At 65.0% G+C, this 104,334-nt stretch carries 100 protein-coding genes and 1 tRNA gene (1 of these 101 running past the window's edge); 44 read left to right on the top strand and 57 right to left on the bottom strand.

Annotated elements, in window-relative coordinates; translation table 11 throughout:
- Positions 1-87: 87 nt before the first annotated feature.
- Positions 88-1,920 (bottom strand): adenylate/guanylate cyclase domain-containing protein, encoded by a 1,833-nt coding sequence (locus I6F33_RS27290; RefSeq protein WP_036014989.1) that lies wholly within the window; start codon positions 1,918-1,920, stop codon positions 88-90.
- A gap of 288 nt (positions 1,921-2,208) precedes the next feature.
- Positions 2,209-3,168, bottom strand: coding sequence for a CDF family Co(II)/Ni(II) efflux transporter DmeF (dmeF, locus tag I6F33_RS27285; protein ID WP_225113875.1), 960 nt, complete (start codon positions 3,166-3,168; stop codon positions 2,209-2,211).
- A gap of 194 nt (positions 3,169-3,362) precedes the next feature.
- Here dmeF and I6F33_RS27280 point away from each other — a divergent pair, with 194 nt between their 5' ends.
- The 3 genes from I6F33_RS27280 (at position 3,363) to I6F33_RS27270 (ending at position 5,917) form a co-directional block, all read left to right on the top strand.
- Positions 3,363-4,181, top strand: a complete 819-nt coding sequence (locus I6F33_RS27280) for a chromate resistance protein ChrB domain-containing protein (protein ID WP_225113874.1) — start codon at positions 3,363-3,365, stop codon at positions 4,179-4,181.
- Positions 4,181-5,563 (top strand): chromate efflux transporter, encoded by a 1,383-nt coding sequence (chrA, locus tag I6F33_RS27275; protein WP_225132038.1) that lies wholly within the window; start codon positions 4,181-4,183, stop codon positions 5,561-5,563. The genes I6F33_RS27280 and chrA overlap by 1 nt, the downstream gene beginning before the upstream one ends.
- Before the next feature lie 90 nt (positions 5,564-5,653).
- A complete protein-coding gene (locus tag I6F33_RS27270) occupies positions 5,654-5,917 on the top strand; it encodes a hypothetical protein (protein ID WP_225132037.1) in 264 nt (87 codons plus the stop codon).
- A gap of 619 nt (positions 5,918-6,536) precedes the next feature.
- On the opposite strand, the gene I6F33_RS27265 is transcribed toward I6F33_RS27270, so the two are convergent.
- From I6F33_RS27265 to rpoZ, 13 genes are all read right to left on the bottom strand, one after another.
- On the bottom strand, positions 6,537-8,081 hold the full coding sequence (locus I6F33_RS27265) for a GMC family oxidoreductase (RefSeq protein WP_225132036.1): 1,545 nt from the start codon (positions 8,079-8,081) through the stop codon (positions 6,537-6,539).
- A gap of 4 nt (positions 8,082-8,085) precedes the next feature.
- Positions 8,086-9,636, bottom strand: coding sequence for an ABC transporter substrate-binding protein (locus I6F33_RS27260; RefSeq protein ID WP_225144651.1), 1,551 nt, complete (start codon positions 9,634-9,636; stop codon positions 8,086-8,088).
- Positions 9,637-10,038: 402 nt separating this feature from the next.
- A complete protein-coding gene (gene parC, locus I6F33_RS27255; protein ID WP_225144650.1) occupies positions 10,039-12,297 on the bottom strand; it encodes a DNA topoisomerase IV subunit A in 2,259 nt (752 codons plus the stop codon).
- A gap of 64 nt (positions 12,298-12,361) precedes the next feature.
- Positions 12,362-12,646 carry a hypothetical protein gene (locus tag I6F33_RS27250; protein WP_225144649.1) on the bottom strand — a complete coding sequence of 95 codons (285 nt, stop codon included), beginning with the start codon at positions 12,644-12,646 and terminating at the stop codon, positions 12,362-12,364.
- A gap of 104 nt (positions 12,647-12,750) precedes the next feature.
- The gene (gene recO / locus I6F33_RS27245; RefSeq protein ID WP_225144648.1) at positions 12,751-13,503 is read right to left on the bottom strand and encodes a DNA repair protein RecO; all 753 of its coding nucleotides are present in this window, start codon (positions 13,501-13,503) and stop codon (positions 12,751-12,753) included.
- A 120-nt stretch (positions 13,504-13,623) separates the two neighbouring features.
- Positions 13,624-14,004, bottom strand: coding sequence for a hypothetical protein (locus I6F33_RS27240; RefSeq protein ID WP_036015023.1), 381 nt, complete (start codon positions 14,002-14,004; stop codon positions 13,624-13,626).
- Between the two features lie 21 nt (positions 14,005-14,025).
- Entirely contained in the window at positions 14,026-14,952 is a 927-nt protein-coding gene (era, locus tag I6F33_RS27235) for a GTPase Era (RefSeq protein ID WP_225144647.1), read from the bottom strand.
- Positions 14,942-15,763 (bottom strand): ribonuclease III, encoded by an 822-nt coding sequence (gene rnc, locus I6F33_RS27230; RefSeq protein ID WP_109143526.1) that lies wholly within the window; start codon positions 15,761-15,763, stop codon positions 14,942-14,944. Before rnc ends, era begins: the two co-directional genes overlap by 11 nt.
- Entirely contained in the window at positions 15,760-16,524 is a 765-nt protein-coding gene (gene lepB, locus I6F33_RS27225; RefSeq protein WP_036015031.1) for a signal peptidase I, read from the bottom strand. The genes rnc and lepB overlap by 4 nt, the downstream gene beginning before the upstream one ends.
- A gap of 249 nt (positions 16,525-16,773) precedes the next feature.
- Positions 16,774-17,193: a holo-ACP synthase gene (gene acpS / locus I6F33_RS27220; RefSeq protein WP_025036721.1), complete on the bottom strand. Its 420-nt coding sequence runs from the start codon at positions 17,191-17,193 to the stop codon at positions 16,774-16,776.
- Positions 17,190-17,942, bottom strand: a complete 753-nt coding sequence (locus I6F33_RS27215; RefSeq protein ID WP_057029760.1) for a pyridoxine 5'-phosphate synthase — start codon at positions 17,940-17,942, stop codon at positions 17,190-17,192. The genes acpS and I6F33_RS27215 overlap by 4 nt, the downstream gene beginning before the upstream one ends.
- Before the next feature lie 45 nt (positions 17,943-17,987).
- Entirely contained in the window at positions 17,988-20,276 is a 2,289-nt protein-coding gene (locus I6F33_RS27210; protein WP_036015037.1) for a bifunctional (p)ppGpp synthetase/guanosine-3',5'-bis(diphosphate) 3'-pyrophosphohydrolase, read from the bottom strand.
- Between the two features lie 205 nt (positions 20,277-20,481).
- On the bottom strand, positions 20,482-20,874 hold the full coding sequence (gene rpoZ, locus I6F33_RS27205; RefSeq protein ID WP_007603391.1) for a DNA-directed RNA polymerase subunit omega: 393 nt from the start codon (positions 20,872-20,874) through the stop codon (positions 20,482-20,484).
- A gap of 330 nt (positions 20,875-21,204) precedes the next feature.
- On the opposite strand from rpoZ, the gene I6F33_RS27200 reads away from it, so the two are divergent.
- Together I6F33_RS27200 and I6F33_RS27195 are read left to right on the top strand one after the other, a co-directional pair.
- A complete protein-coding gene (locus tag I6F33_RS27200; RefSeq protein WP_036015038.1) occupies positions 21,205-21,849 on the top strand; it encodes an NYN domain-containing protein in 645 nt (214 codons plus the stop codon).
- The gene (locus I6F33_RS27195; RefSeq protein WP_036015041.1) at positions 21,830-22,504 is read left to right on the top strand and encodes a uracil-DNA glycosylase; all 675 of its coding nucleotides are present in this window, start codon (positions 21,830-21,832) and stop codon (positions 22,502-22,504) included. Before I6F33_RS27200 ends, I6F33_RS27195 begins: the two co-directional genes overlap by 20 nt.
- A gap of 85 nt (positions 22,505-22,589) precedes the next feature.
- On the opposite strand, the gene I6F33_RS27190 is transcribed toward I6F33_RS27195, so the two are convergent.
- The 4 genes from I6F33_RS27190 to dapA are packed head-to-tail and all read right to left on the bottom strand — an operon-like array spanning position 22,590 to position 25,079.
- Positions 22,590-23,183, bottom strand: a complete 594-nt coding sequence (locus I6F33_RS27190; protein WP_225144646.1) for a peroxiredoxin — start codon at positions 23,181-23,183, stop codon at positions 22,590-22,592.
- Positions 23,184-23,187: 4 nt separating this feature from the next.
- A complete protein-coding gene (gene smpB, locus I6F33_RS27185) occupies positions 23,188-23,661 on the bottom strand; it encodes an SsrA-binding protein SmpB (RefSeq protein ID WP_025036727.1) in 474 nt (157 codons plus the stop codon).
- A gap of 59 nt (positions 23,662-23,720) precedes the next feature.
- Positions 23,721-24,134: a large conductance mechanosensitive channel protein MscL gene (gene mscL / locus I6F33_RS27180; RefSeq protein ID WP_036015122.1), complete on the bottom strand. Its 414-nt coding sequence runs from the start codon at positions 24,132-24,134 to the stop codon at positions 23,721-23,723.
- 54 nt (positions 24,135-24,188) lie between these two features.
- Entirely contained in the window at positions 24,189-25,079 is an 891-nt protein-coding gene (gene dapA / locus I6F33_RS27175) for a 4-hydroxy-tetrahydrodipicolinate synthase (RefSeq protein ID WP_036015047.1), read from the bottom strand.
- A gap of 281 nt (positions 25,080-25,360) precedes the next feature.
- Between dapA and I6F33_RS27170 the strand changes: the two genes are divergently transcribed.
- A complete protein-coding gene (locus I6F33_RS27170) occupies positions 25,361-27,784 on the top strand; it encodes a lytic transglycosylase domain-containing protein (RefSeq protein WP_225144659.1) in 2,424 nt (807 codons plus the stop codon).
- Between the two features lie 158 nt (positions 27,785-27,942).
- Positions 27,943-28,209 (top strand): DUF3551 domain-containing protein, encoded by a 267-nt coding sequence (locus I6F33_RS38385; RefSeq protein ID WP_346657216.1) that lies wholly within the window; start codon positions 27,943-27,945, stop codon positions 28,207-28,209.
- A 129-nt stretch (positions 28,210-28,338) separates the two neighbouring features.
- Here the strand turns inward: I6F33_RS38385 and I6F33_RS27160 are convergent, their stop codons facing one another.
- The gene (locus tag I6F33_RS27160) at positions 28,339-29,868 is read right to left on the bottom strand and encodes a porin (RefSeq protein ID WP_225144645.1); all 1,530 of its coding nucleotides are present in this window, start codon (positions 29,866-29,868) and stop codon (positions 28,339-28,341) included.
- 747 nt (positions 29,869-30,615) lie between these two features.
- Between I6F33_RS27160 and I6F33_RS27155 the strand changes: the two genes are divergently transcribed.
- A tRNA-Ser gene (locus tag I6F33_RS27155) sits at positions 30,616-30,708 on the top strand.
- Positions 30,709-31,219: 511 nt separating this feature from the next.
- A complete protein-coding gene (locus tag I6F33_RS27150; RefSeq protein WP_225144644.1) occupies positions 31,220-33,241 on the top strand; it encodes a tetratricopeptide repeat protein in 2,022 nt (673 codons plus the stop codon).
- Between the two features lie 59 nt (positions 33,242-33,300).
- On the opposite strand, the gene I6F33_RS27145 is transcribed toward I6F33_RS27150, so the two are convergent.
- The 8 genes from I6F33_RS27145 to I6F33_RS27110 all read right to left on the bottom strand — a co-directional run bounded on the left by I6F33_RS27145 (position 33,301) and on the right by I6F33_RS27110 (position 41,199).
- Positions 33,301-33,567, bottom strand: a complete 267-nt coding sequence (locus I6F33_RS27145) for a hypothetical protein (RefSeq protein WP_036025525.1) — start codon at positions 33,565-33,567, stop codon at positions 33,301-33,303.
- Between the two features lie 1,562 nt (positions 33,568-35,129).
- Positions 35,130-36,608, bottom strand: a complete 1,479-nt coding sequence (gene gatB, locus I6F33_RS27140) for an Asp-tRNA(Asn)/Glu-tRNA(Gln) amidotransferase subunit GatB (protein WP_128265294.1) — start codon at positions 36,606-36,608, stop codon at positions 35,130-35,132.
- The gene (locus tag I6F33_RS27135) at positions 36,605-36,907 is read right to left on the bottom strand and encodes a hypothetical protein (RefSeq protein WP_225144643.1); all 303 of its coding nucleotides are present in this window, start codon (positions 36,905-36,907) and stop codon (positions 36,605-36,607) included. The genes gatB and I6F33_RS27135 overlap by 4 nt, the downstream gene beginning before the upstream one ends.
- Positions 36,898-38,373, bottom strand: a complete 1,476-nt coding sequence (gatA, locus tag I6F33_RS27130) for an Asp-tRNA(Asn)/Glu-tRNA(Gln) amidotransferase subunit GatA (protein ID WP_057029766.1) — start codon at positions 38,371-38,373, stop codon at positions 36,898-36,900. The genes I6F33_RS27135 and gatA overlap by 10 nt, the downstream gene beginning before the upstream one ends.
- Positions 38,370-38,582, bottom strand: coding sequence for a hypothetical protein (locus I6F33_RS27125; protein WP_027547180.1), 213 nt, complete (start codon positions 38,580-38,582; stop codon positions 38,370-38,372). Before I6F33_RS27125 ends, gatA begins: the two co-directional genes overlap by 4 nt.
- Before the next feature lie 14 nt (positions 38,583-38,596).
- Entirely contained in the window at positions 38,597-38,884 is a 288-nt protein-coding gene (gatC, locus tag I6F33_RS27120; RefSeq protein ID WP_036025530.1) for an Asp-tRNA(Asn)/Glu-tRNA(Gln) amidotransferase subunit GatC, read from the bottom strand.
- A gap of 76 nt (positions 38,885-38,960) precedes the next feature.
- Positions 38,961-40,037 carry a nitronate monooxygenase family protein gene (locus I6F33_RS27115; RefSeq protein WP_225144642.1) on the bottom strand — a complete coding sequence of 359 codons (1,077 nt, stop codon included), beginning with the start codon at positions 40,035-40,037 and terminating at the stop codon, positions 38,961-38,963.
- Between the two features lie 118 nt (positions 40,038-40,155).
- Complete coding sequence (locus I6F33_RS27110) at positions 40,156-41,199, bottom strand: nitronate monooxygenase family protein (RefSeq protein WP_225144641.1); 1,044 nt, start codon at positions 41,197-41,199, stop codon at positions 40,156-40,158.
- A gap of 99 nt (positions 41,200-41,298) precedes the next feature.
- Between I6F33_RS27110 and I6F33_RS27105 the strand changes: the two genes are divergently transcribed.
- Positions 41,299-42,189, top strand: coding sequence for a LysR family transcriptional regulator (locus I6F33_RS27105; RefSeq protein ID WP_225144640.1), 891 nt, complete (start codon positions 41,299-41,301; stop codon positions 42,187-42,189).
- A 201-nt stretch (positions 42,190-42,390) separates the two neighbouring features.
- Positions 42,391-43,326 (top strand): cyclase family protein, encoded by a 936-nt coding sequence (locus tag I6F33_RS27100; protein ID WP_036015077.1) that lies wholly within the window; start codon positions 42,391-42,393, stop codon positions 43,324-43,326.
- A gap of 58 nt (positions 43,327-43,384) precedes the next feature.
- Here the strand turns inward: I6F33_RS27100 and I6F33_RS27095 are convergent, their stop codons facing one another.
- The gene (locus I6F33_RS27095) at positions 43,385-43,600 is read right to left on the bottom strand and encodes a hypothetical protein (RefSeq protein ID WP_036015080.1); all 216 of its coding nucleotides are present in this window, start codon (positions 43,598-43,600) and stop codon (positions 43,385-43,387) included.
- 47 nt (positions 43,601-43,647) lie between these two features.
- On the opposite strand from I6F33_RS27095, the gene ruvX reads away from it, so the two are divergent.
- Together ruvX and I6F33_RS27085 are read left to right on the top strand one after the other, a co-directional pair.
- Positions 43,648-44,139 (top strand): Holliday junction resolvase RuvX, encoded by a 492-nt coding sequence (gene ruvX, locus I6F33_RS27090; RefSeq protein ID WP_036015081.1) that lies wholly within the window; start codon positions 43,648-43,650, stop codon positions 44,137-44,139.
- Between the two features lie 3 nt (positions 44,140-44,142).
- Positions 44,143-45,066 (top strand): AEC family transporter, encoded by a 924-nt coding sequence (locus I6F33_RS27085; RefSeq protein ID WP_225144639.1) that lies wholly within the window; start codon positions 44,143-44,145, stop codon positions 45,064-45,066.
- 128 nt (positions 45,067-45,194) lie between these two features.
- Here I6F33_RS27085 and I6F33_RS27080 read toward each other — a convergent pair whose 3' ends face one another.
- From I6F33_RS27080 to I6F33_RS27065, 4 genes are read right to left on the bottom strand one after another with little or no spacing between them, the layout of a single operon-like run.
- A complete protein-coding gene (locus I6F33_RS27080) occupies positions 45,195-45,959 on the bottom strand; it encodes a CPBP family intramembrane glutamic endopeptidase (RefSeq protein ID WP_036015087.1) in 765 nt (254 codons plus the stop codon).
- 23 nt (positions 45,960-45,982) lie between these two features.
- The gene (locus I6F33_RS27075) at positions 45,983-47,626 is read right to left on the bottom strand and encodes an acyl-CoA dehydrogenase family protein (protein WP_036015088.1); all 1,644 of its coding nucleotides are present in this window, start codon (positions 47,624-47,626) and stop codon (positions 45,983-45,985) included.
- A 20-nt stretch (positions 47,627-47,646) separates the two neighbouring features.
- Positions 47,647-48,420 (bottom strand): M15 family metallopeptidase, encoded by a 774-nt coding sequence (locus I6F33_RS27070; RefSeq protein ID WP_036015090.1) that lies wholly within the window; start codon positions 48,418-48,420, stop codon positions 47,647-47,649.
- Entirely contained in the window at positions 48,417-49,763 is a 1,347-nt protein-coding gene (locus tag I6F33_RS27065; RefSeq protein ID WP_225144638.1) for a caspase family protein, read from the bottom strand. Before I6F33_RS27065 ends, I6F33_RS27070 begins: the two co-directional genes overlap by 4 nt.
- A 225-nt stretch (positions 49,764-49,988) precedes the next feature.
- On the opposite strand from I6F33_RS27065, the gene I6F33_RS27060 reads away from it, so the two are divergent.
- The 4 genes from I6F33_RS27060 to I6F33_RS27045 all read left to right on the top strand — a co-directional run bounded on the left by I6F33_RS27060 (position 49,989) and on the right by I6F33_RS27045 (position 54,396).
- Positions 49,989-50,936, top strand: coding sequence for an aspartate carbamoyltransferase catalytic subunit (locus I6F33_RS27060; RefSeq protein WP_036015092.1), 948 nt, complete (start codon positions 49,989-49,991; stop codon positions 50,934-50,936).
- Positions 50,937-50,941: 5 nt separating this feature from the next.
- Positions 50,942-52,243: a dihydroorotase gene (locus I6F33_RS27055; protein ID WP_036015131.1), complete on the top strand. Its 1,302-nt coding sequence runs from the start codon at positions 50,942-50,944 to the stop codon at positions 52,241-52,243.
- Between the two features lie 47 nt (positions 52,244-52,290).
- Complete coding sequence (gene plsY / locus I6F33_RS27050; RefSeq protein WP_036015094.1) at positions 52,291-52,887, top strand: glycerol-3-phosphate 1-O-acyltransferase PlsY; 597 nt, start codon at positions 52,291-52,293, stop codon at positions 52,885-52,887.
- Between the two features lie 309 nt (positions 52,888-53,196).
- The gene (locus I6F33_RS27045) at positions 53,197-54,396 is read left to right on the top strand and encodes a patatin-like phospholipase family protein (RefSeq protein ID WP_036015096.1); all 1,200 of its coding nucleotides are present in this window, start codon (positions 53,197-53,199) and stop codon (positions 54,394-54,396) included.
- Here I6F33_RS27045 and I6F33_RS27040 read toward each other — a convergent pair.
- The gene (locus tag I6F33_RS27040) at positions 54,388-55,632 is read right to left on the bottom strand and encodes an amidase (RefSeq protein WP_225144637.1); all 1,245 of its coding nucleotides are present in this window, start codon (positions 55,630-55,632) and stop codon (positions 54,388-54,390) included. The genes I6F33_RS27045 and I6F33_RS27040 overlap by 9 nt on opposite strands.
- A gap of 91 nt (positions 55,633-55,723) precedes the next feature.
- Between I6F33_RS27040 and dprA the strand changes: the two genes are divergently transcribed.
- Entirely contained in the window at positions 55,724-56,866 is a 1,143-nt protein-coding gene (gene dprA / locus I6F33_RS27035; RefSeq protein ID WP_225144636.1) for a DNA-processing protein DprA, read from the top strand.
- Between the two features lie 142 nt (positions 56,867-57,008).
- On the opposite strand, the gene I6F33_RS27030 is transcribed toward dprA, so the two are convergent.
- On the bottom strand, positions 57,009-57,449 hold the full coding sequence (locus I6F33_RS27030) for a helix-turn-helix domain-containing protein (protein ID WP_225125087.1): 441 nt from the start codon (positions 57,447-57,449) through the stop codon (positions 57,009-57,011).
- 83 nt (positions 57,450-57,532) lie between these two features.
- Between I6F33_RS27030 and I6F33_RS27025 the strand changes: the two genes are divergently transcribed.
- Positions 57,533-58,141 (top strand): FMN-dependent NADH-azoreductase, encoded by a 609-nt coding sequence (locus I6F33_RS27025; RefSeq protein ID WP_225144635.1) that lies wholly within the window; start codon positions 57,533-57,535, stop codon positions 58,139-58,141.
- A gap of 61 nt (positions 58,142-58,202) precedes the next feature.
- Here I6F33_RS27025 and I6F33_RS27020 read toward each other — a convergent pair whose 3' ends face one another.
- The gene (locus I6F33_RS27020; protein ID WP_225144634.1) at positions 58,203-58,976 is read right to left on the bottom strand and encodes an SDR family oxidoreductase; all 774 of its coding nucleotides are present in this window, start codon (positions 58,974-58,976) and stop codon (positions 58,203-58,205) included.
- 119 nt (positions 58,977-59,095) lie between these two features.
- On the opposite strand from I6F33_RS27020, the gene I6F33_RS27015 reads away from it, so the two are divergent.
- Positions 59,096-59,563 carry a helix-turn-helix domain-containing protein gene (locus tag I6F33_RS27015; RefSeq protein WP_225144633.1) on the top strand — a complete coding sequence of 156 codons (468 nt, stop codon included), beginning with the start codon at positions 59,096-59,098 and terminating at the stop codon, positions 59,561-59,563.
- A 155-nt stretch (positions 59,564-59,718) separates the two neighbouring features.
- Here I6F33_RS27015 and I6F33_RS27010 read toward each other — a convergent pair whose 3' ends face one another.
- Complete coding sequence (locus I6F33_RS27010; protein ID WP_036039304.1) at positions 59,719-59,958, bottom strand: hypothetical protein; 240 nt, start codon at positions 59,956-59,958, stop codon at positions 59,719-59,721.
- Positions 59,959-60,186: 228 nt separating this feature from the next.
- On the opposite strand from I6F33_RS27010, the gene topA reads away from it, so the two are divergent.
- The 8 genes from topA (at position 60,187) to I6F33_RS26970 (ending at position 69,176) form a co-directional block, all read left to right on the top strand.
- Positions 60,187-62,955, top strand: a complete 2,769-nt coding sequence (topA, locus tag I6F33_RS27005) for a type I DNA topoisomerase (RefSeq protein ID WP_225144632.1) — start codon at positions 60,187-60,189, stop codon at positions 62,953-62,955.
- Positions 62,956-62,975: 20 nt separating this feature from the next.
- A complete protein-coding gene (gene rnr, locus I6F33_RS27000; RefSeq protein ID WP_225144631.1) occupies positions 62,976-65,324 on the top strand; it encodes a ribonuclease R in 2,349 nt (782 codons plus the stop codon).
- A complete protein-coding gene (locus I6F33_RS26995; protein WP_036015117.1) occupies positions 65,318-65,758 on the top strand; it encodes a DUF983 domain-containing protein in 441 nt (146 codons plus the stop codon). Before rnr ends, I6F33_RS26995 begins: the two co-directional genes overlap by 7 nt.
- 29 nt (positions 65,759-65,787) lie before the next feature.
- Positions 65,788-66,540, top strand: a complete 753-nt coding sequence (locus I6F33_RS26990) for an NUDIX domain-containing protein (RefSeq protein WP_225144630.1) — start codon at positions 65,788-65,790, stop codon at positions 66,538-66,540.
- Between the two features lie 247 nt (positions 66,541-66,787).
- Positions 66,788-68,113: an LLM class flavin-dependent oxidoreductase gene (locus I6F33_RS26985; RefSeq protein ID WP_225113850.1), complete on the top strand. Its 1,326-nt coding sequence runs from the start codon at positions 66,788-66,790 to the stop codon at positions 68,111-68,113.
- Between the two features lie 125 nt (positions 68,114-68,238).
- The gene (gene rpmG, locus I6F33_RS26980) at positions 68,239-68,406 is read left to right on the top strand and encodes a 50S ribosomal protein L33 (protein ID WP_007603295.1); all 168 of its coding nucleotides are present in this window, start codon (positions 68,239-68,241) and stop codon (positions 68,404-68,406) included.
- A gap of 279 nt (positions 68,407-68,685) precedes the next feature.
- Positions 68,686-68,916 (top strand): DUF3551 domain-containing protein, encoded by a 231-nt coding sequence (locus I6F33_RS26975; protein ID WP_074448008.1) that lies wholly within the window; start codon positions 68,686-68,688, stop codon positions 68,914-68,916.
- Between the two features lie 2 nt (positions 68,917-68,918).
- Complete coding sequence (locus tag I6F33_RS26970; protein WP_346657215.1) at positions 68,919-69,176, top strand: DUF3551 domain-containing protein; 258 nt, start codon at positions 68,919-68,921, stop codon at positions 69,174-69,176.
- Positions 69,177-69,203: 27 nt separating this feature from the next.
- Here the strand turns inward: I6F33_RS26970 and I6F33_RS26965 are convergent, their stop codons facing one another.
- On the bottom strand, positions 69,204-70,442 hold the full coding sequence (locus I6F33_RS26965; RefSeq protein WP_225144629.1) for an MFS transporter: 1,239 nt from the start codon (positions 70,440-70,442) through the stop codon (positions 69,204-69,206).
- Positions 70,443-70,572: 130 nt separating this feature from the next.
- On the opposite strand from I6F33_RS26965, the gene I6F33_RS26960 reads away from it, so the two are divergent.
- Positions 70,573-71,181, top strand: a complete 609-nt coding sequence (locus I6F33_RS26960) for a TetR/AcrR family transcriptional regulator (RefSeq protein ID WP_346657214.1) — start codon at positions 70,573-70,575, stop codon at positions 71,179-71,181.
- A gap of 345 nt (positions 71,182-71,526) precedes the next feature.
- Here I6F33_RS26960 and I6F33_RS26955 read toward each other — a convergent pair whose 3' ends face one another.
- The gene (locus I6F33_RS26955; protein ID WP_225144627.1) at positions 71,527-72,900 is read right to left on the bottom strand and encodes a PleD family two-component system response regulator; all 1,374 of its coding nucleotides are present in this window, start codon (positions 72,898-72,900) and stop codon (positions 71,527-71,529) included.
- Positions 72,901-72,914: 14 nt separating this feature from the next.
- Positions 72,915-73,280, bottom strand: coding sequence for a response regulator (locus tag I6F33_RS26950; RefSeq protein ID WP_008566616.1), 366 nt, complete (start codon positions 73,278-73,280; stop codon positions 72,915-72,917).
- A 242-nt stretch (positions 73,281-73,522) separates the two neighbouring features.
- Between I6F33_RS26950 and I6F33_RS26945 the strand changes: the two genes are divergently transcribed.
- The 3 genes from I6F33_RS26945 to I6F33_RS26935 are packed head-to-tail and all read left to right on the top strand — an operon-like array spanning position 73,523 to position 75,527.
- Positions 73,523-73,834, top strand: coding sequence for a DUF3572 domain-containing protein (locus I6F33_RS26945; RefSeq protein WP_036015155.1), 312 nt, complete (start codon positions 73,523-73,525; stop codon positions 73,832-73,834).
- Complete coding sequence (locus I6F33_RS26940; RefSeq protein ID WP_225144626.1) at positions 73,831-75,120, top strand: DNA polymerase IV; 1,290 nt, start codon at positions 73,831-73,833, stop codon at positions 75,118-75,120. Before I6F33_RS26945 ends, I6F33_RS26940 begins: the two co-directional genes overlap by 4 nt.
- Positions 75,120-75,527, top strand: coding sequence for an ACT domain-containing protein (locus I6F33_RS26935; RefSeq protein WP_036015159.1), 408 nt, complete (start codon positions 75,120-75,122; stop codon positions 75,525-75,527). The genes I6F33_RS26940 and I6F33_RS26935 overlap by 1 nt, the downstream gene beginning before the upstream one ends.
- 101 nt (positions 75,528-75,628) lie before the next feature.
- On the opposite strand, the gene I6F33_RS26930 is transcribed toward I6F33_RS26935, so the two are convergent.
- Together I6F33_RS26930 and I6F33_RS26925 are read right to left on the bottom strand one after the other, a co-directional pair.
- Complete coding sequence (locus I6F33_RS26930; protein ID WP_018646938.1) at positions 75,629-76,030, bottom strand: RidA family protein; 402 nt, start codon at positions 76,028-76,030, stop codon at positions 75,629-75,631.
- A gap of 224 nt (positions 76,031-76,254) precedes the next feature.
- Positions 76,255-77,100: a cell envelope integrity EipB family protein gene (locus I6F33_RS26925; protein WP_225144625.1), complete on the bottom strand. Its 846-nt coding sequence runs from the start codon at positions 77,098-77,100 to the stop codon at positions 76,255-76,257.
- Positions 77,101-77,331: 231 nt separating this feature from the next.
- Here I6F33_RS26925 and I6F33_RS26920 point away from each other — a divergent pair, with 231 nt between their 5' ends.
- From I6F33_RS26920 to I6F33_RS26905, 4 genes are all read left to right on the top strand, one after another.
- Positions 77,332-77,799 carry a RidA family protein gene (locus I6F33_RS26920; RefSeq protein WP_225144624.1) on the top strand — a complete coding sequence of 156 codons (468 nt, stop codon included), beginning with the start codon at positions 77,332-77,334 and terminating at the stop codon, positions 77,797-77,799.
- A gap of 6 nt (positions 77,800-77,805) precedes the next feature.
- Entirely contained in the window at positions 77,806-78,552 is a 747-nt protein-coding gene (locus I6F33_RS26915) for a glycerophosphodiester phosphodiesterase (RefSeq protein ID WP_225144623.1), read from the top strand.
- Positions 78,553-78,716: 164 nt separating this feature from the next.
- On the top strand, positions 78,717-79,958 hold the full coding sequence (locus tag I6F33_RS26910; RefSeq protein ID WP_225144622.1) for a GNAT family N-acetyltransferase: 1,242 nt from the start codon (positions 78,717-78,719) through the stop codon (positions 79,956-79,958).
- Positions 79,959-80,011: 53 nt separating this feature from the next.
- The gene (locus I6F33_RS26905; protein WP_225144621.1) at positions 80,012-80,440 is read left to right on the top strand and encodes an HIT family protein; all 429 of its coding nucleotides are present in this window, start codon (positions 80,012-80,014) and stop codon (positions 80,438-80,440) included.
- 142 nt (positions 80,441-80,582) lie between these two features.
- Here I6F33_RS26905 and tsaA read toward each other — a convergent pair whose 3' ends face one another.
- The 4 genes from tsaA to I6F33_RS26885 form a co-directional block, all read right to left on the bottom strand.
- On the bottom strand, positions 80,583-81,074 hold the full coding sequence (gene tsaA, locus I6F33_RS26900; RefSeq protein ID WP_036015171.1) for a tRNA (N6-threonylcarbamoyladenosine(37)-N6)-methyltransferase TrmO: 492 nt from the start codon (positions 81,072-81,074) through the stop codon (positions 80,583-80,585).
- A 32-nt stretch (positions 81,075-81,106) separates the two neighbouring features.
- Positions 81,107-81,457, bottom strand: a complete 351-nt coding sequence (locus I6F33_RS26895; RefSeq protein ID WP_036015173.1) for an AzlD domain-containing protein — start codon at positions 81,455-81,457, stop codon at positions 81,107-81,109.
- Positions 81,454-82,194 (bottom strand): AzlC family ABC transporter permease, encoded by a 741-nt coding sequence (locus I6F33_RS26890; RefSeq protein WP_036039333.1) that lies wholly within the window; start codon positions 82,192-82,194, stop codon positions 81,454-81,456. Before I6F33_RS26890 ends, I6F33_RS26895 begins: the two co-directional genes overlap by 4 nt.
- 157 nt (positions 82,195-82,351) lie before the next feature.
- Entirely contained in the window at positions 82,352-83,305 is a 954-nt protein-coding gene (locus tag I6F33_RS26885; RefSeq protein ID WP_225144620.1) for a lytic transglycosylase domain-containing protein, read from the bottom strand.
- 88 nt (positions 83,306-83,393) lie between these two features.
- On the opposite strand from I6F33_RS26885, the gene I6F33_RS26880 reads away from it, so the two are divergent.
- Complete coding sequence (locus I6F33_RS26880; RefSeq protein WP_225144619.1) at positions 83,394-84,032, top strand: HAD family hydrolase; 639 nt, start codon at positions 83,394-83,396, stop codon at positions 84,030-84,032.
- On the opposite strand, the gene I6F33_RS26875 is transcribed toward I6F33_RS26880, so the two are convergent.
- Positions 84,029-85,069, bottom strand: coding sequence for a phenylacetaldoxime dehydratase family protein (locus I6F33_RS26875; RefSeq protein WP_225144618.1), 1,041 nt, complete (start codon positions 85,067-85,069; stop codon positions 84,029-84,031). The two genes, I6F33_RS26880 and I6F33_RS26875, sit on opposite strands and share 4 nt — an antisense overlap.
- Positions 85,070-85,097: 28 nt before the next feature.
- Positions 85,098-86,114 carry a carbon-nitrogen hydrolase family protein gene (locus I6F33_RS26870; protein ID WP_036015191.1) on the bottom strand — a complete coding sequence of 339 codons (1,017 nt, stop codon included), beginning with the start codon at positions 86,112-86,114 and terminating at the stop codon, positions 85,098-85,100.
- Between the two features lie 194 nt (positions 86,115-86,308).
- Here I6F33_RS26870 and I6F33_RS26865 point away from each other — a divergent pair, with 194 nt between their 5' ends.
- From I6F33_RS26865 to I6F33_RS26850, 4 genes are all read left to right on the top strand, one after another.
- Positions 86,309-87,265: a helix-turn-helix domain-containing protein gene (locus tag I6F33_RS26865; protein WP_225144617.1), complete on the top strand. Its 957-nt coding sequence runs from the start codon at positions 86,309-86,311 to the stop codon at positions 87,263-87,265.
- A gap of 149 nt (positions 87,266-87,414) precedes the next feature.
- On the top strand, positions 87,415-88,440 hold the full coding sequence (locus I6F33_RS26860; protein ID WP_225144616.1) for an aldo/keto reductase: 1,026 nt from the start codon (positions 87,415-87,417) through the stop codon (positions 88,438-88,440).
- Between the two features lie 131 nt (positions 88,441-88,571).
- Positions 88,572-89,993 (top strand): MFS transporter, encoded by a 1,422-nt coding sequence (locus I6F33_RS26855; RefSeq protein WP_036025608.1) that lies wholly within the window; start codon positions 88,572-88,574, stop codon positions 89,991-89,993.
- Positions 89,994-90,116: 123 nt separating this feature from the next.
- Positions 90,117-90,566, top strand: coding sequence for a PEGA domain-containing protein (locus I6F33_RS26850; RefSeq protein ID WP_225144615.1), 450 nt, complete (start codon positions 90,117-90,119; stop codon positions 90,564-90,566).
- 77 nt (positions 90,567-90,643) lie between these two features.
- Here I6F33_RS26850 and clpA read toward each other — a convergent pair whose 3' ends face one another.
- Both clpA and clpS read right to left on the bottom strand, forming a co-directional pair.
- A complete protein-coding gene (clpA, locus tag I6F33_RS26845; RefSeq protein ID WP_036015184.1) occupies positions 90,644-93,052 on the bottom strand; it encodes an ATP-dependent Clp protease ATP-binding subunit ClpA in 2,409 nt (802 codons plus the stop codon).
- Between the two features lie 286 nt (positions 93,053-93,338).
- Positions 93,339-93,671, bottom strand: coding sequence for an ATP-dependent Clp protease adapter ClpS (gene clpS, locus I6F33_RS26840; protein WP_036015195.1), 333 nt, complete (start codon positions 93,669-93,671; stop codon positions 93,339-93,341).
- 479 nt (positions 93,672-94,150) lie between these two features.
- Here clpS and I6F33_RS26835 point away from each other — a divergent pair, with 479 nt between their 5' ends.
- Positions 94,151-95,512: a TadE/TadG family type IV pilus assembly protein gene (locus I6F33_RS26835; RefSeq protein WP_225144614.1), complete on the top strand. Its 1,362-nt coding sequence runs from the start codon at positions 94,151-94,153 to the stop codon at positions 95,510-95,512.
- A gap of 73 nt (positions 95,513-95,585) precedes the next feature.
- On the opposite strand, the gene I6F33_RS26830 is transcribed toward I6F33_RS26835, so the two are convergent.
- The gene (locus I6F33_RS26830; protein ID WP_225144613.1) at positions 95,586-95,924 is read right to left on the bottom strand and encodes a phasin family protein; all 339 of its coding nucleotides are present in this window, start codon (positions 95,922-95,924) and stop codon (positions 95,586-95,588) included.
- Positions 95,925-96,311: 387 nt separating this feature from the next.
- Here I6F33_RS26830 and I6F33_RS26825 point away from each other — a divergent pair, with 387 nt between their 5' ends.
- Positions 96,312-98,162 (top strand): D-alanyl-D-alanine carboxypeptidase, encoded by a 1,851-nt coding sequence (locus I6F33_RS26825; protein WP_225144612.1) that lies wholly within the window; start codon positions 96,312-96,314, stop codon positions 98,160-98,162.
- A 232-nt stretch (positions 98,163-98,394) separates the two neighbouring features.
- Here the strand turns inward: I6F33_RS26825 and I6F33_RS26820 are convergent, their stop codons facing one another.
- From I6F33_RS26820 to I6F33_RS26805, 4 genes are all read right to left on the bottom strand, one after another.
- Positions 98,395-99,120: a DnaJ domain-containing protein gene (locus tag I6F33_RS26820; protein ID WP_109143484.1), complete on the bottom strand. Its 726-nt coding sequence runs from the start codon at positions 99,118-99,120 to the stop codon at positions 98,395-98,397.
- Positions 99,121-99,190: 70 nt separating this feature from the next.
- A complete protein-coding gene (locus I6F33_RS26815) occupies positions 99,191-99,940 on the bottom strand; it encodes a hypothetical protein (RefSeq protein WP_036025619.1) in 750 nt (249 codons plus the stop codon).
- Between the two features lie 144 nt (positions 99,941-100,084).
- A complete protein-coding gene (locus I6F33_RS26810) occupies positions 100,085-100,945 on the bottom strand; it encodes an alpha/beta fold hydrolase (RefSeq protein WP_036015213.1) in 861 nt (286 codons plus the stop codon).
- Between the two features lie 343 nt (positions 100,946-101,288).
- On the bottom strand, positions 101,289-102,212 hold the full coding sequence (locus I6F33_RS26805) for a division plane positioning ATPase MipZ (RefSeq protein WP_036015216.1): 924 nt from the start codon (positions 102,210-102,212) through the stop codon (positions 101,289-101,291).
- Positions 102,213-102,458: 246 nt separating this feature from the next.
- On the opposite strand from I6F33_RS26805, the gene panC reads away from it, so the two are divergent.
- Positions 102,459-103,310, top strand: a complete 852-nt coding sequence (panC, locus tag I6F33_RS26800; RefSeq protein WP_225144611.1) for a pantoate--beta-alanine ligase — start codon at positions 102,459-102,461, stop codon at positions 103,308-103,310.
- Here panC and I6F33_RS26795 read toward each other — a convergent pair.
- Together I6F33_RS26795 and I6F33_RS26790 are read right to left on the bottom strand one after the other, a co-directional pair.
- Positions 103,307-103,747 carry a DUF1489 family protein gene (locus I6F33_RS26795; protein WP_036015220.1) on the bottom strand — a complete coding sequence of 147 codons (441 nt, stop codon included), beginning with the start codon at positions 103,745-103,747 and terminating at the stop codon, positions 103,307-103,309. The genes panC and I6F33_RS26795 overlap by 4 nt on opposite strands.
- A 42-nt stretch (positions 103,748-103,789) precedes the next feature.
- Positions 103,790-104,334: the 3' portion of a hypothetical protein gene (locus tag I6F33_RS26790; protein WP_225144610.1), read on the bottom strand. It continues 457 nt past the right edge of the window; only the last 545 of its 1,002 coding nucleotides appear in the window; its start codon lies beyond the right edge, outside the window; its stop codon occupies positions 103,790-103,792.

The following is a 104,334-nucleotide window of genomic DNA, read 5'->3' as shown; positions in this document are numbered from 1 at the left end:
AGCACCACCTGCACCGCCTGCTCCTCCCGCCCCGCCTAGTTGAGCCATTGCCTGCCTCCTTATGAAAACAAGTCGGTATGAGGTTAGTCAGCCTGTCGTCGGTAGTCCTGCCACTTCGAGGCAGCGAGCCCAGTGCCTGCCTGTTTCGAGATCCGCATTGGGGAGGCGCCCGATGTATCGATCTAGGGTCAAATGCGGCTCGAGCTCGCGCATCTTGCCCAAGGCTTCGCGGGCCTCCGCGACCCGTCCTTGCGAAACGAGTGCGATAGCGAGGACCCGCCACGTAGACGGATGCATGCGATTGAGAATGAGAGATGAGCGCGCGAGCTCTTCCGCCTCGTCGTATCGATGCGCCGATAGAAGCGCCGTGGCGCCCAGGGACTCGAAATAATACCGCTGCGGATCGAGCGGGGAGAGTTTCAGAGCGCGCCGCGTTGCGTCCACGGCTGCCTCGCCGTCGCCTTTGAAGGCGTCGACGGTGCCCCGGTAGAGCCAGCCCAACGCGTGGCTGGGGTTGGCATCGACGGCCTGCTCGCACCGCTTTCGGGCAGCGTCCAGGTCCTTCAACATGTGACAATAGACGAAGCCTTCGGTCGCAAGCGCAAGCGCGTCGGACGGGTCACGGTCGAGCGCCGCGCGAGTGGCGCTCAAGGCCTCGGCGGCCTCGCGTTTGCGGTCCTCGGACCAGCCGCGCGTCATGCGCAGGATGTACCAGTTGGCGAGCCAGGCGCGCGGGGCAGCTATTCGGCCGTGGCGATTGATCAGTTCCTCCAGCACCGTCCGGGTCTGGAGAAACTCCTCCCTGCTCGACCGGTGCATCAGGCGGATGCTGCCAAGCAGCAGCGAGTAGCTTTCTAGCGTCGGTAACGGCTGGGTCAGGATATGCTCGACCTCGGCATCGAAGACCGACAGATGCACTGCAGCGGCGATGCGGTGAGCCAGTTCGCTCTCCGGCTGCAGCAGATCGCCGATATTGCCGCTCAGGCGGTCGGTCCAGACGACTTGATTGGTTCGCGCCGCGGACAGCTCCGCCGTCACCAGAATCCGGTCCGCATCGACCACATAGCTGCCGCTGAGAATGTAGGTGGCACCGAGATGCGCCGATACTTCCGCCACATCGCTGACCCTGCCGCGAAATATGTTGGTCGACAGACGCGAGATCACCTTGAGGTTCGCCGATCTGGAGAGGCACCAGATCACGCTGTCCGCGATCAGGTTACCAACGTCGAGATGCTCCTCCGCGTCCTTGCGCGCGTCGAAGGGGATGACGGCGATCGTCGGCTCCATGGGAGTTCCATAGTCTCGCCGAGCTGCGAGGCTTGGGTGTGGACTGGCCGGACCAACGCGGTAGGCGCGAACCGGCTTGTCAAAGTGCTTGAGGATACAGTCGCCCAAATCTTCGCACAGCGCATCCACTCCGTGCGTCAGCTCGTCGCGCGCCGCAGCGCTGCCAATCGTCTCCCCCGGACTGGCCAGGCTGGCAAGAGCTGTCGCCAGTTGCTCATGCGCGGCCTCGCTGGCGATGGTTTCACCGGGACCGGCAAGAGTTGCGAGCCGGGCTGCGAGGTTGATGCCGGTGCCATAGATGTCAGTGCCGTCACTCCAGGCGGTGGAGGAGTTGATCCCCGCACGAAGCTGGAAGTGTTGATCTTCAGGCCGCCCGGTGTTCTGAACGGCGATACTCCGGTGCATTTCGGCGGCGGCATTGACGGCATCACGCACGGATTCGAAGCGGGCCATGAGCCCGTCTCCGAGGCTCTTCACGAGGCCGCCGCGATAACGCGGCAGAATTTGGCCGGTGGCAAGTTGGACGAAGTCGGTCCATCGACGCACCGCGGACGCCTCATGCTCCCGCATCAGACGCACGGACTCGACGAGGTCGACCAAGAGGACCACGGTGTCCTGCTGCACGAGGCCCATTGCTCGTCTCTCCGAAGCCCGGCCTCCGCTGACCGGGCTCTCAGGTGAATGGCCCTTAAGGCCGGTACTGCTTCACTACCTTGATGTTGACCGGACCTTGCCCGGCAGTTGCGAACTCAGCGCACGCACGTCCTCATCGAGCGCACGTCAATCCATACTGCGCAGCTGGCCGCTCGGTTATGAACCAGATCACGATTTGCGAAACGCCCGGGTGGGTCGCAATCGCGACAACTCAAAATGAAAACGCAAACTTCTTCTCGTCATGCGCGAAGTCACGTTCACTCACCGCTAATGCGGGCAGGTCTCGACCTCGACCGTGACGTGGCTGAGGCCCTTCAGCCCGGCGAGCCGCCGCTTGTAGACGGCCGGCTGCTTCGGCTTGTCCGACACCACCGAGAGCAGCACGGCACAATGGCCGGGGCCGACCTGCCAGAGATGCAGGTCGGTGACGCGATCCTCACCGACCTCCATGCGGGCGCGGATCACCCGCTCCAGCTTCTCGTCGGCGCGCACGTCGAGCAGCACCGCACCCGATGATTTGATCAGGCCGAATGCCCAGCTCGCGATCACGGCGCTGCCGATCAGACCCACCGCCGGGTCGGCCCAGACCCAGCCGGAATACATGGCAAGGCCGAGCGCTGCGATCGCCAGCACCGAGGTTGCGGCATCGGTCATGACATGGACATAGGCCGCGCGGAGGTTGTTGTCGTGCTGATGGTGGTGATGATCGCGCTCGTGGTCATGCTCGGCGTGGTCATCATGCGCATGGCCATGGCCGTGGTGATGATCGTGGCTGTCGCGCAGCAGCCACACGCTGGCGAGATTGACGCCCAAGCCGAGAGCAGCCACGGCCATGGCCTCGCCGTAGACGATCGGCACCGGATTGACCAAGCGCAGCACGCTCTCATAGGCGATCTCGACCGCGATCAGGCCGAGGATGATCGCGCTGGCGAAGGCGGCAAGATCGCCGAACTTGCCGGTGCCGAAGGTGAAATGCGCATTCCCCAGATGCCGCCGCGCGAAGCGATAGGCGAAGGCGGCAATGCCGAGCGCCGCCGCATGGGTGCCCATGTGCCAGCCGTCGGCGAGCAGCGCCATCGAACCGAACAGCGAGCCGGCGACGATCTCGCCGACCATCATGACCAGCGTCAGCACGACCACGAACCAGGTGCGGCGCTCGTTGTCGTCGTGCTTCTCGCCCAGGAAGGCGTGGTCATGGGTCCATTGTTCGATGGAATGGGAATGCATCGAATTCTCCAGAAGATTCAGCTCTGTTGGCCTCCAATATAGACGGCAGGCACCAATTTTCTAAGGACCAATCGTCCCGCGGATTGACAGTGCTTCTTAGTTTCGCTGTAATCTGCGCCATGGGGATTTGAGCGATCTCCCCACGAGGCGACAGGCCCAAGCATCGCGTCCCGTTTGGTTCTCGAGGACGCATCATGTCTACATTCACGACCATCTCATCCGACAAAATGGCACGGCTGATCGGCACGGCGAATGCGCCTGTTCTGATCGATGTGCGCACCGAGCAGGATTTCGCCGCCGACCGGCGGCTGATTCCCGGCTCCATCAAGCTCGGCCACGACAACGTGGCGGACTGGGGCGGCGCCTTCGCCGGCCGCCGCGCCGTAGTCTCCTGCCTCCGCGGCGAGAAGCTCGCGCAAGGCACCGCGGCCTGGTTACGCCAGCTCGGCGCGCAGGCCGAAACGCTGGAGGGCGGCTTCGAGGGCTGGAAGGCGGCCAAGCTGCCGCTGGTCGACGCCCGCAAGCTGCCGCCGCGCGATGCCAAGGGGCGCACCGTCTGGGTGACGCGGGCGCGGCCGAAGGTCGACCGCATCGCCTGCCCGTGGCTGATCCGCCGCTTCGTCGATCCGGGCGCAGTGTTCCTCTATGTCGCGCCGTCCGAGGTGGTCGCCGTCGGCGAGCGGTTCGGCGCAGCGCCCTTCGACATCGAGAACGTGTTCTGGAGCCACCGCGGCGAGCTCTGCACCTTCGACGTGATGATCGAGGAGTTCGGCATCGCGACCGCGCCCCTGCTGCGTCTCGCGACGCTGGTGCGGGGCGCCGACACCGCGCGACCCGACCTCGCGCAGGAGGCGCCCGGCCTGCTCGCGGCCTCGCTCGGGCTGTCGCGCATGTATGACGACGACCTCGAGCAGCTCGAGGCCGGCATGCTGCTCTATGATGCCTTCTACCGCTGGTGCCGCGACGCCACCACCGAGACTCACAACTGGCCGACCAACAAGGTGAAGGCGTAATGGACGTTCGCGCCGATCAAGCGGGAGCTGGTGCCGGTCACGGCATCAGCTTCAAGGAAGCTTTTCGCGTCTGGCTCCGTGTCGCCTGCCTGAGCTTTGGCGGCCCCGCGGGCCAGATCGCGGTGATGCACCGCATCCTGGTCGAGGAGAAGAAGTGGATCTCCGAAGGCCGTTTCCTGCACGCACTGAACTATTGCATGCTGCTGCCGGGACCTGAGGCGCAGCAGCTCGCGACCTATGTCGGCTGGCTGATGCATCGCACCGCCGGCGGGCTGATGGCGGGCGGGCTGTTCATCCTGCCCGGCATCATCGCCATCATGGGCCTCAGCTACATCTATGCCGCCTTCGGCAATGTCAGCTTCGTCGAGGCGCTGTTCTTCGGGCTCAAGGCGGCCGTGCTCGCCATCGTCGTCGAGGCGGTAGTGCGCGTCGGCAAGCGCGCGCTGAAGAACCGCATCATGATCGCGCTCGCGGCCGCGGCCTTCGTCGCCATCTTCTTCTTCGCGGTCCCCTTCCCGATCATCATCATCGCCGCCGGCCTCATCGGTTATGCCGGCGCCCGAAGCGGCCGTCCGGAATTCGCGCCGGCCGGTCACGCCCATGGCGGCGGCGCCGCGATCGACAGCATGCTCGGCGAGGCCGTGCCCGATCACGTCCGGCCCAACACGGCGCGCGCGATCCGCGTCGGTGCACTGTGGCTGGCGCTTTGGCTGGTGCCGGTGATCGCACTGCTGATGGCCCTGGGTCAGGCCAATGTGTTCAGCCAGATCGCGCTGTTCTTCTCGAAGATGGCGCTGGTTACGTTCGGCGGCGCCTATGCGGTGCTGGCCTATGTCGCCCAGCAGGCGGTCGAGCATTATCATTGGCTCAAGCCGCATGAGATGCTCGACGGTCTCGGCATGGCCGAGACCACGCCGGGCCCGCTGATCATGGTGCTGCAATTCGTGGGCTTCATGGCGGCCTATCGCGACCCTAGCGGCCTGTCGCCGATGCTCGCGGCCACGCTCGGCGGCCTGCTCGCGACCTGGGTTACCTTCATGCCCTGCTTCCTCTGGATTTTCGTCGGCGCGCCCTACATCGAGCGCCTGCGCGGCAACGCGGGCCTCGCCGGCGCGCTCAGCGCGATCACCGCGGCCGTGGTCGGCGTGATCCTCAACCTGTCGATTTGGTTCGCGCTGCACATCCTGTTCCGCGAGACCGTGCCGGTGCATGCGTTTCCGCTGAACTTCGACATGCCGGTGCTGAGGAGCGTCGACGTGCCGGCGCTGGTGCTGGCGATCGCGGCGGCCACCGCGATCTTCCGGTTCAAGCTCGGCATGCTGACGGTGCTGGCGGGCAGCTGCGCGGCGGGCGTGGCGTTGCGGATGGCCGGGATGATCTGATGCCAGGGACGTGACTAATCATGAGTCCAGGATGAGTTGGAACGCCGCGGCCGAACGCCACCTAGGCAGGGGGCGTTTGGAGAAACAGCGATGCGTTTCCTTCTGGTTTTCAGTTTTCTGATCACCTTGGTCGGCGTTGCCGACGCCGCACAGGCGCGTCATCCACACCGGCGGCACGCGATTGTCCATTCCGGTCAGGGTATGATCCTGTCCGGTCCAGCTTCGGGCTTCGCCTACGCGCCGCCGCCGGAAACCTCAGCTTATCCTGGCGCCACTGAACCTTATTTCGGCGCTTCTCAAGGTTATGCGCCCGGCGAAAAGGAGCGGTTTCTTCGCAGCTTGTTCAGTCCATAGACCCGTTCCACCTTGGGCCGGCTCGCTGATGCCGCGGGAAAGCTGCTGAGTCGAACCCTGCAGCCTTCCCTTATTCACGTCGTAAGCGCCGACGTTTGTTAGCGTCGGGTTGGATCGTTTGTGCCGCCCGGACGGATGGTCTGAGGACCGCCCTGGCCGGAACCTGCGCCACTGCCGCCGCCGGCGCCTACGCTGGACCCCGTCGAACTGCCGGTACCTGCATCGCCCGCTCCTGTTCCACCCGCCGCGCCGCTCGTTCCGCCGCTGGTTCCTCCGGCCCCGGCGCTAGCGCCCGCACCCGCGCCGCCCGCTCCACCTGCGCCTGCCCCGCCTCCGGCACCTCCGCCCGCCTGCGCATGGGCGAACCCGATCGACGCGCCAGCAAGCAACGCACACATGGCCACTGAGAAGATTGTCTTTCGCATTGTTCAAACTCCGATTGACGATGACATGCCAATCGAAGCCGCGCGCAAACGTTCCTGATGATATTCGTCGGAGGCTTTCAACATTGGTAGGAACGATGTCGCGCAACGTTGAATTGAATCTGGTCCCGCCACTCGCCCATCTTCCGCGACGCGCGCGTGACTCAACACAATGCGCCTTGAATCCCGGCTGCCGGCTACCGCATCATCATCCGCGAGATCGCTTCCCCGATCACCACCGTCGTGAAATGCGTGTTGGCGCGGCAATCGGACGGCATGATCGAGGCGTCGGCTACACGCAGGCCGCCGATCCCTTTCACGGTGCCGTCGGGGTTGACCACGCCATCCGGGTCGTCCAAGCCGCTCATACGGCAGCTGCCGGCGGCATGCTGGATGTCGCCCGTCTCGCGGCGCAGCACCGCTTCGAGCTCGTGATCGGGCAGGCTGGCGGCCTGCGGCAGCGTCAGATCCGTGTCAGCGAGCCTGATCCAGTCGGCGATGCCTGACAGCGCCGGCTGCGATGTGATGACCGCGAGGCGTTTCACCGCATCGATCATGCGCAGCATGTCGCGCGGATCGGCCAGCATGTTCTCCTCGACGACCGGATCGATTGCAGGATCGGTCGAGGCCAGCTTGAGCGTCCCGCGCGAATAGGCGTTGAACAGCCCTGCACCGATCGCTCCGGGGTTCCCGATGCCGCGATGATTGAAGGCGATCAGGATCATGTCGCGCTTGCCGCCATTGGCGAGGCCCGAGGAATAGGTCACGCAGCAATTGGTGTGGCGCGTATCGGGATCAGTAGGGCGAAGCTCCTCCCGGAGCTGTATGGTGGCGCGAAACAGCGGGTGATCGAAGAAATGGCGGCCGACCGGCAGATCGCGCTCGACCGCGATCCCCATCGCCTTCAACTCCTCAGCCGGCCCGATGCCCGAGCGCAGCAGGATCGCCGGACTGTGGATGGCGCCGGCGCACAGCACGATCTGACGTGCGCTGATCTCGTCGGTGCCCTGCCCCTGGATATGGACGCGGACACCCGTTGCCCGTCCGTCGCTGATCAGCACACGATCGACCAGCGCATGCCCGCGGATCTCCAGATTGGCGCGCCCGCGCGCGGGCTCGAGATAGCCCTCGTTGGTGGTGATGCGGCGCAAGTCGCGGCTGTTGATGGGGTAGCACGCAACGCCCTCGCCGTCCGGACCATTGACGTCGGCGCACCAGGGATAGCCGCTCGCAAGTGCCGCATCGCGCAAGCCGCGGTCGATCGGACCCCACTTTTGCAAAGGCGCGCGGTAGACCGGCAGTGGCCCGCCGCGGCCGTGGTCCTCGACATCGCCGAATTCCAGATCGTCCTCGATCACCGAAAACAGCGGCATCACCTCTTTCGCCGACCAGCCGGTGCAGCCATTGGCCGCCCATTCGTCGAACGCATCGGCAACGCCGCGGATCGCGATCTGGCCGTTCATCATCGACGAGCCGCCGAGCCCCTTGCCGCGCCAGTAGAAGCGCGGCTCCTGCCCAGCGACGCGGCGCGTCAGAAGATCGGGCCATTGCCATTTCTCCTGGTACTCGCGCTTGTGGATGATCGGGATCGGATTCGGCGTCCGCACCTCCCAGGGCGCCTCGTCGGCGCGCCAGTCGAGCCCCGCCTCGAGCAGCAGGACGCGCCGTGCGGGATCTTCGGAGAGCCTTGCGGCCACGGCGGCGCCGGCGGAGCCGCCGCCGACAACAATGACATCGTACATCGCGCTACTTCTCAACGTTCCAGAACACCGGGATGGCGGACGGTATCAGACCGCGCAAAGTCGCGCGATGGGCGGCCGGCTGCGCGAACTGGCCCCACGGGATTCCGGGCGCCTGATCGTACATGACGGCCTGGATCTCGCCCGCGATCTTCTTCCGGTCCGCCTCGGCCGGCGCCTTGGCGAAGGCTTCCATCAGAGGGGTGATACGCGCATCGCATTGCCAGCCGGTGAAGTCGGCACAGTTGAAGGCAACCATGACATTGGTCAGCGGCGAGCCGAGGTCGAAGCCGCCGGCGTGGACGCCATAGACGCTCCAGCCCTCCTTCTTGGCGCGGCGCGCCAGCACGCTCGCCCAGTCCATCACCTGCAGATCGACATTGAAGCCGGCCGCCTTCAGCCGCTCGGCGAGCACCTGCGCCGAAACGCGCGGGGCTTCGAGATCGTTGGCCTGCATCACGATGACGGACTCGCCGGCATATTTGGTCGCCTTCAGTGCAGCCTTCGCCGCTTCGATCGAGGGCTTGGCCGCCGCTTCCGTGCCGGCCTTGCTCTCGTATGTGGTGCCGCAGGTGAAGTAGGTCGCGCAAGGCGTGGCGTATTTGGCGTCGAGCCCGAGCGCATCCAGCACTTCGCGCTGGTCGACCAGCTTCCACAGCACGCGGCGGATTTCCGGATCATCGAACGGCTTCGAGGCCGCGTTGAGACGGTAGGCGCCGGCGAACATGTTGCCGCCGGTGAAGTTGACGAGCTTGACGCGCGTGTTCTTCTCCAGCTGCGGCAGCAGATCGAACGGCGCGTACTGCAGGAAATCAATTTCGCCGGCCTGCAGCGCAGAGGCGGCAGTCGCACCATCGGGAATGACGCGGACCTCGAGCGTGTCGACATTGACGCGCTTGCCGCCGGCCAGGAAGTCCGCGGGCTCGGGACGCGGCACATAGTCGCCGAACTTCTTCAGGATCATGCGGTCGCCGGTGCGGTGGTCGGCCTTGCTGTAGACGAACGGGCCGGAGCCGACGATCTCGGTGATGCGCTGGTCGCCGGGCGTCTTCGCGATGCGCTCGGGCATCATGAAAGCGACCGGGCTGACGGGATTGCCGAGCGCGTCGATGACGAGGCCGGACGGCTCCTTCAGCGTCAGCACGAAGGTTTTCGCATCGACCGGCTCGAGCGAAGCCGTGATCGCGAAAATGCGGCGGCCGAGTGCGCTGCGGGTGCCCCAGCGACGCAGCGAGGCCACGCAATCGGCTGCCGCGACGGGCTGGCCGTCGTGCCATTTCAGGCCGTCGCGCAGCGTGAACGTATAGGTCAAGCCATCGGGCGAGACTTTCCAGTCCTGCACCATTTGCGGCTTGATGTCGCCCTTGGCATCCTTCGCAAACAGCGTGTCGAACACCATGTAGCCGAACGTGCGCGAAATATAGGCCGTGGAGAAATGCGGATCGAGCGTGACAATCTCCGCCTCGAGCACCGCGACGAGATTGCCCGCCGCATGCGCCGGCGCCGCCACCAGCGCAAGGCCGAACAGCGCGGGAATGAAAGTCTTCAGTTTGAGCATTGGGGTGTTTTTGCCTTTTGACCAGCCGTTTGCGTTCAGCAGGAAAAAGCAATGTTCGTGCCCACACGTATGCGCTCATAGCTAGCTGCCACGCGTTTGCAGGATGCACATACTTAGAGTTGGAGAGCGAGGCTGTCGCAGCTCGTCATTGCGAGCGCAGCGAAGCAATCCAGAGTCTTTCCGCGGTGGGATTCTGGATTGCTTCGCTGCGCTCGCAATGACGGTGGAGCAGAGAGCACAACACGCGCTGTCGCCGCCCGGCTTGATCGGGCGACCCAGTATTCCAGAGACAGCTGATGGATACGGAGAAGCCGCGGCGTACTGGATGCCCCGCCCCCGTGCGCAATTGCGCACTAGGCGGGGGATGACAGCGTCGTTGTGGCGACAGTTGGGGCCAGTGCCCTACCCGATCACTCGACCGAACTTGTTCGACTTCGGGAAACCCTTCGGCGGCAGGCGGCCGGCGTCGGCGCGGGTGCCCTGCCATTCCGCCAGCTCCTTCATGGTCGCGGAGAATTCGCGTCCTGCGGAATCCTTCCAGGTCAGGCCCGCCTTGGCGTCGAATACCGCAACGTCGGACAGGCCGCCGTCCTTGTATTTCTGCAGGCGCACGCCGCGGCCGCGGGCCATCTCCGGCACCTGGTCGAGCGGGAAGACCAGCATCTTGCGGTTCTCGCCGATGACGGCGACGGTGTCGCCCGTCACCTCGGTGATCGCGCGGGCCTCGTTCGGCATGTCCACGTTGAGGACCTGCTTGCCCTTCTTGGTGGTGCCAACGCAATCGTCCTCGTTGACCACAAAACCCTGGCCCTCGTGGCTGGCGACCAGGAATTTGCGGCCGCCCTTGTTGACGAACAGCGCGACGGGCGCGGCCTCCTGCTCGAGGTCGATGAACAATCGGATCGGCTCGCCATGGCCGCGGCCGCCCGGCAGCTTGGCGACGTCGAGCGAGTAGAACTTGCCGTTGGTGGCGAACAGCAGGAGCTTCGAGGTCGTCTCGGCGAAGAAGGCGAAGCCGAGCTTGTCGTCCTGCTTGAAGGCAAGGCCCGAGAGATCCTCGACATGCCCCTTCATGGTTCGGATCCAGCCCTTGTCGGAGACGACCACCGTCACCGGCTCGCGCTCGACGAAGGCCTCCTCGATCGCGGCGAGATCGTGCTCGGGCGCATCCGCGAAGGTGGTGCGACGCTTGCCGAGCGGTGTCTTCGGTCCGAACATGTCGCGGACCTTGCCGACCTGCTCGCCGACCTTCTTCCACTGCTCGGTTTCGGAGGCGAGCACCGCATTGATGCCCTTGAGCTCGGCGCGGAGGTTCTTGTCCTCGGTGCGGATCTCCATCTCCTCGAGCTTGCGCAAGGAGCGCAGGCGCATGTTGAGGATGGCTTCCGCCTGCACCTCGGTGAGCTTGAACGCCTTCATCAGCTCAGGCTTCGGCTCGTCCTCGGTGCGGATGATCCTGATCACCTTGTCGATGTTCAGGTATGCGATCAGGAAGCCGCCGAGCACTTCCAGCCGGTGCTCGATCTGCGCCTTGCGGTAGTTGCTGCGGCGGATCAGCACGTCGCGCAGATGGTCGAGCCATTCGCGCAAGCACTCCGCGAGCCCCACGACCTTGGGGATGCGCCCCTTGATCAGGACGTTGAGGTTCAGCGGAATCTTGTTTTCGAGCTCGGTGAGGCGGAACAGCGATTCCATCATCAGCGCCGGATCGACGTTCTTCGACTTCGGCTCGATCACGATGCGGACGTCTTCGGCCGATTCGTCCCTGATGTCGCCGACCAGCGGCAGCTTCTTCTGGTCCAGCAGCTCGGCGACCTTCTCGATCAGACGCGACTTCTGCACCAGGAACGGAATCTCTGTGACGACGACGGCCCAGGTGCCGCGTGCGCCCTCCTCCTGCGTCCACCGCGCTCGGACGCGGAACGAGCCGCGGCCGGTGGTGTAGGCTTCCGCAATCGCCTGCTTGGAATCGACGATGATGCCGCCGGTCGGGAAATCCGGGCCCTTGACCCACTTCAAGAGCGCCTTCGACTTTGCGTCGGGCTTCTCGATCAGGTGCAGCGCGGCATCGCACAGCTCGGCGGCGTTGTGCGGCGGGATCGAGGTCGCCATGCCGACCGCGATGCCCTGCGCGCCGTTGGCGAGCAGGTTCGGGAAGCCGCCCGGCAGCACGATGGGCTCTTTCGATTGGCCGTCGTAGTTGGCGCGGAATTCGACCCCGTCCTCGTCGATGCCCTCGAGCAGAAGCCGCGCGACGTCGGTCATGCGCGCTTCGGTGTAGCGGTAGGCGGCGGGGTTATCGCCGTCGATATTGCCGAAATTGCCTTGGCCGTCGACCAGCGGATATCGTGAGGAGAAATCCTGCGCGAGGCGGACCATGGCGTCGTAGATCGCCTGGTCGCCGTGCGGATGGAACGAGCCCATCACGTCGCCGACGATCTTGGCCGACTTCTTGAAGGCCGTGCCGGGGTCGAGCCTGAGCAGGCGCATGCCGTAGAGGATGCGCCGGTGCACCGGCTTCAGGCCGTCGCGCGCGTCCGGCAGCGCACGGTGCATGATGGTGGAGAGGGCATAAGCGAGATAGCGCTCTTCCAGCGCCTCACGCAGCGGCACCTCGTGGATTTCAGCCGGTTCTTCCGGCGGAACGATTCGTTTTCCCATGCCGCCCGGTTAAACCGTGGAAGCGAATCGGGCAAGGATCGAATGGTTCCCTGTGGGCGACGTACTAGCCTGCCCAGCCGGCTGTGACGGTCTGGGTTGGGGCTGGACCAGGTGTTTGCGCAGGCGCCGGCGCATTGGTCAGGCAACGGCGGGCGGCCTCGATCTCGGCGTCGGTCGCGCCCCGCGACCGCGCCCATGTCTCTGCAGCGGCAGCGGAATATTTCGCCACATAGTACCGCACCACCGTGCACGAGGCCCGGCGAAACGCCCCGGGCTGCGGCTCGCCAGCCATGGCGTCGGGCGCGAGCGCAAGCAGCGTCGCGGACAAAGCGAATCCCTTGATCAACATTTGGGCTGTCCCCCCCGATGTGGAACCTCAAGCCCCAAGTCCGCGTGGGCCGATTTCGTTCCAGGGAACTGAATGCTGCTGGGCAAGGCTGGGTAGCCATTACGTCATGGCGCCGGGATCGCCGCCCTCGCCTGCTGCCGCATCAGGGCGTTGATGAAGCCGGCCCGCGCATCGGAATGGCCCTGGCCGCGCGGCTCCAGCACGTGGCGGAGCAGGAACAGGCCGGTGAGCCGGAAGCCGTCCTGGAGATCCTGTTCGGTGAGATCGCCCGCGGTTTCGCCCTGGCGCAGGAACGGCGGCAGGCGCAACAGCCGGTCGCGCCACGGCTCGCCCGCGCTACGCGATACCGCGCCGCCTGATTTCGGCGAGACATAGATCAGGTCCGTAGTCTCGCCGGTCACTGCACAATTGTCCAGCGCCAGCCCAAAGCCCAGCTCGGCGAGCATCGCCAGCTCGAAATGGATCAGGTGCACGGCCGCGCTGCCGATGTCGTCGAAATCGTCGAGCGAATGCTCGAGCAGCGCAAAGATCTCTTCGTGCGGATCGCGCTCCGGCAGCAGCCGCGCGACGGAGGCGAGATGGGTGACGCCATAGACGCCGTGGGACGATGCCAGCAGCGTTGCCGCGCGCAGCTTCAATCCCTCCATTGCGTAGGTGCCCAGATGCTCGTCGAGCCGCGCCCGCCACACCGCACTGACGCTGTTCCCCGGCTGCAGCAGCGGCCGCATCCGCGAGCCGGCGCCACCGCGGACGAGCCCGAGATGCCGGCCATGCGCGCGCGTCAACAGCTCGACAATGGCGCTGGACTCGCCATGCCGCCGCACCCCCAGCACGATGCCTTCGTCGGACCATTCCATAGGGGAAGTGTAGCGGATTCCGGCGTTCAATCGTAGGGCGGATTAGCCGAAGGCGTAACCCGCCAATCGCCCGTGCACGTCAAAGGTGGATTACGCTTCGCTAATCCACCCTACGGCGCCTCACGCGTTGAACCAGTCCCGCGCGTCGCCGCTGAAGGAGAAATACAGGCCCATCGTCGTCAGCGCGCAGGAGACGATCTCGATGGCGCTGTCGAGCTCCAGGCCCTTCTCGCCGATGATCTGGCCGAGCGAGATCACCGACAACACGAGGGCCGCCGCCAGCACCCAGCGTGGCCAGTTCTTGCGATGATGCGCGGCCAGCCGGACGAAATAGAGCAGCAGGAGGATCATGCCGCCGGCGAGCAGCGTCCCGGTCATGATCATCTGCTCGGTCACCGCGGCATTGGGCGTGCGGTCCTGCACGGCGATCGAGACGGCGTCCAGCATCAACGATGCATAGAGCAGCGCTTCGAAGCGCTGGACGTTGGTGGGTAGGCTCATCGAATGCCGATCTTTTCTTGGTTATTCTTTTGGGAAGTCCAGGCCCATCTCGCGATAGCGATCGGGATCGTCGCCCCAGTTCTCGCGCACCTTGACGAACAGGAACAGGTGCACCGGCACGTCCAGAATCTGCATCAGCTCTTTCCGCGAGTCGGCGCCGATCGACTTGATGGTGACGCCGCCCTTGCCGAGCACGATCTTGCGCTGGCTTTCGCGCTCGACGTAGATCGTCTGCTCGATCCGCACAGACTTGTCCTTGCGGTCCTCCCACTTGTCGGTCTCGACCGTGGACTGGTAGGGCAATTCCTGGTGCAGCTTCTGATAGATCTTCTCGCGGGTGATCTCGGCCGCCAGCTGCCGCATCGGCGCGTCCGACATCTGGTCCTCGGGGTAGAGAAACGGACCCGGCGGCACCATGTCCGCGAGCGTCTTGCGGATGTCGTCGACGCCATCGCCCGAGATCGCCGAAATCATGAACGTCCGCACGAAAGTCATGCGCTCGTTGGCGGCCTGCGCCAGCGCCAGCAGCTTCTCGCGCTGGACCAGGTCGACCTTGTTGATGACGAGAATCTTGTCGTGATTGACGCTGGCGGCCTTGGCGAGGATCGCCTCCGCCTCCTCGTCGATGCCCGTTTTGGCATCGAGCAGCACGCAGACCAGATCGGCATCATGCGCCCCGCTCCAGGCGGTCGAGACCATGGCGCGGTCGAGCCGGCGCTTGGGCGAGAAGATGCCGGGCGTGTCGACAAGGATAATTTGCGCGTTGTTCTCGATGACGATACCGCGGATCAGCGCGCGCGTGGTTTGCACCTTGCGCGAGACGATCGTGACCTTGGCGCCGACCAGCGCGTTGACCAGCGTCGACTTGCCGACATTCGGCGCGCCGATCAGCGCGACGAAGCCGCAGCGCGTCGCGCCGGGTGCCCCGCCGCTTGCTTCAACCGTCATTGCTGCCGCCGACGCCTTCGCGTTCGATCATCACTGAGGCTGCCACTTTCTCTGCCGCGCGCTTGCTGCCGCCGATACCCTCGGCCGGGGCCAGGCCCGGCAGATCGACGGCGACACGGAACTGCGGATCGTGATGCGGGCCAGTGCGCTCGACCTCGCGATAGACAGGCGTCGGCAGTCCCTTGCCTTGCGCCCATTCCTGCAGCACGGTCTTGGGATCGCGCAAGGGCCGGCGCGGCTTGTGCATCCGCTCGGTCCAGTTGCGCTTGACGAATTCGGCTGCCGCCGCATGGCCGCCATCGAGGTAGATGGCGCCGATCACGGCCTCGCAGATGTCGCCGAGGATGGATTTGCGCAGGCGGGCATCGGCACTGGAGCCGACCGAGCCCAGCTTGATGTCGTCGACGAGACCGAGCGACTTGGCGACGTCCGCGCAGCTCTCCTTGCGCACGAGCTCGGCGAGCCGCTTGGACAGCTCGCCCTCATCGGCGTTCGGGAAGGCGTGATAGAGCATGTCGGAGACGACGAGCCCGAGCACGTGGTCGCCGAGGAATTCCAGCCGCTGATAGCTGTCGCCTCGCTTGCGCCCGGACTTCAGGGCCGAGACATGCGTGATCGCCTGCATCAGCATATTTGGATCGGCGAAGCTGTGGCCGATCCGCGCCTCGAGCGCCGCGTTGGCATTCGTGCCCTTGGCCTTGCTGCTCCGCGGCCGCTTCTTCTTGGCAGGCGCCTTCGCCGCAGCATCGCCCTCGGGAGCGGCTTGCACCTCGGTCGGTTGGATCGCGATGTCCTTGGCTTCGTCTTTCATCGGACGATTTTGAAGAACCGATTCCAGCGCACCGCCCACGGCCAGCGCCAGAGCATCCAGGCGTGCTCGCCTTCAGCGATGGAGAAGAAGATCATCTGGGCGCGGCCGATCAAGTGCTCCTGCGGGACGTAGCCGACCTGGCCGAGAAAGCGGCTATCGGTGGAGTTGTCGCGGTTGTCACCCATCATGAAGAAGTGGCCGGCCGGGACGGTGTAGACGTTGGTGTTGTCCATGTAGCCGTTGTCGGCGCAGTCCAGCGTCTCATAGGACACGCCGTTCGGCAGCGTCTCCTTCCAGCGCTTCACCCGGGAGATGCCGCCGCCTTCCGAGCCGCAAGGGTCCTCGCCGACATATTCGCTCATGCGCTGCCGCTCGACGGGCGTATCGTTGATGTAGAGCAGCCCGTCCCGCATCTGGACACGGTCGCCGGGAAGGCCGATCACGCGCTTGATGTAGTCGGTGGAATCGTCCTTCGGCAGGCGAAACACGACGATGTCGCCACGAGCGGGGTCCGAGCCCCAGATCCGTCCCGAGAACAGTGGCGGCGAGAATGGAATCGAGTAATGGCTGTAGCCATAGGAATATTTCGAGACGAACAGATAGTCGCCGACCAGCAGCGTCGCCTTCATCGAGCCGGACGGGATGTTGAAAGGCTGAAACAGGAAGGTGCGGATCACGAGCGCGATCAGGAGAGCATGAATGACGACTCGGATCGTTTCGCCGACGCCGCTCTCAGTTTTCGTTCCCGAAGTCACGCTCATTGCTCTCTCAATTCCGGCCGGCGATCATAGAGCGCCCTCCTCCCGCGAACGGCCCACCGGTTCGCGGCGCAAGGAGATTGTCCTGATTCTGATAGTGAGGGCCAATTCCGGCGTAAAGCCGAATTCGCCCAGGCTGATTTGCGTTCGCGGACTTTTAGACGGTTGTCGGAGGCCACGCAATCAAGGATCGCATCAAAACTGATTAAGATATTGATTTATAAAGAAAATCACAAAACGCCCGAGCCGCGATCAAGGTTTCGGCAGCGGGACGGCGGAAATGACGACAAAAGCCTGCGCCAGCGGCCAGTCGTCGGTGATCGAAAGGTCGATCCGCGCCTCGAACCCCTCCGGTGTCAGGGCCTGGAGCCGGGCCAGCGCGCCGCCGGTCAGCTGCATGGTCGGCCGCCCGCCCGGCAGGTTGACCACCCCCATGTCGCGCCACCAGACGCCGCGCCTGATGCCGGTGCCGAGTGCCTTGGAGCAGGCCTCCTTGGCGGCGAAGCGCTTGGCGTAGGTCGCCACCACCATCTTCTCGTTCTTGGCGCGCCGTTCCGCCTTGGCGCGCTCGGCCGCGGTGAAGATGCGGTCGAGAAAACGCTCGCCGTGGCGCTCGATCACCTTGGCGACGCGGGTGATGTCGATCAGGTCGGAGCCGATGCCGATGATCATGCCCGGCTCCGGCCACGATCCATCGCCGCGCGCATGCTGCGCACGGTCTCGGCCAGCCCCACGAACAGCGCCTCGCCGATCATGTAATAGCCGATGTTCAGCTCCATGATTTCGGGCAAGCTCGCGATCTTCTCCGCCGTCGCATAGTCCAGCCCGTGGCCGGCGTGAACCTCGAGTCCCGCGTCCTTCGCCAGCTTCACCCCGGCCACGATCCGCTGCCATTCAGCCTCGGCCTTGTCGGTGTGGCCATCGACGACGGCATCGCACCAGGCACCGGTGTGGATCTCGATCACAGGGGCGCGCAGCCGTGCCGCCATCTCGATCTGGGCGGGATCGGCCGCAATGAACAGCGAGACGCGGATGCCGGCCTCGCTCAGCCGCGCGATATAGGGCGCGAGCGCGCTGCGCTGGCCGACCACGTCCAACCCGCCTTCGGTCGTTACCTCCTGGCGCCGCTCCGGCACCAGGCACACCGCGTGCGGCTTGGTGGCGAGCGAGATCCGCATCATGTCGTCCGTCGCGGCCATCTCGAAATTGAGCGGCTTGGAGATCTCCGCCTTCAGGCGCGCCATGTCCTCGTCGCGGATGTGCCGGCGGTCCTCGCGCAAATGTGCGGTGATGCCGTCGGCGCCGGCCTCGATCGCGAGCAGCGCGGCGCGCACCGGATCGGGATGGCGGCCGCCGCGCGCGTTACGCACGGTTGCGACGTGATCGATATTGACGCCGAGGCGGAGCGGAGGTGCGGGCATTTCAGAACTCGCGAAATCAGAGGGAACGGCGCATGCGAGATGCGCCTATCCATTAACACGTTCGACTTTGGCGACGACCGCCTTCGCGCGCAGCTGGGCCAGGATCGCGCTGAGGTGCTTCAAGTCGTAGACTTCGAGATCGATCGTCGTCTCCGTGAAATCGGGCGAGCGGCGCTGCATGCTGATGTTGTCGATGTTGCCGTCGTGCTCGGCGATCACGGTCGCGATCTGCGCCAGCGCGCCGGGCTCATTGACGTTCTCGACCTTGATGCGGGCCGGGAAGCGCTGCGGCGCGGAATCCTCGATGTCCCAGCGGACGTCGAGCCAGCGCTCCGGCTCCTCCTCGAAATCCTTCAGGGCCGGCGCCTGGATCGGATAGATCGTGATGCCCTCGCCCGGCGTGACGATGCCGACAATGCGATCGCCGGGGACGGCGCCGCCGTTCGGCGCGAACTTCACCGGAAGGTCGGAATTGATGCCGCGGATCGGGATCGCGACCGGGCTGCGCGACTGTTCGGAGACCCCCTTCTCCTTGAGCTTGGCGGCAAGGCCCTTCTTGACGCCGTAGCGCGCGATGCGCTCCTCCTTGTAATCCGGGTACATCGCACGCGCGACATGGGAGGCCTTGATCTCGCCGCGCCCGACCGCCGCCATGACGTCCTCGATCGATGTGCGCGCGAGCCGCGGCAGCGCGCCCTTGAGCTTGTCGTCGGCGTATTCAATCTTGGCGCGCTCGAACAAGCGCTCGACGATGCGCCGGCCGAGCCCGACATATTGGTCGCGCACCGCGGTGCGCGTGGCGCGGCGGATCGCGGCACGCGCCTTGCCGGTGACGGCGAGCGTTTCCCAGGCCGAGGGCGGCGCGGACTGCGCCTCCGAGGTCAGCACCTCGACCTCGTCGCCGTTCTGAAGCTCCGAGGACAGCGGCGCGAATTTGCCGTTGATCTTGCAGCCCACCGCGCTGTTGCCGACGTCGGTATGCACCGCATAGGCGAAGTCGATCACGTTGGCATGGCGCGGCAGCGCGATCAGCTTGCCCTTCGGGGTGAAGCAGAACACCTGGTCGTGGAACAGCTCGAGCTTGGTGTGCTCGAGGAATTCCTCCGGGTTCGCGCTTTCCGAGAGGATGCCGATGGTGTGGCGCAGCCAGGCGAACGCGTTGGACTCGCGCTTGAGGAATTCGGTCGGCGAACCCACGCCCTCCTTGTAGAAAACGTGCGCGGCGATGCCGCGCTCGGCGATCTGGTCCATCGCCTCGGTGCGGATCTGCAGCTCGACGCGCTGGTTGCCGGGGCCGATCACCGTGGTGTGGATCGAGCGGTAGTCGTTCTGCTTCGGCGTCGAGATATAGTCCTTGAAACGTCCGGGCACGACCGGCCAGGTGGTGTGGACGATCCCGAGCGCGCGATAGCAGGCCTCGACGTCGCTGACGACGAGGCGGAAGCCGAAGATGTCGGACAATTGCTCGAAGCCGACCGACTTGCGCTCCATCTTGGTCCAGATCGAGAACGGCTTCTTGCGCCGGCCATAGACCCGCGCCCCCAAGCCCCGGTGGCGCAGATTGTTGGAGAGCTGGTCCTCGATCTCGCCGATCAGGTTGCGATTGCGCTCAGCCAGCGCGTCGAGCCGCTGCATCACCACCGAATAGGCTTCGGGATCGAGGGTGCGGAAGGACAGATCCTCCAGCTCCTCGCGCATTTCCTGCATGCCCATGCGCCCCGCCAGCGGCGCATAGATGTCGAGCGTCTCCTCGGCGATGCGCCGGCGCGATTCCGTCGGCACGAAGTCCAGCGTGCGCATGTTGTGCAGACGGTCGGCGAGCTTGACCAGAAGCACGCGGACATCGTCGGCAATGGCCAGCAACAATTTGCGCAGATTCTCGGCCTGCTTAGCCTCCCGCGAGACCAGCTCGAGCCGCTTCAGCTTGGTCAGGCCATCGACCAGCGCGCCGATCTCCGAGCCGAAGATCTGGTCGATCTCGGCCCGCGTCGCCTCGGTGTCCTCGATCGTGTCGTGCAGCAGCGCCGCCACGATGGTGGCGTCGTCGAGCTTGAGGTCGGTGAGAATCGCAGCCACCTCGAGCGGATGCGAGAAATACGGATCGCCCGAGGCGCGGGTCTGCGAGCCGTGGGCCTTCATGGCGTAGACGTAGGCACGGTTCAGCAGGTCTTCGTTGGTGTTGGGATTGTAGGACCTGACGCGCTCGACGAGGTCATATTGACGCATCATCCGGGCGCGAGGCCTGGCGGGGCGCGCGACCGGCGCAGTCGGGGCCACGGCAACCGATTCGGTTGCGGCCTGCATCTGCGTGGATCTGCGGCGCCGATATACCATGCCGTCCTGCCTTCAAACGGGCTTGAGCCGGCCCGCTGCATACATCCTAACTCCGATCGCGCTCGTGTCCGATCAATTCAGTGACAGGGCCAAGCACCGACCGCAGCGCTATGGTAACCACGAAAAGGTCAACAAAAGCAAAGGCCCGAACGATCGTTCGGGCCTTTGATATGATCACAAGAAGAAGATGATCGCGATGGAGGAATTACTCGTCTTCCTCGGGCTGCTCCTCGGGAGGCGCGAGGCCTTCCAGGCCCTTCAGCAGCTCCTCCTCGGTCATGCGCTCCACGGCGACCTCGGTGTCGTCGGCATCGACGCTTGCCCCCGCGGAACCGATCAGCGGCACTGTATCCGGCTCGGGCTCGTCCACCTCGACGAACTTCTGCAACGAGTGGACCAGCTCCTCGCGGAGGTCCTCCGGCGAGATCGTCGTCTCGGCAATTTCACGCAAAGACACAACAGGGTTCTTGTCGTTATCGCGGTCAACCGTTAGTTGTGAACCGGATGAAATCATGCGGGCACGGTGGGCGGCCAGCAGGACCAAGTCAAACCGGTTGTCGACCTTGTCGATACAATCTTCTACGGTGACGCGAGCCATGGACTGTCGCTCCGTTGTGGGTGGGACGAAATATGTGGATGATTGGGGCTAGTTATAGGGGCCGGGACGGTTTCGCAAGACCATTTTGTGATTTGGCCTCGCCAAACCGCTCTGCTACCCCCACATTGGGGCTGGGACGGGTGGTTTTCCGGGCTGCCGTTGGGGGCGGCCCCGGGGTGTATGCAAGTCCGCCATAACTATACCTTGATTGCCCCGACTTCTCCGGATTTGCGGTTTCGACGGGTTTCTGCGGCACTCTAGAACTGCGCGGCCTGTTGTCGCCGCGCCAACAAAAAACGATCAATCACGAACGCTACGCGAGCAAACTGAATGTCACCTTCTCCTACCAACAAGATCGCGCTCTTCATCGACGGGGCCAATCTCTACGCGACGGCGAAAACCCTCGGCTTCGACATCGACTACAAGCGCCTGCTGAAGGAGTTTCAGAGCCGCGGGACGTTATTGCGGGCGTTCTATTACACCGCCATCATCGAGGACCAGGAATACTCCTCGATCCGCCCGCTGATCGACTGGCTGGACTACAACGGCTACACGGTCGTCACCAAGGCGACCAAGGAATTCATCGACGCCTCCGGGCGCCGCAAGGTGAAGGGCAACATGGACATCGAGCTCGCCGTCGACGCCATGGAGCTCGCCGAGCACATCGACCAGATGGTGCTGTTCTCGGGTGACGGCGACTTCCGCTCCCTGGTCGAGGCCGTCCAGCGCCGCGGCGTGCGGGTCACGGTGGTCTCCACCATCGCCAGCCAGCCGCCGATGATCGCCGACGAGCTGCGCCGCCAGGCCGACGTCTTCACCGACCTCGTCGAGCTGCAATCCAAGCTCGGCCGCGATCCGTCCGAGCGCCCCGCCCCGCGTGACCGCGGCGAGCGTGGTGAACGCCACCACGCCCCGCAATTCCTCCAGCGCGCGACCACGACGGCGCCGAGGGGCGATGACGACTTCGAGGAGTGAGGCGGCCCGGTCAAGCCGCCAGCCTCTCACAATCGTTCCCGACCGTGACTGCCCGCTCTGCCCGCGCCTGGTCGCCTTCCGCGAGGCGAACCGCGCGCGCGAGCCCTCGTGGCACAATGCGCCGGTTGCGCCCTTCGGCGACATCAAGGCCCGCCTCCTGATCGTGGGCCTCGCCCCGGGAATGCAGGGCGCCAACCGCACGGGGCGGCCGTTCACGGGCGATTATGCCGGCGACCTGCTCTATGCCACGCTGATCGAATACGGCTTTGCGAGGGGCACCTATCAGGCGAGTCCCGACGACGGCCTGAAACTCGTCGACTGCCGGATCGCCAATGCCGTGCATTGCGTGCCGCCGCAGAACAAGCCGCTGCCGATCGAGATCAACACCTGCCGCCAGTTTCTCGTGGCCAATCTGGCGACGATGCCGAAGCTGCGCGCGATCGTCGCGCTCGGGCGAATTGCGCACGACAGCGTGCTCAAGCCGCTGAATTTGAAGGCCTCGCAAGCCCCCTTCGGCCACGGCGCGGTGCATCAGGCCGGCGCGTTCAGGCTCTACGACAGCTATCACTGCTCCCGCTACAACACGAACACCGGCGTGCTGACGCCAGACATGTTCAGATCCGTGTTCGCGAAGGTGAAGGCGGATCTCGATTAGCTAGAGCATGATCCGGAAAAGTGCGTAGCGGTTTTCCGAAAAGATCATGCTCAAACAATAAGCTAAAGCGCGATGACGATTCATCCTAATCGCATCGCGCCTTATTGACGGGATTTGCCTTGAGCCAGGCCAGCACGTCGCCGGCGTTCCGGTCGGGCGGAAACACCGGATAGAACACGTGCGTGATCCTGGCGTCGTCGATAACAAGCGCGAGGCGCTTGATCAGCGTCAGGCCCGCGACCTCCATGGTCGGCAAGTTCAAGGCGCGCGTCAGCGCCAGCTTCTCGTCCGAAAGCACCGGGAACGGCAGATGCAGGCGCGACGCCATCTCGATCTGATAGTCGTTGCTCTGGGTCGAGAGGCCGAACACATGCGCGGCGCCGGCGGCCTTCAGCTCGGCGTAGAGATCGCGAAAGGCGCAGGTCTGGGGCGTGCAGCCGCGCGCTCCGGGGATCATGTCCCAATCGTCGACCAGCGCGATCTTGCCGGGCTCGCCGGTGCGGGGATAGGCGAACACCACGGTGCGGCCGCACAAAGCCGACAGGGTGACCGATGTGTCGTCGGTCGCGAGCAGGCCAATCGGCGGCAACGTCATGCCTTCGAGATGCGCGGCGGCGCCATCGTCGGAAGGCGCGGGAATCTGGCTCCAGTCGACCTCGAGCAGGTTCCGTTGATTCATCTCGTCATCCCCTCGCCCGCAGCAGCCTGCCCTTCTCCCGGCTCCAGTCGCGCTTCTTCTCGGACTCGCGCTTGTCGTGCAGCTTCTTGCCCTTCGCAACCGCCAGCTGCAGCTTGGCCCGGCCGCGCTCGTTGAAGTAAAGCTTGAGCGGGATCAGCGTCATGCCCTCGCGGTCGACCGCGCCGATCAGCTTGTTGATCTGCCGGCGGTGGAGCAGCAGCTTTCGCGGCCGCTTGGGCTCGTGGTTGAAGCGGTTGCCCTGCAGGTATTCGGGAATGGTGGCGTTGATCAGCCAGATCTCGCCGTTCTTGGAATCGGCATAGGATTCCGCGATCGTGCTCTTGCCGTTGCGGATCGACTTGACCTCAGTGCCGGTCAGCGCAATGCCCGCCTCGATCGTGTCCTCGATGGCGTAGTTGAAACGCGCCTTGCGATTTTCCGCCATCACCTTGATCGGACGTTCGTTCTTATCGGCCATGACGGGCAAACCTGATCGAGATGCGCTTGGATTCTAACAGTTCGGATGAAGTGGGCGCGTCACTTCTTGAGGAGATCGCGGATCTCGGTCAGCAACTCGACCTCGGCCGTCGGCTTGGGCGGAGCAGCGGGTGCCGCCTCCTCCCTGCGCTTCAAGGTGTTCATGGCGCGGATCACCAGGAACAGCACGAAGGCGACGATGATGAAGTTGATCGTCAGCGTCAGGAAGCTGCCGTAAGCAAGGACGGCGCCTTGCTTTTTGGCATCCGCCAAGTTGGTTGCGGTGACCGCCTTCGACAAGGGGATGAAGTAGTTCGAGAAGTCGAGGCCACCGGTGACCGCGCCGATGATCGGCATGATGACGTCACCGACCAGCGAGGTGACGATGCCGCCGAAGGCCGCGCCGATGATGACGCCGACCGCGAGATCGACGACGTTGCCCTTCATGGCGAACTCGCGGAACTCCTTGAGCATCCGCGCGCCCTTTTCCTCCACGCTCATGAAAGGCTCCCCCGAACGGCTAATGCGTCAGTTGACCAGACCTGCGTGAACCATCGCGCTGCGCACGGCAACCCGCGTCGGCTCGGACACCGGAACCATCGGCAGCCGCAGCGTCTCGTCCAGCTTGCCGAGCAGCGACATCGCGTACTTGATCGGCGCCGGATTGCTCTCGATGAAGAGGTTGTTGTGCAGCGGCATCAGCTTGTCGTGGATCGCGAGCGCCGCCTTGGTGTCGCCCTTCTGCCAGGCGGCGTGGAACTCCGAGCACAGGCGCGGCGCGACGTTCGAGGTCACCGAGATGCAGCCATGGCCGCCATGGGCCATGTAGCCGATGATGGTGGCGTCCTCGCCCGAGAGCTGGTTGAAGTCCTCGCCCATCGCCGCGCGCTGCTGCGACACGCGGACCATGCTGGCGGTGGCGTCCTTGACCCCGGCGATGTTCTTCAGCTCCCACAGCCGCTTCATGGTGTCGACCGACATGTCGATCACCGAGCGCGGTGGGATGTTGTAGATGATGATCGGAATGCCGATCGCATCGTTGATCGCCTTGAAGTGCTGGTACATGCCTTCTTGCGTCGGCTTGTTGTAATAGGGCGTGACGATCAGCACGGCGTCCGCGCCCGCCTTTTCGGCGTGCTGGGAGAGCTCGATCGCCTCCTTGGTCGAGTTGGAGCCGGCGCCGGCGATGACGGGCACGCGGCCCTTGGCTTCAGCGATGCACCATTCCACGACCTTCTTGTGCTCGTCATGGCTGAGCGTCGGGCTCTCGCCCGTAGTGCCGACCGGAACGAGGCCATTGGTGCCCTCGGAGATCTGCCAATTGACCAGGGAGCGGAATGCCGCCTCGTCGAGCGAGCCGTTCTTGAACGGGGTGACCAAGGCGGTGAACGACCCTCGGAATTTCGTCTTGGCTGCCATGGACTTCCTCCGTACGCGGCGATCTCTTGAGCAAGCCCCCTTCATATCGGGTCTATCCGGCCGGTAAAAGACCCGGGGTCGGTGCCAGGCTGGGTTTAGGCCGCGATTTTGCCGCGGTGCTGGTGCAAATCGGCCCGAGGTAAGCGGCTGTTGGTATTTTCTCCGCATATTCAAGCAAATTCAGCTAGGTCTTGAGCCACTTCACTGATTCGGGGCGACGAAACGCCGTGACCTCCTTTGCATCTGCCGCGTGGCGATCCCTGAGTATGGCATTGTGCCTGATGGCCGGGCTGTCGATGGACTGCGCCGCATTCGCCAAGTCCAACGAGACGGCCGCGGAGACCAAGGATCCCGCCAAGCCAGCAGCCAAGGACGCCGCGAATGGCTCGGCCAAAGGATCAACCAAGGAAACGGCGAAGGATACGGCCAAGGGAACCGGCAAGGACGCCGCGAAGGCCGCAAGCAAGGGTACGCCTGGCACCCCCGCCAAGGACGCCGCGAAGAAGCCGGACGCCGGCAAGAACGCCAGCAAGGAACCGGCGAAGGACAAGCCCAAAGACAAACCCAAGCCTGCGGCCACCGCTCCCGTTGCCACGGCACCTGCTTCCGCGCCAAAGGCAGCGCCGACTGCGAGCGGCGCGCCGCCCAAGGCAGCCCCCGCCCCGGCCGTGACTGCCACCGTCAAACCGACTGCGCCGGCCCCGGCCAGACCGGCCGCAGCTCCCATACTGGCGCCTGCAACGCGCCAGCATGCAGCGCCGCGCAAGCCGGTCATCCCGGCCGCCGTCGCTGCGACGTCGTCGACGTCGCAGGCCGACAAGGACACCCTGGAGAGCGTCATCGAGCTCGTGCGCAAGCGCAAGGCCGGCGACGCCACCAATGCCGCGGCCGGCATCTCCGATCCGGTCGCGCGAAAGCTCGCCGAATGGATCATCCTGCGCAGCGAGGACAACGGCGCGACCGTGGAACGCTATCGCGCCTTCCTCTCAGCCAATCCGAGCTGGCCGTCGCAGACCTTCCTGCGCCGGCGGCTCGAGGCCGCGATGTGGGACGACAGGCGCGACGAGTCGGTCGCGTGGTCGTGGTTCGAGAACGAGTCGCCGATCTCCGCCAAGGGACGCTTCACACTCGCCAGGGCGATGCTGGCGCGCGGCGACCGCGCCAATGCCGAGCGGCTGGTGCGGGACGCCTGGCGCGCCGATCCGATGTCGGAGGACACCGAGAACAACGCGCTCGACCAGTTCGGCGCCCTGCTCACGCCGGGCGACCAGAAAGCGCGGATGGACAACCTGCTCTACGGCAGCGAGAACGAGGCGGCGCTACGCGCCGCCAAGCGTCTCGGCGCCGGCTATGTCGCGCTCGCCAAGGCCCGCATCGCCGCGGTCAAGAAAGCGCCGAACGCGCGGGCGCTGCTCGATGCCGTGCCGCGCGAGCTGCACGGCGATCCCGGCTTCATCTTCAGCAAGATCCAGCTGCTGCGCCGCGAGGAGAAGTTCACTGAAGCCGCCCAGCTGATGCTGTCCGCGCCGAAGGATCCGGGTCGCCTCCACAATCTCGATGAATGGTGGATCGAGCGGCGCCTCCTGGCGCGCAAGATGATCGACACCGAGGAATTCCGTAGCGCCTATCTGATCGCGCGCGACGCCGCCCTGCCCTCGCGCGACATCTACAAGACCGAGCAGGAGTTTACCGCCGGCTGGATCGCGCTGCGCTTCCTCAACGATCCCGCGACCGCCGCCCAGCATTTTGCTCGCATCGGCGTCGGCAGCGTCAATCCCACCGCGCTGGCGCGTGCCGGCTATTGGCAGGGCCGCGCTGCCGAGGCGATGGGCCGCCAGCAGGAGGCACGCAATGCCTATGCGCGGGCGGCCGAGCAATCGACCAGCTATTACGGCCAGCTCGCGCGCGCAAAGCTCGGCCTGCCGCAGATCGAGCTCAACAGCCAGCCGCGCGGTCGCGGCGCCGAGCGGCTCGAGATCGTGCGCGCCGCGCAACTGCTCTACGAGCTGGACGAGCGCGAGTTCGCGATACCGCTGCTCGCCGACATGGGCGAGAACGGCGATCCCGAGGCGCTCGCGGGCCTCGGCGAGCTCACCCAGCGCTACAGCGACGCGCGCGGCATGCTGCTGCTCGGCAAGGCCGCGCTCAATCGCGGCCTGCCGTTCGACTTCTACGCCTACCCCGTCAACGGCATTCCTCAGTTCACGCCGATCGGCCCCGAGGTCGAACGCAGCATCATCTATGCGATTGCGCGGCAGGAGAGCGCGTTCAACCCGTCGGTGGTCTCGCCGGCGCAGGCCTACGGGCTGATGCAGGTGACGCCGGATGCCGCCCGCTACGTCTGCAAGCGCCACGGCGCAACCTACGACCTGGGGCGGCTGAAGAACGACTCCGTCTACAACGCCACGCTCGGCTCGGCCGAGCTCGGCGGACTGCTCGAGGATTATCGCGGCTCCTACATCATGACGTTCGCCGCCTACAATGCCGGCCGCGGCAGCGTGAAGAAGTGGGTCGAGCGTTACGGCGATCCGCGCGACCCCAAGGTCGACGCGGTCGACTGGGTCGAGCTGATTCCGTTCTCCGAGACGCGCAACTATGTGCAGCGGATCATGGAGAACCTTCAGGTCTACCGCGCCCGCTTCGGCGGCGGCACCCGCTTGCAGATCGAAGCCGATCTGCGCCGCGGCGCGGTCAGCGTGCAGTAACGGGCGTCGATGGCCCGTTAGAATCAGAGCCTGGTTGCTGGGCAGGGCTCGGCAGGATTCGTCGACGGCACCAGCGACCTGACGATAGAATTGCGCCAAGCGTTCCCACGCACCGGTTAGCTTATGCCTCACAAGGCTGGGAACGTGTCACGCTGCGCGTGGTCGGTGCGTTCCTGTTCGCAGCCGTGATCTCGTCGGGCCTCGCGACCGGCGGCTCCCCCCTTCGGCAAGAACCGCCATCCTGCCCAGCCACAGGTAACCGGCATCCAGGATCGCTATGCCTGCAAGAACGGCGTTGGGAGAATCCTGGCAACTGCCAGTTGTCCAATTACAGCCAGTGCATGGCGACCGCGTCGGGCACAATCGATGCCTGCGGTCTCAACCCGACCTATGCCTTCAAGGAGTGGAAGGGCCTGAGATGGTAGTTTGATAGCACTTAGCCGACATTCCTGCTTGCGAGCCAACAAGGTCCGCACGTTAGGCGAAGCGCTACGCTCCAAAGAAAAACCCCGGCAGTTTCCTGCCGGGGTTCATGGATCAACCTAGGGTCGATCTTAGAAGTTGCGCTGAGCGCGCAGGAGCATCTGCAGGTTGCCCTGATCCTTCAGCTCGTAGGTGGCTGCGGGCTTGGCAACAGCCAGGTTGGCCGTGTTGGCGCCCGTGACAACGCCAGAGTGCTTCTGGTCGAGCCAGACGTAGCTCACGTCAGCCGTGAAGGCGAGACCCTTGACCGGAGTCCAGACCAAGTTGCCGCCGATAACCGCAAGGTTGAAGTCGGGGTTACAGGTCGAGCCAGCGGCGGGGGCCAGAGCAGCAGCGAAGTTGGCGCAGATCAGAGCCTTGCTTTGATCGCCGTAGCGGAGCGAAGCATAAGCACCGTAGATGCCCGACGCCCAGTTCGGGGACCAGTTGTGGGTATAACCACCGCGGAAGCCCCAGGTCTTGACGGTCTCGATACCGAGACCGGAACCGAACACGCCATCAGCGATACCGGCGAAGCCGATGCTCTGATAAGCGATGCCGCTGCCGCCGTAGATGAAGATGGTCTGCGGGAACAGGCTCTGGAAGTTGTACCGCGAAGCACCGTCGGTGTAGACCGCCTGCAAGTTGATCGAGTCACCCGCGCCGGTCGGGATGTTCTTGATCGACAAGGCACCCTGCACCGCCCAGCCCCACTTGTCCGACGGATGACCCGTGAGCTCCGTCGTACCGTAATAAGCCGAGTGGAGTTCGTGCGCCGCCGCCGAGATCTGGAACAGACCCCAAGCCTGATCGACACGAACCTGACCGACGATGTCGGGCATGCGCGTGCCACCCCAATCGTTGACACCGTAGATGCCCTGGATGAAGGCAGCGCCCGCAGCTGCAGTCGTGGCGAAGCCACCCACTGCACCGGCAACGCCCGTCACGCTCGCGTTCCAGAGGTTGGACTGGCCGCCAGCGGCGGTCGTCATATCCTGCAACGCGACCGAACCCGTGATGCCCTGGCCGAAATCAGCCGTGTAGGCGACCTGGTTCACACCGGTGACGTTGTTGCTGCCGCCCGGAAGGAAGTCGGGACCGCCAGCCGGATAGCTCTGCCACGGTGCGTCGAAGATCGAGACGGTGCGGCCGAAGGTGAAACCAGCGAACTGGATGAACGCATGGTAGAGGCCGAGCGAAGCCGAACCGGTCGAGATGGTCGAGGGACTGCTGAAGGTCGTGGAAGTCGAATCCCAGCTGAAAACCGTATCGGCGTAGGTGCGGACCACGCCGTACTCGGTTGCCGTGCGGGTATCGATGGTGAAGTCCAAACGAGCGCGGGTCTGGTAGTAGTTGTCCAGACGGTTGTTGGCGCCGCCGGGAGCACCCTGGCCAATGCCGTAGTCGCTGTTCGTGTTAAACAGCATGTCGGCACGCAGATAACCGCCGAACTTGATGCAGGTGTCGGTGCCCGGGATGTAGTAGAATCCAGCACCGTACAGGGAGCAGATCTTCACGTACTCGACCGCCTTGGCCTTCACGGGGAGATCGGCTGCCTGAGCTCCGCCCACGGCGATCAGACCCGCCGCTGAGCCGAGCAAAAGGCTCTTAACCAACTTCATGTTAAACCTCCAAGTTGCTCTTCAGGGAAGGTCACTGACCGGACGGCCAATTCCCCAACCCCCTCTAAATCACCGCTTTCGGCGCCTTCGCGTCTTCGGACACACCCGCATGAACGCGAGGGACTTAAGCGAATGACCTAAACGGGACGACCTCGGGATGCCCCCCTCCGTCGCTCAGTCACAATTACCGAACGTCCTTGCACACACAACAAGAGAACGCTCCGAAACGGGCCGGTACAGCGTGTTTTCCAACGGGTGTTGCACAAATAACACGCAGATGTGATCAAACCGCTCTCGTAATGCATTGTTTACATTGCTGTTTTCGGAGCGGTTCCAACTGCCATCAAAGTTCCGCACATGAGGCGCCGCGCGCGAGAGCTCGGCTTGAGCCAGCTTTGAGGCGCTCGAATCGTGGAATCAGAAGGAGACTCAATGGGCAGGCATCGACCGCCTCCCCGCCGCGCAATCTGACGCAGGCAGCCTGCAAATACCTCCGCCGTCCGGGGCTCGCCGTCACTCTCTATATGGAAGTCACGCTGGCGGGATAATCGGGCCGGACAGCTCGGCGAGCGAGGACGCAGAGGTGCTAGTCCTTCTTTGCACCTTTGAATTTCCTCGAAAATTCAGCGCCACGCCCTAATCCGAGCGCAAACCCGTCTCGTTTCGCAAATCACTGGGAATATTCGAGCGAAAACACGCGCTTCCAAATTGACCAGCCCGAGCAAATAGATGCATAAGGCTCGCACCGGAGAGGTGGCCGAGTGGCTGAAGGCAACGCTTTGCTAAAGCGTCATACGGTCTCAAGCTGTATCGAGGGTTCGAATCCCTCCCTCTCCGCCACCCCAGAATCCCGGAAGCAGAATCAAGGTCGCTGCGCGCGTCCAGCGGAAGGCGATGGGCGACGCCGGTACGAAAGTTCCGCACAAGGATGACGGCGGCGAGCCCGCGCGATATGTGAGCCCCCACCTAAATGCCGGATCGCCAGACCCGCCAATGCGAGGGCGCTATCAGCACGGCCTCATCGGCCCAAACATTGAACCAGATGCCGCCCTTACGCCGGCATGGAAAGGACCATGGCACAATACCTGTTTTGTGCAGACGCCCGAGTTCCAGGTCGCACTCGTCGGGAGCGATCTGAATCGGCAGCCATCGTCATTCGTAGCCTGGTTGCTCATGCCGTCGGATTCTAGGCGACGCCATGAAGAAGAAACTTGCTCCAGCGCAAGCGCGTCCGCCCGTGCGAATGAGCGCAGGCGGCGCGGCCGTTGTTCTCGCCGGCAAAGGTGACTAGAGTTTTTGCACCATTTCGCCCGAGCACAGACCCCGCTACGTCGGGTCGAGAACCCATTGCATGTCGCAACAAGGCCGCAACAAGGGAGCCTCGGCCCCCTCCTCACTCCATCCGTCAGCTATTCTGGACCAGGCCATTGCGGCGCACCGTTCGGGCAATCTGTCGGAAGCGGAACGGGCCTACACGACCATTCTGAAGGGAAGCAGAACGCATGCCGTCGCGCTCCATATGCTGGGGCTGTTGCACGCCCAGCGCGGCCATTTTGCGGATGCCGAGCCTTTGCTGAAGAAGGCTGCACGCGTCGACCCCGGCAATCCCGACGTTCTTTTCAACTATGCCAACGTGCTGCGCGCGCTGGACAAGCCGGACGATGCGCTCGTCTGGCTTGCGAAAGTAATCGCCCTGGCTCCGAACTTCGCGGACGCGCATCTCAATCGCGGAGCGATCCTCATTGCACGGCAGCAGCTTCGCGACGCCATAGCCGAGTTTGATCGCGCCATTGCGATCGCACCGTCGAGCGCCGCGTTCGCCAACCGAGGCAGCGCGTTGCAGCAGCTTGGTCGACTCGAGGAAGCGCGTGACAGCTACGCCCGCGCCATCGAGCTTGCACCGGCCGACCCACAGAACCATTTCGCGTTGTCTGAGGTTCTTGGCCAGCTGGGGCGAGACGACGAAGCGATCGTGGCTCTGGAACGAACGGTCGCACTTGATAAGACGTTCCCGTTTGCGCTGAGCAACCTCGTTGCTTGCAAGCGGAAGCGCGCCGACTGGAGCAGCTTCGAACGTGAACAGGCCACCATGGAAGACGCTGCCGAGGCAGGCGTGCCGGTCGACCCCTTCACCTTCTTTCATGTCTCCTCATCGCCTGCACGCCAATTGACCTGCGCGAAGGCCTATGTCGCCAAGGTGGCCCCCGACGGGGGTGCCGCCAGGCCCGGAACGCCGAGACCGGCGTCCCGGCTCCGGGTCGCGTACATGTCGGCCGATTTTCGCAGTCATGCCACCGCGTATTTGATGGCCGGAATCTTCGAGGCGCACGACCGCGAGCGCTTCGACGTCACCGCCATCTCCTACGGGCCCGACGACGACAGCCAGATGCGCAACCGCCTGAGGGCCGCATTCGAACGTTTTGAAGATGTCAGCGATCTTGCCGACGAGGACGTCGTCAAGCTGATCGGCCAGCTCGAGATCGAGGTTCTCGTCGATCTCGGCGGCTTCACCGCCGGTGCACGGCCGAAAATCATTGCGCGCCGGCCGGCTCCTATCCAGGTCAGCTATCTCGGCTTTCCCGGCACGATGGGCGCCCCCTATCTCGACTATCTCATGGCCGACCGGATCGTCATCCCCGAAGCAGAGCAGACTTATTACGCCGAGAAGGTGATCTATCTTCCCAATAGCTACCAGGCGACCGACGCGAAGCGACCGCTACCGTCAAATCCACCGAGCCGGAGCCAGCTCGGACTGGCGGACGATGCGTTCGTCTACTGCGCGTTCAACAGAAGCCCCAAGATCACGCCCCCGTTGTTCGGCGTCTGGATGCGGCTGCTCGACAAGACCCCCGGAAGCGTCCTTTGGCTGCTGGATGGCGACCCGGTCGCCACGGAGAATCTGAAGCGTGAAGCCGTTGCGCGGGGGATTGTCGCCGAGAGAATCGTGTTCGCTCCGCGCGTCCCTGCTGAGGAGCATTTGGCGCGCCACCAGGTCGCCGATCTGTTCCTGGACACATTGCCCTACAACGCCCACACCGGGGCCAGCGACGCCCTCTGGGCCGGCTTGCCGGTCCTGACGTGCCTTGGGACCACTTTTGCCGGACGCGTTGCAGCCAGTCTCCTGAACGCCGTAGGCCTTCCCGAGCTGGTGACGCGATCGCTGGAGGAATATGAGGCTTTGGCACTTCGAATCGCGCACGATTCCGCACTTCGCGTCGCGCTCAGGAGCAAGCTGGCGGCGCGCCGGACCACTTGGCCGCTTTTCGATACTGTCCGCATGACGCGGGATATCGAAAAGGCATTCGACGAAATCTGGCGCAGGCATTGCGCGGGCGAAGCGCCGGCCTCGTTTGCCGTGCAAACCTCGACCTGAAGCCGCCTCGGCGCGGTGGCGCCGCCCGGTCAAGGTCCGGTTCCCAAGCGAAGTGACGCTCAGTGCGCGCAGACCCAGGCTCTCGCCTCACGCTGCGCGACGGAGATCTCGGCCTCCGACATCTGCCCGGCGATTTCCTGGCGCAGCGCCACGGCGTCCTTGCGGCCCTTCAGCGCGGCGAGATTGAACCATTTGTGCGCGGCGACGAGATCGACGATGCCGGAGCGGCCGCTCGCCCAATAGATCCCGCGCTCGAACAGCACGTCCGACAGCGCGCTCGCATCGACCGGCGTCGCCGTCTCCAGATCGAAAGTACCCTGAAACATCACGCATCCCCTTTGTTCTTATGCCGCCTCGTCCCCCGAGCGCGGCTCCCGTCCAACCTCTGATGTGCATGACCCGTCCCGGGACGGTGCACTGTTCAACTCTTCCCCATCGCCGTTTGCCGGCTTGTTGGAGGCGATGATGGCGGGCAAATTTGAATGGCAGTTTAAGCATCGCGATGAAGCAGACGTAAACGCGGGCGCGCGCCTCCTGCGCCGAGAATTCAAGAAGTCCATGATTCGCAGGGACTTCTGTCATTCGTCAGATTCGGTTTACCCTGGGATTTCAGGACATCGATAACCATCGCGCGCGGTGGCGCAGGTCATGTGGTTGCTTTTCTTCAACTGGCGTCACCCGCGCCCTCGCTACGCCAAGGCTTCCACGGTATGCGGTCTCGGGCCGCCGAAGCGGCGAAGGTGGCAGGCGGGTGACCCAGTATTCCAGCGGCCGCAATCGTTCCACGACAAGCCGCGCGTGCTGGATCGGCCCGTCGGAGCCGGGCGGCGACACCGCTGGGCGAAACGGCGCGCGATCCGCCACGGGCCGCCTTGCCTCTCCAAGCCAAGCCGGCATGACAGAAGCGCGCTCGGACGCGACGCGGTCAAATCAACGATGTGAGGGAGAGGAATGCCGGCAATGCCCCGGCTTCAAGGGAATGAGGGCGTCGGCGAACACGTCAGGACCAGATTCCACTTTGGCCCGAAGGCCTGTCGTGAAATTGCGGAGCCCGTTTGAGGAGAACCGCACCGAACGAAGAAAACTCGTTTCTTCTGCCGGACCGCGAAAGAGAACGGTCCGACCGTTGACCTGATGTCTCGCCGACACCCTCTATCGTCGACCAGAACCTCTAGGAGGCGCTGATGACGTGCCGGCTATCTGGAGCCGGCAACTTCAGAAGCGAAGTTACTTCTTCTTCTTCGCGACCTTGCGGGTCTTCTTCGCAGTCTTCTTCACTGCGCTCTTCGCCTTCTTCGCCTTCTTCGCTTTCTTGGCCATGTTGCCCTCCGATGTGTGAGATGGCTTTAATCGCTGCGTGCACTCGGGGATCGAATGCACTTCATCCCGAATACACCAACACGAAGAAAAAAACAGCTTCTCGCTTAAAGAAGTGTTGACGCAGCAAGGCGCCTGCGCTTGGCGGGCGCGACGCAGGCGCTTCGTACGACGTGCACTTGCGATCATGCAGAGCGCTCGCATCGCCGACGTTCGCGAACGATGCGATTGCACGAAAACACTATGCAGCAAGTATTTTTTCGCACGCGCGTATCGCGCGCGACCAACGCACCGATGCGCATCGACAATCGTTCGGTCGCCTCGCAAAGGCGTTTCGCGGACTCTGAGTCGCGATTTTTGGCAACGAAAATATTTTCATGCTTAACGGCGCGGGCGCTCGCCGGAGCGCGTTCAAGCCGCCGTTTCGGGCGAATCGCGCGGCGGCGATTCGGCCGCCGCATCGCCGTCGATCAGGATGAAGTTTGCCGTCGAGGATGCGCGCGAGCGTCGCAGCGAGAACTAAAAGCGAGGTGACGAAACGCGTCCGTCACCTCGTTCGAATGCGTCAGGCTTAGACGCCGAGCTTGGACTTGAGCAGGTCGTTGACGCTCTGCGGGTTGGCCTTGCCGCCGGATGCCTTCATGACCTGGCCGACGAACCAGCCGAGCGATTGCGGCTTGTCCTTCACCTGCGCCGCCTTGTCGGGATTGGCCGCGATGATGTCGTCGACCACCTTTTCGATCGCTGAGAGATCCGTGACCTGCTTCATGCCACGGCTTTCGACCAGCGCGCGGGGATCGCCACCCTCCTGCCAGACGATTTCGAACAGATCCTTGGCGATCTTGCCCGAGATCGTACCCTCGCCGATCAGGTCGATGATCGCAGCCAGTTGCCCGGCATTGACGGGCGAGGCCGTAATATCCCGGCCTTCTTTGTTGAGACGGCCGAACAGCTCGTTGATCACCCAGTTCGCCGCCATCTTGCCGTCGCGGGCGCGGTTGGCGAGCTTGTCGAGCACCGTCTCGTAGAACAGCGCGCTCTCGCGCTCGGCGACCAGCACGCTCGCATCATAGGCCGAGAGGCCGAAATCGGCGACGAAGCGCGCCTTCTTCTGGTCCGGCAGCTCCGGCAGCTTCGCCTTCAGCGCGTCGACGAAGTCCTGGCTGAACTCCAGCGGCAACAGGTCGGGGTCGGGGAAGTAGCGATAGTCGTGCGCCTCCTCCTTCGACCGCATCGAGCGCGTCTCACCCTTGTTGGGATCGAACCGGCGCGTCTCCTGCTCGATCTCGCCCCCGTCCTCCAGGATCTCAATCTGGCGCCGCGCTTCATACTCGATCGCCTGGCCGATGAAGGCGATCGAGTTCATGTTCTTGATCTCGCAGCGGGTGCCGAGCGGCGCGCCCGGCCTGCGCACGGACACGTTGACGTCGGCGCGCAGGGATCCCTTCTCCATGTCACCGTCGCAGGTGCCGAGGTAGCGCATGATCGAGCGCAGCTTGGTCACATAGGCCTTGGCCTGCTCGGCGTCGCGGATATCAGGCTTCGAGACGATCTCCATCAGCGCCACGCCAGAGCGGTTGAAATCGATGTAGGACAGCGACGGCGACCGGTCGTGCAGCATCTTGCCGGGATCCTGCTCCAGATGCAGCCGCTCGATACCGATGGTGGCCGTCTTGCCGCCGTCGAGATCGATGATCACCTCACCCTCGCCCACGATGGGCGATTTGTACTGGCTGATCTGGTAGCCCTGCGGCAGGTCCGGATAGAAATAGTTCTTGCGGTCGAACACCGAGCGCAGGTTGATCTGCGCGTTGAGGCCGAGCCCGGTCCGGACAGCCTGCCTGACGCATTCCTCGTTGATGACCGGCAGCATGCCTGGCATCGCGACGTCGACCAGCGAGACGTGGCTGTTCGGCTCCCCGCCGAAAGCGGTAGACGCGCCCGAGAACAGTTTGGCGTTCGAGGTCACCTGGGCATGGATCTCCATGCCGATGACCATCTCCCAGTCACCAGTTGAGCCCTTGAGAAGCTTGTGCGTGGCCGTGCTCATGTCCTGCTCCCGAGCAGCGTGGCAGCGATCCGCTCCCACTCCGCTTCCAATGAATCCTTTGCCGCCGGCTGGCCGGCCTGGCGGTACCAATAGCCGGCATTGCCGAGATCGCCTTCGACGCGGTGCAAATAGGCATGCACCCAGGCGGCCTCGCGGCTGCTCTCGGCCTGAACGATCGTGTGCGCGCGGTCCCAGTCGCCCTTCGCCGCCCACCAGAGGCCGGCGAGCGGCGCGTTCAGGTCCGGCGCGGGCGCCGCGCCACTGATGCTCGCGATGAAATCGGCGACATTCACCACCACCTCGCGGGCGTGAAGCGGCCGGCGGCCTGCTCGATCACCTCGCCGAGCGAGAACAGCGTCTCCTCGTCGAACGGACGGCCGATCAGTTGCAGTCCGAGCGGCAGGCCCTGCGCGTCCTTGCCGGCGGGAACTGCGATGCCCGGCAGGCCCGCCATGTTCACGGTCACCGTGAAGATGTCGTTGAGATACATCTCGACCGGGTCGGCGCCGCCCTTCTCGCCGATGCCGAAGGCCGCCGACGGCGTCGCCGGGGTGAGGATGGCGTCGACGCCTTTGGCGAAGCAGTCCTCAAAATCCTTCTTGATCAGCGTGCGCACCTTCTGCGCGCGCAGGTAATAGGCATCGTAATAGCCGGCCGAGAGCACGTAAGTGCCGATCATGACGCGGCGGCGCACCTCGGCGCCAAATCCCTCCGCACGGGTGTTCTCGTAGAGCTCAATGATGTTCTTACCCTGCTCGCGCAGGCCGTAGCGCACGCCGTCATAGCGCGCCAGGTTGGACGAGGCCTCTGCCGGCGCCACGATGTAATAGGCCGGCAGCGCGTATTTGGTGTGCGGCAGAGACACCTCGACCAGCTCGGCACCGGCCGCCTTCAGCCACGCCGCGCCCTCACTCCACAGTTTCTCGATCTCGGCCGGCATGCCGTCGAGGCGATACTCCCGGGGGATGCCGATCTTCATGCCCTTCACGGACTTGCCGATCGCCGCCTCGTAGTCCGGCACGGGGATATCGACCGACGTCGTGTCCTTGGGATCGTGGCCGGCCATCGAGCGCAGCAGCATCGCGGCATCGCGTACGCTGCGCGCGATAGGGCCCGCCTGGTCGAGCGAGGAGGCAAAGGCGACGATGCCCCAACGCGAGCAGCGGCCATAGGTCGGCTTGATGCCGACGGTCGCGGTGAACGCGGCCGGCTGGCGGATCGAGCCGCCGGTATCAGTCGCGGTCGCGCCCATGCAGAGCAGCGCCGCCACGGCCGAGGCCGAGCCGCCGGACGAGCCGCCCGGCACCAGCGTGGTGTTGCTGCCCTCGCGCCGCCAGGGATTGCCGACGGGGCCGAAGCACGAGGTCTCGTTCGCCGAGCCCATCGCGAACTCGTCATTGTTGAGCTTGCCGAGCATCACCGCGCCGTCGCGCCAGAGCTGCGAGGTGACGGTGGACTCGTAGGTCGGCACGAAATTGCCGAGGATCTTCGAGCACGCCGTGGTGCGCACGCCCCTGGTCGCGAACAGGTCCTTGATGCCGAGCGGGATGCCGGCGAGCGGGCCCGCATCGCCCTTGGCGATCTTGCTGTCCGCCTCGCGCGCCATGGCGCGCGCCTGGTCCGGCGTCTCTATCACGAAGGCGTTGAGCACGCGCGCTTTCTCGATCGCGGAAAGATGCGCGTCGGTCAGCTCGAGCGACGTGAAATTTTTTGCCGCGAGGCCCTTGCGGGCCTCGGCGAGCGTCAGCGATGTCAAATCGGTCATTTATTGATCGGGCTGCAGAAGAACGGAGACAGGGTCTTGTCGTTGGCCGGGTCGTCCTTTTTGGCGGCGGCTTTCGCGGCCGCCTCGATCTCGTCGAGCACGGCATTGACGGCGACGTTGGGATCGGCAGCCTTGCCCTGCCGTTCCATCTTGTCGAGATAATTCATGTAGGCCTGATAGGCCTTCTCATCGTCGCAAAGCAGGCACATCGGACCTAACCTGTTTATTCAACGACCTTCGGCACCAGGAAGAAGTGACCTTCGGTCGCGGGCGCGTTGGCAACGATATCGTCGGCGATCCCACCGTCGTCGACCACGTCCTGCCGCTTCTTCATCTGCATCGGGGTGACCGAGGTCATCGGCTCCACGCCCTCGACATTGACCTCCGAGAGCTGCTCGACGAAAGCGAGCATGGCGTTGAGCTCGCCCTGCAGATGCGGAACCTCGCCCTCGGAAACCGCAATGCGCGCCAGATGCGCGATGCGGCGGACGGTAGCGGCGTCGACGGACATTATATAAGGCCTCTTACGGCAAAACCTATGTGCCGTATAGCAGAGGCCGGTTTTGCGCCGCAACCGGCGCTTCCCCCTATCCGGCGAGGGCCTTCATGCGCCCCAGCGCCGATTTGGCCAGGTCCCGGGTCAATTCGGCGGCGGGAAGCTCGCGGCCCAACGCAACGGCCTGCCCTGCCCAGAGATTGGTGAAATCCACCCTGCCCTGCTTTTCGGCAGCCGCCTTCAGCGGCCCCAGCGCCGTCGCGGCGTGGGGAAACGGCGGCGCATCCGGCGAGATCGGACCGGCCTCGCGCATCAGCCGGTTCTGCACCCCGCGCGCAGGCCGGCCGGTCATGACATTGGTGATGACGGTGGAATCGTCCCGCGCCTCGGCCAGCGCCTTGCGGCCGCCCGCGCTGAGCTTGGATTCCGGGCAGCGCAGATAGGCGCTGCCGATCTGCACGCCGGCGGCACCGAGGGCGAAGGCCGCGGCAATGCCGCGTCCGTCGGCGATGCCGCCCGCCGCGATCACCGGCACCTTCACGGCATCGACGACCTGCGGCACCAGCGCGAAGGTGCCGGGCTGCTCGGCGATGTTGTCGGTCAGGAACATGCCGCGATGGCCGCCCGCCTCGGCACCTTGCGCGATCACGGCATCGACGCCGTGTTCTTCCAGCCAGACCGCCTCCTTAACCGTCGTCGCGGACGAGATGACGAGGCAACCCGTCGCCTTGACGCGCCGCAGCAGCGCTTGCTCCGGCAGGCCGAAATGGAAGCTGACGACCTCCGGCTTCAGCTCCTCGACCACTTCGCAGAACGCTGCATCGAACGGCGCGCGGTTCGCAGCCGCGATCGGCGCGGAGGGATCGAGACTGTGCTCGGAATAGTACCCCGCGAGCCGCTGCTTCCACCGCGCCTCGGCTTCGCGCGTCAACTCGACCGGCGTGTGGCAGAAGAAGTTCATGTTGACCGGCGCCTTGACGCGCTGGCGGATGAGACCAACCTGCTCGCGCGCCTTCTCCGGCGAGATCATCGCACACGGCAGCGACCCCAGCGCCCCGCCCTGCGCAGCCGCAATCACCAGCTCCGCATCCATCACGCCAGCCATCGGCGCCAGCACGATCGGAAATTCGCTCTTGAAAAGATCGATCAGTCGACGGTCAGGCCACATGATGCTTGCCTCGCATTCGCTCTTCCCTCTCCCCTTGTGGGAGAGGGTGGATCGCCGCGATAGCGGCGAGACGGGTGAGGGGTTTGCATCCGCGGAAGCAGACCTCTCAGATTTGACTTCACTCTCCGCGGAAAGAACCCCTCATCCGGCGCTGCGCGCCACCTTCTCCCACAAGGGGAGAAGGAAGAACACCTCTCGCTGAATTCCGGCGTCCTGCCAGCAACTGCTCCGCCTCCGCCGCAATCCGCTCGACGATCTCCGCCGCCGGTGGGATATCATGAATCAACCCAACCGCCTCGCCGGCGATCACGGCCGCGACATCGAAATTGCCCGCCGCCCTTGCTGCCGCATACTCGGAAGCGACTGCGGCAACATTCTGCATCAGCTCGACCTCGCGGCCGATCCAGCGCTTGGCATGATCGTTGACCAGGCACCGTCCGGTAAACGGCGCCGGCCAGACATTGTTGCGGGAGAGATCGAAGAGGATGCCGCGCACGGTCGAACCGGAGTTCGCCGCGCAGATGCGGCGCTTGGCCTCCTCCGCACCGTCGGCCTCCTGGCTGGCATAGAAGCGCGTGCCGAGCAGCACGCCGCTCGCGCCCAGCATCATCATGGCCGCTAGGCCGCGCCCATCCGCGATGCCGCCAGCCGCCACCACTGGAACGTGCCCCGCGACGAGATCGACGATGGCGGGCACGAGATCGACAGTGGTGCGCGAAGCGCCATGACCGCCCGCCTCCGTGCCTTGCGCAATCAGGATGTCAGCACCGGCATCGAGCGCCTGCCGCGCCATCGCTTCGTCCTGAATCTGGCAGATCAGACGCGTGCCGGCGGACTTGATCTTGGGCGCGAACGGCGCGGGATCGCCGAACGACAACATGATCGCGTCCGGTTTCGCAGCGAGCGCGACATCGAGAAGCTCGGGCTGCTTGGCGAGGCTCCAGGTGATGAAGCCGATCCCGAACGGTGCACTGAGGTCGGCGAGCTTCGCCGTCTCCTGCTCCAGCCAGACCCGCTCGCCATAGCCGCCGCCAAGAATGCCGAACCCGCCAGCGCGGCTCACCGCCGCGACCAGACGGCTGCCGGCAATTACATCCATCGGCGCCAGCAGGATCGGGTGCTCGATCCCCAGCAGCGTGGTCAGCGACGTCGTCATCGGCATACGGCTCCTCCCCGATCTGGACAGCGAGATTAGGCGCGACTAGCATTCTCGAAAATTGAATTGTTGCGAACGCTGCCATCTCAAAAGCGAAACGACACCATGGAACTCAGCGATATCAAGACCTTCGCCGCCGTCGCCCGCACCGGCGGCATCACCCGCGCCGCCGAAGAGCTCAACACCGTGCAGTCGAACGTCACCCAGCGCGTGAAGGCGCTGGAGGCGGAGATCGGCACGCCGCTGTTCGAGCGGCACTCCCGCGGCATGACGCTGACCGGTGCCGGCAAGCGCCTCCTCCCCTATGCGCAAAAGATGGCGGCGCTGTCGCGCGAAGCCGTGCTCGCCGCGCGCGATGATGGCGAGCCGAAAGGACCGCTCGCGATCGGCTCGATGGAGACCACGGCAGCCGTGCGATTGCCGCCGCTGCTCGCTGATTTCCACCGCCGCTTCCCTGCCGTGCGTCTTTCCTTGCGCACCGCACCGACCGCCGACCTCGTCGCACTCGTGCTCGACGGCACGCTCGACGGCGCCTTCATCGCCGGGCCCATCGCGCATGACGACCTCACCGCGACGAGCGCGTTCGGCGAAGAGCTGGTGCTGGTCAGCGCGCGCCGCTGGGCCTCGCTCGCCGAGCTGCGCGCCGGCACGCCGGAGTCGGGTCCGACCGCGCTGGTGTTCCGCACCGGCTGCACCTATCGCCAGCGGCTCGAACAGATCTTCGTCGAATTCGGCTGGCCGTCGGCGGCACGCTTCGAGCTCGGCACGCTCGACGGCATGATCGGCTGCGTCGCCGCCGACATGGGCGTGACCCTGCTGCCGCGCGCCGTCGTGGAACGCAGCGCGATGAACGGCGCCGTCGCCGTCCACACGCTGAGCCCGTCACATGCACGTGTCGAGACACTCTTCATCCAGCGCCGCGCCGGACATCAATACAGTGCGCTGAGCGGTTTTGCCGATTGCCTGAAGAAGGACGAGGACGTCATCGCAGCATGACGGAGCGCCAACGTTCCACGCTACGAAATTCGTCACAAATCCATCGCGTTTGAATCGATTCGCGCTGCGCCCTGCCATCGCAGCGCAGCACTTCGAAAAGCTTTGAAGCCCGCGCTTCTTCTACGTTAGGATAAGTGACTGGCCAGCGCGAAACCATAAACGAAGCCAAAACATCGGCAGAAAACATCGGGAGGACTATTGATGCGCAATACGCTCGTGTTGTGCTGCGTCGCCGCGTTGTCGGCGATTTCAGGAACTTCAAGCGCACAGGACTGGACCAAATCGAAATGGGGGCCGAACGACGAGATCGGCGCCGCCAACTACATGACGCCCGAGCTCGTGGTGAAGGCGGCATCGCTGGTGAAGACCGGCAAGACCTACGCTCTGGGCATCCCCGTCACGCCGCAGACGCCCGCCTACCCGCCGCGCACCTTCAAGCTCACCATCGTGCAGCCCGGACAGGCCGGCACCCCGGGTCTCGGTCCGAACAAGGCCACTTACAACGACGACATCCTCGACAGCTGGGTCGGCATCGGCAGTCAGCTCGACGGGCTCGGCCATCTCGGCGTCGAGCACGTCTACTACAACGGCAACAAGCTGGCCGATTTCGCCGATCCCAATGGCTTGAAGAAGCTCGGCATCGAGAAGGTGCCGCCGATGGTCGCCCGCGGCGTGCTGCTCGACATGGCCGCCTATTTCAAGACCGACGTGGTGAAGGAAGGCACCGCCTTCAACGTCAAGGAGATCGAGGAAGCCGCCAAGCAGCAGAACGTCGAGATCCGCCAGGGCGATGTCGTCATCTTCCACACCGGCTGGCTCAGCCTGATCGGCAAGGACGACAAGCGCTACTCGGCCGGCGAGCCCGGCCTCGGCGTCGAAGGCGCGAAGTACCTCGCCGGCAAGGGCGTCGTCGCGGTCGGCGCCGACACCTGGGGGCTCGAGGTGTTGCCGTTCGAAGGCAAGACCGTGTTCGAGGTCCACCAGATTCTGCTCGCGATGAACGGCACCTATATCCTCGAGAACATGGACACCGCCGCGCTCGCCCGGGACAAGGGCTACGAATTCCTGTTCGTGCTGGGCCAGCCGCGCTGGACCGGCGCCGTGCAGGCCATGATCAACCCGATCGCGATCCGCTGAGCTGAAAACCGGGCGAGGAGCCGCTTGCCGCGCGGCAGGCCCCTCGCCCACCCCTCCGTCACCGCGGCCTCACCTGCCACCGCCGCAATGCCACGACGGCCCAGATCGCCTCGACCAGGCCGAACGGCCAGGCGCCTTGCAGGAAGCCATAGGCCGACCCCAGCGCGCAGGACGCCGCGAACAGCAGCACGAACCAGTGGCTGCGATCCTCCAGGGCATAGCAGACCAGCATCGCCGTCACGGCAAACAGGCCGAATAGTGTCAGTGCATCCATGGTTATCAGTTCACCCCGCAGCGCGACGCATGATATGCGCTAAAGCCATGCCGGCTCCTATCCTGCCTCTCATCGATGCTGCAACCCACTGGCCCGCGCGCGGCGCGCTGGTCGGACTCGATTTGGGCACCAAGACCATCGGTGTTGCCGTATCCGACCCGGACCGGCGGCTGGCGACCGGAGTCGAGACGATCCAGCGCAAGCAGTTCAAGCAGGATGCCGCCAGGCTGCTGGCCGTCGCCACCGAGCGCAAGGTGGTCGGCTTCGTGCTCGGCCTGCCCATCAACATGGACGGCAGCGAAGGGCCGCGCGCGCAATCGACCCGCGCCTTCGCGCGCAATCTAGCCGGATTGACCGCGCTGCCCATCGGTCTCTGGGACGAACGTCTTTCGACCGCGGCGGTCGAGCGCGAGCTGATCGGCATGGACGTCAGCCGCGCCAAGCGGGCCGAGGTGATCGACGAGCACGCCGCGATCTTCATCCTGCAAGGCGCACTCGATCGCCTTGCCAATCTTCGCACGAGCCCGGGACCGGACTGATCCATGGCCGTCGTCATCGCGGCGCTGCTGCCGGTCTTCATCCTGATCGTGCTCGGCATCGTGCTGAAGCGCAGCCTGATGCGAATCGACACGCAATGGCACGGGTTGGAGCAGCTGACCTATTTCGTGTTGTTTCCGATGCTGCTGATCCAGACCCTGGTAAAAGCCGACCTCTCCAAGGTGCCGGTCGCCGGCGTCGGCGGCGCGCTGCTGCTGTCGGCGCTGGCGATGTCGCTGTTGTGCCTCGCATTGCGCCCCGCCCTGTCGCGGCTCGGCATCGACGGCCCCGCCTTCACCTCGATCTTCCAGGGGGCGACGCGCTGGCAGACCTTCGTTGCGCTGTCGATCGCCGCCAATCTGTTCGGCGATGTCGGGCTGGCGCTCGCCTCCGTTGCGATGGTGGCGATCATCCCGCTCGTCAACGTGTTCAGCGTGTCGGTGCTCGCTCGTTACGCATCGCCGGAAAAGCAATCCGGCCGCGCCATCTTCATGACGTTGGTGCGCAATCCCTTGATCTGGGCCTGCGTCATCGGCCTTACTGTCAATGTCACCCATCTGCCGCTGCCAAGGCTCTGGCACGAGATTGCAGACGCGCTCGGCAGTTCCTCCCTCGCCATCGGCCTGCTCGTCACCGGCGCAGGACTGCATCTCGAAGGGCTCTTCCGTCCAAGCCTCGGCGCAGCCCTCGGCGTCGTGTTCAAGCTCTTGCTGATGCCCGCGCTCGCGATGGGTCTCGGTCTCTGGTTCGGGCTTTCCGGCAACAGCCTGGCGATCGTGGCGATCTGCTCGGCGGTGCCGACCTCGTCCAGCGCCTATGTCCTCGCCCGCCAGATGGGCGGCGACGCCCCGCTGCTGGCGCAGATCATCACGCTGCAGACGATCTTTGCAGCCATCACGATGCCGATCGCAATCGGGCTGGCGGCCTAGCACTCGTCATTCGAGCGCACCTCTCTGACCTCGTCATTGCGAGGAGCTCTTGCGACGAAGCAATCCAGACTGCCGCGGCGGAGAGATTATGGATTGCTTCGCTGCGCTCGCAATGACGAAGTTGCGGCCTAGCTCCCCAGCCACATCGTCAGCACCACCGCGGTGAGATTGTTCAGCGCATGCAGCACGATCGTGAGCCACAGCGAGCCGGAGCGGTAGCGCATGTAGCCGAACCACAGGCCGATGGCAAAAACTTCGGCGAGGAAGTACATGTCGTACTGCAGATGGACGATTGTCCACACCAGCGACGACATCAGGATCGCGCCGGGTGCGCGCAGGAAGCTCGCCGACCAGCCACGATAGAGGAAGCCTCGCGCCAGAACCTCTTCCGACATCGGCGCCGCCACCGCGAATGCGGCCAGCAGCAGCAGCGCGGCGCCCTTGTCGCGGCCCGTTTTCAACAGATCGGTCATGAAGCCCGGCGTCGCCTCGCGGCCGAGGGCGCGCGACATCGTCTCCCAGAGCAGCACGATCAGGATGAGGCCGACGGCGCCGAACAGCAGCTGCTTCCAGGACGGCCAATGCAGCGCGAGATAATCGATGAACGAAGCTTTCTTGATGCGAATGGCGAGCCAGACCGCGGCCAGTGTCGTCGGCAAGCCCATGATGACCGAGAGCGCAAGCGTCTGGGGCTCGCGGCCGACGACCTGCAGCGAAGCGAGGTCCATGGGTAGACCACGCTGCGCCGCCAGCAGAAGGACGGCGCCGATCTGCCCGACGAACATCGCGGCGAAGATGAAGAGGCCCCACAGCGCCGTGCCCCAAAACTTCCAGACACGCGGTGTCGCCGGCGTCGCGGTCAACGGCGGATGATCGGGATTGAGGGAGTGCATCGGGAGGCTTTCGTTTTGGAGGCTCACGGCAGCGCCCGCTCCAGCAGCGCGCGCACGGCGGCGCTGTCGAGCTCGACCGCGCCGTACATACCGGCATGGTTCGTCGCGAGGCGGGTCGCGGCAAACAATTCGGCCTGGCGCGGCGACACGCCATTGAGCGCGGCCGTCGCGGCCAGCAATGCCAGCTTCTCGACCGCAAGCCGCGCGACGCGCTCGCCGTCGGCGCGCCGAAACGTCTTGCCGATGAAGCTGGCCGCCTCGCCCGCCCCCGGCAGCCCCTTGGTCTCGGCCGCCAGCGCTTGCAGCACCGCCGTCGCCGCCTCGCCCTCGCGCGAGAGCGCGCGGAGCACGTCGAGGCACATCACGTTGCCCGAGCCCTCCCAGATCGCGTTGACCGGCGACTCCCGATAGTGGCGCGCCAGAATGCCGTCCTCGACATAACCGTTGCCGCCGAGGCACTCCATCGCCTCAAACAGGAACGGCGGCGCGCTCTTGCAGGTCCAGTATTTGATCGCGGGCGTGAGCAGCCGCATATAGGCCGCCTCCGCCGCATCGTGCGGCGTGCGGTCGAAGGCGCGGCAGAGCCGCATCACCAGCGCCGTGCTCGCCTCCACATGCAGCGCCATGTCCGACAGCACGGCCTGCATCAGGGGCTGATCGGCCAGATGCTTCTGGAACACGCTGCGATGCCGGGCGTGGTGCAGCGCATGCGCAAGCCCCGAGCGCATCAGGCCGACGGAGGCGATCGCGCAATCCTGGCGCGTCAGCTGCACCATCTGGATGATGGTGCGGATGCCCTTGCCTTCCTCGCCGACCCTTTCGGCATAGGCGCCTGTGAATTCGACCTCGGACGAGGCATTGGAGCGGTTGCCGAGCTTGTCCTTCAGCCGCTGGAACTGAATGGCGTTGACCGATCCGTCCGGCGCGAAGCGCGGCATGAAGAAGCAGGTCAGCCCGCCTTCGGCCTGCGCCAGCACCAGGAACGCATCGCACATCGGCGCCGACATGAACCATTTGTGGCCGGTGATGCGATAGCCGTCCCCGTCGCGCACCGCACGCGTCATGTTGGCGCGCACGTCGGTGCCGCCCTGCTTCTCGGTCATGCCCATGCCGAGCGTCATGCCGCGCTTGCCCCACCACGGCGCAAAGCTCGGATCGTAGCTCTTGGTCGACAGCACCGGCATCACCCGCGCGAGCAAGTCGGGCTGTAGCGCCAGGGCCCCGACGGAAGCGCGCGTCATCGTGATCGGACAAAGGTGGCCGGTCTCGACTTGCGCAGCCATGTAGAACTTTGCGGCGCGAATGACCTCGGCACCATCGCCCGCCGGCTTGCCATCCCCAGTCCAGGTAGAATTGTGCACGCCCGCATGCGCACTGTGCGCCATCAGCTCGTGATAGGCGGGATGAAACTCGACCTGGTCGCGGCGATTGCCTTTGGCATCGAAGCTGCGCAGCTTCGGCGTGTTCTCGTTCGCAAGGCGCCCGCGATCGGCCATTGCTGCCGAGCCCCAATGCCGGCCGAACTCCGACAGTTCCCGCTCCGCCGCTGCGCCGCCATTGGACCTGACCGCCTCGACCAGCGGCCGGTCCACGGCGAAAAGATCGACGTCCTCGAACGGCGGCGACTGGTTGAAGACCTCGTGGGTCGCAAATGTGGGCTGGGTCATTTTGCGTCCTCGGCGCGGAATCAGTTCCGCCGCGGCTGGATCGGGAAATCATAGGCCGCCCCGCCTGCCCCCGGCAGCGAAAAATGCCACCACTCCTTCGAATAGTTCACAAAGCCTTGCCTGGCCATCGCAGCCACCAGCCGCTTGCGCCAGGCGCGCTGCTCCGGAGTGATCGATGGTGCCGCAGTGTGCCCCTTCGGGTCGGTACAGTCGTAGCCTGTGCCCATGTCGACGCTGCCCTCGGGCGCCCGCGCCTCGACCGGCGCCGTGCAATCCGCGTAGGTCTTGGCGGGGTCATATTTGGCGGAATTGTCCGCCTTCAGATCGACCAGCGTGAGATCGAGCGCCGCACCGGTCGAATGCTGCGAACGGCTCGCAATGTAGCCGAGGCGGAACAGCTCGGTCTTCGGGATCTTCGGATTGTAGCGCCGCTCCGACGCGGTCTCGCGGCCGTTCTGCGACCACTTGACCATGTCGAGCGAGGCCCCCGCCGGCCGGTAGCAGTCGAACATCTTGAGCGAGAGATTTTGCGCCGCCAGCTCCTGCTGCACCGCTTTCAGCCGCAGCCCCACCTCGCGCTTCACCACGCATTCGCCGGCATCGTAGCCGGCGAGCGGACGGCCGACGAAATTGTTCGACGTGGCGTAACGGATGTCCTGGATGATGCTGGGATCGATGTCGCGCAGATAGACGAAGTCGCCGGGCAAGGGCTGCGCCCGCACGGGAACGAGAAACGATAGTGCGAGCAGCACGACAAGCGCGGCGCGCGCCGCGGTTCCGGTCCTTGCGGTCATTGCACCGGATCCGAGTTGACCAGAAGCTTCGTGATCGCGGTGTCCGTATATCTGTTGCCGGCCCAGACATCGTCGATGATGAACTGCATCCAATGGGCCGACACCGGCGGCCGCAATGTCAGCAATTGCGCCGACAGCTTGTCGTCGAGAATGAAGGTCTGCGACTCGCCGCCCGAGAACAGCACGCGGATCTGGCGAACCCTGTTGTTCTTGGCGAAGATGTCGGGGCTTTTCTGGTAGCCGTTCTGCACGTGGATCGACTTGACCCGCCGCAGGGTTTCGAACTCGATGGCGATCCATTCGCCGATGCCGTTGCCGGATGCGCCTTCGACCCAGGCCGTCCCCGTCGAGGCGTCGAACAAATTCGCTGCGTCGTACGAATTGCCGAATTGCGGCTTCAGCATCGAGCTGACGCAATAGGTCTCGAAGCCGCTGCGGGCGCAGCTTTCGCCTGCCGCGGAGGGACGCGGCGGACGCATGGTGGCGCGCTCCGCGACCGCAGGCCTTGTCGGCGGCTTCACCAGCATGCCCGCCACTTTCGGCGCCCCGTTCGACGATTCCGCATTCCAGAGAAAGATGCGCCCGCCGAGCGTCTGGTCGTAATAGGCGGGCGTCTGCTCGTGCGGTGCTGCTTGTCCTCCGGCATCCGTCGCCGTCAGCGCCAGCGCCGCCACGCGCTCGCGCACCTCGACCGCGAGGTCGCCGAGATGCAGCTCGGGCCGCTTGAGCTGCTCGACGAATATCCGCGTGAACACCGAATTGTGCGCCGTATCGTTGCTGCCGAGCTGGTCGAGCGCGGTCTGGCCGATGCCTGCGGAATAGAGCGTGAAGATCCCGCGCGCGGGCCGGGCGTCAGCAAGCCCCCGCGTGTTCCCGATCGAACGGCCGGCGGCGCGCGGAAACGGATTGTCACGGCAGGCATCGATGACGACGAAGGCGACCCGCACTGCCTTGGCCTGAAGCTCCGCGATCACGTCGGGCTCGGCGATCGAGGCCCCGCGCACCCGCGCCTCGGCGCCCTCGTTCACGGTGGGAACGTCGCTCGGCACGAGGTAGTTCACGCCTGCGATCGCAACGCCGTGTCCGGCATAGAAAACGGCGGCGGTATCGCCCGGCTCGAGCCGCGACGTGAAATCCGCAAGCCGGTCGATCATGCCCTGGCGGCCAAGATTGGTCCCGAGCACGATGTCGAACCCGAGCGACCTCAGCGCGTCGGCGACGGTCGTTGCGTCATTGGCGGCCTTCTTCAATTGCCGGTCGGCCGGCAGGTTCGGATAGAGATCGTTGCCGATCACGAGTGCGACGCGTTTTTCGGCCCAAGCCGGTGTCGCAAGGCCAGCCATGCACGCGGTCGCGAGCGCAGCAACATTGCGCGCCAGTCGATTAAAATACCGCGTGCCCGTCATGATCCAGCCCGTGACGCAACCAATGTTGCGAGTCTAGCGCAAAGCGGCTGCCCCGAACACCGGCTGGCGGCGCCGCCTCCGCCGCAAAGCGCCGTGGATAAGTCCGGCGGCGGGATTTGAAGCTTGCTCCCCCCGCCGTCCGCCCCTATAGCTCTGCTTTTAATGACATCGAAATCGACCTTCGTCCTCGGCCACCGGCATTTGCTGGGCATCGAGGGCCTTTCCGCGGCCGACATCAGCGGCCTCCTCGACCTGTCCGAAGAATATGTCGAGCTCAACCGCCAGGTTGACAAGAAGCGCACCGTCCTGCGCGGACGGACGCAGGTGAACCTGTTCTTCGAGGCCTCCACCCGGACCCAATCCTCGTTCGAGCTTGCGGGAAAGCGGCTGGGCGCCGACGTCATGAACATGTCGGTCGCCTCCTCGTCCATCAAGAAGGGCGAGACACTGATCGACACCGCGATGACGCTCAATGCGATGCACCCGGACATCCTGGTGATGCGCCATCACGCCTCCGGCGCCGTGGAACTGCTGGCCCGCAAGGTCGACGGTTCCGTGATCAATGCCGGCGACGGCGCGCACGAGCATCCGACCCAGGCGCTGCTCGACGCGCTCACCATCCGCCGCAACAAGGGTCGGATCGAGGGGCTCGTGGTCGCGATCTGCGGCGACGTGATGCATTCGCGCGTCGCCCGCTCCAACATCATCCTGCTTAACACCATGGGCGCCCGCGTCCGCGTCGTCGGGCCCTCCACGCTGCTGCCGCCGGGCATCGAGCGCATGGGCGTCGAGGTCGCGCGCGACATGCGCGAGGGTCTCAACGGCGCCGACATCGTCATGATGCTGCGGCTGCAGCGCGAGCGCATGAACGGCTCCTTCGTGCCCTCGTCGAGCGAATACTTCCACTATTTCGGGCTCGACCAGAAGAAGCTCGCTTACGCCAAGCCGGACGCGCTCGTGATGCATCCCGGCCCCATGAACCGCGGCGTCGAAATCGACACGGCCGTCGCCGACGGTGCGCAATCCCTGATCCGCGAGCAGGTGGAGATGGGCGTCGCCGTGCGCATGGCGGTGCTGGAAGCGCTCGCCCGTAACCTGCCGAACGCGTGATGCCGATGCTGACCGATCGCCGCCCCATCCTGCTGGCCAATGCCCGCGTCGTCGATCCCTCCAGGGATTTCGACGGCGTCGGCGACGTCCTGATCGCGGACGGCAGCATCCGCGAGACCCGCCGCGGCATCGGCGCGGCCGGCGTCCCCGAGGGCACCGACATCGTCAATTGCTCCGGCAAGATCGTCGCACCCGGCCTGATCGACATGCGCGCCTTCGTCGGCGAACCCGGCTTCAGCCACCGCGAGACCTTTGCCACCGCGAGCCAGGCGGCCGCGACCGGCGGCATCACCACCATCATCTGCCAGCCCGACACCTCGCCGGTGATCGACAATTCGGCAACGGTCGACTTCGTGATGCGCCGCGCCCGCGACACCGCGATCGTCAACATCCAGCCGATGGCCGCCCTCACCAAGGGCATGCACGGCCAGGAGATGACCGAGTTCGGCCTGCTCAAAGCCGCTGGCGCCGTCGCCTTCAGCGATGGCGCCAGAAGCGTGACCAATGCGCAGGTGATGCGCCGCGCGCTGACCTATGCGCGCGATTTCGACGCGCTGATCGTGCATTACACCGAGGACCCCGATCTTGTCGGCGAAGGCGTGATGAATGAGGGCGAGTTTGCCTCGCGGCTCGGCCTGATGGGCATCCCGAATGCCGCCGAAGCCGTGATGCTGGAGCGCGATCTGCGCCTCGTCGCCCTCACCGGCGGCCGCTACCACGCGGCGTCGCTGACCTGCATCGATTCCCTCGACATCCTTCAGCGCGCGCGCGATGCCGGGCTCGCCGTCAGCGCCTCGGTCTCGATCAATCATCTGGCGCTGAACGAGAACGACATCGGTCCTTACCGTTCGTTCCTGAAGCTGTCGCCGCCGCTGCGCACCGAGGACGACCGCCGCGCCCTGGTGGCGGCGATCGGCTCCGGTCTGCTCGATGTCATCATGTCCGACCACAATCCGCAGGACGTCGAGGGCAAGCGCCTGCCGTTCGCGGAAGCCGCGCCCGGCGCCGTCGGGCTCGAGACCATGCTGCCGGCCGGCCTGCGGCTGGTGCACAATGGCGAGATCGAGCTGAAGACGCTGATCCGCGCCATGTCGACCCGCCCGGCCGAGCTGCTCGGCCTGTCGGGCGGAACCCTGCGCGCCGGCAGCCCCGCGGATGTCATCGTGATCGACCCCGACGTGCCCTGGGTGGTCGATCCCGCCGACCTCAAGTCGCCCTGCAAGAACACCCCGTTCGACGAGGCCCGCTTTACAGGCCGGGTGGTGCGCACCATTGTCGGCGGACGAACGGTATATGAGCATGTCTGACGTGCGGCTTCGTTCGACGTGGAGAATGGGCCTTTGGAGATGCCGCCATGGCGCTTGAACCGTTTCTGCCGGTGGCTTTCGTCATCGGCTATCTCCTCGGCTCGATTCCGTTCGGGCTGATCCTGACCAGGCTCGCGGGCACCCAGGATATCCGCTCGATCGGCTCCGGCAGCATCGGCGCCACCAACGTGCTGCGCACCGGACGCAAGAGCCTCGCCGCGGGAACCCTGCTGTTCGACGCGCTCAAGGGCACCGTGGCGGTGGTGATCGCCGGCTACATCGCAGGCCCCTACGCCGCAATGGTAGCCGGGCTCGGCGCTTTCCTCGGCCACCTCTTCCCGGTCTGGCTGAAGTTCAAAGGCGGCAAGGGCGTCGCGGTGTATATCGGCATCCTGCTGGGGCTGTTCTGGCCGGGCGCCGTCGTGTTCTGCCTGCTCTGGCTGGCGACCGCCTTCACCACCCGCTATTCCTCGCTCTCGGCGCTGGTGGCGGCGTTCATCACACCGATGTTCCTCTGGTGGTTCGGTCATCTCGCATTGTCGGCGCTCGCCGCCGTGCTGACCCTGCTGTTGTTCTACGCGCATCGCGAGAACATCAAGCGCCTGCAAGCGGGCAAGGAAAGCCGGATCGGCGAGAAGGCCTAGAGCATGATCCGGAAAAGTGCGAAGCGGTTTTCCGAAAAGATCATGCTCAAACAATAACCTAAAGCGTGATGACGATTCCTAATCGCATCGCGCTTAGAGCGTTTTCGAGCGAATTGGATTCCGGTTCGCGTCGCGACAACGCCTCAAACAAGAATTTGAGGTCGGAAAAAGTACGGATACCGCCGCACCCCTTCCGCATTATATGCCAAATCCTGTTCGCAATTCTCCTGCGAGTCACGGCAGGCTGTAGCGAACTGGTTCCATGCCTGTCATCCTGATACGGGAAACGGCGTTAGGCGGTTGCTCAGAATGAGCGAGAAGATTGTCGGCGTGAATGACGGGATCGGCTCGCTCGGTGCTTCCGGCACTGCAGCAAGCCGGCTGCTCTCGGCGACCAATATCTGGTCCGACGCGCCGCTGCCCGCGCCCGCTGCACGGCCAGCGCCGCAGCCGGAGCCTGCAGTCAAGCCTGACGCTCCGCTCGATGTCGCCGTCGCCAAGGCTGCACCGGTCGCGCCCGCGCGGGCGCGTTCCGAGCAATGGCCGCCGCGAAAGCTTTCGCTGGCGCTGCAGGGCGGCGGCACCTTTGCGGCCTTCACCTGGGGCGTGCTGGAGCGCCTGCTCGAAGAGACCTCCATCGAGATCGACACCGTCAGCGGCGCCAGCGCCGGCGCCATCAATGCGCTGCTCCTCGCTTGCGGCCTGGCCGAAGGCGGCCGTGAAGGCGCACGCTCCCGGCTGAACCGGTTCTGGGTCCGGCTGATGCACGAGGCCTCGTTCCGCTCACTGATGCTGATCGGCGGCTTTTCGCCGGCGGGAAGCTCGGTCGCGTTCGGCCCGACCCTGCGCTCCGGGCAGTTCGATCCGTTCGATCTCGATCCGCTGCGGCAGGCGGTCTCCCGCGACATCAATTTTTCCGTCCTGCGCCATGCGCGGTGCCCAAAACTGCTGATCGCGGCGACGCGGATCCGCGACGGGCAGCAGCAGATTTTCGGCAACGAGGCCATCACCGCCGACGTCGCGCTGGCCTCGACCTGTCCTCCGCTGGTCCATTGTGCGGTCGAGATCGATGGCGAGGCCTATTGGGACGGCGGCTTCGGCGGCAATCCGCCGCTGCTGCGCCTGGTGCAGGACACGGCGGCAACGGATCTGCTGCTGGTCCAGGTCACGCCGACGCGCGACAGCTATGTGCCGATCACGCTCGCCGCGATCGACCGCCGGCTCGACCAGATCGCGGCGAACGCCGCGCTCAATGCCGAGATCTCCGCGATCGAATGGGCGCAGTCGCACATGGCCTCTCCGCTGCGGCTCACCAGGATCGCGGCGGAAGACTCCCTTGACGGCCTGGCGCAGCGCTCATCCACCGATCTCGGCCGCGGCTTCATTCGCCTGCTGCACCGGAGCGGCCGCGCAGCCGCCGAGCAATGGCTCGGGCAAGGTGCAGGAGCCGGCGCAGCGCCCTCAGCGCCCGCTCAGGCCCTCGCTCCTTCCGAACCTGTGCTAGCCTGATTTCGCCAGCGCGTCCTCCAGGAACCAAGCCGCCGCGAGCGCCAGCGGATCGTTGCCGAAGCGTGCGATCACCTGCACGCCAACAGGCAGGCCACCGACCTTGAGCACCGGCACGTTGACGCAAGGATTGCCCATCAGCGTCCACAGCCGGTTGTAGCGGGGATCGCCGGTGGTCGCGAGCTCCTTGGCCGGCGCGGTGCCGGGCGCGGAATAGGTCAGCAGCACGTCGAAGCCTTCGAACAATTCACTGAGCTCGCGGCGGCCGCGACGGCTGATGCGGCGCGCCTCGTCATAGTCTTTCGGCGTCAGCCCGACCGTCGCATCGAGACTGGTGCGCAGCATCGGCGCGATCTCGTCGTGACGTTCCGAAAATTCCCAGGCGAGCGCGCGATGCGCCTCATAGTCCTGGATGATCGGGTGGATGCGCCAGGCCTCCTGCACCGCCTTGGGCAAATCGATGGTCTGCACGCTGGCACCGACGCGCATAGCCGCCTTGATCGCAGCCTGCAGTCCCTCTTCAGCCGCCGGCTCCACGGCGCCTGCGAACTCCTGCCTGACCACGCCGATGCGCGGCGACTTCGCCGGGCTGATGCCGGAGAATTCCGTGCGCCCCGTCATCGCCAGGAGACCGCGCGCAAGATCCTCCGCGCGCGCGCCGAACAGGCCGACCGTGTCGAGCGCCCACGAATAGCACTTGACGCCGACGGTCGGCAGCATCCGGAACGACGGCTTGATCGCCGCCGTCCCGCAATAGGCCGCCGGCCGGATGACCGAGCCGCCGGTCTGAGTACCCAGCGCCAGCGGGATCATGCCGGCGCCGACGGCCGCCGCCGAGCCCGAGGACGAGCCGCCCGGCGAATGCGCCGTATTGTGCGGATTGCGCGTCGGCGTCGGATCGCGCGAGGCGAACGCGGTGGTCGTGGTCTTGCCGATGATGGTGGCGCCCGCCCGCTTCAGCATCATCACCACCGGCGCATCAGCGCGCGGCTGCCAACCGCGATAGATCTCCGAGCCCATCTCGGTCGGCATGTCAGCGGTGTCGATGATGTCCTTGATGCCGACGGCAATGCCGCGCAGCGGGCCCGCGGCTTGCGCCCTCGCGGATTTATCGTGCCGGACGAAAGCCTGAACGTCCTTCTCCTTGGCTTCGATCGCCGCATGCGACTGGGCGATGGCGGCGTCGGGCGAAAGCTCCCCCGCTTCAATGCGGCGCTGGAGGTCGGCGAGTGAGATCATGACAACATCCTTCTTATTGGCATCGCTTTTAGCATCGCAGCGAGGTCGTGCAAGCGCACGTCCCTGTTGCGCAACGCCCTCTGGTTGTTCCATGCTGTCCCTGCAAGGAGACGCCGTGGACGCCATCAATTCAAGCGTGGAGCTGACCGAGGCTGAGCGGATCGACCGGCTGCGGCTGATCCGTTCCGACAATGTCGGGCCGCGCACCTTCCGCTCGCTGGTCGATCATTTCGGCAGCCCGCGCGCCGCGCTGGAGCGGCTGCCCGATCTCGCCCGCCGCGGCGGCGCGGCGCGATCGGCGCGCATCTGCAGCGCGGATGAAGCAAAGGCCGAGCTCGCCGCGAGCCGCAAGTTCGGCATCGCCTGGCGCGCGCCCGGCGAGGACGGCTATCCGGAGCGGCTGGCGATGATCGACGATGCGCCGCCGCTGCTCGCGGTGCGCGGCGACACCAAATCCCTGATGCGGCCGATGATCGCGATCGTCGGCTCACGCAACGCCTCCGGCGCCGGCCTCAAATTTGCCGGCCAGCTCGCGCGCGAGCTCGGCGAAGCCGGCTTCGTGGTCATCTCCGGGCTCGCCCGCGGCGTCGACCAGGCCGCGCATCGCACCAGCGTCGAGAGCGGCACGATCGCGGTGCTCGCCGGCGGCCACGACTGCATCTATCCGCCCGAGCATGGCGACCTGCTCGCCGCGATCCTCGACCACGCCGGCGCTGCGATCTCCGAAATGCCGCTCGGCCATGAGCCGCGCGCCCGCGACTTTCCCCGGCGCAACCGATTGATCTCGGGCGCTTCGCTCGGCGTCGTCGTGGTCGAGGCGGCGCACCGCTCGGGCTCGCTGATCACGGCACGCATGGCGGCCGAACAGGGCCGCGAAGTGTTCGCCGTCCCGGGCTCGCCGCTCGATCCGCGCGCCGCCGGCACCAACGACCTGATCAAGCAGGGCGCAACGCTGGTCACCGAAGCCGCCGACATCATCAACGCGGTTCAGCCGATCATGGAGCGGCCGCTGATGCATCCCGCGGGCGAGCCCGACAGCGAGCCGTTCGAGAGCGATCCGCAAAGCCATGATCGCGACCAGATCACCGCCCTGCTCGGCCCGGCCCCTGTTACAATCGACGACCTCGTCCGGATGTCCGGCGCCTCGCCTGCGATCGTGCGCACCGTGCTGCTGGAGCTCGAGCTCGCCGGCAAGCTCGAACGTCACGGCGGCGGATTGGTGTCGCTGGTTTAGCCTCCCCAGGTGTCATTCCGGGGCGCGACGAAGTCGCGAGCCCGAAATCCATTCATCCATTTGATCTGTGGCCAAATGGATTCCGAGCTCCCTCGCTTCGCTCAGGCCCCGGAATGACGGGATGAACTATCGAGGCGCAACGCTAGCCGTCGTTGCGCTGGTCGAACTTCGTGCGCGCGGCCTCGATCTGATCCAGATGGTCCTTCGCCCATTTGCCGAGCGCCTCGACGGGGCGCGACAGGCCGCGGCCGAGATCGGTCAGCTCATAGTCCACCCGCGGCGGGATGGTCGGAAAGATCGTGCGCGTAACGAGGCCGTCGCGCTCGAGGCCGCGCAGCGTCAGGGTCAACATCCGCTGCGAGATGCCGTTGATCATGCGCTTGAGCTCGTTGAAGCGCTTTGGCCCGTCGCTCAGCATCATGATGACGAACACGCTCCATTTGTCGCCGACGCGGGACAGCACGGAGGCGACCCCACGGCAGTCCGCATGGTTGGGGTCCGGCATCGGCCTGGTATCCAGCCTCGGATTTGGCCGCGGCGGTGCGGGCAATTCAGTGTGCGCAGGTTTCAATGATGTGCCCATGGCTCAAAAAAGTGCGTTCTTGCGGGGACTTCGACAGTCACTCATGTAGCTCTGGTTACAAACTTATACCAGGGTGACCCCACATGAAACTCCTCCATATCGACTCCAGCGTGCTCGGCCCCCACTCCGTCAGCCGGCAGGTTTCCGGCGCCATCGTCGACCGGCTCCGGCAGGCGACGCCCTCGCTTCAGGTGGTCTATCGCGATCTGAGCCAGACTCCGCTCGCCCACCTCTCCGGCTCGCATCTGGCGGCCGCGCAAGGCGCCCCCGCGCCGGCGGAACTCGGGCCCGACCTTGCCGCAAGCGCGGCGGCGCTGGAGGAGTTCCTGGCCGCCGACATCGTCGTGATCGGCGCGCCCATGTACAATTTCACCATTCCGAGCCAGCTCAAGGCCTGGATCGACCGTATCCTGGTGGCGGGGAAGACTTTCAAGTACGGCGCGGCCGGGCCGGAGGGGCTCGCCGGCGGCAAGCGGGTGATCGTGGCCATCTCGCGCGGCGGCCACTACGGAGCAGAGACGCCTTACGCAGCCGGCGAGCATCTCGAAACCTACCTGCGCTGGGTGTTCGGCTTCATGGGTATCACCAGCGTCGAATTCATCCCGGCCGACGGCATCCAACTCGGGCCGGAGCACCGGGAGAAGGCGATCGCTGGTGCGCTCCAATCGGCAACAAGCCTGAGCGCGGCCTAGCCGTGGCTAACACTTCGGGCGCAACGCGAATGTTGCGCCCGAGCAGGTTCGCTTGATTTGATCAGCCGCGATAGATCGGCGCGCCGCTCGGCGAGGCCACCGCGCCGCCATCGACGAAAATCTCCTGGCCCTGCACATGCGCGGAATCGTCGGAGGCGAGGAACAGCACCGTCTTCGCCACGTGATCCGTTTCACCGATGCGGCCGAGCGGCGTCGACAGTGCGATCCGCTTCTCGAACGCCTTCTCGGCTTCCGGCGTCGCGGTCGCAGGCCCCCAGATCGGGGTGCGGATCGCACCCGGCGCGACCACGTTGACGCGGATGCCGCGCGGCGACAGTTCTGAAGCCATGATCCGCGCCATCGCCCGCACGCCGGCCTTCGCCGCGCCATAGGCCGAGTAGCCGGGAATGCCGAGCACCGAGATTACCGAGCCGTTGAGGATGATCGAGGCGTTGTCGTTGAGATGGGGCAGCGCGGATTGAACGGTGAAGAACACGCCGGTCAGATTGGTGCTGATCACCTTTTCGAATATCTCTGGTGTCGCCGATCCCAGCGGTGTGCCGCCGGCGATGCCGGCATTGGCGAACACGATGTCGAACCTGCCGAATTTCTCCGCGCCCTGCTTGATTGCAGCTTCCGTCGCCGCGATGTCCGTCGCGTCGGCTGGCAGCGCGAGCGCGTTCGGCCCGAGCTCCTTCGCGGCCGCCGCCAGCGTCTCCTTGTTGCGCCCGGTGATCACCACCTTGGCGCCTTCTGCCACGAACAGTTTTGCCGTTGCCAGCCCGATGCCGCTATTGCCGCCGGTGATCAGCGCCGTCTTGTCCTTCAGTCTCACGCTCGCCTCCAGTAGTTGCATAATGAAACTAAGTTGCCATCTAGGCCATTTGGTTTTATGATGCAACCACACAAGCGCGTGATCGGCGCTGGCGGCGTGTGAATGCGAAGGGACGAACGATGGTGAAACGGACGAGCTTCGAGGGTGATGCCTGCCCGATCGCGCGGTCGCTGGAGGCGCTCGGCGACTGGTGGTCGCTCTTGATCATCCGCGAGGCGCTGTTCGGCGTCCGCCGCTTCGGCGAGTTTCAGAACAAGCTCGGCATGGCCAAGAACATCCTGGCGGCGCGGCTGCGATCGCTGGTCGACCACGGCATTCTCGAAACCGCCCCCGCCTCCGACGGCAGTGCCTATCAGGAATATCTGCTGACGCCGAAGGGCCGCGGCACTTTCCCGATCCTGGTCGCGCTGCGGCAGTGGAGCGAGGAGTTCGACGACCGCCCCGAGGAGATTGCGACGATGCTGGTCGATCGCGAGAAGGGCCGTCCGGTGAAGAAGCTGGAAATGCGCGCCGAGGATGGGCGGCTGCTCACGCCGGCGGAGACCACGCTGAAGCCACGACCGTCGTCGCGACGTCGGTCGGCGTGATTGTGGCACCGCCCCACGACGTCATTGCGAGGAGCCCTTGCGACGAAGCAATCCAGAATCCCACCGCGGCAAGACTCTGGATTGCTTCGCTTCGCTCGCAATGACGGGGGAGAGAGCGGCGCTCAAGTCTCTCACGATCACCGGGGAGCCCACTCTCACGACAGCTTGCGCTTGGTCCGTAGCCGCAGGTGCTCGTCGGCCTCGAGCTTGGTCATGCCTAAGAGATAATGCAGCACGTCCAGCTTGTGGCGCTCGGCCAGCTTGCGTAAGGCCCCGGTCTGCTCGGCGATGAAGGCCACGGCCTCGTCCGCACCGCCCTCCCCCGGTTCCTCGTGACGCGTGCCCCCCGGCGCGCCGGATCCGGCGCGCGCCCGTTTCTTTCCTGGCCTGGTCACCAGAACCCCACCCGAATCCATGCCCCGACAGGACATTACGCCCACATCAACCGCAACTCCAAGGTGGTATTCTGCAACTTTTTCGATATGAAACTTTTCCCATTGCGGCGCCTTTCAACACCCCACGATTTGACAGGGGGCCGCTCACCACCCATGTTCGGGTCGAAACGGCCGACCCGAGTCCTTTCGTTTTCGGCCCAAGATTTTCCCGTAAGCCACTGGAACTAAATGAATATCGTCATTGTGGAGTCGCCGGCGAAAGCCAAGACGATCAACAAATATCTGGGCTCGTCCTATGAGGTTCTGGCCTCGTTTGGCCATGTCCGCGATCTCCCGGCGAAGAATGGTTCCGTCGATCCCGACGCCAATTTCAAGATGATCTGGGAGGTCGACCCCAAGGCGGCCGGCCGCCTCAACGATATCGCGAAGTCGCTGAAGGGCGCCGACCGCCTGATTCTCGCCACCGACCCCGATCGCGAGGGCGAAGCCATCTCCTGGCACGTGCTCGAGGTGATGAAGGAGAAGCGCGCGCTGAAGGATCAGAAGATCGAGCGCGTGGTGTTCAACGCCATCACCAAGCAGGCCGTCTCGGAAGCGATGAAGCATCCGCGCGAGATCGACGGCGCCTTGGTCGACGCCTACATGGCGCGCCGCGCGCTCGACTATCTGGTCGGCTTCACCCTCTCCCCCGTGCTGTGGCGCAAGCTGCCGGGCGCCCGCTCGGCCGGCCGCGTGCAGTCGGTGGCGCTGCGCCTCGTCTGCGACCGCGAGCTCGAGATCGAGAAGTTCGTAGCCCGCGAATATTGGTCGCTGATCGCGACCCTGCTCACCCCGCGGGGCGACGCCTTCGAGGCCCGCCTCGTCGGCGCCGACGGCAAGAAGATCCAGCGCCTCGACATCGGCACCGGCGCGGAAGCCGAAGACTTCAAGAAGGCGCTGGAACTGGCGACTTACGCGGTCACCGCGGTCGACGCCAAGCCGGCCCGGCGCAATCCGCAGGCGCCCTTCACCACCTCGACGCTGCAGCAGGAAGCCAGCCGCAAATACGGCTTTGCCCCGGCGCACACGATGCGCATCGCCCAGCGTCTTTACGAGGGCATCGACATCGGCGGCGAGACCACCGGACTCATTACTTATATGCGTACCGACGGCGTGCAGATCGCTCCCGAGGCGATCACCCAGGCTCGCAAGGTGATCGGCGAGGATTACGGCAACGCCTACGTGCCGGATAGCCCGCGCCAGTACCAGGCCAAGGCCAAGAACGCCCAGGAAGCGCACGAGGCGATCCGCCCGACCGACCTCTCCCGCCGCCCCGACAGCATGAGCCGCAAGCTCGATGCCGATCAGGCCAAGCTGTATGAGCTGATCTGGAAGCGCACCATCGCGAGCCAGATGGAATCCGCCGAGCTCGAGCGGACCACCGTCGACATCACGGCGAAGGCAGGCTCCCGCACATTGGAGCTGCGCGCCACCGGCCAGGTCGTCAAGTTCGACGGCTTCCTCGCGCTCTACCAGGAAGGCCGCGACGACGAGGAGGACGAGGATTCCCGCCGCCTGCCCGCGATGAGCCAGGGCGAGGCCGTGAAGCGCCAGAGCCTGTCCGTCACCCAGCATTTCACCGAGCCGCCGCCGCGCTTCTCGGAAGCATCGCTCGTCAAGCGCATGGAAGAGCTCGGCATCGGCCGGCCCTCGACCTATGCCTCGATCCTCCAGGTCCTGAAGGACCGCGGCTACGTCAAGCTGGAGAAGAAGCGTCTGCACGGCGAGGACAAGGGCCGCGTCGTGGTCGCCTTCCTCGAAAGCTTCTTTGCCCGCTATGTCGAGTACGACTTTACGGCGAGCCTCGAAGAGCAGCTCGACCGTATCTCCAACAACGAGATCTCCTGGCAGCAGGTTCTGAAGGACTTTTGGACCGGCTTCATCGGCGCCGTCGACGACATCAAGGAGCTGCGCGTCGCCCAGGTGCTCGACGTGCTCGATGACATGCTGGGCCAGCACATCTATCCGCCCCGCGCCGATGGCGGCGATATCAGGCAGTGCCCGAACTGCGGCACCGGCCGGCTGAACCTCAAGGCCGGCAAGTTCGGCGCCTTCGTCGGCTGCTCGAACTATCCGGAATGCCGCTACACCCGTCAGCTCGCCGCCGATGGCGAGGCGACTGCTGACCGTTCGCTCGGCCAGGATCCCGACACGGGTCGCGATGTCTGGGTCAAGGCCGGCCGCTTCGGCCCCTATATCCAGCTCGGCGAGCAGAAGGATTATGAGGAAGGCGAGAAGCCCAAGCGCGCCGGCATTCCGAAGGGCACCTCGCCCAGCGACGTCGATCTCGAGCTTGCGCTGAAGCTGCTGTCGCTGCCGCGCGAGATCGGCAAGCATCCGGAGACCGGCCAGCCGATCACCGCGGGCCTCGGCCGCTTCGGACCGTTCGTGAAGCACGAGAAGACCTATGCGAGCTTAGAGGCCGGCGACGAGGTGTTCGACATCGGCCTCAATCGTGCGGTGACGCTGATCGCGGAGAAGGTTGCCAAGGGCCCGAGCCGCCGCTTCGGCGCCGATCCCGGCAAGGCGCTCGGCGATCATCCGACGCTTGGCACCGTCACCGTGAAGAGCGGCCGTTACGGCGCCTATGTCACCGCGGGCGGCGTCAACGCGACCATCCCGGCCGAGTTCGAGAAGGACACCATCACGCTGCCGCAGGCGATCACGCTGATCGACGAGCGCGCCGCCAAGGGTGGCGGCAAGGGCGGCGGCAAGGCCAAGAAGGCGGCGAAGCCGGCCAAGGCCAAGAAAGCGTCAGAGAAGGCTGCGGACGGCGAGGACGCCGCACCGAAGCCGAAGAAGCCGGCTGCGAAGAAAGCCGCGGCCAAATCCAAATCCGAATCCACCAGCAAGGCGCGCGCCGCCGTGCCGTCGACCGCAAAGACGTCGCCGACCAAGGCAGCCGCCACCAAGAATCCGGCAAATACTCCGGCCAAGAAGAGTGCCGGCAAGACCTGAGATCAAGAATTAGAGGTTAAGTGAAACCAAAGACAGACCGTGGCTTTCCCGACAGGCAAGCCATCGTCGCCTTCATCAAGGCAAATCCAGGAAAGGTCGGGACTCGCGACATCGCGCGCGAGTTCGGCCTGAAGAACGCCGATCGCGCCGAGCTCAGGCGCATGCTGCGCGAGCTCGCCGACGACGGCATCATCAAGAAGAAGCGCCACAAGGTCTCCGAGCCGGACGCGCTGCCGCCGACGCTGCTCGCCGACATCACCGGCCGCGACTCCGATGGCGAATTGATCGCCTCCCCCGCCGAATGGGACGAGGTCGAGAACGGCGAGCCGCCAAAGATCCTCATCGAGATGCCGCGCCGGCCGAGGCCCGGCACCGCCGCCGGCGTCGGCGACCGCGCGCTGCTGCGCGTCGAACGCAGCGATGACGATGAAGGTCCCGCCTATCGCGGCCGCATCATCAAGGTCATCGACAAGGCCAAGAGCCGCATCCTCGGCGTCTTCCGCAGCCTGCCGGAGGGCGGCGGACGGCTCGTCCCCGTCGACAAGAAGATGGCCGACCGCGAGCTAAACATCGCGAGGACCGATACGGGCGGCGCTGAGGATGGCGACCTCGTCAGCGTCGACATCGTCCGCACCCGCGGCTTTGGCCTCGCCTCCGGCCGGGTGAAAGAGAAGCTCGGCTCGGTCAAGTCGGAAAAGGCGATCAGCCTGATCGCGATCTACGCCCACGACATCCCCTTGCAATTCTCCTCCGCCGCCGAGCGCGAGGCGGAAGCGGCAGAGCCCGCCAATCTGAAAGGCCGCGAGGACTGGCGCGACGTCCCGCTCGTCACCATCGATCCGCCCGACGCCAAGGATCACGACGACGCGGTGCATGCCGAGCCCGATCCGGATCCCAACAACAAGGGCGGCTTCATCGTCAACGTCGCCATCGCCGATGTCAGCTTCTACGTGCGGCCGGGCACGGCGCTCGACCGCGACGCGCTCGACCGCGGCAACTCGGTCTATTTCCCGGACCGCGTCGTGCCGATGCTGCCCGAGCGCATCTCCAACAATCTCTGCTCGCTGGTGCCCGGCGAGCCGCGCGGCGCGCTGGCGGTGCGCATGGTGCTCGGCCCCGACGGCCGCAAGCGCTCGCACAGTTTTCATCGCATCCTGATGCGGTCGGCCGCCAAGCTCGCTTACGCGCAGGCGCAGGCCGCGATCGACGGCCGGCCTGATGACACCACCGGCCCCCTGCTCGATCCGATCCTGAGGCCGCTCTATGCCGCCTATGCCTGCGCCAAACGCGCGCGTGACGAGCGCGATCCGCTCAATCTCGATCTGCCCGAGCGCAAGATCCTCCTGAAGAGCGACGGCACCGTGGATCGCGTCGTGGTCCCCGAGCGTCTCGATGCGCACAAGCTGATCGAGGAGTTCATGATCCTCGCCAACGTCGCCGCAGCGGAGACATTGGAGAAGAAATCGCTGCCGCTGATCTACCGCGTGCACGACGAGCCGACCTTGGAGAAGGTTCACGCGCTCGCGGAATTCCTGGAGACGCTGGACGTTCCCTTCGCCAAGTCCGGCGCGCTCCGCCCGACCACGTTCAACCGTGTGCTGGCTCAGCTCGAAGGCCACGACTATTACCCGCTGGTGAGCGAGGTCGTGCTGCGCGCGCAGGCGCAGGCCGAATATTCCTCAGAGAATTACGGTCACTTCGGCCTGAACCTGCGCCGCTATGCGCATTTCACCTCGCCGATCCGCCGCTATGCCGACCTCGTCGTGCACCGCGCGCTGGTGCGTGCGCTTGGCCTTGGCGCAGGCGCCCTGCCCGACAGCGAGACGCCGGAAAGCTTGAGCGAAGTCGCCGCGCATATCTCGCTGACCGAGCGGCGCGCCATGAAGGCGGAGCGCGAGACCGTCGACCGCCTGATCGCCCATCACCTCGCCGACCGCATCGGCGCCAGCTTCCAGGGCCGCGTCTCCGGCGTCACCCGCGCCGGCCTGTTCGTGAAGCTCAGCGAGACCGGCGCTGACGGGCTGATCCCGATCCGATCCCTCGGCACGGAATATTTCAACTATGACGAAAGCCGCCATGCCCTCGTCGGCACGCGCAGCGGCACCATGTACCAGCTCGGCGACGTCGTCGACGTCCGCCTGATCGAGGCCGCTCCCATCGCGGGCGCGCTGCGTTTCGAGCTGCTGTCGTCCGAGACCGACAGCGGCCCGCGCCAGCGCAGGCCGCTCCGTCCGCAGCGCAAATCGTCCAAGCCGCAGCCCGGACGCAGCCCGGAGCGAAAACGCAAGCCGGAGAAGAAAAAGTCCGGCAAGGGAAGGAAGGCCAAAGGAAAGAACAAGGGTAAGGGCAAGAAGGGCAAGGCATGGTGACGATGAGCACGGCACCAAAGATCTGGACGCGCGAGAACGGTCTCGTCGAGAAGCGCGACGTCTGGTCAGCAATGAAGCGCGGCTTCCGCGGCCGCTGCCCGCGCTGCGGCGAAGGCAAGCTGTTCCGCGCCTTCCTGAAGACCGCCGACCATTGCGCCAAATGCGGCCTCGACTTCACCCCGCATCGCGCCGACGATCTGCCTGCCTATCTCGTCATCGTCATCGTCGGCCACATCGTGGTGCCGGCCATCCTCTGGATCGAGACCAATTATTCGACGCCGGTCTGGCTCAGCTTCGCAGCCTATCTGCCCTTCACCTTCGTCGCCTCGCTCGCGCTGCTGCAGCCCGTGAAGGGAGCTGTGGTCGGCTTGCAATGGGCTCTGCGCATGCACGGGTTTGACGACAACCCTCCCGATGGTATTCCGCCTGTGTAAACACGTAAAAGAACAGTTCGGGTGAGGACATGACCGATATTTCGCAGGCCGAGGAGAAGACCAAGGTTCACGAGGAGAAGGAAGCCGATCATCATCCTTACTTCCGCCCGAAGGATGCGGCGACGCTGATCCTGGTCGACCGCAGCGGCGCCATTCCGAAAGTGCTGGTCGGCAAGCGCCACGACAAGGTGGTGTTCATGCCGGGAAAATTCGTCTTCCCGGGCGGGCGCGTCGACAAGGCCGATTATCGCGTGCCCTGCGCCGCGCCCATCACCGCCGAACTGGAAGCCAATCTCGCCAAGGGCAGCCCGAAGACGCCGGCCTCGCGCGCGAAATCGCTCGCCATTGCCGCCATCCGCGAAGCCTGCGAGGAGACCGGCCTCTGCCTCGGCCGCAAGGCCGAAGGCAAAGTGCCGAAGCTCGAAGGTCCCTGGCAGCCGTTCGCGGATGCGGGCCTGCTGCCTGATCCCTCCAGCCTGTTCCTGATCGCGCGCGCAATCACCCCGCCCGGCCGCGTCAAGCGCTTCGACACGCGTTTCTTCACCGCCGATGCCTCTGCGATCACCCACCGCGTCGAAGGCGTGATCCATGCCGATGCGGAGCTGGTCGAATTGGTCTGGGTCGAGCTCGGCTCAAAACCGCTCGCCGATCTGCATCCGATGACGCGCAACGTGCTCAACGAGCTCGACACCCGCCTCGCCACCGGCCCGCTCCGTCACGACGCGCCGGTGCCGTTCTTCCACTTCTACGCCGGCAAGATGCAGAAGGACGTTTTGAGCTAGTTGGCGCGCTGGGGCGTAGTTCGATCAAGTCTATCCTCCGTCATTCCGGGGTGCGCCTCTTGGCGCGAGCCCGGAATCCATACTCCGGATGGTGGTTATGGATTCCGGGCTCGCCGCTCCGCGTCGCCCCGGAATGACGTGCTGAGAGAGCTACGAAAAACAAAAAATTCTTCCCGTCTCCCCCAATGGCGGAGTTCCCACTCATGCCTATGTCTTTGCGAGCGTCACCAAGAACGGACACCGGGCGATGGCACAAAGGCAACTCAAGCTTGGCGCGTTCATGCGCCCGATCAGCATCCACACCGGCGCCTGGCGCTATCCCGGGGCCTGGCCCGACGCGAATTTCAATTTCGGCCATATCAAGACGCTGATCCGAAAGCTCGAGGCCGGCAAGTTCGACGCCTTCTTCATGGCCGATCACCTCGCCGTGCTCAACATGCCGATCAACGCGCTCAAGCGCAGCCACACCGTGACCTCGTTCGAGCCGTTCACCCTGCTGTCGGCTTTGTCAGCCGTGACCGAGCGCATCGGCCTGATCGCGACCGGCTCGACCACGTTCGACGAGCCCTATCACGTCGCGCGCCGCTTCGCCTCGCTCGACCATCTCAGCGGCGGCCGCGCCGGCTGGAACATCGTCACCACCTCGAACCCGGACGCGGCGCTGAATTTCGGCCTCGACGATCACATGGAGCACGCCGAGCGCTACAAGCGCGCCCGCGAGTTCTACGACGTCGTCACCGGCCTCTGGGACTCCTTCGCCGACGATGCCTTCATGCGCGACGTCGAGAGCGGCCTGTTCTTCGATCCCGCCAGGATGCACACCCTCGACCACAAGGGCAAATACTTCAAAGTGCGCGGCCCCCTCAACATCGCCCGCCCCGTGCAAGGCTGGCCCCTGATCGTGCAGGCCGGCGCCTCCGAAGACGGCAAGCAGCTCGCCGCCGAGACCGCGGAAGCAGTGTTCACCGGCGGCGGCAGCCTCGCCGACGGCCAGAAACTCTATGCCGACATCAAGGGCCGCATGGAGAAGATCGGCCGCGACCCCGAGCACCTGAAGATCCTCCCCGGCGCCTTCGTCGTCGTGGGCGACAGCGTGGATGAGGCCAAGGAGAAGCGCGCTTTGCTCGACAGCCGCGTGCATTACGACAGCGCCATTGCCTCGCTCTCCGTCATCCTCGGCACCGATGCCTCCGGCTTCGATCCCGATGGGCCGCTTCCCGAAATCCCCGAGACCAATGCCAGCAAGAGCGGCCGGCAGCGCCTGGTCGATCTCGCCGCCCGTGAGAAGCTCACCGTGCGCCAGCTCGCCCAGCGCGTCGGCGGCTATGGCGGCCTGTCCTTCGTCGGCACCGCCAAGACCATCGCCGACCAGATGGAGGAATGGCTGGTCGGACGCGGCTCCGACGGCTTCAACATCATGTTCCCGTTCCTGCCTGCCGGTCTCGACGATTTCGTCGACAAGGTGGTCCCGGAGCTGCAGAAGCGCGGGATTTTCCGCAAAGAGTACGAAGGGCCCACTTTGAGGGAGAATCTGGGCCTGCCGCGGCCGAAAAACCGGTTCTTTGCGGCCTAATGGGCCCGATTTGAGCGGTTTCCGCCGCCTGAAACCTTGACTTCCCGCCGTTTCTGACTAGGTTGCCGGCCAACGCGGGCCGTTTGGCCGGCTCCAGATTCCCCTGATATTCTGAGGTTCAGAACATGGCCAAAGCGGTCACCATCAAGGTCAAGCTCGTGTCCTCGGCCGACACCGGCTTCTACTACGTTGCCAAGAAGAATTCGCGCACCATGACCGACAAGCTGGTCAAGAAGAAGTACGACCCGGTCGCGCGCAAGCACGTCGAATTCCGCGAAGCCAAGATCAAGTAAGATCGCGGCGTAGCGCGCTAAGGTTTTTTGCGGGGCCCTTGCGGGCCCCGTTGTCGTTTCGGCTCGCATGTCCCTGCTCATGTACCCTGCTACCCAGCGCTGCGCTGCTTAGCGCAGCGAAGCAAATCCGGACCGGCTCTGCGAGATCACACGTGGGACACTCCGGCGTGACGAGAGGAACTCGCTTGAGTCGTGGTTGTTGAGCCAGCATCGTCAAGCGGCTATCTTTCGGAGCGAACCTCTTGCGTTGCCGCTCAACTGACTTGATGGGAGAATCGCATGCGCATCGCTCTGCTCATTGTCGTTATGGTCATCGGATTTTCTTCCGCAGCAAACGCTCAGTATGACTATCCCTGGTGCGTTTTTGGCGGAGGGCTCGGCGCTTCCGGAGACTGCATGTATTCGACGCGGGAACAGTGCCTGGCCTCGGCATCCGGGCGATCGAACACCTATTGCGATGTGAACCCGCGCGTGAGGTTCAAGCAGCACGCTCCGCAGCGGCCGCGCTGATCATGATGCGCGCGCTTGCCTGTCTGCTCTTCGTCCTGATCACCATGTCCGCGCCCGGTCCAGCGGCAGCGCAGCGGTTCGGCGGCAATTTTCCGGTATGTCTGCAGGAGTGGGAATGGGGCGGCGGCACCTACATCTCTTGCCAGTATCGTTCATTTGACGAATGCAGAGCCAGCGCGGCGGGCCGTTCGGCGATGTGCCTCGACAATCCTTACGCGCAACGCACGCCCAACCCGGGACGCAGCGCGCGTCCTCGGTAGTGCAATGTAGCTAGCGCCGCCGTCCGCCTACGCCGCCTTCAGCACCGGCGCCGGCGGCTGCGACGGCCTGATCAGCGCGAACACGACCTGCACGATGCCGCCGGCAAGGCCGAGCGCGACACCGATGCGCCAGGCCATGGTGTAGGAGCCGAGCGCGTCGTAGAGCAGCCCGCCTCCGTAAGCGCCGAGGAAGCTGCCGATCTGGTGGCTCATGAAGGCGAGGCCCTGGATCATCGCCTGCCAGCGCAGGCCGAACATCTCGGCGACCGCGCCCGCGACCAGCGGGCCGACGCCCATCCACAGAAAGCCCATGATCGCGCCGAACAGCAGCGTCGAGAACGGGCTTGCCGGCAGCATGAAGTACCAAGCGAGTGCGAGCGAGCGCAGGATGTAGATCCCGCCCAAGAGCGCCAGCTTGTTCCAGCGCTGGCCGGCCCAGCCGAAGAACAGCGAGCCCAGCACGTTGAAGCCGCCGATCATGCCGAGCGTCTGCGCGCTCAGCATCGGATCGAGGCCGCAGATCGCGAGGTACGACGGCAGATGCGTGGTGAGGAACACGAGCTGCATGCCGCAGACGAGATAGGCGCAGGTCATCACCACGAAGGAGGCATTGCCGAACGCGGTCCTCGCCGCGGCTGCAGCCGTGGCCTCATCGATCTCGTCGGCCGCCGGCTTCGGCAACGGAATCTTGTCGACGCGCCCGGCATACCAGGCCGCAGGGATCATCAGCACCGACATGATGACGAAGCCCGCGAGCCCGACGCGCCAGCCAAAGCCCTCGTTGAGCATCTGTCCGATCGGAGCCGACAGCAGCGCGCCGAGCGAGCCCGCGCCGGAGACGATGCCGAGCACGGTCGAGCGCACCGTCTCCGGCACCGCACGTGCCGCCACCGACATCGCGATCGCCGCCGCGGTGCAGGCGAGCGAGGTCCCGATCAGCACGCCGGCGCCGATCATGATGCTGAGAAGCCCATTCGCCGTCGCCATCAGCGCGAGGCCCGCGATGTACATCAGCGCGCCGGCGATCATGATCGGGCGGAAGCCGTAGCGCACGGTGAGTGCACCGGCGGGCGGCTGCAGGAAGCCCCAGGCGAGGTTTTGCACGGCCAGTGCAAGCGTGAAATCCGAGATCGAAATGTGGATGTCGTGCGTCAGCGGCTGCATGAAAATGCCGAGCGACTGCCGCAGCCCCATGCTCAGCGTCAGCATGATCGAGGCGCCGATCAGGATCGGCAACGTCGGACGCAGAACCTGCAGCAGGGGCATTTTTCTTCTCCCTTTTGGGCGCGGCACGCGTGCCGTCGTCTGCTTTTGCCGATGTTTTTGGGTACACAGACCTGTGCACTTAGGCTATAGATGGAAGCGGCTGTCAAGCGAACAGGACGCTTAGCTCCGCATGGCTCCCCCGCCTGCCCCACAGACGATGAAAGAGCGGATCCTTCGGACCGCCGACAAGCTGTTCTATCTGCAAGGCATTCGCGCCATCGGCGTCGATACTATCGCGGCCGAGGTCGGCATCTCCAAGCGCACGCTCTACAACCACTTCCCGTCCAAGGACGCGCTGATCACCGCCTATCTCGAGCGCCGCTTTGTCAGCGCACGCCCCTCCGACAAGCCGCCCGCCGAGCAGATCCTCGGAACGTTCGATTCGCTGGAGCAACGCTTCGCGGCGAAAGACTTTCGCGGCTGCCCGTTCGTCAATGCGGTCGCCGAGCTCGGCCCCGGCGACCGCGCCGTGAAGAAGATCGCGATCGCCTTCAAGGAAAGCCGCCGCCTCTGGTTTCGCGACCGCCTGACCGAGCTCGGCGTTGCGGATGCGGAGGCTCTCGCGACGCAGCTCGTGCTGCTGGTCGACGGCTCCATCGCGCAGGACCTCGTGCGCGATGATCCGGCGATGGCCAGAGCCGCGAAGGAAGCGGCGAAGGTGCTGCTGCGGAATGCGGGGGTGGATGTGGGCGAGGATGCGAACCCGGCGGAGAAACGGAGCAAGCGCGCTCCAGACTAACCGCTGTCGCCTGATCGCTCGCTGTCATCACCCGCGAAGCGGGTGATCCAGTATTCAAGAGACAGTGAAGCTAGACCCGAGAAGCTGCGGCGTACTGGATTCCCCGCTCCAGTGCGCGACTGCGCACAAGGCGGGGAATGACACCGGGATTTGTGGAGAAAGCGCGGGCGCCTGACTACCCGTCAGGACCATTTCGCGACCCTACCAATATGCTCCTGTTTTGCCCAACGGGTCAAACGACGCCGCTGCCGGCGCAAATTATCTCGCCACCCGCGTAACCCATTGATCCCGCTCGCGCCGGCTACTGTGCATGGGGTTGTTTTCGCAACTTTGCGCGGACGGCCCTCACGCCGCCTGCGACACCACGCGATTGCGGCCGTCGTGCTTGGCGCGGTAGAGCGCGGTGTCGGCGCGCTTGAGGACGTCGGCCACCGCCTCGCCCTTTCGCTCGAGCGTGGTGAGGCCGATCGAGATCGTGACCTCGATGCGCTTGGCCCCCTTGTGGATCGCGAAGGGCTCACCCGCTATCGAGCGGCGCAGGCGCTCGGCGACCATGCCGGCGACGTGGAGATCGGTCTCGGGCATCACGATGACGAATTCCTCGCCGCCGTAACGGCAGGCGAGATCAATGCCGCGGATCGATTTGCGCACGCGCACCGCGAACTCGCGCAGCACGTCGTCGCCGGCATCGTGGCCGTAATTGTCGTTGATCGACTTGAAATAGTCGATGTCCAGGATCATCAGCGCCAGCGGCTTGCCGCGGGTCGCGGCCTGCTCGGCGAGGGTCGCCAGATGGCTCTCCATGTAACGGCGATTGTGCAGGCCGGTCAGCGCGTCGGTGATCGCCATCTCGATCGAGTTCTGCACGTTGTCGCGCAAATGATCGGTGTAGCGGCGGCGGCGGATCTGGGTGCGGGCGCGCGCCAAAAGCTCGGTCTTGTCGATCGGGCGCAGCAAATAGTCGTTGACGCCGATCTCGAGGCCGCGCAGCAGCCGCGTCGAATTCTCGGGATCGGCGATGGCCAGGATCGGCACGTGGCGCGTGCGCTCCAGCGAGCGCGCCTGGCTGCACAGGCGCAGGCCGTCGAAATTGTTGAGGTCGAGCGAGACGATCAGAAGGTCGTAATTGCCTTCGGCGGCGTGGAACAGCGCCTCCGTCGGGTTCGGCTCGACGTCGATGGTGTGCTCGGCGGCGAGGATCGTCGCCAGCCGCTCGTAGGAGGACTGGCGGTCGTCGACCAGGAGGATGCGGCCGCCCTTGCCGGTGTCGGCCACGGCGCTGCGCTCCGGCGCCTGCATGCCGATCTCGAGCGAGGTGATGGCGCGCATGCGCAGCTCATCCGTCATCATCTTCAGCCGCGTCAGCGAGCGCACCCGCGCGATCAGCACGACGTCGGAGACGGGTTTGGTCAGGAAGTCGTCGGCACCAGCCTCGAGCCCGCGGTTGCGGTCGGCGGGGCTGTCGAGCGCGGTGACCATCACGACGGGAATGTGATGCGTCGCCGGATCGGTCTTGAGGCGGCGGCAGACCTCGAAGCCGTCCATGTCGGGCATCATCACGTCGAGCAGGATGATGTCGCATTCGGCACGCCTTGAGATCGCGAGCGCCTCGGTGCCGTTCGCGGCGGTCATCACGTCGAAATATTCGGCGGAGAGGCGGGCCTCTAACAGCTTGACGTTGGCGGGGACGTCGTCGACGACCAGGATACGCGCGGACACTGTGAACTCACTTCCTATCCGATAAAACGCCGGACCGTCTCAATGAATTTGCCGACCGAGATCGGCTTGGACAAATAGGCTTCGCAGCCGCCCTCGCGGATGCGCTCTTCGTCGCCCTTCATCGCGAACGCCGTGACCGCGACGACGGGAATGGCGCGCAGCTCCGGATCGTCCTTGATCCAGCGCGTCACCTCGAGGCCGGAGACCTGCGGCAGCTGGATGTCCATCAGCACGAGGTCGGGCCGCATCTTGCGCACGAGGTCGAGCGCCTCGTAGCCGTTGCTGGTGCCGGAGGTCTGGTACCCGTGCGCCTCCAACAGGTCGCGGAAGAGCTTCATGTTGAGCTCGTTGTCTTCCACGATCAGGACGGTCTTAGCCATCCCGCCCTCCTGATTGGTCCGAAGGACCGGTACATATGACGCCTCAGACGCCGCTTCCCGGCGTTTCGAAAACTGGATTCAAACTAGCCTCAGATTCGCTTGAGTTTCGTTAAACCCGAGGGTCCACTTTCTGCGATGTGGTTTCCAGTTGCTTGTCCGGGGCCGGAAGACTTGAGCACGAGACTCGGGCATGATGATTCCAAATTAGAGACCGAAAGTTAACGGAAAGGCAAACCGTCCCCGTGAAAAAGCCTGTTCACAACCCCCGCGAAGTCGCTGAAATCGTTGCGATTCAGGCCCTGTCCTTCGTCGCGGGCGAGCCTGAGCGGCTGGGCCTGTTCCTGGCCGAGACGGGGGTCGGTCCGGAGACCCTGCGCAACGCCGCCGCGGACCCGAATTTCCTCCTCAGCGTGCTCGATTTCGTGATGCGGGACGATGCCACGGTGAAGGCCTTTGCCAAGGTGGCGGAACTGCACCCGACCAACGTTGCCGCGGCGCGGCAGGTCCTCGGCGATGCGCTCGGTGACCCCTCCTGGGAGCGCGACGTGCCGTGAGCGTCCCAGAGCCGGCCGGGCCCCGCTGCTTCTGCCGGGATTGTCTGGCCGATCTGGATATGGGCCTGCGGCGCTGCTCGGCCTGCGGTTCCCCCCGCCTCGTCCGCCACCGCTCGCTCGCCGGCCTGACCATCGCCCATATCGACTGCGACGCCTTCTATGCGACGGTCGAGAAGCGCGACAACCCTTACATCGCCGACAAGCCCGTCATCATCGGCGGGGGCAAGCGCGGCGTGGTGTCGGCGGCCTGCTACATCGCGCGCACCTATGGCGTTCGCTCGGCGATGCCGATGTTCAAGGCACTGGAAGCCTGCCCGCATGCGACCGTGATCCGCCCGGACATGGCAAAGTACGTCCGGGTCGGCCGCGAGGTCCGCCAGGCCATGCAGGCGCTGACGCCGCTGGTCGAGCCGCTCTCGATCGACGAGGCCTTCCTCGATCTCTCCGGCACCGAGCGGGTGCACGGCATGATCCCCGCCAAGGTGCTGGCGCGCTTTGCCCGCGACGTCGAGCGCGACATCGGCATCACCGTCTCGGTCGGCCTGTCCTGCAACAAGTTCCTGGCCAAGATCGCCTCCGACCTCGACAAGCCCAGAGGCTTTGCCGCGCTCGACCAGGAGGAAGCGCGGTTGATGCTGGCGGAAAAGCCGGTCGGCTTCATCTTCGGCGTCGGTCCCGCGACGCAGGAACGCCTGGTGCAGCGCGGCTTCCGCATCATCGCCGACCTGCAGAAGGCCGACGAGATCGAGATGATGCGGCAGTTTCCGAGCGAGGGCCGCAGGCTGTGGCGGCTCGCACGCGGCATCGACGACCGCCGCGTCGAGCCTGACCGCGGCGCCAAGACCATTTCAAGCGAGACGACGTTCGAGACCGACATCCGCGATTTCGCGACGCTGGAGAAGATCCTGTGGCGACTCTGCGAGAAGACGTCGTCGCGCCTGAAGAGCAGCGAACTCGCCGGCTCCACCGTGACGCTGAAGTTGAAGACCGCCGATTTCCGCCAGCGCACGCGCTCGCAATCGATCGCCGCCCCGACGCAGCTGGCCGCGAAGATCTTCTCGATCTGCCGCGAGATGCTGGCCAAGGAAATCGACGGCACCGCCTTCCGCCTGATGGGCGCCGGCGTCAGCGCGCTGCGCGAGGGCTCGGCGATCGATGACACCGACATGCTCGACCGCCGCGCCGCCCACGCCGAACGCGCGGTCGACAGCCTGCGCAAGAAGTTCGGCAGCGCCGCGGTGATCCGCGGCATTGCCTATGAGGGCCCGGAGAAGGCGCAGGAGTGATGACGGGTGAACGCGATCTCAATGCGCTGCTGAGACTGATGAAGCCGGAGCTGCGACCGGGCACCTTCGTATTTTGCACGATCGCGGCAGACGAGACTATTCCCGCAGCAGTCGATCCGCTCCTGATCTTCCGCGAGCCGGAGGGCACAACGGTCGTAGCACCGCTGGAGGATGCCGAACGCGCAGGACTGCGCTACGAATTCGCCTCACGCCTGATCACGCTCACGGTTCACTCCGCGCTCGATGCGGTCGGCTTCCTGGCGGCAATCACGGCGCGCCTCGCCGACGCCGGCATCAGCGTGAATGCCGTGTCGGCGTTCCACCACGACCATCTCTTCGTACCGTCCGACAGAGCCGACGAAGCGATGGCGGCTCTACAAGAGCTGTCAGAGGCGAAGCACTCATAGCAGCTGTAGCCCGGATGGAGCGGAGCGCAATCCGGGACAGTGCTCCGTGGCGACAGGCTTCCCGGATTGCGCTTGCGCTTCATCCGGGCTACAGGAAAACCTCAATCCGCAACCGCGACCGCCTCGATCTCGATCAGCCATTCCGGCGCAGCGAGCGCGGAGACGCCGACGAGCGTCGAGGCTGGCGGCTCCATGCCTTCGAAGAAGGCCGAGCGGGCCTTGCCGATGATGGGCCGCAGCTCCGGCTTGTAGTTCACCACGAAGGTCGTGATCTTGACGATGTTGGAATAGCTCGCCCCCGCGGCCTTCAGCGCGAGGCCGAGATTCTGCATCACCTGGGTGGTCTGCGCAGCGATATCGCCCTCGCCGACGATCCGGCCCTCCTCGTCGGTCGAGACCTGGCCGGAAATGTAGATCGTGCGCGCCCCCGTCGCGGTGACGACGTGGGAATAGGCTGGATTGTGATGCAGGCCGCTGGGGCGGAGATGGTCGAGCTTCGGCATGGGCTGGCTCCCCGAATTTGTGGTTGGGAGGGAGCGTAGCGGGAGAGTGTGACGAGAGCTAGCCCCGTCATTGCGAGGAGCGAAGCGACCAAGAGAGATCTCGTAGGGTGGGCAAAGGCGCACTTGCGCCGCGCCCACCATCTATCAACGATTATCGAGAGAAAGCGTGGGCACGATCCGCTTTGCCCTCCCTACGACGCTGCTCGCGACGAGAGACCTAGCCCTCAATTACAGGGCTTGCTGTCCTTCACGTCGAACTTGCCCATGGCGCCGGAGATGACGAAATCGTTGTAGTCGAGCATGAGCTGGCGCGAGACGCCGTTCTCGTAGAGCTCGAACGCCATCGCATAGACCGGCGTCTGCTCGCCCTCCTTCTGCTGGGCCTCGCGGTCGAAATAGCTGACGGTGACTGGCCAGCGCTTGAGCGACTTCATGTGCTCGTCCGCAGTCGACGGATCGGACGAGGTGGCGCGGTCGGCGGGGATCGGCTGACCGATCACGGTCAGCGTGTTGTAGACCTTCTGGCCGTCATCGGAGCCGTCATATACGGAGAGCTCCAGCAGCGATTTGCCTTCTTTCGCGGCGGCGATGATGCGCTGGATCTGCTCGGTCGGGAACACGATCTTGCCGTCGAGCGTGAACGTCTTCGGCGCCGGCAGCTTCAGCTTGACGTTGATGTGGTCGCCGTCGCGCTCGGCCGAGCCGTCGACGCGGCCGGCATCCGCCTCGTTCATGCGCGTCTCGATCTTGAAACGGTAGCTCTTGCCGGCGGCGTCCTCCCAGGAGTTGGAGCGGAGGTCGCTGAGCGTGACCTTGCCCTCGCCGCTATCGAGCTCGGAGACCTGGCGGAATTCCGAGGTATAGCCCTCGCAGGCGTTCCCCGTGAAATGGTAGAGGATCCGGCCGCGGGCGCTATTGACCGAATTGGTGCGCGATTTGACGAGGCGGAGGTCATAGAGCGCCTGGTGCGCGAGAAACGGACCGTTGGCGGCCTCGGCTACGCCGCCAAGGCCGACACTGGCCGCGGCAAACGCCATCACACCGAGCGAAGTCCGGAAAAGGTGCACCATGTCTGTTCCCTGAGGAAAGCGCAGATTCGACATTTTAATGACCGTTCCATTGCGCCGCAACTGAGGCCGTCCACGTAAAATTGCCCCTCCACGTTGAACCTACCGGCCAGCCTCAACAAAATGCAGCCCCTCCGGTTGCTTGCATGTGGCGGCACGATGGGCGAAACAGGGCCCGCCCGGCCATCCAGGGACGCGCCGGAGCGAAGGATTTTTTGGACAACGAGGTCGGACATGGCGGGCACGGTCGAGCAGAAACTGGCGGAGCAAGGCATCAAGCTGCACGAGGCCCCCACCCCCGTCGCCAATTACGTGCCGTTCGTGCGCACGGGCAACCTCCTGTTCGTCTCCGGCCAGGTCTGCTTCGATCCGGCCGGCAAGCTGATTGCCAAGGGCAAGCTGGGCGCCGGCGTCTCGATCGAGGACGGCACTGCCGCCGCGCGCGGCTGCGCGATCAACCTGCTGGCCCAGGTCAAGGCGGCGCTCGGCGATCTCGACAAGGTCGTACGCGTGGTGCGCCTCGGCGGCTTCATCAACTCGGCCCCGGATTTCCTGGACGGGCCGAAGGTGCTCAACGGCGCCTCCGACCTAATGGTCGCCGCCTTCGGCGACAAGGGCCGCCACGCCCGCACCACCGTCGGCGTCGCCTCGCTGCCCGCGGATGCGGCGGTCGAGGTCGACGGCGTGTTCGAGGTCGCCTGACGCCATATGCGCGCTCCGGATTGGCTGACAGCCCGGCCGGTCGCCCATCGCGGCCTGCATGACATTTCGCGCGGCATCGTCGAGAACATGCCGGGCGCGGTGCAGGCTGCGATTGCTGGTAATTTTGCGATCGAGGTCGATATCCAGCTCTCGGCCGACGGCGAGGCCATGGTCCATCACGACCATGCCCTGGGCCGGCTCACCGAGGTCACCGGCGAGCTGATCGCAAAGACCGCAGCCGAGCTGAAGGCCGTCAGGTTCAAGGACACCGACGAGCGGATGATGTCGCTCGCCGACCTTTGCGCCATGGTCTCCGGACGGGTGCCCCTGGTGATCGAGGTGAAGAGCCATTTCGGCGGCGACCGCAAGCTGGTGAAGCGGATGGCCGAGGTGTTGGCCTCGTATGACGGCCCCGCCGTCGGCATGTCCTTCGATCCCGACCAGGTGCTGGCGCTGCGTGAGCTGTTGCCCAACCGTCCGCGCGGCATCGTCGCACAGCGGAGCTATGAGGACGAGTACTGGGCCAACCTCACCCAAGAGCAGCGCGACAGCATGCTGTACCTGCGCCACGGCTTGCAGACCCGGCCGCATTTCGTCGCCTTCAAGGTCGACCACCTCCCGGCCCCCGCCCCCTGGATCGCCCGAAACGTCTTCGGCTGCGCCCTGCTCGGCTGGACCGTCCGCACCCCGGAGCAGCGGACCCGGGTCGGGCGGTACGCGGACCAGATGATCTTCGAGGGGTTCGTGCCGTAGGCGCCGCTCCCTCCGCGTCATTGCGAGGAGCTCTTGCGACGAAGCAATCCAGAATGCCGCCGCGGTGACAATCTCTATTGCTTCGCTGCGCTCGCAATGACGGCCATGGGGGCCACTGGATCGCCCCCTTGAAGTTGCTGCTGCAATGCACGATCTTGCACCCAATGGCATCATCCGAAATTACGCTCGAGGCCGTACCATCCATTGGCGAGGTATCGCCGGAGGATTGGGACGCCTGCGCCAATCCGGGCAAAGCTTGTAATAACTCCGGCGCGGGAACCTCATCCGCTCTTCCAGGCAATTCCGCCAGCATCTTAAAACCCGCCTATAACCCGTTCGTCTCCCACGCCTTTCTCTCCGCGGCCGAGAAATCGGGTTCGGCCACCATCCGGACTGGCTGGGGACCCCGGCATCTGATCGCCAAGCTCGGCGGCCGCGTCGCCGGAATCGTCCCCTGCTATCTGAAATCGCACAGCCAGGGCGAGTACGTCTTCGATCGCGGCTGGGCGGATGCCTATGAGCGTGCCGGCGGACGCTACTACCCGAAGCTCCAGGTCTCGGTTCCCTTCACGCCGGCCACGGGGCCGCGGCTGCTGGTGCGTGATGGCGTCGATCGCGAGCGTATCACCGAGGCGCTGGCGAGTGGACTCATAGCGCTGTGCGGCGTCAGCAAGGCCTCCTCCGTCCACGTCACCTTCGCGCGGGAGTCAGAATGGAAGCTGCTCGCCGAGCACGGCTTCCTCCAGCGCACCGACCAGCAGTTCCACTGGCACAATGAGGGCTTTGCGAGCTTCGACGACTTCCTGGCGACGCTGAACTCGCGCCACCGCAAATCGATCAAGCGCGAGCGGCGCGATGCACTCGCCGCCGGCGTCACCATTCACTGGCTCACCGGCAAGGACATCACCGAGGATGCCTGGGATGCCTTCTTCGCATTCTACATGGAGACCGGCTCGCGCAAATGGGGCCGGCCGTACCTGACGCGCGAGTTCTTCTCGCTGATCGGCGAGACCATGAGCGAGGACGTGCTGCTGGTGATGGCCCGCCGCAACAATCGCTGGATTGCGGGCGCGATCAACTTCATCGGCTCGGATACGCTGTTCGGCCGCAATTGGGGCGCGGTCGAGCATCACCCGTTCCTGCATTTCGAGGTCTGCTACTACCAGGCGATCGATTTCGCGATCAAGCGCGGCCTGAAGCATGTCGAAGCCGGCGCGCAGGGCGAGCACAAGATCGCGCGCGGCTACCTGCCGCGCACCACCCATTCCGCTCACTTCATTGCCGATCCCGGCCTGCGCCGCGCCATCGCCGATTATCTCAAGCGCGAGCGCGCCTATGTTGCGGAAGCAGGACGAGAGCTTGCCGAGCTCGGCCCGTTCCGCAAAGGGGCCGACGAGGCGCCTTGACGCCTCGCCACGGCTGGTGACAGTAAGCGCAAATCGTCCGAGGAGCCGCCGCCATGATCGCCTATGACAGCAACAACATCTTCGCAAAAATCCTGCGCGGCGAGCTGCCCTGCTACAAGGTGTACGAGGACGAGCACGTCTTCGCCTTCCTCGACATCATGCCGCGCGTGCCCGGTCACACGCTGGTGATCCCGAAGGCCCCTGCCCGCAACATCCTCGACATCAAGCCCGACGATTACGCCCACGTCGCCCGCGGCGCGCACAAGATCGCGGCCGCCGCAATGAAGGCGTTCGACGCCGACGGCATCACCGTGCAGCAATTCAACGAGCCTGCCGGCGGACAGGTGGTGTTTCACCTGCACATGCACGTGATGCCGCGCCATGACGGCGTCGCCATGCTGCCGCCCGCGAGCCGCAAGGAAGACGACAAGGTGCTGCAAGAGCACGCGGCGAAGCTGATGGCGGCGTTGAAGGCAGTGTAACTCTTATCAACTCGTCATTCGGGGTGCGCCTCTTGGCACGAACCCGGAATCCATTTCACCATCGTCATTGCTGCCCGATGGATTCTCAGGTGCGCAATTGCGCACCCTAGCTCGACGCTTCGCGTCGCCCCGGAATGACGGATTACCCCGTCTCGAAATCACCCTTCTGCGGCGCGGCCAGCGGCGTGAACTCGCAGCGGTCGGGCTTGATGTCGATCAGCGGTGTGTTGTCGATGCAATCGAGGCCGCGCACCAGGATGGCATTGCCCTCGATGCCGACCAGCTTGACGATCGAGGTGCCGATCGGATTGGGCCGCACCGGCGAGCGCAGCGAAAACGTGCCGCGGGTCTTCTCGTTGTTCTTCGGGCTCTGCAGGACGATGTCGCGGCGCGAGCGGTCGAGCCAATAGAGCACTTCGAGGTTGCTGTAGAAGTCGACGCCCTTGATGGCCGGCACGAACGGCTCGAAGATCTCGAGGCGGCAGATCGGACCGTCCTGACGTCCCTGCCGCGGCGTCTCCAGCCGCGACGACCAGGGCGTGCGGATCCGGCCGATGAAGACGAGGCCGGCATCTTGCGTCGGCGGCAGCTCGATGGCGACCTCGCCCTCGCGGAGCTCCTGTTCGCGAACCATATGTCCTGTTCCCTGGCTGTTCGCTGGCGGTTTTAGCCCAACCACCACTTGCCGGCCAGCATGAAGACTTCGCCCGTGACCACGCCTGCGAAGATCGAACGGCGGGTCAGCAGGAAAACGACGAGACCGGCACCGACCGCACCATAACGCAGGACATCAGGCACGCTGGCCAGCGCCCCCGGCGGCTGGACCACGATCTGGGCGATGACGCCGGCCAGGATCGCGGTGGCGACCGCCCTGACCCAGACCAGCAGCTCCGAGCCCTCGTCGATGCCGCCGCCGAACCACAGGCCCAGCATGCGCCAGATCTGGTTGGGAACGACGCCGGCGACGAACAGGACGGCCAGCGCGTGCCAGTCGCCGATCGCTTGCGCAAAGCTCATGCGCGTACCTCCCGCCACCAGTGCACGCCATAAGCGATCGTCCCGGCGACCACGCCGCTGACGAGGATATCGAGGCCGGAGTTCATCTTCGCCGCCAGCGGATAGAGCACGATGCCCAGCACGAGCGCGACGACGTCGGCGACCTCGCGGCTGTTGCGCGCCGTCGAGAACAGGAACGACAGCGGCGTCAGCAACAGGATCGCCGCACCAAGCGTCTGCGTCAGGTTGGCGGCGAGGAAATAGCCGACGATATTGGCGACAAGGCACACGGAGACGAGCCCGCAGCCGAGCCCGTGGACGAAGGCGATCCGCCGTTCGCGCGGCACCTGCGGCAGGAAGCGGTGGCATTCGACCCACAGCGTCACTGCGGTGAGATGCGCGGCGAAAATCAGCTCGCGCCGCTTGGTCGTGGGTGTGCGCATCAGCGGCAGCACCGAGACCACCATTGGAAACAGGCGGATGGCGCTGACGGTCACCGCGATCGCCGACTGGATGATGGTGGCGCCCGAGCCGAGCGTGGTGATCAGGATGATCTGCGCCGGACCTGCCCAGACGAACAGCGTCGAGCACAATGCCCAGAGCAGGCTGAAATGGGTGTCGTGAGCGAGCGCACCGATGCCGAGATAGGTCACGAACAGCACGATGGTGAGGATCGTCTGCGTGATCGAGCGCAGTCCCCACGCGAAGGCGCGCCAGGGACTATTCCATTGCGGTGAATCGAGCGGAGGAAGCGCCACGGGAGCTTTGGCCGGTAAGGAATCGTGCCCGCATAACGGGCGAGACGGGTGCGCGCGTCAAGGAAAGGCGCGGCGGGGCTGGCATGCATGACAGCCAGGCTCACCGCCGTCATTCCGGGGCGCTGCACTTGGCGCGAACCCGGAATGACGGCTCATCCTACCCCGCCACACCCCTGTTCCTCAGCACGAAACACGCCCCGCCCGCCTTGCGGATGCGGTTGCACAGATCATCAGCCTCGGCGCGCGTATCCGCGCCGATGCGGACCTGATAGAACGCGCGCGTGCCACGGCTGCGCATCACCGAGGAGAGCAGGCTCGGATCACGCTCGCCGATCACGGTGCTCAGTTTCGTCACGGCCCGGGAATACATCGCGAGCGCCCTGTTGCGGTCGAAGCCGGCCGCGAGCTGCACGCCCCAGATCTTTGCGGCTGCAAGCTCGACATGCTGCTCGAGCTCGGCGACGAATGGATTGGGAGCACGCTTGAGCAGCGCGATCAGATCACGGCAGCTCGTCGTCGGCGAGCTCGGTGGTCCCTTGCCGGTGCTCCCCGCCTTGGCCCAGGCATCGACGCTGGTGCCGGTGATGGCATACACGTAATTGCGGGTCTGCTCCGGCATCGGCCCGGTGCCGGCGAGCCATTCCTGCACGCGCCGGGGGCCGGCATTGTAGGCGGCCGCGGCAAGGCCGAGATTGCCGAACTGGTTGCGCAGCTCATTCAGGAATTCGGCCGACTTCGGCAAAGCCTGCACCGGATTGAACGGATCGAGCAGACCGCGCTCGCTGGCAGTGCCCGGCATGAACTGCGCGATCCCCTGCGCATGCTGGCCGCTGCGCGTCATGGGCCCGACCGCATCGGCCTGGAAGCGGCTTTCCTGCCAGATCACGCGCGCGAAGAATTCCAGCGGCAGGTTATTGTCGCGCGCGGCCGCCTCCACGATCAGGCAGATCGACTCCCGCGTGTCGCTCTCGCGGGCATCTTTCGGTTTCTCCGCTGGCTTCTCGGGTTCCTCGGCCTTCGGAGGCGCATCGGTGGAGGGTGCCTCCTCCGCGAGCGCCGGTGCCAGCAGCAAAGCCTGGCACAACACAGCAATGACCCGAGCTATTCGCATGGCATTGACGCTATCGGACAAATCGGACCTTGACTTGGAACCAGAGCCAACTAGCAACAGACGGCAGTATCAACACCGGTCATGCCCGATGGTGACAATCTTTTTTGATCTCGACGGCACGCTGACGAACCCGAAGCCCGGGATCACCCGCTCGATCCAATATGCGCTGGAACGGCTCGGCGTTCCCGTGCCGAGCGAGGACGAACTGACCTGGTGCATCGGCCCTCCGCTGCTTGCCAGCCTTCGCAAGCTCACCGGAGCCGATGAGCTCGCCGACCGAGCACTGCTGCTCTATCGCGAGCGCTTTAGCGATATCGGCCTGTTCGAGAACGAGGCTTACAGCGGAATTACGGACACGTTATCTTCGCTCGCAGCGACACGTCAGCGCATGTTCGTGGCGACCAGCAAGCCCGCCGTCTACGCCAGCCGCATCGTCGATCATTTCGGCTTGAAGCCGTATTTCGAACGCGTGTTCGGCGCCGAGCTCGACGGCACGCGTGTCGACAAGCGCGACTTGCTTCGCTACGCGCTCGACGAGACCAGCGTCGATGCGAACAGCGCGATCATGATCGGCGACCGCAGCCACGACGTGGTCGGCGCCAGGACCAACGGGATGACCGCCATCGGCGTGCTCTACGGCTACGGCAGCGAGGCCGAGCTGCGGGAGGCCGGCGCGCATCACATCTGCGCGGCACATCCCGAGCTGCTCGGCCATTGTGTCGCTTAGGTGCTGACAGTTTCGACCGCCGCTAGCATGCCTGTCTTCGGGTGACAGTTCAGATATTCGAAGAACTGTTCGTCGGCGGCCGCCACCGTCACTTCGTGATAGAGCCGCAGCTTGGCTGACGGCCCGAGCGTCGACAGATATTTCATGGCCGCGCCGAAGATCCTGACATGGGTCGGATGCGACTCCGCCCAGCGTTCGAGCGCGGCGAGGCTCTTCCACCAGCTCTGCCCGTAGGATTTTTCGCTCGCGCTTCCGTCGGCCGCCAGCACCTGCATGTAGCGGTTGGCATAGCAGCCAATCGCGAGGCCATCATCGCGCAGAAAGTCCATGCCTTCGCGTAGCACCGGTTCGACGTCGTCGAGATAGAGCTTTCGCTCGGATGCTTCCGTATCGCTCCAGTCCTGCCCGGACCGGATCAGGCAGAGATTATCGTGCGCCACGACTCTCAGCCGCGGGCCGTCGCAAATCAGCTCAGGCGCGCCACCAGGCGCCATCGCATCAGTCTGCGACAGCGGGATACGGTCGCGCATCCCGCCCCAATAGGCGTGCTCCTGCACCTCGCCGCTCATGCCCTCCGCAACGACGGCGACACCTTCCGGCCGATCGGGCGAGGAGAACAGCGTCTCGTGACGGGCCACAATAGGACGCAGCACCTCGACGAAGGTACCGATGCCTTCGCGTTGCCGCCCCGTCCACATCTCGCGAGCCTGCGCGAACCAGGCCTCAAAGCGTGCGAGATCGTCCCAATAAGCGACCGTGACAACATTCTCGCTGCCGGACTGATCTCTATAGCTTGCCCGGTCCCAATGTGACGGACCGCCATCCATTGCGAACAGTCCTGCGAGTTCTTTCAACGCGTCAATTGCTGCCGCCGGTGCCGCACCGCCATACTGAACACCGAAATAGGCCATCACGACCCGGCTGACCGAAGGCTTGTAGCGCGCCACGAAGGACGGATATGGCGGCTGGTAATCGTCCGGCACGCGCTTGTGGCGCGTGCGTGGCGTTTCGAGATGCGCAGGAATTGCGGATTCCATAGCGATGCCCTCCCCGTGATCGCCGCGTTCAGCTTGCCGCCGCCGCAATGTCCATAGGCTCGACAGTGTCGACCGGCAGCGCGAACTGCTCGACCCGCTGGTACCGCTTCTTGTTGAGGAGCAGCCGTGTGACGTCGGGCCGCGAATAATGTCCGGCGGGATCGGCAGCATTCTTGGCAACGCCAATGGCGCCGAGATCGATCTCGGCGATCAGCAGGCCCTCCTGATCGGGCGCCAGCTTCTCCCCGATCTGACTGCCGTCGGGGCCGTAGATGGCCGCAAAGCCGCCGCCCGCATGCAACAGCGCATTCTTGTCCGGCCGGTCGCAGAGCTCGTCGATCATGGCCTGCGAGACGGTGGCGCAAGGCGCGAGCACGAAGCAGGAGCCTTCCACCGCATAGACGCGCGAAGCCGCGTTGTTGACCTCGGCCCCTAATGCCGGCGCGAAGGGATCGTAGAGCGAGAAGCTCGGCCAGGCCGCGACATGGACCTGCTCGTTCTGAGCGTACATCGCGTATTTCGACAGCGGCTGCAGATGCTCCCAGCAGCACAATGCGCCGAGCCGGCCGATGTCGGGCCGCGCATGCACGGCGAGGTCGCTGCCGTCGCCTTCGCCATAGACCGTGCGCTCGGCATGGGTCGGCCGCAGCTTGCGGCGCTTTGCAATGGTCTCGCCATCAGGGCCGATCAGCCATTGCGCGAGGTAGAGGCTGCCGCCGTCGCGCTCGGACAGGCCGACCACGGCGGTGAGCCTTGCCTTGCGCACGGCCTCGCGCAGGCGTTCGGCCTGCGAGCTGTCATAGGACAGCGAATTGTCGAAATAGCGCTGCACGAAGCCCCGCCCGATCGCCCAGGCCGGGGAGTCCAGCCAGATGTGCCAGGGGTAGCCGGGGATGAAAGCTTCAGGAAAGGCGATCAGCTTGGCGCCCTTTTCCGCGGCCTCCCCGATCAGCGCGATCGACTTGTCGATCGAGGCGTCGAGATCGAGCCAGGCCGGTGCCGCCTGCACCACCGCAACCTTGTATTTCGGATGTTCGATGCCCATTGCCGCCTCCATTGCCGGTTGATCGCAAGCCACGTCCGATGCAGTCTATTTGGCCAAGCTGGGCGGCCAGGCGCTCGACCACGGCGGAACAAAAACTCGACTGGAAGGGATCGCCCGGTACGGAATTTGCCTCCGGTCAGGCTCGATCTGCGCCAACATGCGGTTTTGCAGGATGTGAAAGGGAGGCTGTCCTGATGCCAATCCAGTTCACGACAGACGGCAGTCCCGGCTACCGGCGGCTCGCGCTCTGGCAGGACATCGTCTGCGACGTCTTCGTCGGGCTCGACTGCAAGTCCGACCTCGGCAGCGCCTTTCATGGCTCGGTCACGCAGGCCTCGCTCGGCAAGGCCGTGTGCTCCGAGGTCTGCTCGGACCGCCAGCACGTCTTCCGCACACCGTCGCGCATCGCGCGCTCGGATCAGGGTTTCGTCCTAGTCGCACTCGGCAATCGCGGCAACGGTGGCGTTGTACAGGACGGCCGCGAGACCGTGATCCACCCCGGCGAGTTCGCGCTCTACGACACGACGCGCCCGTACGAGCTGAAGTTCAACGACAGTTTTACGCAGACCATCTTCAAGGTCCCACGCGAGATGCTGCAGCGGCGGCTCGGCGGCACCGAGACGCTGACAGCAATGTCATTTGGCGCCGACGCACCGCTCGAGCGGCTCGCCTATGATTTCATTGTCCGGCTCTGCCAGAATGCGGATAGCTTGGCTCCGGATACGGCCACGGCGCTGTCGGAGCAGGCAGTTGATCTGCTTGCGATGGCATTGAGCGAGCGGCTCGGCAAGTCACCGCTGCCGTCCTCGACCCACCGCTCGGCCCTGCTCTACCGAGTGAAGGCGCACATCCGCGCGCACCTCGCCGATCCCGATCTCTCGGTCGCTGAGACCGCAGCCGCGCTCGGCATCTCGCCGCGCTATGTCAACGATCTTCTCGCAGACGAGGACACCTCCTTCCAGCGTCATGTCCTTGCCGAACGCCTCGCCCGATGTCGGAGAGATCTCGCCTCACCTCTGCTCGCCCATCGCCACATCAGCGAGATCGCCTTCGCCTGGGGCTTCAACGACCTCTCGCATTTCGGCCGCGTCTTCCGCGAGCATTTCGGGATGTCGCCGCGCGACTTCAGGCAGAGTCAGCTGCGGCATTGAGGTGCATTCCAGCAGGCTGTCATCTGCACGATCAGGTCATGCCGAGCAGGGCCGGTATGTGAGCAGGTGATAGGACACGGCGCCTGCTTGCAGTATCTTCGGCCGCCAAGGCCGCCACGATCATTAGCGGCCAGCCAGGGAGCATTCCGATGGAATACCGACGCTTGGGCCGGTCCGGCCTTATGGTGCCTGCCTTGAGCCTGGGAACGGGCACGTTCGGCGGCGTCGGCCGCCTTGCGGCATGGGGCACGACGGACGCGACCGAGGCGCGGCGTCTTCTGGACATCTGCCTCGAGGCCGGCGTGTCGATGTTCGACACCGCGAATGTCTATTCGCTCGGCGAGTCCGAGCGGGTGCTCGGTGAGGCCATCAAGGGTCGCCGCGACAAGGTCCTGATCTCGACCAAGGCGACCTTCCGCTTTGGCGACGGTCCCAACGATATCGGCTCGTCGCGTGAGCACCTGCTCAAAGCCATCGACGGTTCGTTGAGCCGGCTCGGCACCGATTATATCGATCTTTTCCAGCTCCACGGCTTCGACGCCTTCACGCCGTCCGAAGAGGTGCTCTCGACTCTCGACGTGCTCGTGCGCGCCGGCAAGATCCGTTATGTCGGCGTCTCGAATTTCTCGGGCTGGCACCTGATGAAGTCGCTCGGCGTCGCCGACAAGCACGGTTTTCCGCGCTACGTCGCCAACCAGACCTACTATTCCCTGATCGGGCGCGACTACGAATGGGAGTTGATGCCGCTCGGCCTCGACCAGGGGTTGGGCGCCGTGGTCTGGTCGCCGCTCGGCTGGGGGCGCCTCACCGGAAAGATCCGCCGCGGTCAGCCGAAACCGGAAGTCAGCCGCCTGCCCAAGACGGCCGAATTCGGACCGCCCGTCTCGGACGAGCACGTCTACCGTGTCGTCGATGCGATCGACGAGATCGCGAAGGAGACCGGCAAGAGCGTCTCGCAGATCGCGCTGAACTGGCTGCTGCAGCGTCCGACGGTCTCGACGCTGATCATCGGCGCACGCAACGAGACCCAGCTGCGCGAAAACCTCGGCGCGGTTGGCTGGTCCTTGACCAAGGACCAGGTCGCAAAGCTCGATGCCGCGAGCACGGTGACGCTGCCCTATCCCTACTGGCACCAGCGCGTGACCTTCAGCGACCGCAATCCATCGGCGGTGTAGGACAGCTGCATCAAGCGCGCTGGGTAAGCCGGCGCGCTGGCGGCCGGTTCCGGAACTATCGCGGCCCTGCCCTGTTGGCGCAATACTTGGCATGTGGCCGAGTCCGATTCGCCAACGATACGCCGCTCACGATGTCGACAGTCACCATTGAGCATGCCGACGGCCTGCCGCAGCCGCAACGCAATCAGGCGGTGCTGACCATTGCGCTCGGCATCGTCATGGCGGTGGTCGACAGCACCATCGTCAATGTGGCGCTGCCGACGATCGCGGCCGATCTCGATGCGACCCCGGCCTTGTCGATCTGGATCGTCAGCGGCTACCAGCTCGCGATCACGATCTCGCTGCTGCCGCTGGCTTCGCTCGGCGAGATCGTCGGCTATCGCCGCGTCTATCTGGTCGGGTTGGCGCTGTTCACGCTGGCCTCGGCCTTCTGTGCGCTGGCCCACACGCTGCCGCTGCTGACGATCGCGCGCATCCTCCAGGGCTTTGGCGCGGCCGGCATCATGAGCGTCAACGCCGCGCTGGTGCGTTTCACCTATCCGCGCAGCCTGCTCGGCCGCGGCATCGGGCTCAACGCGCTCGTCGTCGCCTTCTCGGCCGCGATCGGCCCGACACTCGCCGCCGGCATCCTCGCGGTCGGAAGCTGGCCCTGGTTGTTCGCGATCAACGTGCCGCTCGGCGTGGTGACGCTGGTGCTGGGCCTGCGCAGCCTGCCGCACACCAAGCCCGCGAGCCGCTCCTTCGACTGGCAGAGTGCAGGGCTGTCGGCGATCACGTTCGGCGTCGGCATCGCGGCGGTCGACAACGTCGGTCATGGCGAGGCCGCGATCACTTGTCTCGTGCAATTCGTCATCGCGATCGCCGCGGGTGCGCTGCTGATCTATCGCGAGACTCACATGACCTCGCCGCTCTTGCCGATCGACCTGCTGCGCATCCCCGTTTTCGCGCTGTCGATTGCGACCTCGATCGCATCGTTCTGCGGGCAGATGCTGGCCTTCGTCGCGATCCCCTTCTATCTCCAGAGCCGCTTCGGCTATTCGGCCGTGCATATGGGCCTGTTGATCACGCCATGGCCGATCGCATTGGCGTTTGCGGCCCCTCTCGCCGGCCGCCTGGTCGAGCATTATCCGGCCGGCCTGCTCGGCGGTATTGGGCTCACGCTATTCGCCTGCGGCCTTGGCGCGCTCGCCTTCCTGCCGGCGACGCCAACGCCGCTCGACGTGATCTGGCGGATGGCGCTCGCCGGCGCCGGCTTCGGTCTGTTCCAGACCCCCAATAACCGCACCATGATCGCAGCCGCCCCGCGCGAGCGCGCCGGCGGCGCCAGCGGCATGCTGGGGACGGCGCGCCTGCTCGGCCAGACCACCGGAGCGGCGCTGGTGGCGCTGTTGCTCGGACGGTATCCTCTTGAGGGGACCAGGCTGGCGCTCCTTGTCGGCGTTGGATTTGCGCTGTGCGGCGCGATGCTGAGCATGCTGCGGCTTTCCACAGCCGGCGCGCGCGGTGCCGAGCACGTCCGCGTGCAAGACGATCAGCGCCTGCGGGGTGAATAGCCGGACCCGACCCGGTTCGCGCGTAGTCGTGCACAACCTCCGCGTGGCTTAACTATTCGGAGCAATGGCCTATTGCCCTCCCGCCCCGGTTGCGCATAGTGGCGGTGGGACAAGGGGCATTTCATGCGTTCATTTGGAATTGTGGCGCTCAGCGTCATGCTGGGCGGCTGCGCGTCGGTCACGCGCGGTACGACGGAGAATATCAGCATTTCATCGACACCATCAGGCGTGGAAGCCGTCGTCAGCGGAATGGACGTTCCGACCACCTGCACGACCCCTTGCTCCGTGGCCGTCAAGCGGAACGCCGACATCTCGATCACCTTCCAGAAGGAAGGCTATCAGCCGCAAATCGTTCCGCTCAGCCGGGACGTCCAGACGGGCGGAGCCGCGGGTTTTGCGGGCAATCTCCTGTTGGGCGGTATCGTCGGCATGGGCGTCGACGCAGCGACCGGAGCCGCGACCGATCACAAGCCGAATCCGGTCATCGTGACGATGCAGCCGTCGGTCCCGCACGCAGCACCGCGCGCACCGAGAAAGCCGCGGCCGCCGCGCGAACCGCAGGCCGGAACGTAAGGCCTCCTCGCGCAGACATCGGTGCAAACAAAAAGGCCGGCTTTGCAGCCGGCCTTTTCGATTTCATCACGTGCCGATCAAACCTTGACCAGCGGCCCCTTGGAGGTCGGCCCCTTCGAGCCGCCGGGGCCACCCGGCTTGGATTTGCCCGGCGGGCGCTTGCGGGTGCCGGGCAGCTTCTCCTGCTTCGGCGTGACCGGGCCCTCGACGAATTCGAAGCCGATCTTCTCCTTGGTCTCGTCGGCCTCGTCCTTGACAAGGACGACGCGAACGTGGCCGCCACCCTTGAGCTTGCCGAACAGCACCTCGTCGGCAAGCGGCTTCTTGATGTGCTCCTGGATCACGCGCGCCATGGGACGTGCGCCCATCTGCTCGTCGTAGCCGTGCTGGACCAGCCAGGCCTTCGCCGGCTCGGACAGCTCGATGGTCACGTCGCGGTCGCCGAGCTGCGCCTCGAGCTGAAGCACGAACTTCTCGACCACGGTGCCGATGACCTCGACGCTGAGATGGCCGAACGAGACGATGGCATCGAGACGGTTGCGGAATTCCGGCGCGAACTGCCGGTTGATCGCCTCGTGATCGTCGCCTTCCCGCTTCGACCGGGTGAAGCCGAACGCCTGCTTGGCGAGATCCGCCGCACCGGCATTCGTGGTCATGATCAGGATCACGTTGCGGAAGTTGACCTGCTTGCCGTTGTGATCGGTGAGCCGGCCGTGGTCCATGATCTGGAGCAGCACGTTGTAGAGGTCGGGATGCGCCTTCTCGATTTCGTCGAGCAGCACCACGCAATGCGGATGCTGGTCGACGCCGTCGGTCAGCAGGCCGCCCTGGTCGAAGCCGACATAGCCGGGAGGCGCACCGATCAGGCGCGATACGGTATGCCGCTCCATGTACTCGGACATGTCGAAGCGCAGCAGCTCGACGCCGAGCGTCGCCGCGAGCTGTTTTGCCACTTCCGTCTTGCCGACGCCGGTGGGGCCAGAGAACAGGTAGCAGCCGATCGGCTTCTCCGGCTCGCGCAGGCCGGCGCGCGCCAGCTTGATCGAGGCGGCGAGCGATTCGATCGCCTTGTCCTGCCCGAACACGGTGCGCTTCAGGGTCTGCTCGAGATGCTTGAGTACCTCGGCGTCGTCCTTCGACACGCTCTTCGGCGGAATCCGCGCCATCGAGGCGATCGTGGTCTCGATCTCCTTGATGCCGATGGTCTTCTTGCGCTTGTTCTCGGCGACCAACATCTGCGCCGCGCCGGACTCGTCGATCACGTCGATCGCCTTGTCGGGCAGCTTGCGGTCGTGGATGTAGCGCGAGGAGAGCTGCACCGCCGCCTCGATCGCCTCATTGGTGTACTTCAGCCGGTGATAATCCTCGAAGTACGGCTTGAGGCCCTTGAGGATCGCGATGGCGTCCTCGACCGTCGGCTCGTTGATGTCGATCTTCTGGAAGCGCCGCACCAGCGCGCGGTCCTTCTCGAAGTGCTGGCGATATTCCTTGTAGGTGGTCGAGCCCATGCAACGGATCGTGCCCGAGGCCAGCGCCGGCTTGAGCAGGTTCGAGGCGTCCATCGCCCCGCCCGACGTCGCGCCCGCACCGATCACGGTGTGGATTTCGTCGATGAACAGGATGGCGTTGGGATGCGCCTCAAGCTCCTTGAGCACCTGCTTCAGGCGCTCCTCGAAGTCGCCGCGATAGCGCGTGCCGGCAAGCAGCGTGCCCATGTCCAGCGAGAACACGGTCGCGGCCGCCAGCACCTCCGGCACTTCGCTGTCGACGATGCGCTTGGCGAGGCCCTCTGCGATCGCGGTCTTGCCGACGCCGGCTTCACCGACGAACAGCGGATTGTTCTTCTGCCGGCGGCACAGCACCTGGATCGCGCGGTTGATTTCGGAATTGCGTCCGATCACCGGATCGATCTTGCCGTCGCGCGCCTTCTTGTTGAGGTTGACGCAATAGGTCTCGAGCGCCTCGCCCTTCTTCTTGGCGTCCTCGTTACCCTTGGTCTCGGTCTCCTCGTCGACGCCGCGCACCGGCCGCGCCTCGGAGACGCCCGGCCGCTTGGCAATGCCGTGGCTGATGTAGTTGACGGCGTCGTAACGCGTCATGTCCTGCTCCTGCAGGAAATACGCGGCGTGGCTCTCGCGTTCGGCGAAGATCGCGATCAGCACGTTGGCGCCGGTCACCTCTTCGCGACCGGACGACTGCACATGGATCACCGCGCGCTGGATCACGCGCTGGAAACCGGCGGTCGGCTTGGCGTCGTCGGCGCCATCCGTCACCAGGTTCTCGAATTCGGTCTCAAGATAATTGACGAGGCTCGTACGGAGCTTGTCGAGATCGACGCTACAGGCGCGCATGACGGCGGCTGCATCGGAGTCGTCGATCAAGGAGAGCAAGAGATGCTCGAGCGTCGCGTATTGGTGATGACGCTCATTTGCGATCGCCAGCGCACGATGCAGGGATTGTTCAAGGCTTTGGGAAAAAGTCGGCATTCGCGTCCTCTATGGCCCCCACCATCATGATCGTCATCGCCCGGTCAGGCAACAACAACCTTTGTCACATATAGTTATACAAGACCGCGGCGAAAGACCGGTTCCGCGACTCGGCGGCGACACACTTGCGGCATTTTCGATGCAAAACCCGTTCCGATTTGGGCGGGATCGGCGCCGGCGCAGAATTCCGTAGTTTTGCCGGCTGCAGCCCACCGCGCGCAGCCGCTACGCGACAATCACACTGCGGCTTGTACAAGAGCCGGCTTCAAATGCGCCGCAAGCCGTCTTACTTCTTTTCCATCACGCATTGCAGCGGGTGCTGGTGCTTGCGGGCGAAATCCATCACCTGCGTCACCTTGGTCTCGGCGATCTCGTAGGTGAACACGCCGCACTCCCCGATCCCGTGATGATGGACGTGCAGCATGATCTTGGTCGCGGCTTCGATGTCCTTGTTGAAGAACTTCTCCAGCACGTGAACGACGAACTCCATCGGCGTGTAGTCGTCGTTGAGGATCAGCACGCGATACAGGTTCGGCCGCTTGGTCTTGGGCTTGACCTTGGTGATGACCGACGTGCTCGGACCCGAGGGAGTACCCGAACGGTTGTCGTCATTGCTCATGCGAGGCGCGTCGGCAGCGGCTGGCGCGGACAGATCGAGGCTGGAAGTCAATTGCAGCATGGCACAGGCGTTCAAATTCCCCACGGAAGCGAATGGCGGTCACCGCGCGACCCCGCCCTTCGGAGCCTGGCGCAGGCGCGCCGCCTTGGATCGCCGCTCCCGGCAAATGCGGTCGAGGCCGGATCGCTCGCCAGCAATATGGCCCTGCCCCCGGCCCGCCGCAAGCACGCGGGGGTTCAGCCCATGCGGTCGCAGCAGTCCCGATTCCCGGTCCGGGCGATCCTGATCAGGTTAATCAATCCGGAGCGATTTGACAAAAATTTCCGCGCGGCAGGTTTAGAACGTGTTGACCAGGAACCCGGCCGTTAACCCGGCTGCGACGGTTTTCCGCAAAACGTTCCGTTTTTCTACGGTCCAATTTACCTGCCATTCAATGGCATGGCGCGAAATCGGGCAAAACACAGAATTCGGGGATCGTCATGTCTGGTCTGCCCCTCGTCAGCCGCCTTGGTCGACAACTCGCCCGTCTCGCAGCGGCCGAGCAAGGCAATATCGCAGTGATCTTCGCCATTGCGCTCGTTCCAGTGCTGAGCTTCGTCGGCGCGGCGATCGACTATAGCCGCGCGGCCCAGGCGCGCACCGCGATGCAGTCGGCCCTCGATTCCACCGCGCTGATGCTGTCACGGGACCTGTCCGCCGGCACCATCTCGACGTCTCAGATCTCCACCAAGGCCCAATCCTATTTCAACGCCCTGTTCACGGACACCAAGACCCTGCCCTCGGTCAGCGTCGGCGCCACCTACAACGCGAGCACCAGTATCGGCTCGACGATCCAGCTGACCGGAACCGGCACCTACACGACGAGTTTCATGAAGATCGCCGGCTTCCCGACCCTCGACGTCGGCACCTCATCCACCAGCGCCTGGGGCCTAACGCGCATGCGCGTGGCCTTGGTGCTCGACGTCACGGGATCGATGGCGTACGACGACAAGATGCCGGCGATGAAAACGGCCGCGAAGAACCTGGTCGACCAGCTCAGCGCGCTCGCGAAGACCAACGGCGACGTCTACATCTCGATCGTGCCGTTCGCCAAGGACGTCAACGTCGGCAGCAGCAACTACACGAAGAGCTGGATCGATTGGTCCGACTGGGAGGCCGTGAACGGGACCTGTAGCAACACTTCCTACACGAGACAGTGGACCTGCGTTAACAACGGCAAGATTTGGACACCGAGGAACCACAACACGTGGAACGGGTGCGTCACCGATCGTGACCAGGACTATGACACCAAGAACACGACTCCAGTGAGCAGCAATTCGGCTACGCTTTTCCCGGCCGAGCAATATTCCTACTGCAACTCCAGCAATTCGGCCTACATCCAGCCGGTCATGCCGCTCAGTTACGATTGGACCTCGCTCAAATCTCTGATCGACAAGCTGGTTCCGACCGGCAACACCAACCAGGGCATCGGCCTTGCCTGGGGCTGGATGACGCTGTCGATGGGCGACCCCATGAATGCCCCGGCCAAGGACACGAACTACACCTACAAGGATGCGATCGTCCTGCTCTCCGACGGTCTCAACACGCAAAACCGCTGGTACAGCGGTGCTTCGCAGATCGACGCTCGCCAGAAGGTCCTCTGCGACAACGCCAAGGCCCAGCCCAACAACATCACGATCTATACGGTGCAGGTGAACACCGGCGGCGATCCGACCTCGAGCGTGCTGCAATATTGCGCCAGCGGCAGCGACAAGTTCTATCTGGTCACTTCGGCGAGCCAGACGGTCTCGGTGTTCAAGGATATCGGCACTTCGCTGTCGAAGCTGCGCGTCGCACGCTGACGGTCGCATCGCTCCCCAACAAAAAGCCCGGCTGGTTCAGCCGGGCTTTTCGATTCCAGGATGTCTCGAGACGTTACTGAGCGGCCGGGGTGAACTTCGACACGATGGTCTCGACCGGCTTGAACGCCTGCTTGGCGAGGTCGTTGTAGAGGCCGGCGATCTTCTGCGATTCCGCGACGAAGGTTTCGTAGGCGGAACGGGCAAAATCGGTCTGCACTTCCATCGCCTTGTCCAGCGACTTCACGCCGGAAAGCTTCTCGACGAAGGACTTGGTGTCTTCGAACGACTTCTTCGTGTAGTCGCCATAGGCGCTGGCGATCGCCTGGAGGCCGTGCTGCACCGAGGTCGCGGAGGCAACGCACTGCTCGAACTGCTCTTTCCCGTAGCTCTGGAAGTCTTCAACCTTGAACATTTCGGAATCCTTTTCCCTGGCTCGCGTCGGGAAGCCCCGGCTCCCTGACTCCGCCCAAAATTAGTGCAACGCACAACAAAGTCAAGAATCTTGTGCGGCGCACAAATCCGGCGCAAATCGCAGAGATTCCCGGGGTTTCCCGCAAGGGTTCCTTAAGCTTTTGGAAACCGGGCCACCCTACTTTGATTCCCTGGACGTGGTCACTTCCGCGAGCGGCCAAAAGCCGTTTGAGAACATCACCTTAGCCAGAACAGCGGCTCGGGTCCAACGTCCCCCGCGGCCAACAACCAGCGGAGGGACAGCCTGAGCAGGTAATGATCCCGGGTCCGTCGGGCACAATTTCGCCTCACGAGCCGGTGATCAAGTCAGAAACGGGGACGGGGTTCCATGCTTCGTAAAAACTTGTCTGCCTCGCGCTGGGCGCGGGTTGGCGTTTTCGGGCTTCTTACGGTCACCACCGCAGTCATCTTCACCGTCGACGCAGCCGAGGCGCGGCGCCATCGTCGACATTACGCGCACCACCGGGTGCAGCACGACGTGTCCGAGAGCTCCAGCTCGAAATTCGCGTCCATCATCATCGACGGCAATTCCGGCGCAGTGCTCCAGGCGACGAGCCCTGACGCGATCCGCCACCCGGCCTCGCTGACCAAGATCATGACGCTCTATCTGCTGTTCGAGCGCCTCGAATCCGGCAAGATGAAGCTCGACACCGAGATGCCGGTGTCCAAGCACGCCGCCGACCAGGATCCGACCAAGCTGAATCTGCGTGCCGGCCAGACCATTCGCGTCGAGGACGCGATCAAGGGCCTCGTCACCCGTTCGGCCAACGACGCAGCCGTGGTGATCGCGGAAGCGATCGCCGGTGACGAGGACGACTTCGCCCGGATGATGACGCGCAAGGCGCGCTCGCTCGGCATGTCCAGGACGGTTTACCGCAATGCCAACGGCCTGCCCAACGACGAGCAGGTCACGACCGCGCGCGACCAGGCCACGCTGGGTCGCGCCATTCAGGAGCGCTTCCCCCGCTACTATCGCTATTTCGCGACCTCGACGTTCAATTGGCGCGGACAGTCGATCCGCAACCACAATCGCCTGCTCGGCAGTGTCGAAGGCGTGGACGGCATCAAGACGGGCTACACCCGCGCCTCCGGCTTCAACCTCGTCAGTTCGATCCGCCGCGGCAACCGCCACCTGATCGGCGTGGTGCTCGGCGGCCGCAGCGGTGGCTCGCGCGACGCCATCATGCGCAACCTGCTCGCGGAGAACCTCGACAAGGGTGCGACCGTCCGCACCGTCGCTGCGGTCACGGAGCGCAACGGCACTGAAGCCAACACCGATGTCGCCGATGCCTCGGATATGCCGGCACGGCCCGCCCTGCCGGTCCAGGCCGCGGCGGCCCCTGCTCCTGAAGCCGCCCCTTCGCGCCTCGCCGCGCGTCTGTCGACGCTGGCCGCAGCGACTGCGGCGATGCCGCCCGCTCACTCCAAACCCGAAGCTCGGCCGACGGAGTCCAAGGTGGAGCCGGCGCCGCTCACCAATGGCGTGATCTCGAGCCAGCCGCTCTCCATCATCCCCGGCTCGTCCGAGCCGATGAAGCCGGTTCGGGTCAAGACCGTTCAGGTCAAGGCCGGCGCCGTGAAGGTCGCCTCCGCGGCTCCCGCCCAGGGTGGTGTCCAGGTCGTTGCGCCGCCGGTCACCAGCACCGTCCCGCACCGCTCCGACGTCGCGGAAACCTCCGGTGCCGTCGTCGCCAGGGCAGATCTCATCAACAAGCCGGAGGCGGTGAGCCAGCCCGAAGCGCCGAAGGCCGAGATGGCCCGCACCGAACTGCCGCGGCAGCCGGCGGGCTTCGGTACCGGCAACGGCATCCTTGGCGTGCTGCCGGCCGCAACCGCCGCCGCACCGGCTCCCGCCGCACCCAAGCTCGCCTCGGCCGACCCGGCGCCGCAGCCGATCCAGATGAGCGCCACCACCAAGCCCGCCGTCATCCACAGCGGCTGGATCGTCCAGGTCGGTGCGCTCGAGAGCGAGAACGAAGCTCAGCAGCGCATCGACGCGGCCCGCAACTCGGCCCGCGGCCTGCTCAGCAAGGCGGACCCGTTCACCGAGCCGGTCGTCGCCAAGGACAATCGCAAGCTTTACCGCGCCCGCTTCGCCGGGCTCGAGCGCGATCAGGCCGAAGCCGTCTGCCGCACCTTGAAACGTGCCGAGATCTCCTGCATCACCGTTCGCAACTGATTTTCTTCTCCGCTCCAGACCAAATGCCCGCGCCTTGCGCGGGCATTTTCGTTTTGGTGAGGCGGTGATGCGCAGGCTGTTCCGGACAAGGCTGTTCCACGACAACCTCTCGTCAAGGATTTACGGTTAAAACTTTGCTCAAGGGGATCGACCACGCCGACAAGGGCGGGCGACGGCAGACAGAGCAAACGGAGCTCACGCGGTACGGGCGTTTGTAGCGTTGGTGCCGGAGTTAGCCGTTATGCGTGCGAAGCAGAGTATCCTTGGCCTCGTTTACCCGGGCAGCGAGATACGTCGAGCCCCCCTGGTCGGGATGGAGTTTCTTCATCAGGGATTTGTGGGCCCGGCTGATGTCGTCGCGCCCCGCTCCCGGCTGCAAGCCAAGGATCTGATAGGCTTCCTCCGCCGTCATTTTGCTGCTCGCCGCCGTGCGGCGCTGCCGCCCTGCCGTATCGCCCTGCGCGTTCTGACGCCAAGCGGGAAACCGGCGGTCCAGATAGCTTTCAAGTAGGGCCACGCTCTCGGCGTCGAACGTCGGGACCATCGCGAGCAAGCCGGCGAGATCGAATTCGTCGAGATTGCGCCCGGCATGAGGCCCCGCAACGATCTGGCCAGAAAGCTGGCCGGAATCGTGGTCGAGCCGCATGTCCAGGAATTGCGAGCGCACCCGCGAGGCCTGCCCGGACGGGCGCGTCGCACCGCCGCCGAACAGCCCGCCGACATTGCCGAAGCCGGCATTCGCGAGTGGTGTCCAGCCGAGCAGGCCCGCGCCGAAAATTCCGAGCGGGATCGCAACCGCCAGCTCGCCGCGCAAGCCGGTGAAGGCCGCAACCACCAGCGCCAGCACGCCGCCGCCGAACTTGAGGGTGCGCGCCAGCACCGCTGGATTGGCGGAGCGGAACATCTGGAGCAGCAGGTACAGCGTGATAACGGCGACAGCGCCGGCGATCAGGGTCATGGCCGGAATATAGTCGTGCTGTTGTCAAAAAGCATGGCGCCCAGCGCCGCAAGCCGCACCGGCCGGGCCGCTATTTCATCTGGCTGATCAGCTTCGCCGCGCCACTCACGCTTCCAGCCAGCTTCAACAGCGCCTCACGTCCACCCGCGGCATAGGCCGCAGCTGCCCGCAACAGCTCGCGCAGCTGCGCTGCCGCACCGGGATCGAACCGGCACCAGGCACCGCCAGTCAGCCGCGCCATCTCGCGGAAGGCCTGTTCGGCGACCGCGTCATGGCCCTCCTGAAAGACGAATACGGGCACCTTGAGCATGCCGAGCTCGCCGGCCTTGGCGCAGAGCTCGTCGATGTCTTCCTCCATGGCATCGCCGACGAAGACCACGGCCCGCACGCCGGATGCGACTGCCTCGCGCCTAGCCTCGCTCAGGACCTTGCCGATCTGGGTATCGCCGCCGCGGCAATCGATCTTGCTCATCAGCGTCGCCAGCCTGGCGCTGTCTGAAATCCAAGCCGTGGCTCGGCACTCGTTGAGGCCGCGATAATAGACCAGCCGGATGTCGAGACTGCCGAGCGCTGCGGTCTCGCGAAACATGTCGGCCTGGAGCGCGCAGGCCATGTCCCAGGTCGGCTGCCGGCTCATGGTCGCATCCAGCGCGAAGATCAGCCGCCCCCTTGCGCCCGGGGCATGCGGCGAGAGGGTCCGCGCCTTGGCAACGAACGCGGCGATGTCTTCCGAGGTCGAGGTTTGCGCTTGCGGCAGCACGCCGTCTGCTCGCGCCGAGACGGTATCGCGGCCGCGCGGTTTGATGGGTTCGCCCGACATCGCAGCTACACCTTGCGTCAACAGCTAATGTGGTCAGCGCATGCGGCCCGGTCAATGCGCAAAGCCTCCGCAGGCGCGCGCCGGCGGAGGCTTTGCCAATTGATGCAGCCTTGCGACGACGTCAGCTCGGTAAGCTCTTGGACGTCAGCTCTTGGCAGGAGCCATCAGGGCAACCGGGCCCGGCTCGAGGATCTTGGGCGGGGCGGACTGCGTGTCGACCGGTGCGATCTCGCTGTCGGTCGCGCTCAGGAACTTGTCGAGCATGCTCTGGATCGAGCTTTTCGCCACATCCGGACCGGTATCGCGCATGTCGTTGTGCTGGAACTCGGTCTTCACGACCTGAATGCCTGCCTGCTCGCATTCCTCGTCGGTCGGAATCACGCCAGCGTCGGCCTTGAACTGCGGATCCTGGGAGCGGAACGACAGGATCTTGAACTTGCCCGCGGTGACGAAGGGCACGCGCAGATTGTCGAGGGTGACGACCTTCTTGACCTCATCCGGATACTGCTTGGCGAAGTACATGGTGATGTCGCCGCCCATGGAATGGCCGACCATCGTAACCTTGTCGTAATCGGCGTTGGGCTGAACCTTCTTCATCTCGTGCACGGCGAGATGGATGTTGGCGACGCCGCGCAGGATCTGCGGCAGCCGGCCGACATAGAGCTCGCCGGGCTTGGTGACCATCGGAGGATCAGTCGGCAGATCGTGCTGCGGGCTCATGACCATGTAGCCGCGCGCAGCGAAGATGTTGGCGAGGAAGCCGTATTCGGTGTTCTTGACGGTGTTGCCGTGATTGATCACCGCGACGGGCAGCTTGATCATGCCGGCATTGGCCTGCATTTCCTTGTCGCGGCGCACCGCGATTGAAACAGGCACCGGACGGTTATCGCGCGAGGCATCGTAGAATGTGATGGTCTCGTGCTTGATCGCCCACTTGCTCGCCGTGAAATAGGCGATGCCGCAGAGGGCACTGACCGAAACCAGAACGGCAATTCCACGCTTCATTTTCGTCCTCAGCCTCAGGCCTAAGCGGCCTGAATCCCTGTTGAAAATCGTGTTCTCCGGGGCTCTTCGTCCCCTTGTCGCCTATTCCCTAATATATGTCACAGCAGCGTGACAGGAAGGCTAAATGTTGTGAATCGGCAGCCCTTTCATTGTGCGTTGCACTCGTTCGGTGAGCACCCCATTCTCATACCGCTACGTGAGGGTGCAGGTCCCTATTCGACGCAACCGGTCTTGATCGGGTTCGACTCGCGGTAAACGCAGGGTGAAAACGCGCGCGGCGCAGTCCCGGTTCCCGCGCCAGCCGAAGGCCCGGATCGGCCGGGAGTAGCATTATACCGCGAGGTCAGGCGCCGAGGATATCGTGGACCTCGAGCGGCTTGTCGACCTGGCTGAACCACTCGGCCCGGTTGGCCGCGCGGCGGCGGCCGCGCTCGTCGAGCGGGAGCTTGAGCTGGCGGAGCAGGCTCGTCACCTCCTCCCGCGCAGTGAGATGGCCGAGATTGGGCCGCATGCCGAGCGTGGCCTCGTCGATATCGTCGAGGGCGGTCAGGCCGCGCGGGAAGAATTCGCGGTAGACGACGCGCTCGGCGAAGCCGTCGACGTAGCGGAAGCCGAGCCGCAGCGACAGATCCTTTAGGCCCTCGGCGACAAGCTGCTTGTTGCGCGAGCCGAGCATGGACAGGCGGTTGCGCACGACGATCCAGTCGGTGGTCGCGCCGTCGAGCTGACGTCGTTTGCGCCTGACGTCACGCACCATCTCGGCGTAGTGGCTCTCGCCCGTCACCGCGTAAGTCGCGGGATCGACGGTGCCGAGCACGTCGAAATCGAGGAAGCTGTCGTTGATCGGCGTGACCAGGGTGTCGGCCATCGAATGCGCGAGCCGCATCAGATAGCTGTCGGTGCCGGGCGTATCGATGACGATGAAGTCGAAGCTGCTCTCGACCGCGGAGACGGCTTCCATGAACTGCTGGAACTCGGAATTCTCGTTCTCGGCGATCTGCATGGTCTCGCCGAGCTTGATGCAGCGATGCACCGGAAGCTCGAGGTCGAGCTTGGTACGTTGCGCCCAGGCGGACCGGTTGCCGATGTAGCGCGTGAAGCTCTGCTGGCGGCAGTCGAGGTCGATGGTGGCAACGCGCTGGCCGGCCTTCAAAAGTGCAACGGCGATGTGCAGGGCGGTGGTCGATTTGCCGGAGCCGCCCTTCTCGTTGCCGAGCACGACCACGTGCGCCGAGCCGGATTGGCCTTGGCTAGCCTGCACAAGCATGGCGATCCTCAACACCCCTTGCGAATATCTTCGAGTTGACCGCGTCAGCGGTCAAGTGAAATGCGTGACAGGAAATGCAAATTGCAATGCGCTATTCCTCGCGATGAATCGCGGCGCCGTCTTTCGTCAGTGATTGCGGGATGCTGTGCCGCATCCGGATGCATGGCGTCCACGATCTCCGCTTGTTAAGGTTAGCCGCCGGGCGCGACGCCCGCACCTGCGCCGCTTCCCAATCGTCGAGTCCAGATGTCAGCAAGTCCATTGATCGCCCGCACGGTCCCTGCCCTGCGACGCGCCGTCGACAATCTCCGCAAGCGAAAAGCCACGATCGCGCTGGTCCCGACCATGGGGGCGCTCCATGACGGGCATGTGTCGCTGGTTCGCCTCGCCAAGCGGCGCGCCAGCCGCGTCGTGGTGTCGATCTTCGTCAACCCGACCCAGTTCGCTCCGACCGAGGATTTCGGCGCCTATCCGCGCACCTGGAAGGCCGACATCGCCAAGCTCGCGGCCGAGGACGTCGATATCGTCTGGCACCCGGGCGTCGCGGCCATGTATCCGGAGGGCTTTGCCACCCGCATCGTGCCGGAGGGGCCGGCGCTCGCCGGCCTCGAGGACCGCTTCCGCCCGCACTTCTTCGGCGGTGTCACCACGGTCGTCGGCAAGCTGTTCACGCAAGTCCGGCCGGATGTCGCAATCTTCGGCGAAAAGGATTTCCAGCAATTGCGGGTGGTGACGCAGATGGCGCGCGACCTCGACCTCGGCGTCAAGGTGATCGGCTCCCGCACCGTGCGCGAGCGCGACGGACTCGCGATGTCCTCGCGCAACGTCTACCTCTCGCCCGAGGAGCGCCAGACCGCCATTGTCCTCTACCGCGCCATGAGAGAGAGCGCTGGGCGCATCCGTGCCGGCGATTCGATCGCGCCGGCGATGGCCGGCGGTGCGGAGATGATCAAGGCGGCCGGCTTGGTGCTCGACTATTACGAGGTCCGCCATGCCGAGACGCTGGCACCGGTCACCTCGCGCAAGGACGGCCCCTTGCGGATCCTGGTCGCGGCCAAGCTCGGCACCACCCGGCTGATCGACAATATGGCTGTTTAGAGCAGTCCGAGGTCACGCAGCTCGCGCCGCATCGGCTCCGGCATCGCCGCAATCGAGCCGGCCGCTGACTTGCCGAGATCGGCCGGCACGGAATCGTCGGTCAGATAGCGCCAGCCCTGGAACGGGCGCATCGGCCGCGGCGAGACCGAGATCACTTTCGGCTGCATCACGATCCGGCAGCGCCCGATGCCGTCCTTGTCGCGGAACGGCTCGATGCCGATGATCTTTTCGCGCGCGGCGATCTCGCCCTTGATCACCCAGTAGAGCGAGCCGCCGGCGAGGATCTCGGCGTCGCGCTTGGGCACCATGCGCGTGATGTGGATGTGATGTTGCGGCAGACCCTTCTTCTTGGCGGTCTGCATCCGTTCGGCCACCCACTCCTTCAATTCCTTGACGGAGTCGCAGCCGACGGCGAGCTTGATCAGATGGAGTGGCATGCCCAAGCATTAGCCGGGCAACCCAGCATTTGGAATGCCGATCTACTCGTTATCCGCAGGCGCGGGCGCGGCGGTCGAGGCCGGCGGCGGCGCGAGCGGAACCGGCGCCGCAGGCGCACGCGCAGCCTTTTGGGGCGGCGGCTTCTTCGCAGCCGGCGGGCTCGATGCCGGAGGCGCTGCGGCCTGTGCGGAGGCCGCGGCCGGCGCACGCGGTGCTGCCGCCGCATTTGCGGCCGGCGCGGCCTGGCGCGTCGCCGCCGTGGGCTCCGGATTCATGATGCTCACCGGCGGCGTCGAGGACGCGCTCGGGAACTCGGCATTGGTCGGCCTGCCCGTCGGCATTGACGGCGGCAGCCCGGCGAGCGCGGCGTTGGCGGGCATCGCCGCTGCGGCTGCTGCGGGCGCGTTCCAGGTCGGCGCATAGCGCGCGACCAGGGTCTCGTAGAGATGGGAGTCCATGTTGGCGGCAACCTGCTGCTGGTCGGTCAGCGAGCGGAACGCGGCGCAATCGAACTGCGTGCAGCCGTCACGCGCCACCAGCACATGTGCAACGAGACCGTAACGATCCCGCTCGAGCGACTTGCGCA

Origin of the sequence: Bradyrhizobium sp. BRP20, from assembly GCF_020194215.1 — a bacterium.
Classification (GTDB): domain Bacteria; phylum Pseudomonadota; class Alphaproteobacteria; order Rhizobiales; family Xanthobacteraceae; genus Bradyrhizobium; species Bradyrhizobium yuanmingense.
The sequence above is the reverse complement of the archived record's forward strand: the minus strand, read 5'-3'. Positions and strand labels throughout refer to the sequence as shown.

What these genes read in the sequence shown, in the direction of transcription:
- I6F33_RS27210 (WP_036015037.1), bottom strand. Translation starts at nt 20,276, where the DNA reads ATGGTATATCGGCGCCGCAGATCCACGCAGATGCAGGCCGCAACCGAA.
- I6F33_RS26825 (WP_225144612.1), top strand. Translation starts at nt 96,312, where the DNA reads ATGCTTCGTAAAAACTTGTCTGCCTCGCGCTGGGCGCGGGTTGGCGTT.
- I6F33_RS26880 (WP_225144619.1), top strand. Translation starts at nt 83,394, where the DNA reads ATGGTGACAATCTTTTTTGATCTCGACGGCACGCTGACGAACCCGAAG.
- I6F33_RS27265 (WP_225132036.1), bottom strand. Translation starts at nt 8,081, where the DNA reads ATGTACGATGTCATTGTTGTCGGCGGCGGCTCCGCCGGCGCCGCCGTG.
- I6F33_RS27080 (WP_036015087.1), bottom strand. Translation starts at nt 45,959, where the DNA reads ATGCACTCCCTCAATCCCGATCATCCGCCGTTGACCGCGACGCCGGCG.
- I6F33_RS26835 (WP_225144614.1), top strand. Translation starts at nt 94,151, where the DNA reads ATGTCTGGTCTGCCCCTCGTCAGCCGCCTTGGTCGACAACTCGCCCGT.
- I6F33_RS26930 (WP_018646938.1), bottom strand. Translation starts at nt 76,030, where the DNA reads ATGCCGAAGCTCGACCATCTCCGCCCCAGCGGCCTGCATCACAATCCA.
- I6F33_RS26975 (WP_074448008.1), top strand. Translation starts at nt 68,686, where the DNA reads ATGCGCATCGCTCTGCTCATTGTCGTTATGGTCATCGGATTTTCTTCC.
- smpB (WP_025036727.1), bottom strand. Translation starts at nt 23,661, where the DNA reads ATGGCCGATAAGAACGAACGTCCGATCAAGGTGATGGCGGAAAATCGC.
- I6F33_RS26915 (WP_225144623.1), top strand. Translation starts at nt 77,806, where the DNA reads ATGCGCGCTCCGGATTGGCTGACAGCCCGGCCGGTCGCCCATCGCGGC.
- I6F33_RS27085 (WP_225144639.1), top strand. Translation starts at nt 44,143, where the DNA reads ATGGCCGTCGTCATCGCGGCGCTGCTGCCGGTCTTCATCCTGATCGTG.
- I6F33_RS27110 (WP_225144641.1), bottom strand. Translation starts at nt 41,199, where the DNA reads ATGCCGATGACGACGTCGCTGACCACGCTGCTGGGGATCGAGCACCCG.
- I6F33_RS26830 (WP_225144613.1), bottom strand. Translation starts at nt 95,924, where the DNA reads ATGTTCAAGGTTGAAGACTTCCAGAGCTACGGGAAAGAGCAGTTCGAG.
- parC (WP_225144650.1), bottom strand. Translation starts at nt 12,297, where the DNA reads ATGGGAAAACGAATCGTTCCGCCGGAAGAACCGGCTGAAATCCACGAG.
- I6F33_RS27075 (WP_036015088.1), bottom strand. Translation starts at nt 47,626, where the DNA reads ATGACCCAGCCCACATTTGCGACCCACGAGGTCTTCAACCAGTCGCCG.
- I6F33_RS26810 (WP_036015213.1), bottom strand. Translation starts at nt 100,945, where the DNA reads ATGAAGCGTGGAATTGCCGTTCTGGTTTCGGTCAGTGCCCTCTGCGGC.
- I6F33_RS27095 (WP_036015080.1), bottom strand. Translation starts at nt 43,600, where the DNA reads ATGGATGCACTGACACTATTCGGCCTGTTTGCCGTGACGGCGATGCTG.
- I6F33_RS27200 (WP_036015038.1), top strand. Translation starts at nt 21,205, where the DNA reads ATGTCACCTTCTCCTACCAACAAGATCGCGCTCTTCATCGACGGGGCC.
- I6F33_RS26905 (WP_225144621.1), top strand. Translation starts at nt 80,012, where the DNA reads ATGATCGCCTATGACAGCAACAACATCTTCGCAAAAATCCTGCGCGGC.
- I6F33_RS27070 (WP_036015090.1), bottom strand. Translation starts at nt 48,420, where the DNA reads ATGACCGCAAGGACCGGAACCGCGGCGCGCGCCGCGCTTGTCGTGCTG.
- I6F33_RS26960 (WP_346657214.1), top strand. Translation starts at nt 70,573, where the DNA reads ATGGCTCCCCCGCCTGCCCCACAGACGATGAAAGAGCGGATCCTTCGG.
- I6F33_RS26950 (WP_008566616.1), bottom strand. Translation starts at nt 73,280, where the DNA reads ATGGCTAAGACCGTCCTGATCGTGGAAGACAACGAGCTCAACATGAAG.
- I6F33_RS27240 (WP_036015023.1), bottom strand. Translation starts at nt 14,004, where the DNA reads ATGAGCCTACCCACCAACGTCCAGCGCTTCGAAGCGCTGCTCTATGCA.
- I6F33_RS26875 (WP_225144618.1), bottom strand. Translation starts at nt 85,069, where the DNA reads ATGGAATCCGCAATTCCTGCGCATCTCGAAACGCCACGCACGCGCCAC.
- clpA (WP_036015184.1), bottom strand. Translation starts at nt 93,052, where the DNA reads ATGCCGACTTTTTCCCAAAGCCTTGAACAATCCCTGCATCGTGCGCTG.
- ruvX (WP_036015081.1), top strand. Translation starts at nt 43,648, where the DNA reads ATGCCGGCTCCTATCCTGCCTCTCATCGATGCTGCAACCCACTGGCCC.
- I6F33_RS26870 (WP_036015191.1), bottom strand. Translation starts at nt 86,114, where the DNA reads ATGGGCATCGAACATCCGAAATACAAGGTTGCGGTGGTGCAGGCGGCA.
- I6F33_RS26985 (WP_225113850.1), top strand. Translation starts at nt 66,788, where the DNA reads ATGGCACAAAGGCAACTCAAGCTTGGCGCGTTCATGCGCCCGATCAGC.
- I6F33_RS27105 (WP_225144640.1), top strand. Translation starts at nt 41,299, where the DNA reads ATGGAACTCAGCGATATCAAGACCTTCGCCGCCGTCGCCCGCACCGGC.
- I6F33_RS26995 (WP_036015117.1), top strand. Translation starts at nt 65,318, where the DNA reads ATGGTGACGATGAGCACGGCACCAAAGATCTGGACGCGCGAGAACGGT.
- I6F33_RS26885 (WP_225144620.1), bottom strand. Translation starts at nt 83,305, where the DNA reads ATGCGAATAGCTCGGGTCATTGCTGTGTTGTGCCAGGCTTTGCTGCTG.
- I6F33_RS27025 (WP_225144635.1), top strand. Translation starts at nt 57,533, where the DNA reads ATGAAACTCCTCCATATCGACTCCAGCGTGCTCGGCCCCCACTCCGTC.
- I6F33_RS27115 (WP_225144642.1), bottom strand. Translation starts at nt 40,037, where the DNA reads ATGTGGCCTGACCGTCGACTGATCGATCTTTTCAAGAGCGAATTTCCG.
- I6F33_RS27145 (WP_036025525.1), bottom strand. Translation starts at nt 33,567, where the DNA reads ATGTTTCAGGGTACTTTCGATCTGGAGACGGCGACGCCGGTCGATGCG.
- I6F33_RS27250 (WP_225144649.1), bottom strand. Translation starts at nt 12,646, where the DNA reads ATGTTGATCAAGGGATTCGCTTTGTCCGCGACGCTGCTTGCGCTCGCG.
- panC (WP_225144611.1), top strand. Translation starts at nt 102,459, where the DNA reads ATGTCAGCAAGTCCATTGATCGCCCGCACGGTCCCTGCCCTGCGACGC.
- I6F33_RS27270 (WP_225132037.1), top strand. Translation starts at nt 5,654, where the DNA reads ATGCGTTTCCTTCTGGTTTTCAGTTTTCTGATCACCTTGGTCGGCGTT.
- I6F33_RS27195 (WP_036015041.1), top strand. Translation starts at nt 21,830, where the DNA reads ATGACGACTTCGAGGAGTGAGGCGGCCCGGTCAAGCCGCCAGCCTCTC.
- mscL (WP_036015122.1), bottom strand. Translation starts at nt 24,134, where the DNA reads ATGCTCAAGGAGTTCCGCGAGTTCGCCATGAAGGGCAACGTCGTCGAT.
- I6F33_RS26910 (WP_225144622.1), top strand. Translation starts at nt 78,717, where the DNA reads ATGGCATCATCCGAAATTACGCTCGAGGCCGTACCATCCATTGGCGAG.
- I6F33_RS27150 (WP_225144644.1), top strand. Translation starts at nt 31,220, where the DNA reads ATGTCGCAACAAGGCCGCAACAAGGGAGCCTCGGCCCCCTCCTCACTC.
- dapA (WP_036015047.1), bottom strand. Translation starts at nt 25,079, where the DNA reads ATGGCAGCCAAGACGAAATTCCGAGGGTCGTTCACCGCCTTGGTCACC.
- I6F33_RS26805 (WP_036015216.1), bottom strand. Translation starts at nt 102,212, where the DNA reads ATGCTTGTGCAGGCTAGCCAAGGCCAATCCGGCTCGGCGCACGTGGTC.
- I6F33_RS27100 (WP_036015077.1), top strand. Translation starts at nt 42,391, where the DNA reads ATGCGCAATACGCTCGTGTTGTGCTGCGTCGCCGCGTTGTCGGCGATT.
- I6F33_RS26865 (WP_225144617.1), top strand. Translation starts at nt 86,309, where the DNA reads ATGCCAATCCAGTTCACGACAGACGGCAGTCCCGGCTACCGGCGGCTC.
- I6F33_RS27040 (WP_225144637.1), bottom strand. Translation starts at nt 55,632, where the DNA reads ATGATCTCACTCGCCGACCTCCAGCGCCGCATTGAAGCGGGGGAGCTT.
- I6F33_RS27060 (WP_036015092.1), top strand. Translation starts at nt 49,989, where the DNA reads ATGACATCGAAATCGACCTTCGTCCTCGGCCACCGGCATTTGCTGGGC.
- chrA (WP_225132038.1), top strand. Translation starts at nt 4,181, where the DNA reads ATGGACGTTCGCGCCGATCAAGCGGGAGCTGGTGCCGGTCACGGCATC.
- I6F33_RS27045 (WP_036015096.1), top strand. Translation starts at nt 53,197, where the DNA reads ATGAGCGAGAAGATTGTCGGCGTGAATGACGGGATCGGCTCGCTCGGT.
- recO (WP_225144648.1), bottom strand. Translation starts at nt 13,503, where the DNA reads ATGGAATGGTCCGACGAAGGCATCGTGCTGGGGGTGCGGCGGCATGGC.
- gatB (WP_128265294.1), bottom strand. Translation starts at nt 36,608, where the DNA reads ATGAGCACGGCCACGCACAAGCTTCTCAAGGGCTCAACTGGTGACTGG.
- rpoZ (WP_007603391.1), bottom strand. Translation starts at nt 20,874, where the DNA reads ATGGCTCGCGTCACCGTAGAAGATTGTATCGACAAGGTCGACAACCGG.
- I6F33_RS27260 (WP_225144651.1), bottom strand. Translation starts at nt 9,636, where the DNA reads ATGCTCAAACTGAAGACTTTCATTCCCGCGCTGTTCGGCCTTGCGCTG.
- I6F33_RS26935 (WP_036015159.1), top strand. Translation starts at nt 75,120, where the DNA reads ATGACGGGTGAACGCGATCTCAATGCGCTGCTGAGACTGATGAAGCCG.
- lepB (WP_036015031.1), bottom strand. Translation starts at nt 16,524, where the DNA reads ATGAGCGTGACTTCGGGAACGAAAACTGAGAGCGGCGTCGGCGAAACG.
- gatC (WP_036025530.1), bottom strand. Translation starts at nt 38,884, where the DNA reads ATGTCCGTCGACGCCGCTACCGTCCGCCGCATCGCGCATCTGGCGCGC.
- dprA (WP_225144636.1), top strand. Translation starts at nt 55,724, where the DNA reads ATGCTGTCCCTGCAAGGAGACGCCGTGGACGCCATCAATTCAAGCGTG.
- era (WP_225144647.1), bottom strand. Translation starts at nt 14,952, where the DNA reads ATGACGGTTGAAGCAAGCGGCGGGGCACCCGGCGCGACGCGCTGCGGC.
- acpS (WP_025036721.1), bottom strand. Translation starts at nt 17,193, where the DNA reads ATGATCATCGGCATCGGCTCCGACCTGATCGACATCACCCGCGTCGCC.
- I6F33_RS26815 (WP_036025619.1), bottom strand. Translation starts at nt 99,940, where the DNA reads ATGTCGGGCGAACCCATCAAACCGCGCGGCCGCGATACCGTCTCGGCG.
- I6F33_RS26965 (WP_225144629.1), bottom strand. Translation starts at nt 70,442, where the DNA reads ATGCCCCTGCTGCAGGTTCTGCGTCCGACGTTGCCGATCCTGATCGGC.
- plsY (WP_036015094.1), top strand. Translation starts at nt 52,291, where the DNA reads ATGGCGCTTGAACCGTTTCTGCCGGTGGCTTTCGTCATCGGCTATCTC.
- I6F33_RS27030 (WP_225125087.1), bottom strand. Translation starts at nt 57,449, where the DNA reads ATGGGCACATCATTGAAACCTGCGCACACTGAATTGCCCGCACCGCCG.
- clpS (WP_036015195.1), bottom strand. Translation starts at nt 93,671, where the DNA reads ATGAGCAATGACGACAACCGTTCGGGTACTCCCTCGGGTCCGAGCACG.
- rpmG (WP_007603295.1), top strand. Translation starts at nt 68,239, where the DNA reads ATGGCCAAAGCGGTCACCATCAAGGTCAAGCTCGTGTCCTCGGCCGAC.
- gatA (WP_057029766.1), bottom strand. Translation starts at nt 38,373, where the DNA reads ATGACCGATTTGACATCGCTGACGCTCGCCGAGGCCCGCAAGGGCCTC.
- I6F33_RS26970 (WP_346657215.1), top strand. Translation starts at nt 68,919, where the DNA reads ATGATGCGCGCGCTTGCCTGTCTGCTCTTCGTCCTGATCACCATGTCC.
- I6F33_RS27125 (WP_027547180.1), bottom strand. Translation starts at nt 38,582, where the DNA reads ATGTGCCTGCTTTGCGACGATGAGAAGGCCTATCAGGCCTACATGAAT.
- I6F33_RS27290 (WP_036014989.1), bottom strand. Translation starts at nt 1,920, where the DNA reads ATGGGCCTCGTGCAGCAGGACACCGTGGTCCTCTTGGTCGACCTCGTC.
- I6F33_RS27160 (WP_225144645.1), bottom strand. Translation starts at nt 29,868, where the DNA reads ATGAAGTTGGTTAAGAGCCTTTTGCTCGGCTCAGCGGCGGGTCTGATC.
- I6F33_RS26850 (WP_225144615.1), top strand. Translation starts at nt 90,117, where the DNA reads ATGCGTTCATTTGGAATTGTGGCGCTCAGCGTCATGCTGGGCGGCTGC.
- I6F33_RS26895 (WP_036015173.1), bottom strand. Translation starts at nt 81,457, where the DNA reads ATGAGCTTTGCGCAAGCGATCGGCGACTGGCACGCGCTGGCCGTCCTG.
- dmeF (WP_225113875.1), bottom strand. Translation starts at nt 3,168, where the DNA reads ATGCATTCCCATTCCATCGAACAATGGACCCATGACCACGCCTTCCTG.
- I6F33_RS27215 (WP_057029760.1), bottom strand. Translation starts at nt 17,942, where the DNA reads ATGCCCGCACCTCCGCTCCGCCTCGGCGTCAATATCGATCACGTCGCA.
- I6F33_RS26990 (WP_225144630.1), top strand. Translation starts at nt 65,788, where the DNA reads ATGACCGATATTTCGCAGGCCGAGGAGAAGACCAAGGTTCACGAGGAG.
- I6F33_RS27055 (WP_036015131.1), top strand. Translation starts at nt 50,942, where the DNA reads ATGCTGACCGATCGCCGCCCCATCCTGCTGGCCAATGCCCGCGTCGTC.
- I6F33_RS26820 (WP_109143484.1), bottom strand. Translation starts at nt 99,120, where the DNA reads ATGACCCTGATCGCCGGCGCTGTCGCCGTTATCACGCTGTACCTGCTG.
- rnc (WP_109143526.1), bottom strand. Translation starts at nt 15,763, where the DNA reads ATGAAAGACGAAGCCAAGGACATCGCGATCCAACCGACCGAGGTGCAA.
- I6F33_RS27015 (WP_225144633.1), top strand. Translation starts at nt 59,096, where the DNA reads ATGGTGAAACGGACGAGCTTCGAGGGTGATGCCTGCCCGATCGCGCGG.
- I6F33_RS27170 (WP_225144659.1), top strand. Translation starts at nt 25,361, where the DNA reads ATGGCCGGGCTGTCGATGGACTGCGCCGCATTCGCCAAGTCCAACGAG.
- I6F33_RS26925 (WP_225144625.1), bottom strand. Translation starts at nt 77,100, where the DNA reads ATGGTGCACCTTTTCCGGACTTCGCTCGGTGTGATGGCGTTTGCCGCG.
- I6F33_RS26920 (WP_225144624.1), top strand. Translation starts at nt 77,332, where the DNA reads ATGGCGGGCACGGTCGAGCAGAAACTGGCGGAGCAAGGCATCAAGCTG.
- I6F33_RS26855 (WP_036025608.1), top strand. Translation starts at nt 88,572, where the DNA reads ATGTCGACAGTCACCATTGAGCATGCCGACGGCCTGCCGCAGCCGCAA.
- I6F33_RS26860 (WP_225144616.1), top strand. Translation starts at nt 87,415, where the DNA reads ATGGAATACCGACGCTTGGGCCGGTCCGGCCTTATGGTGCCTGCCTTG.
- I6F33_RS26795 (WP_036015220.1), bottom strand. Translation starts at nt 103,747, where the DNA reads ATGCCACTCCATCTGATCAAGCTCGCCGTCGGCTGCGACTCCGTCAAG.
- I6F33_RS27280 (WP_225113874.1), top strand. Translation starts at nt 3,363, where the DNA reads ATGTCTACATTCACGACCATCTCATCCGACAAAATGGCACGGCTGATC.
- I6F33_RS27065 (WP_225144638.1), bottom strand. Translation starts at nt 49,763, where the DNA reads ATGGCTGGCCTTGCGACACCGGCTTGGGCCGAAAAACGCGTCGCACTC.
- topA (WP_225144632.1), top strand. Translation starts at nt 60,187, where the DNA reads ATGAATATCGTCATTGTGGAGTCGCCGGCGAAAGCCAAGACGATCAAC.
- I6F33_RS27190 (WP_225144646.1), bottom strand. Translation starts at nt 23,183, where the DNA reads ATGAATCAACGGAACCTGCTCGAGGTCGACTGGAGCCAGATTCCCGCG.
- tsaA (WP_036015171.1), bottom strand. Translation starts at nt 81,074, where the DNA reads ATGGTTCGCGAACAGGAGCTCCGCGAGGGCGAGGTCGCCATCGAGCTG.